Genomic DNA, 109,782 nt, shown 5'->3' with positions numbered 1-109,782 from the left:
GCCGGGTTTTTCACCCCCCCGACGGGGGGTGCCCTGCCGTGTGCCTCACCGGCTACCTGCCGGCTCCTGCTGTCACCTGTGGCGGGGGGGCCTCGCCCACCGGGCGGCGGCCCCGCAGCGGATCACTGCAGACTTCCTGCTTGCATGCACCGGGTGCGCCCGCGTTCGGGGACCGCGGAGCCGGCTGCGTCGACCGGCTACGAGCGCGGCTCGCCGGTGGGCGCCATGACCGCCCGGGCCAGGACATGACCTCGGATGACGAAGTGCAGCAGGGCGAGGGTGGACTGCTCGTTGACGCCCAGAGCGCGTACCGACTCCACGTCCAGCGCGTGCACGGCGGTGTAGTAGTGATGCAGGCCAGTACCCACGGCCGGGGCGGCACCGATGTAGCCCACCGTGCTGGCATCGTTCTTCAGCTGGAACGCCGCCCCGGGCAGCTTCGCCTCCGGCGCACCGGCACGGGCCGGCAGCTCGGTGGTGTCGCCGGGCAGGTCGACCAGACCCCAGTGCCAGAAACCGCTGGGGGTAGGGGCGTCGAGGTCGATGACCGTCACGGCGAAACTCTTCGTACCGGCCGGTGCCCCCGACCACGACAACTGCGGCGAGGCGTCCTCACCGCCGGGGACCCCGAAGATGCTGCTGTAGTGCTGGTCCGCGTAGGGTGCGCCGTCCTCGGTGTCCGCGCTGGCCAGCGTGAAGGACGCCATGTTCGGGTCGAGTCGGGCATAGGGATTGGCGGACACGCCTGTCTCCATACGTTTCAGCGGCCAGGGCGGCCGGGGCACTGGTTGCCGCGCACCGTCTGGCGTGCGCCGACGCATGAACCCAGTCAGCCCGGGCCGTAATCGTCGCGCAAGCAGGCTTACTCCGACCGTGGTCCAGGGCCGGTGCGGATGACGGTTCGGTGGTGGTCGTTGCGGTCGTCGGCGGGGTTGGTCATGCAGGGCCTTCCGTGTCGGTGGCGGTTGCCAGCACGACACGACGCACGGCGGCCGGGATGGATCCCGGCCGCCGGAGAAGGACATCAAACCGGCGTCTCTGCGGTGCAGTTGGCCGCTGGCCGACTACGTCAGTCGCCCTGGTGCGTCTCCTCGGTCTCACCGGTGACGAGGCGGGTGATGAGCGCGCGGGTACCGGTTGTGAGGCCGTCAAGGACCTCGGTGGCGTAGGCACTGTCGGGGCAGCGGGCGAGGTTGCGCAAGGCGGCCCAGTTGTCGGCGATGGCGGTCAGGTGCTGCTGATCGCGGCTGACGGCGGCCTGCCGTTGGGCGAGGTAGTGCTCGGCGCGCTGGTGGGCCTGGTGCCAGTCGATGTCACCGCGTTCGGCGAGTGCGGTGAAAGTCGGTCCCGGGTCGCGGTCAGCGAGGCGGATCGCGTCGATCTCCTCGACTCGTCGGCGAAGGCGTTCGTCTTCGAGTCGCTGGTCGAGTGCGACGGTGGCAGCGTCGAGGGTGAGCTGGTCTTCGGTGACCTGGGCAGCCAGGTCGGGGGCATGTCGGCGGAGACGGTCGTGCTGGGCCTGGATGGCGTCGGCCCTGGCCTTGCGCTCGCGGACCATGTCGCTGGCGGCGTCGAGGCCGAGCTTGCCGTCGCGGACTTGGTCGGCGAGGTCGGGCGCGCGCTTGAGCACGGTGTTGGCGAGGGACAGCCGGGTGCGGCTGATGTCGTGGAGCTTGGCGTGGGTGCGCAGGGAGTGTCCCGAAACTGAAAGCACCATCGCGTGGATCATGGAGCGCTGGCCCTCACTGAGGTTCCGGCGGCGCAGGTTGGAGCTGAGGATGTACGCGGTCTGGTCGGTGCCGGTGTAGGTGGTGAAGCGGGGTTCGACGCCGGCGAGTTCGCAGGCGGAGAGGCGGTTGCGGCCGTCGAGGAGGACGCCGTCGGGGTCGAGAACGATGGGCATCGTCAGGCCGAACTCCTTGATGGACTCGGCGAGGTCATACATCTCGTGCTCGGGGAGCATCGGGAAGCTGGCGGCGTACGGGTGGGTCTTCAGGATGTCTCCTTGCTGGGCGGGGATACCGGGGGCACCGGGTCGGTGCCCCCGGAGTCAGCTGGTGCCCTCAGCGCGTGCGGCGCTGGGGGCCGGTGGCCGGTGCGGCGGGCGGGGTGGCCGGGCTGGCGGGGGTGCTGTGCAGGCCGAGGGCGATCGCGGCGGGTGAGCGGAGGCGGGCGGCTTCGGCGGCGGGGTTGGGGGCGGGATTGCGGCTGGTGTGCTGGATCCGGCCGAGGAGGACCTTGGCGGGCAGGCGGGCGGTGGTCAGTTCGCGCTTGGCGGCGGCCTCCTTGAGGAGCTGGTGGGGCTTGTGGCCGCCGGCTTCGGCGTCGGTGAGGACGGTGGCGAGGGCGGGCCAGTTGGGGTCGGTGAGGATTCGCTCGGCGTGGTCAGGGACGGCCGCGCGGACGTCGTTGGCGAGGGTGTTGCAGGTCTCCTCCTTGGGCTGGCGGTGGGCGAGGGCGGTGAGTTGCTCGGCGGCGGCCTGGTCGTAGGCGGCTTCAAGGTGCTGGACGGTGCGTCGGGCGGCTTCGGCTTGCTGGGCGTGGCCTCGGGCGGTGTGCCAGCGCTCGGCCAGGATCGCGGCCCAGACGAGGCCGGCGACCAGGACGGCGAGGGTGCTGCCGTCCTTGCCGCTGCCCGCGTACACGAGGTCGCGGGCCGCTTGCCGCAGGCCGGCCGCAGCCGCGTGGTCGGCACTGACCTTCGAGCGCTGGGCACGGGCGAATGCCCGTGACGCGGCTCGCAGTTCGCCGCGCAGGTCCTCGGGCGCGGTCTGCGCGGTGGCCTCGATCAGTTCGCCGAGCGCGGTGACGTGGGCCTGTGCTCGCGCCTCGCCACTGCCGCCACCTTCCCAGTCGCCGTCGCTGTAGCCGAGGTCGGCGGAGAACGTGTCGAGGGCGTCGGTGGCGCGCTGCCACGGTGTGCCGGGCTGGTTGCGGCGGGCGGTGGGATGCTCCTCCGGCTTGCCGGCCGCGAGGAGGTCCTGGAGCTTCGGCAGGGACAGGTCGGGGGCGATCTTCCCGCCGGGGATGTAGTTCGGCTGCCCGTTGGCCTTCAGGTCGCCGGGGCGGGCGACGGAGTAGCCCTGAAGGTCGCCGGATGGGAAGCGGCGGATCTTGACCTCGACGCCATCGGCCTGGAGGTAGGTGAGAAGTTCCTCCGCGTTGCTCGCGTGGGGGATGGCTGCGCGGATGCGGTCCTGGAGCCACTCACGGCTGGTCTGTTCCCAGCCGAGACGCTTGGCCTTGTGCATCTCGGCCTGGGTGGGTCGGCGTTCGGCGGTCCGGTCGCCGGTGCCGAGCTGACGCAGGCCGTAGTCCTTCTCGATCTCGCGGCATTCGGTGCCGATGCGCTGACCGCTGTTGTGGAGCTTGGGGCGGCGGCCGTCCTCGCGGACGGTGGTGGCGAGGATGTGGATGTGGTCGTCCGCGTGGCGCACGGCGATCCAGCGGCACGCCAGGTCGTCGCCCTTGGGGGCGATGCCGGTGGCCCGGACGATGCGCTCGGCGATCTCGGACCACTCGGCGTCGGAGAGGTAGCGGTCCTCGGGTGCGGCGCGTACGGGGCAGTGCCACACGTGGTCGGTGAGCTTCTTGCTGGGCTCGCTGTTACGCAGGCGGACGGGCTCGTCGAGGTAGCGGGCCAGCTGGGTGAGGGTGGCGTTCTCGTCGCGGCCGGGGTCGGGCATGGCGAGCATGGCGAAGCCGGCGACGATGTGCGGGTCGCGGTGCTCGTCCTGGCGGCCAGGTCCGTAGAGGTAGGCAAGCAGGCCGCGGGTGTTGGAGCCGGGGTTCTTGATGGCTGCGATCACGGCGGTGTTCAGCCTTCCTGGTTGGCGGGCTGGCGAAGGGCCTTGGCGATCTCGGTGAGCAGGCCGTGCAGTTCGTCGAGGGTGCGGCGGATGTCGGCGGGTAGGTCGTACTCGCCGTTGAGCGCTCGGGCGATCTGGTTGACGTTGCTGGCGATACCGCTGATCTGGCGCAGGACGCGGGCGCGGAACTCGTGGATGAGTCGGCGTTCTTCCGCCAGAGGCAGGTCGATGAAGAACCGGCCGCCGATGAAGGCCAGGACGACGTCGGCGGCGAACCCGGACAGGCCGCGGTAGCCGTTCGCGGCGGCAGCCGCACGCAGCCGAGGCTCCTCCTCGGGTTCGAACCGCAAAGGGCCGACGCGCTCATCGCGCTTGGTGCCGGTGTGGCGGCGGTTCTTCAACTCGGCACCATCGGCAGGGCTTTCGTCAGCATCCGCTTCGCTGGCGTCGGAGGGCTCGTTGTCGGTCTCGGTCGGGCCGACGTCGGCGAGGATCTGCTTCTGGACGGCGAGGAGCTTGTCCGGGTCGGGGCCGCCCTCGGCCCCGACCTCCTGGCCCGGCGTGCCCTCGCGCCGGGCCGTCTCCGCCACCCCTGGGGCGGAGGTCCCGCGAGTCCGGCCACGAGTCGGACTCGCGGTACTACTGGCTCCGCCAGGGGCTCGACTACCGAACGCCCACCGCCAAAGACCCTTCACGGTATGAGACTTCCTCGCCTCCTCCGCGCTCTCGTCGGTGGTGTCGTGGGGGTGCTGGGTGTCGGTCACGGGCCGATCTCCTGTCGCGGGGTCGTCGAGGTGCTGTGGTGCGAGCGGGGTGTGAACGCGGCGCGCAGACCGGCTCGGGCAGAGAGCGGTTCGGCGGAAGCGCGATCCGATGCTTTGGCGAATGCCGCTGACCCTGTGTTGGACATCCGTCATACCGATTGGCAGTAAAGGGGCCGCCCGCCAAGCGCCGTGCGGGTCATTGGCGGGCGGCCACCCATGAAGCGGTGACGCGTCAGGCGGGCACCGGATGCTCACGCGCCTGCTCAGGCTCGCGGTCGGCGTGCTCGGGCTGAGGGTCGGCCTGCTCATCCCGCAGGAGCGTCATCAGCTCCGTCCGGCGCTTGCTGCTGATCGGAATCCCGGCGTCGCTGAGGGCCTTCTCGATCACGGCGACGCTGACGCCGTGCTCGGCGACGATCGGCCGCATCATGTCCACGAGCTGGTCCATGGTCTTCGCGGGAGGGCGTCCGGTGCGCTTGCGTGGCGCGACCGGTTCTTCGTCGGAGGCCGGGACGTCTTCCCTGCTCTCCGTGACCGGCGCAGGGCTGAACGGGCCGTCCTGCTCCACCCTGGCTGCAGGCTCGGCTGCCGGGGTGGGCTCGGGGTTTTCGTGCGGCGGGAGTTCGTCGTCGGCGGGCTCTGGCTCGGCGGCGACCTCGGTCGCGGCGGTGTTGTGGGCGAGGAGGGTGCCGCCGAAGAAGGCGAGGGCCGGCCATCCGGCGACCAGGATCCGCAGCCAGGCCGGGACGTTGTCGAGGTCGAGGAGTCCGGCGGTGGCGACGTTCGCGCCGAGCGAGGCGGTCAGGGCGATGGCGAACCAGGTCCAGGCGGTGCCGGCCGGGCGTCCGGTGGAGCGCAGGGTCCGCATGCGGTGCCAGGCGGCGACGAGCAGCAGGTCCACCGAGACGGGGTAGGCCCAGGCCTTCCAGCCGTGTTGCCCGGCAGCCTCGGCGATGTCGTGGAGGTGAGCGAAGGACAGGGCGCCCGCGATGGCGGCCTGTATGAGGACGGCGTCCAGGCGGGGGCGTATGGGTTTGGTGGCGGTCATGCGGAAGGGGTCCTCGCGGGTCGGGTGGTGGTGGTTTGCGGGATTGCCGTCTTTGCCGTCTTGCCGTCTTGCCGCTGCGGGACGGGCTCTGGGCTGGGGCGGGCGCGGCTGGCCGGTGGCGTCACTGCTGCGGCGGTGTTCAGGTTCGGGACGGTGCGCGTATCCGTCTTGGGGCCCGTATCCGTCCCAGCAGCATGGCCGGTGACCTGCGGTTTTACGGCAGGGACGGCAGGGACGGCACAAGACGGATGTGTTTCCCGTCCCGGGGCAGGCCCGCCGCTCGCAGCGTGGTTCGGGCGGCGGCGGGCCGGTCGCGGCGTGGGACGGTTGCCGTCCTGGAGGTGACGCCCTGCCGTCCTGGGACGGATGCGGCTTCCGTCTTGGGAGGCCGTTCCGTCTCGATAACAGGTGCTGTGACCTGCGGGTTTTACGGCAGGGACGGCAGGGACGGCAGTTCGGGGAGGCTGGTCAACCTCTGCTGCCCGTGCCTGCGCTCTCGTCCGTGGCCGTGGGGGTGATGGGGTGAACGGTAGGGCAGTAGCGGCGCCAAGCGTCGAGGAACTTGTGGCGCGTGTAGCCCTTGCGCTGGGTTCCGTCGCCGAGGCGCACGTTGCCGGAGGAGATGCCGAACTCGCGGAGCATCGAGCCGAGCCCGCGCGGGCTCAGACCACCCCGGGCCGACTCGGCCCACGGGGCCTCGGCGTTGTCGTTGAGCTCGCGCAGCAACTGGTCGGTGGTCAGGCTGTCCAGCTCGCGGTTGGCGTGGAAGATCCGGCGGATGTCGGCGAGGATCCGCGCGCCGCCGAGGTTCTCCTCCTCCGCCTGGACCTCGGCGTCGACCATCCGCCTGCACGCCTGGCGGGCCAAGCGGGGCCAGGGGCCTCCGGCGAGGTCGGCAATGATCACCAGGGGCTCCCAGGTGTCGGCGGCACGGTCCTCCACCGGCATGCTCGGCTCCAGGCGTAGGGCCCGGTCGCCAAGAGGTGCGGTCCAGCGGGCGATCCGGTCCCGGATCTCGTGAAACCCGGGGCTGTCGCGCTGAGAACGGTACGGCGAGACCGTCTCGCCCTCGGCGCGGCGGCGCATGCGGATCACGATCGAGCGGTCCATGATCGTGTCCGGGAGGTCGCCAATGCCGGCGATGGCCGCCATGGCGAAGGTATGGAATCGACGCGGGGTGTGGTCGTTGCCGACGACCCGCAGCACGTACCGGTCGCGCTGGTGCCCGGCGTTGAGCAGGCCGCGCATCTCCTCGTTCTTCTCCGCCATCTTCGGGCTGCCGAAGATCGTGTCCGCCTCGTCCACGAGCAGGGTGGGCGGCTCCTCGGTGATCGAGCGGAACACGGCAGCCGGAGACGAGTTCACCGTCAGGAGCGCCTGGTGGACGGTCTCGGTGAGCACGTCCAGCAGGCGCGACTTGCCGCACCGCTTTGCCGGCCCGACCACCGCCAGGCGCGGGGCGTGCTGCCACGCCCCCTGCAGATGTGTCGCCGCCACCCACAGTGTGGTGGCGTCCAGCGCTTCCTCGGAGGGCAGGATCACGAATCGCGCGATCCGCGCTTTCAGCTGCGCGAGCAGTTCTGCGCCCTCTGTCGTCTCGGTGTCCGGCATCAGGTCGATCCCGTCCGGGACGGCAGGCTCGGCCGGTGCCGCCTCGACGTCGTCTCCACAGGCTGTGGACACAGACTCCGGCTGTCGGGCCGGCAGCAGGGTGCCGGGCTCGCCCGGCTTGGCGACCGGCGGCCAACTCGCGATGGAAGCTGCCGGATCGGGCTGGTGGGACGTAGACTCCATGCTGAAGCTCCAGACTGGGGCGCGGGACCTGAGCCGTCGCGCGCCACCGATGAAGGTCGCGGATAAGGACTTCGCCTGGCCCTCGGTGTTCGCAGCACCGGGGGCCTTCGTGCGTCTTGGGGTCGGCGGACTGGGGATACCGGTCCGCTCAACTCGCAGGGACTGCCTGCACCTTGGCGGTGGCCCCTCGGCGGCCGAGGCCTCCGAGGGACCACGAACGTACGGCCATGCCGATGGAAGATCCACTCCATGCGGGCAAGTACGCCCACGGCAGACGGGCTTGTCGATCGGCCTCTCACCACGTCAAGCTGCATCAGCCGCCGAACCTTCACCGACCGCCGCCTCGATGCCGAGCAGGCGCAGAAGGTCCGCCGTGATCACGCGGTACTTCTTGCCCAGCCGCAGGACCCGGCAGGGGTACGCGCCGAGGCGGGCCAGCTCGTAGCCCTTGCTCCGCCCGAGGCCGATGGCGCGGTTGGCGGCATCGAGGTCGATGGCCGCCGGCAACGCGAGGAGCTCGGCCCGGCCCATCCCCTGCACCGTCGCCGACATCTCACCAGTTCGCATATGAACTCCAAATCCAGGCTTCCCCTGAGTAGGGGGCGGCGGAGTGCCGCAACGGAGAGGAGCTTTCCAGTAGCTACTGTGTCGATATGACACAACGCGGAAATGAAGACTGGTCCACCGACGACGAAAACGCACTCGACTGGCACGAACGGATCACCAAGGACGTGATCCAAGCAATCACCCGAAGGAGGAAGTGCCTTGGACTGTCCGCGCAGGATCTGGCCGACGAAACAAGGGACTTGGGCCACGAAGTCCCTCGGAACGTCATCGCCAACTGGGAGTCTGGCAGGCGCAAGACGATCACGATTCCCGAGCTGATCATCGTGGCCGAGGCTCTGGAGACCGCGCCGGTCGAGCTGCTCTACTCCCCTGCCCTCGGCGGGCATGTCGACTACCTGCCGGGAACCAGCACCGGCCGCTGGGCGGCCCTCACCCGCTTCACCGGAGAAGCCCCCCACACGATGGGGATGTACCGACTCTGCCTCTACCGGGAGCACGCCCGGATCTGGCAGGAGATCCAAGAGGAACATCACGACGCGGTCCAGCTGGAGTTCACATTCTTCCGGAAGGACTGGCCGTCCGACGGGAAGGCGAAGTTCGACGCTTTCGTCACCGCTATTCGCGAGCGACTTCACCCCGTCAGAGCACAACTGCGCGAGATGGGCTGGGAAGTCCCCCGTCTCACCTCGAATCTCGGCTTTCTCGACGCCGAGCTTCCCCCACTCAAAACCGACATCGACTTGGAGGACGAATGAAGGGTTCCACCTACCACCGCTGCTACTGCCGCGACGCCGAGACCGGCAAGCCGCTCGGCAAGGCGTGCCTGAAGGCCGGCAGCCGCAAGCACGGCTCCTACTCCATACGCCAGGAACTGCCCAACGCCGAGGACGGCACCCGTCGTTCGTTCAACCGCGCCGGCTACGAGACGCTCAAGGAGGCGCAGGCCGACCTCGACCACATCCGCGGCCTGCTCGCCCTCGGCAAGGAGGACCCGGACGACCTGGCCCTGGTCGCCGATCTGCTGGTGAAGGTCGCCGACGAGAAGGCGCAGCTGCCCGACATCGAGGAGACCCGCCGCCGCCTGAAGACCGGTCAGGACCTCTCCACCCGGGTCACCGTGGGCGAGTGGCTCGACACGTGGCTTGGCGGCAAGAAGATCCGCAAGTCCGGGATCACCCGCTACGAATCCGACGTACGGATTCACCTCAAGCCCCGGATCGGGCACGTCCGCGTCGACCGGCTGCGGGTGAGCACGCTCGCCGAGATGTTCACGGCCATCGCCGACGCGAACGAGGAGATCCTGGAGAACAACGCCCTGCGGCACGCGCTGAAGGCCGAGCTCGCCACGGTTCCGATCAAGGGCGTGGAGAACCGGGCCCGCCGCAAGGCTCTGCGGGCCGAGCTCGCCGAGATGCCGCCGTTCCGGCGCACGACCGGTGCGGCCACCCGCCAGCGCATCCGCGCCACGCTCCGGACCGCCTTGAACGCCGCCATCCCCGAGGGCCTGATCACCTTCAACCCGGCCGCTCATGTCGAGCTCGACCCGGCGACCAAGCCGAAGGGTCTGGTCTGGACGCCCGAGCGGGTCGCCCAGTGGCAAGAAACCGGCGTGAAGCCCTCGCCCGTGATGGTCTGGACGCCGCAGCAGACCGGCGCGTTCCTCGACTTCGTGGCCGACGACCGCCTGTACGCGATGTGGCACGTGATCGCCCTGCGCGGGCTTCGCCGGGGCGAGGCGTGCGGGCAGCCGTGGTCCGAGACCAATCTCGACAACAGCTCGTTGACCGTGACGGCCCAGCTCGTGCAGGACGGCTGGGAGGTCGAGGAGTCCGACCCCAAGACCGACGGGAGCTTCCGGACGGTGGCGCTGGACGACGACACGGTGGCCGTCCTGCGGCGTCACCGCGAGCGGCAGCGGAAGGAGCGGGCCGACTGGGGGTCGGCCTGGAAGGACACCGGGCGGGTCTTCACCAACGAGGACGGTTCCTGGCTCCACCCGGGCAAGGTCACCGACATGTTCGAACGCCTGGTATCCGCATCCGGCCTGCCGCCGATCCGGCTGCACGACCTCCGCCACGGCGCGGCCACGCTCGCTCTCGCGGGTGGGGTCGACATGAAGGTGGTGTCCGAGATGCTCGGCCACTCCTCCATCAAGATCACGTCGGACACCTACACCAGCGTCCTGCCCGAGCTTGCCAAGGACGCCGCCGAAGCCGCCGCGAAACTTGTCCCCCTCCAGCGGAAGACCGAAGCCGAGGCTCACGCCAAGGCCGCCGCGAAGGCTGCGGCCGAAGCCGAGAAGGCGAAGCGGAAGGCCGCGAAGAAGGCGAAGTCCAAGGCCAAGAAGACCAAGGGCTAACCCAAGATCAACACCCGCGCTCACGCATCGCTCACGCAAGCGATCTTGTAGCGCGTCACTGACGCCTGCCCGCACGTCAGGAAACAACAAAAGGCCCAGGTCAGCGGCTATCTGACCTGGGCCTTCTCTGAGCCGCCTGCGGGATTCGAACCCGCGACCTACGCATTACGAGTGCGTTGCTCTGGCCAACTGAGCTAAGGCGGCACCGCTGCCATCTGCGGTGGCAACGCGGGTCAGTCTACACAGGTTCGCAGGTGATCCGTAGCCAGGGCGGACGGGGGACGGACGAGGACGGGCGGGGCAGGGAGGGGGGTGGGACATGGGTGGGCAAAGGGGGATGGTTTTCGCTTCAATCGATCGCCGGTACGACGTTACGATGAGCGCCCCCTGCCACCCCTTCCCCACCCCGGAGCGCACCGTGCTCGGCGTCAACGACCTGGCGACATACATCCTCGGCGCCCTCGTCATCATCCTGCTGCCCGGCCCCAACTCGCTGTACGTGCTGTCGGTCGCCGCCCGGAAGGGCATCCGGACCGGGTACCAGGCCGCGGCGGGCGTGTTCGTCGGCGACCTCACGCTGATCAGCCTGACCTCGCTGGGCGCCGCCTCGCTGCTGAAGGCCAACCCCGCGGTGTTCGCGGTGGTCAAGTTCGGCGGGGCCGCGTACCTGCTGTGGATCGGCTTCGGGATGCTCCGCGCCGCCCGCCAGCTGTGGCGCGAGCGCCGGGCCGAGGCCGACCCGGCCGCCGAGGCGGCGCCGGAGGCGGTCGAGCGGCCGTTCCGCCGGGCGCTGGTGATCAGCCTGCTGAACCCGAAGGCGATCCTGTTCCTGCTGTCGTTCTTCACCCAGTTCGTCGACCCGTCGTACGGGCAGCCCGCGCTGTCCTTCGGCCTGCTCGGCGGGATCCTGCAGACCTTCAGCCTGCTCTACCTCTCCCTGCTGATCTTCGCCGGCACCACGCTGGCCACCGCCTTCCGCCGTCGCAAGCGCCTCTCCGCGACGCTGACCAGCGGCGTCGCCGTGCTGTTCGCGGGCTTCGCCGCGAAGCTGGCGGTCTCCTCCGCCTGACGGCAGGCGGCTACCGGTCGCAGCGCTTGCCCTGCTCCGGCGCCTCCCCGGTCAGCAGGAAGTGGTTGACCGCGCCGTCCACGCAGGTGCTGTGCCGCCCGTACGCGGTGTGGCCGTCCCCGTCGTAGGTGAGCAGCCGGCCGGACTCCAGCTGGCCGGCGAGGGAGCGGGCCCAGTCGTACGGGGTGGCCGGGTCGCGGGTGGTGCCGACGACGACGATCGGGGCGGCGCCGGCGGCCCGGATGGTGTGCGTCGCGCCGGTGGCCCGGACCGGCCAGTAGGCGCAGGTCAGCGCCATCCAGGCCATGTCGCGCCCGAAGTGCGGCGAGGCCCGCTCGAAGTCCGGCACCGCCCGCTGAACGTCTTCCGGCGAGCTGAAGGGGGCGGGCAGGTCGAGGCAGTTCACCGCCGTGTTGGCGAACATCAGGTTGGGGTACGAGCCGTCCGCCCCGCGCCCGTAGTACTCGTCGGAGAGCTTCAGCAGGCCGGTGCCGTCGCCCGCCCGGGCGACGGTGAGCGCGCTGCGCAGCCTGGGCCAGAGGAAGTCGGCGTACATCGCCTGGATGATCCCGGTGGTCGCCTGGGAGCCGGTGAGCCGACGCCCGTTGTCGGTACTCGGCAGCGGGTGAGCGTGGACGGCCGTGAGCAGGGCGGTGAGCTGCTCGCCGACCTGCTGCTCGGTACGGCCGAGCGGGCAGTCCTCGTGCTTGACGCAGTCCTTGGCGAAGGCCGCCCAGGCGGTCTCGAAACCGCCGGCCTGGGTGCGGTTGCCGGCCACCGAGTCGAGCGCCGGGTCCATCGCGCCGTCCAGCACCACCCGCCCGACCCGGCTCGGGAAGAGCCCGGCGTAGGTGGCCCCGAGGAAGGTGCCGTAGGACTTGCCGACGAAGTTCAGCCGCTCGTCGCCGAGCAGGGCGCGCAGCACGTCCATGTCGCGGGCCGCCTCGACGGTGCCGAGGTGGCCGAGCGCGGCCCCGGCCTGCCGGTGGCAGCCGTCGGCGAACTCCTTGTCGGCGGCGACCAGCGCGTCGATCGCCCGCTGGTCCCCGGGTTCGAGGTCGACGGCGGTGAAGGCGTCCATCCGCTCACCGCTCAGGCAGCTGACGGGGTTGCTGCGGCCCACCCCGCGCGGATCGACGCCGACCAGGTCGTACCGGGTCCGCACCGAGCGGTCGTACGTCCGGGCGACGGCCTCCAGGTACTCGATCGCCGAGCCACCGGGCCCGCCCGGGTTGAGCAGCAGGGAGCCCAGCCGGGCGTCGACCCCGGCCCCGGAACCGGAACCGGAACCGGGAGCGGGAGGAGAACCGGGTTGGGAAGCGGATTGCGCACCGGATTCGCCCGGTACGGCCGCCGCCCGGACCGCCGAGAGGGTGAGGTCGCCGTCCCCCGGACGGCCGTAGTCCATCGGCACCTGGAAGGTGGTGCACTCGAACCCGCCGTCGCAGGGCTGCCAGACCAGACGCTGCGCGTAGTACGGCGCGAGCGCGTCCGGCACGGCGGCGGGTAGCGGCTCCAGTGGTGTGACGCCGGCCGCGACGGACGCGTCCAAGCCGGTCGAGTCGGACGGCCCCGCACTGCACCCGCTCGCCGGAACCGCCAGCAGCCCGGCCGCCAGCAACGCGGCCGCCGCCCGGACCCGCCGTCCGAAGACCCTCATCCGCTCCCCTTCCACGCATCCACGAATCCACGAACCCTGCGAACCCCCACGAACCCCGCGAATCCACGAACTCCGCGAACCACGGAAACCACAGAAGCCACAGAAACCACACGAAAGAACGAGCACGAAGGTACGGGAGCGAAGAAACGCGGTTGCCCGGCACCCACCCCGGGCACCGGGCAGCGTAACGCCCGCTCAACCGCCGTTCAGGACGCCTTCGCCAGCGCCTCGGCCAGGAACTGCGCCGCCTGCCGGACCAGCCGCAGCCGCTCCCGGTCGGGGGTGTAGTCCTGCACGTTGTCCGAGATCCGCACGTCCGCCTTGGCCGCCGGGCCGGGGCCCGCCTTGAGCGCGGTCTGGAGCGTGCGGGCCGTGTCCAGCCCGGCGGCGTCCGCCTTGGCGGCGGCCAGCAACAGCTTGGCCGCGCTGCCCGCCGGGGCCTCGGCGCCGGCCTGCGTGAGCGCGGCGGCGTCGTACCGGCCGGAGACCGCCGCGGCCGCGCCGTACAGGTCCGGACGGGCCAGCCCGGCGGCGGCCGCGCACGGCGCGCCGCCCTCGACGCCGAGGGCGCCCCAGGAGGCGGGGCCGGGGGGCAGGGTGCGGAAGGAGGCCGCGATGGTGGTGCGCAGCGTCGCGTCGTCGGAGACGGCGGCCGGGGCGGCGGCGATCAGCTCGCAGGGGTGCGCGGTGCCGTTCGGCGCCTCGGGGGCGACCAGGATGAACGCACGAGCGCGGCCGGTCTGCAGGGCAGCGCCGACGCCTTCGAAGACGTCCGGGACCTCGGCGTCGGCCGTCTTGCCCGGCGTGGAGGCGTGCATCACGACGACGGGGAAGCGCGCGTTCGACTCCTTGGCGTACTGCGGCGGCAGCCAGACCCGGACGTTGCGCGGCTTCCCGTCGGGGCCGAGCACGGCGGACTGCAGCAGCTCGCCGCCTCCCGGGTGCCCGACGCTGTCGAAGCGGCTGACCGCGGTGGGCGTCGCGGCAGCGGAGGTAGCGGTGGCCGACTCGGTCGGCGTCGGCGGTGCCGCCGGCTGCCGGACCGCCGGACTGGCGCCGGAACCCGCCCAGTCCCCTGCTGCTGCGGCGTCCACGGCCGGCTCCGCCCGATCCGCCTCCTGACTGCCCCGGCCGAGGCCGCCGAAGGCGCCGAGCGCGGTGAGCAGCGTCAACGCGGTGACGCACACTCCGCAGACCATCGCCCCCGCCGCCCGCAGCAGCATCGGCCACCGGTCGCCGGCCAGTTCGTAGGTCTGGGCGGCGCGCAGGTCGCGCCAGCGCTGGAGTGCGCCGCGCGCCAGCCAGATGCCGCCGACGGCGGCGACCAGCAGGGGGATGACGAGGAGCGGACGAACCACGGAACGCACCACCTCGGAGGAGGGCCGGCGCCGGACCGGACCCGGTGCCGTCAGGGAGGCGACCGCTCCGGCGGCGGGCCCCGACACAGGGGAGCCCGGGGTACGGCCGGGGCGCAGTCGGCCCCCAGCGTGCACAACGGGCGCGCTGTCACACGCGGGTGTGCCCGGCGAGTATCGCCCGTTCACTCGAAGGTGGGACGGCAGGCCGCCTCCGGGAGGCCTACGGGGGGACCGTAGGCCCACGGGGAGGACGAGAGGCCTACAGGGAGGACGGGAGGCCCACGGCGAGAAGGGAACGGCCTCAGCCCGCCCGCAGCGCCACCGTCATCGCCTCGACCGCCAGCAGCGGGTCCACGTTGCGGTCCAAGGCCGTACGGCAGGCGAGCACCGCCTCGATCCGGCGCAGCGTGCTCTCCGCCGGCCCGGCCTGGGCGACCCGGTTCAGCGCCTGCCGCTGGTCCTCGTTGGCGAGCGCGCCGGTGGAGCCGAGCTGGATCGCCAGCACGTCCCGGTAGAAGCCGAGCAGGTCCAGCAGCGCGACCCCGAGGGTCTCCCGACGGGTGCGGGTGGCGCGGCTCTTCTGCCGCTTCTCCAGCTCCTTGACCGCCCCGGCCATGCCGCGCGGCGCCTTGCTGCCCTCGGCGGCACCGTAGGCGGCCTTCAGGTCGTCGGTCTCCTTGGCGTCCTGGGTCTCGGCGAGCGCCTCGGCGTCGGCCTTGGCGGTGTCGACCAGGCGCTGGGCGGCGGCCAGGCAGCCGCCGATGTCGGAGACCTCCAGCGGGATCCGCAGCACCTCGGTGCGGCGGGTGCGGGCCTGCTCGTCCACCGCGAGGCGGCGCGAGCGCTCGATGTCGCCCTGCCCGGCGAGCGCGGCCAGCCGGGCGGCCTCCGGCTCGACCCCGTCCCGGCGGACCAGCATGTCGGCGACGGCCTCGGCGGCGGGCGTGCGCAGCACGAGCAGACGGCAGCGCGAGCGGATGGTCGGCAGCACGTCCTGGACGGAGGGGGCGCAGAGCAGCCAGACGGTACGCGGGGAGGGCTCCTCCACGCCCTTGAGCAGCGCGTTCGCGGCGGCCTCGGTGAGCCGGTGGGCGGCGTCGACGAGGATCACCGACCAGCGGCCGCCGGTCGGGTAGCTGGAGGCGCGCAGCACCAGGTCGCGCATGTCGCCGACGCCGATGGACAGCCCGTCGGTCCGCACGTACTTGACGTCGGCGTGGCTGCCGGCCAGCACCGTGTGGCAGCCGTCGCAGAACCCGCAGCCGGGCGTGCCGCCGAGCGCGAGGTCGGGGCTGGTGCACTGCAGGGCGGCGGCGAAGGCGCGCGCTGCCGTGACCTGCCCGGCGCCGGGCGGGCCGGTGAACAGCCAGGCGTGCGTCATCAGGGAGGCGTTCCCGCCCCGGCCCGGGGCGGCGCCGCGACCGGCCTCGACCGTCGCCCCGGCCGCCCGGGCCGCGGCGGTCAGCTGCTCGACCACCCGCTCCTGGCCCACCAGGTCGTCCCAGACGGCCACTGCTGCTCCCAAGCTCCGTACGACAGCGCTCCCGGCGCCGATTCCCCGCCGTCGAGCATACGTCTCCGCTCCGACAGCCACTGCTCCGTCCGGGTCACGCCCGTACGGCTACGGGCGGCGCCGCCAAGGGCCACTGCCCCGACGACGCCGCCCGCCATCCGTGACGAAACGGGCTCAGCCCCGGCGACCCCAGCGCCGGCCCTTGCCCTTGCCGCCGTCCCCACCCCGGTCGTCCCCGCCCCGGTCGTCCCCGCCGCGCCGGTTCCCGCCGTCGTGCGGGCCCTGCGGCCCCTGGCCACCGCCCTGCTCCCAGCGGGCCCACTCGTCGCGCGAGCCGAGCAGGGTGTCGGTCAGGCTCGGCAGGTCGTCCATCGGGGTCTCCTCGGCCCACTCCGGCCGAGGCCGCTCCGCCGTGGGCTGCTCGACGCCCGGCTGCTCGACGGCGGGCTGTCCGGCACCGGGCCGCTCCACGGCGGGCTGTCCGGCACCGGGCCGCCCGGCACCCGCCTGCCGCCCGCCGACCACCGGCAGCTCACGCGTGCCGTCCGCCGGCTCGCCGGAACGGCGGCCCCACTCGACCGGGGGCAGCACCGCGGTCTCATCCGCGGCGGGAACCTTCGGCAGCACGGCGGTCTCGTCCACCGCCGGCACCTTCGGCAGCACCGCGGTCTCGTCCACCGCCGGCACCACCGGCAGCTTGGCAGTGGCGTCGGCCGCCTCGGCAGCCCGGACGGCCGCCGCCTGCCGGTCCCGCAGTGACAGCTCCCGCGTCGCCTCGTCGCCGAGCCCGGCAGAGGCACCCGACGCGTCCGAAGCACCCCGCGAGGCACCTGGGGCACCCGGGGCCTCCCCCGGCGTCTCCTGAACCGCCCGCAGCTCCGTGGTGGCCGCGTCCCCGGCCTCGGCCCGCCCCTCGGCCCGCCCCGCAGCCGTCTCCGCCGCGGCGGCAGCCGCCGCGAGCGCCGCGGCCTGCGCCAGCCGGGCCTCCTCGGCCCGCTGCAGTGCCTCCTCCGCCCGGCGCCGCTGCTCCTCGCGGGCCAGGTCCCGCTGCCGCTGCAGCTCCGCCTGGGTGGCCGCCTCGTCGGCGATCCGCTTGCGCTCGGCGGCCTCCGCGGCCAGTCGGGCCTGCTCCTCCGCCCGCCGACGGGCCTCCTCCTCGGCGCGGCGCTCGGCTTCCTCCTCCGCCCGGCGACGGGCCTCCTCCTCGGCCTTGCGCCGGGCCTCGGCGGCGGCCCGCTCGGCCTCCTCCTTCGCCAGTCGCTCCTTCTCGGCCTGCTCGGCCCGCAGCTGCGCCAGCACCTCCTGACGCTTGCGCTCGGCGGCCTCCTCCTCAGCCCGACGACGGGCCTCCTCGGCGGCGCGCCGCTCGGCCTCCTCCTTCGCCAGCCGCTCCTGCTCGGCGCGGGCGGCCTTCTCCTGCTCGGAGAGCGGCAGCTCGCGGTCCAGCCGGTGCCGGATGGCGGTGGTGACGAAGCCGGGGGCCTGGCTGCCGTCCACGACCAGGTAACGCGAAGGGTCGGCGGCCGCGAGGGCGAGGAAGCCGGCCCGGACCCGCTGGTGGAACTCGGTGGGCTCGGACTCCAGCCGGTCCAGTGCCTCGGTGAAGCGCTCCCGGGCCCTGGTCGGGTCGACGTCCAGCACCACGGTCAGGTCGGGCAGCAGCCCGCCGGTGGCCCAGCGGGAGATCCGGGCGACCTCGGTGGCGGCCAGGTCGCGCCCGGCGCCCTGGTAGGCGATGGAGGAGTCCATGTACCGGTCGGTGATGACCACGGCGCCGCGGGCGAGGGCCGGCCGGATGACGTTCTCGACGTGCTCGGCCCGGTCGGCCGCGTAGATCAGCGCCTCGGCGCGGTGCGACAGGCCGGTGTTGCCGACGTCCAGAACCAGGCCGCGCAGCCGTTGCCCGACCGGGCTGCCGCCCGGCTCGCGGGTGAGCACGACCTCGTGTCCCTTGCCGCGGATCCACTCGGCGAGCGCCTGGGCCTGGGTGGACTTGCCGGCGCCGTCGCCGCCCTCCAGGGCGATGAAGAAGCCGGTGCCCACGCCCCGGTGTGGCACCGGGCCGCTGCCGCCGCGCACCGCGTCCACCAGGTCCCGGGCGAACGGAGCGGTGCCGCGCCGGTCGTCGGTGCGCAGCAGCACGACGGCGGCGAGCACCAGCGTGAGCAGCCCCGAGGTGGCGACCGCGAGGGCCGCGCCGCCGTGGATGAAGGTGAAGGAGCCGGGCTCGACGGTGCCGTACTCGACGTCCCCGTAAGCTGCGGCGATCAGCGGGACGACCACCAGCGCGGCCGCGACCACGGCCCGCAGCACCGCGTAGAGGTGCTCGGTGACCTTCGGCAGCCGGGCCTCCTCGACCTCCTGGGCGAGCAGGGTGCGCCCGGCCGAGATGACGAGCCCGGCGGCCAGGCCGGCCAGCACGGTGAGCAGCAGGACCAGCACGAAGTCCAGCACCAGCCCGGCCAGGATCAGCGCGACACCCTCGGTGAGCAGCGCCAGCGCGAGCAGTCGGCGGCGGGAGAGCGAGGGCAGGACGGCCCGGGTGAGCCGGGCGCCCAGCGCGGGGGCGCCGGCCGCGGCGAGCACGGTCAGGCCGTAGCCGATCGGCCCGGCCCGGTGCTCGGCGGCGGTGAGCAGCGCCAGCGCGGCGACACCGGCCATCGAGCCGAAGCCGGCCGCGACGGCGAAGGTGAAGTACGGGGCGCTGCCGGTACGACCCTTGCTCAGCGCGGGGCCGGGCGTGGCGTCGGTCGGGGCGCGCAGGCCGGTCAGCGGCGAGTGCGGGGCGACGGCCACCGGGCCGCCGGGCAGCTGCTGGAGGTAGCCGCGGGCGGCCGAGGCGGCGAACAGGCCGGCCGAACCGAGTGCGGCGAAGGTCAGCTGGTGGGCGCGCAGCCAGTCCGAGCCGAGCGCCGCGCCGATGTTGTTGAGCAGGGTGAAGGCGACCAGGCCGACGGCCGCGAGCGGCACGGTGACCCAGCCGGTGAAGCGGTCGACGCTGCGGACGGTGTCCAGGTTGGCGGCGGTCGGCCGCTGCTCCGCGGCGGGCGCGTACGGACTGGCCGGCGGCAGCAGGCCGGGGACGACGGCGGCCTTGGCGATCCCCCAGATCCGCTCGGCCGCGCCGGTGAGGAACACGGTGGCGAGCAGCACGTAGGTGGCGGCGCCGGAGGGCCGCGGTCCGGAGCTCAGCCAGACCGTCCACCAGGGCGCGAGGCCGATCAGCACGGCGCGCAGCGCGTCGGCGCCGAACAGCGTCCAGCGCCGGTCGAGCTTCTCGGCGACCAGCCGGTGCAGCGGTTCCAGGAGCGCCACGCCGACCAGCCCGGTGGCCGCCACCCGGACGGCGAGGACGGCGGCGGTGGCGAAGGCGAGGCTGCGCGGCAGGTCGCCGAGCTGGCCGCCCTGGGCGGCCGCGATCACGGTGAGCGCGAGCAGCACCAGCAGGCCGAGCCGGTCGGCGGTGCCGCCGATCAGTTGGGTGGTCCACAGGCGCCGGTAGGGGCGGGTCCGCAGCAGCGCCCGGGCCCGGTCCACGGGGGTTCCGGCAGGCGCGACCTCGGACAGGTCGGCCACGGTGGCTCCGGCAGCCGGGGCGGCGCTGGGGGTGGGCTGCTCCTCGCTCGTCATACGGTCAGCGTAGCGGGCTGGGCTTTGCCCGATTGAGACGAACGGCGTTCCGGACCCCGGTCATCACCGGGCTGTGACGATCCCTGCACAGACCTCGGGCCCGCGCCCCGGGTGGGGGCGCGGGCCCGAGTCCGCTCTCGGCGGGCTGTCGCAGGATCAGCCCTCGTCGGTGGCGGCGTCCTTGCCGGCTACGGCCTCGCCGGCCGCGGTCTTGGCGGCCGTCTTCTTCGCGGCCGTCTTCTTCGCCGTCGCCTTGGTCGCGGTGGTGGTCTTCTTCGCGGCCGTCTTCTTGGCGGCGGTCTTGGTCGCCGCCGTCTTGGTGGTCGTGGTCTTCTTGGCCGCCGCCTTCTTGGCCGGGGCCTTCTTCGCCGCCTTCTTCACCGGCCCGCGCGCCCGCTTCTCGGCGAGCAGCTCGTAGCCGCGCTCCGGCGTGATGGTCTCGACGTCGTCGTCCTTGCGCAGCGTGGCGTTGGTCTCGCCGTCGGTCACGTACGGGCCAAAGCGGCCGTCCTTGACCACCACCGGGCGCTCGCTGACCGGGTCGGTGCCCAGCTCCTTGAGCGGCGGCGCGGCGGCCGCCCGGCCGCGCTGCTTGGGCTGGGCGTAGATCGCCAGCGCCTCGTCGAGGGTGATCGTGAAGAGCTGGTCCTCGCTGGTGAGCGAACGCGAGTCGGTGCCGCGCTTGAGGTACGGGCCGTAGCGGCCGTTCTGCGCGGTGATCTCCGCGCCCTCGGCATCGGTGCCGACCACGCGCGGCAGCGAGAGCAGCCGCAGCGCGTCCTCCAGGGTGACGCCGTCCAGCGACATCGACTTGAACAGCGAGGCGGTGCGCGGCTTGACCGCGTTCTTGCCGGTCTTGGGCGTGCCCTCGGGCAGGATCTCGGTCACGTACGGGCCGTAGCGGCCGTCCTTGGCGACCAGCATGTTGCCGCTGACCGGGTCCGGGCCGAGCTCGAAGTCGCCGCTGGGCTTGGCCAGCAGCTCCTCGGCCAGCTCGACGGTCAGCTCGTCCGGCGGCAGCTCGTCCGGGATGTCGGCGCGCTGGCCGGGCTCGCCCTCGACGACGGAGGCGCGCTCGACGTACGGGCCGTAGCGGCCGACCCGCAGGGTGATGTCGTCGCTGACCTTGAACGAGCTGATCTCCCGGGCGTCGATCGCGCCGAGGTCGGTGACCAGCTCCTTCAGGCCGCCCAGGTGGTCGCCGTCGCCGTTGCCGGCCTCGGCGGCGCCACCCGCGACGTGGCCCTCGCCCTCGCCGAAGTAGAAGCGCTTCAGCCACGGCACGGACTGCGCCTCACCGGCGGCGATCCGGTCGAGGTCGTCCTCCATCTTGGCGGTGAAGTCGTAGTCGACGAGCCGGCCGAAGTGCTTCTCCAGCAGGTTGACCACGGCGAAGGAGAGGAAGGACGGGACGAGCGCCGTTCCCTTCTTGAACACGTACCGGCGCTGGATGATCGTGTCGATGATCGACGCGTAGGTGGAGGGGCGGCCGATCTCCCGGTCCTCCAGCTCCTTGACCAGCGAGGCCTCGGTGTAGCGGGCCGGCGGCTTGGTGGCGTGGCCCTCCGGGGTGATCCGCTCGGCGGCCAGCGGGTCGCCCTGGGCGACCTGCGGCAGCCGGCGCTCACGGTCGTCGAGCTCGGCGTTCGGGTCGTCGGCGCCCTCGACGTAGGCCTTCAGGAAGCCGTGGAAGGTGATGATCTTGCCGGAGGCGGAGAACTCGACGTCCCGGCCGTCGGCGGAGGCGCCGCCGACCCGGACGGTGACGGACTGGCCGACCGCGTCCTTCATCTGGGAGGCGACGGTGCGCATCCAGATCAGCTCGTACAGCTTGAAGTCGTCGCCGGTCAGGCCGGTCTCGGCGGGGGTGCGGAAGCGGTCGCCGGAGGGGCGGACGGCCTCGTGCGCCTCCTGGGCGTTCTTGACCTTGCTGGCGTAGGTGCGCGGGGCGTCCGGCAGGTAGTCGGCACCGTAGAGCTGGGTGACCTGCGCGCGGGCGGCGGCGATCGCGGTGTCCGACAGCGTGGTGGAGTCGGTACGCATATAGGTGATGAAGCCGTTCTCGTACAGCTTCTGGGCCACCTGCATGGTCCGCTTGGCGCCGAAGCCCAGCTTGCGGCTGGCCTCCTGCTGGAGCGTGGTGGTGCGGAACGGCGCGTACGGCGAGCGGCGGTAGGGCTTGGACTCGACGCTGCGGACGCTGAACGCGGTCTGCTCCAGGGCGGCGGCCAGCTGGCGGGCGGCCTGCTCGTCCAGGTGCAGGGTGTTGGTGCTGCCGGCCTTCAGTCGGCCGTCCGAGCCGAAGTCGCGGCCGCTGGCGATCCGCTTGCCGTCCACCGAGGCCAGTCGGGCGCCGAAGGTCTCCGGGTTGGCGGAGTCGGCCGGGGTGCGGCCGGTGCCGAAGGTGCCGACCAGGTCCCAGTACGAGGCGGTGCGGAACGCCATCCGCTCGCGCTCGCGCTCGACCACCAGACGGGTCGCGACGGACTGCACCCGGCCCGCCGACAGCTTCGGCATGACCTTCTTCCACAGCACCGGCGAAACCTCGAAGCCGTACAGCCGGTCGAGGATGCGGCGGGTCTCCTGGGCGTCGACCAGGCGCTGGTTGAGCTCGCGCGGGTTGGCCACGGCCTCCTGGATCGCCGACTTGGTGATCTCGTGGAACACCATCCGGTGCACCGGAACCTTGGGCTTGAGCACCTGCTGGAGGTGCCACGCGATGGCCTCGCCCTCGCGGTCCTCATCGGTGGCGAGGAAGAGCTCGTCGGACTCCGCGAGCAGCGACTTCAACTTGCTGACCTGGGACTTCTTGTCCGCGTTGACCACGTAGATGGGCGCGAAGTCGTGGTCGACGTCCACCCCGAGGCGGCGCACCTCTCCGGTGTACTTGTCCGGCACCTCGGCCGCGGTGCTGGGCAGGTCGCGAATGTGCCCGACGCTCGCCTCGACGATGTAGCCGGGGCCCAGGTAGCCCTTGATCGTCTTCGCCTTGGCCGGCGACTCGACAATGACGAGTCGCTGTCCGTGCGCGGTCTCGCTGCTCGGGGACACCTTCGCTCTTCTCTCCCGGTCCTTATGTGGCTGGTCGGCGCGGGCAGCACGGGCTGCGCTCCGCCCGACCCCTCCACCGTCCCGGGCTGCCGCTGAACGACACCCCACCAGCGGAGTGTGACCGTACCCCGGCCACCCTTGTCAAACGGACGGATCCCGCGTTTTCACTTGCCGGGCTCACCGACGCCACTCGAACGGTAACCCGATGACGGAGGTTCGCGCCCCGTGGAGGGGGGCTTCGGCAGGTTCCGGAGGATGGAATGACGGATTTCAAGATCTGTCAACGGAAAAATCGCCGCACTTCCGGTATTGCGCTTTCCGGATCGCGCCAGGGGCCACTGGCATGGCCGGTGCGGCCGAGGTGTCCGGTACGGCAGGTACGGCCGATGCGCTCGGTACGACTGGCCCGTCCGGTGTCGCTGCCAGCTCAGCGGCCGGCCGCAGCCAGCAGTCCGGCGCCCGCCGCCACGCAGCACACGCCCAGGGCGCTCCACAGCAGGTCGGTGACCGCCGCCCGGCCGACCTCCCCCGCCGCCAGCACCGCCCGGCAGGGCCGGTCGGGGTCGTAGCAGACCCGCACCGAGGCGCCGGGCGCGAAGCGCTCCGGACGGCGCAGCGGGGTGTGCCCGCGCGGACGGGTGAGCACCAGCTCCGCGATCCGGCCACCGCCGGGCCCTTCGGCGGCCGGGGGCAGCACGGAGAAGGAGAGCAGCGGCGCGCTGTCCAGCTGCCCGTGCGCCTCGTTCTCGGCGACGACGGTGGCCACCGCCGGCACCCCCCGTCGGCGCACCCGGTGGCGAAGGCGCACTTCGACGGCGCACCAGAGCAGCAGCGCGCCACCGAAGAGGGCGAGCACCAGCCCGCCCACCGTCGCCGTCGTCGTGTCCACCCCTGGCCCCCGGCTCCCCAGCTCTGTCCACAGCCTGTGGACGGAGAGCCTCACAGCGGCGGACCAACGGGGCACGGCCGCCCGGGGGCCGCCGGACGAACCGGAGGGTACGGGCGGGTGAACCGGGGGTCGTCCGCGAAGCGTTCCACCGGACGGGGCCAGGCAGGGGCTGGACAGGGACCGGACAGGGGCCAGGCGGGGACCGCCTGGCCGAGGCCACCGAAGCGGTCACCGAAAGCGGGTCACCGAACGGGGTTGATGAACCCCTGCTCGGTCAGCAGCCGCAGCGACTCCGGCACCCGGTCCCGCAGGACCACCCGGTCCTCGCCCAGCAGCTGCGCGATGGCGTCCACGATCTCGCCCGCCGCCAGCGACCCGTCGCAGACCCCGACGAAGCCGGCACCCACGGTGTCCACCTTGGTGGCCCGCCGCATGCCCCGGTTGTGACGCAGGATCACGTGCTCCGGGTCCTCCGCCCCCGGCGCGCCGACCTGCTCCTGGACCACCTCGTCGGCCAGCACGTAGCGGGCCGCGAGCAGGCCCGCGTCGTCGTGCGAGCGCAGGAAGTCCTGCCGGTCGAACCACTCCTCGATGTGCGGGCCGAGCGGCTGCTCCACCGGGTGCGGCCACTCCTCCACCCGCACGATCGGACGCTCGGCGCCACTCGCCCGCAGGGTGATCCAGCCCATGCCGATGCCCTCGACCCGGCCCGCCTCGAAGGCGTCCAGCCACTCGCCGTACCGGGCCTGGTAGTCGCCACCGGGGCCGCGGTGGTCGCCGCCGTCGCGCAGCCACAACTCGGCGTACTGGGCCACGTCCTGGACCTCGCGCTGGACGATCCAGGCGTCCAGCCCGGTGCCCGCCACCCAGCCGGCCAGCCGCTCGTGCCAGTCCTCGCCCTTGACGTGCTGCCAGTTGGCGAGCAACTGGCAGTAGCCGCCCGGCTCCAGGTGCTCGGCGGCCGAGCGCACCAGGTTGCGGCACAGGTCGTCCCCGGCCATGCCGCCGTCGCGGTAGGTGAACCGGCCGGCCGGCGAGATGACGAAGGGCGGGTTGGAGACGATCAGGTCGAACTTCCGCTCCCCGACCGGCTCGAAGAGGCTCCCGGCGACCGCCTCGGTGTTGTCGAAACCGGACAGCGCGAGGGTCAGCTCGGTGAACCGCAGCGCGCGCGGGTTGAGGTCGGTGGCGACGACCTTCTGGGCGTGCCGGGCCGCGTGCAGCGCCTGCACGCCCGAGCCGGAACCGAGGTCCAGCGCGGCCCGGACGGGGCGGCGCACGGTGATGTTGGCCAGCGTCGTGGACGCGCCGCCGACCCCCAGCACCAGGTCCTTGCGGGCCACCCCGTGGGCCGTCTCCCCTGAGCCGATGCCACCCGCGCCGCCCACCGCGCAGCCCAGGTCCGAGACCACCCAGGCATCCGAACTGGGCATCCCGGCCACCTCGTTGGCGTACGGGCGGACGTCCACGGTGGCCCGCACCAGGTCCCCGTCGGAGCGCAGCCAGCCGTCCGCCAGGCAGTCCTCCACCGGCAGCGCGGCAGCGGCCGCCTGGTACGGCACCGGCTGCTGCAGCAGGAACAGCCGCACCAGGGTCTCCAGCGGGCTGCCGCCCCGGGTCGCACGCAGCGCCGGGACGGCCTCGCTACGGGCCAACGCCGCGTATCCGGTGGGGCCCAAAAGGTCCAGGCACCCGTCAGCGGTGAACGATGCGGCCAGCAGCGCCTCGCGCAGCTTGGCCAGACGGGTCGGGTCGAGAACGGGGCTACTGATCACCCCGCCATTGTCCCCCGCCCCACGCCACCCCCGCCCCACCAGCCCGCCCGGGGCGCACCCACCCGAGCCCGAGCCCCGGCGTGCGCCCCTCGGCGGACACAGCAGCCGCGGCCGGAGGGCCGCTCCCGTGAGCGGCCCTCGCCGTTACTCCTGCTACTCCCCGTCCTCGATCAGCTCGCGCTGGGGGCCGGGGTGGAGGGGGCGGCCGCCGGGGTGGTGGCAGCGCCTGCGGAGGGGGTGGCCGCCGGGCTCGCGCTGCCCGTTGCGCCGGGCGTGGGGGTGCCGTTGGGAGCGCCGGTCGTAGCGGACGCTCCGGCGCTCGGGGTCGCGCTCGCGCCCCCGGCGGCCGGGGATCCGCTGGCGCTGCCGCTCGCACCGGCGCCCGGGGCGGCCTGGCTGGGCTTGCAGCCGTCCTGCTTGGCCATCGCGGCGCCGAGCTCGCCGCGCTGCAGCTTGCTCTGCGCCTGGGTGGACAGCGAGGCCAGCTGCTGCACCTGGTCGGCCACGCTGCGCAGCCCGTCGGCGAACTTCGCCTGGTCGTTGTTGGGCAGCGCGTCCAGCTTCTTCTGGACGTCCTGGTAGCCGTCGGCCGCCTTCTTCAGCTCGTCGACGGTGTCCTTCTGCAGGGCCGCGCCGTTGTCCACCTTGGGCGCGCCGGCCGCGTCGATGGCGCTCGCGATGTCCTGGTTGGTCTTGGCGAGCCGTCCGATGTCCGTCGAGAGCCGCTTCTGCAGGTCGGCCGGGGCCTCGCCGGTCTTCACCTGGCCGGTGTCGGCGAGCGCGGACTGCGCCTGGGCGATCGGGTCCTTGGCCGCGCCGCAGACGTTCGACGCCCAGGATTCCAGCTGCTTGCTGTTGTCGTCGCCGCCGCAGCCGACGGCGCCGAACGCGAGCAGCACGCCGAGGGCGGGTACGGCCAGCAGTCGCTTGTTCACCGGGAGAAGCCTTTCGGTTTCGGTCGTCTTCGGTCGTCGAACCTACACGTCCGCCGTCCGAGCCCCGGTTCCCGGCTGCTCAGCCCCGGTCGGCCGGCCCGGACTCCCGCTCCCGCCCCGCACTCCCGCCCCCGGCCGCCGCTCAGGCCCGCTCGACCCGGATCGGATCACCCGGCCGGACGGTGCCCAGCACCTGGGCGTCCCCGTCGAGCGTGCCGAGGACGTTGCAGGGGCTGGCCAGTCGGGACTCGCCGTCGCGCGAGATCGGCGTCGGCCCGTAGGGCAGGGCGAGGCTGTCGCCGTCGGTCCAGAACGCGACCGTGCCCGGCTCGACCACCTGCCGGGCACCGTCCTCGCGCGGCACGCTGACGGGCGTGCCGAAGTAGACCTCCTCGCCCCAGGTGCTCGCCGTCGATTCGATCGGCAGCTCGGCCCGGAGCGCCTCGGTGGTGGGCGTGGTCCGCAGCGTGGCGGTGGCCTGACCGGCCGGCCACAGGATGCGAATCCGCATGTGCTTTCCTCTTCCGCGACAGGTCCGATCAGCGGTCGGACCCGGTCGTGCCGGAAGCAGCGAACCGCCAGGATCAACAAGTTGTCAACGGGATCCCAGGAGTCGGGACCGGGGCACCGGAGGCGGCGCGGGCCGTCAGACGGCGACTGAGGCGACCGAGACCGGCCAGCTCATCCGGATCACAGCACCGCCGGTGCCATTCATGACCTCCAGGTCCTCGACCAGGCCGGTGATCACGGCGAGGCCCAGGGTGTCCTCGTCCGGGTCGCCGCCCTCGTCGGCACCGGGGGCCGGGTGGGCCTCGGAGCCGGCTTCGTCCTCGACCTCGATGAGGAAACGCTTCTCCTGATCGGTCAGCGCGACCCGGACCGTGCCGCCGATGCCACCGCGCTGGTGCAGACCGACCGCGCGGGAGCACGCCTCACCGACCGCGAGCCGTACCTCGTCGAGCACCGACTCGTCGACCCCGGCCCGTCTGGCGACGGCCGCGGCGACCAAGCGGGCCGTCCGCACGTGCTCGGGAAGCGCGCTGAATCGAAGTTCGACGGTTGCCATATCTCCCCTTCGGGGTGCTCCGACGGGGGCCGGAGGTACGGCCCCGGTGGGCCGGACGGGCCGGCCCCTGAGCGACCGGGAAGCACCGGGGCCCGTGCGGGCCCCAGCGCCCCGGACGCGTGGGACGGGCGGGCCGACCGCGGGGGCCGGCCCGGGCGCGTCAGTCGGTCGCCTGGACCGCGTCCTCCACCGAGGTGTGGATCGGGAAGACCTTGGTCAGGCCGGTGATCCGGAAAATCTTGAGGATGCGCTCCTGGTTGCAGACGAGGCGCAGCGAGCCCTCGTGGGCGCGCACCCGCTTCAGACCGCCGACCAGCACACCCAGGCCGGTCGAGTCGAGGAAGTCAACGCCCTCCATGTCGACGACGAGGTGGTACTTGCCGTCGTTGACGAGCTCGACCAGCTGCTCCCGCAGCTTCGGGGCGGTGTACACATCGATCTCGCCGCCAACCTCGACGACCGTACGATCGCCGACTGCGCGGGTCGACAGGGACAGGTCCACGGAACCTCCAGCACCTTGCCTTGCTACGTCATGTGCGATCCTCGGCCGGACGGCCGCCACCGCATGGTCGCGAGCCCGGGCGCGCCAAGCCAAACGCGTGGCAAGCCTCAGCGCTGCGACCCACGGCCGTACGGCCGTCACGGCCACATTCAACCACCTGCGACCATGCCCGCACGATGGCTTACGACGATTCTGCGTCACGCCGGTGACACACTGGGTCCCCATGCCGCCCCGACACAGCCTGCCCGAGGCACTGCTCACGACCCTGGCCACCAGTCGGGGGCGATCCGACCGGCTCACCCATACGGAGCACCTTCCCGCCCGACCTGCACGTTATTCGCCGTGGCCCGAGTCGATCCGACCGGAGATCGTGGCCTCGGCACTCGCCGTCGGGGTGGAGCGGCCCTGGGCGCACCAGGCAGAAGCGATGAACCTGGCCAAAAGCGGCCAGACTGTGGTGATCGCCACAGGCACCGCCTCGGGCAAGTCGTTGGGCTATCTGGCACCGGTGCTCAGCGACCTGCTGGAGGGCACCGAGGCCCGCAACGGCCGCGGCGCCACCGCGCTCTACCTGGCCCCGACCAAGGCGCTCGCCGCCGACCAGCGCCGCCGCGCCGCCGAACTCGCCCCGCCGAGGGTCCGGGCCGCGCTGTACGACGGCGACACCCCGCCCGAGGAGCGCGAGTGGGTCCGCCAGTACGCCTCCTACGTGCTCACCAACCCGGACATGCTGCACCGGGGCATCCTGCCCGCGCACGCCCGCTGGTCCTCCTTCCTCAAGGTGCTGCGCTACGTGGTCGTCGACGAGTGCCACAGCTACCGGGGCGTGTTCGGCTCGCACGTCGCCCAGGTGCTGCGGCGGCTGCGCCGGATCTGCGCCCGTTACGGTTCGTCACCCACCTTCCTGCTCGCCTCCGCCACCACCGCCGACCCCGCCGCCACCGCCCGGCGCCTGACCGGCCTGCCCGCCGTGGCCGTCACCGAGGACGCCTCGCCGCGCGGGCCGATGGTCTTCGGCCTCTGGGAGCCGCCGCTGACCGAGAACGTCGGCGAGCACGGCGCCCCGGTGCGCCGCACCGCCACCGCCGAGGCCGCGCACCTGCTGACCGACCTGGTCGAGCGGCAGACCCGGACCGTCGTGTTCGTCCGCTCCCGCCGCGCCGCCGAACTCGTCGCCCTCCAGACCCAGGACCAGCTCGGCCGACCGCTCGCCGACCGGGTCGCCGCCTACCGCGGCGGCTACCTCGCCGACGAACGCCGGGCCCTGGAGCGCGCCCTGCACTCCGGCCGGCTGCTGGGACTCGCCTCCACCTCCGCTCTCGAACTCGGCGTCGACATCTCCGGCCTCGACGCCGTCCTGATGGCCGGCTACCCCGGCACCCGGGCCTCGCTCTGGCAGCAGGCGGGCCGGGCGGGCCGCGAGGCCCAGGGCGCGCTAGCCGTCCTGATCGCCCGGGACGACCCGCTGGACACCTACCTGGTGCACCACCCGGAGGCCCTGTTCGCCGCACCCGTCGAGGCCACCGTGCTCGACCCCGACAACCCGCACGTGCTCGCCCCGCACCTGTGCGCGGCCGCCGCCGAACTGCCGCTCACCGACGCCGACCTGGAGCTGTTCGGCCCCTCCACCGCGCCGCTGCTGCCGGTGCTGGAACGGCGCGGCCTGCTGCGCCGGCGCGCCGACGGCTCCTGGTACTGGACCCGCCGGGAACGCGCCGCTGCTGCCGTCGACCTGCGCGGCAGCGGCGGCAGCCCGGTGCAGATCGTCGAGGCCGACACCGGTCGGCTGCTCGGCACGGTGGACGCGGCGGCCGCCCACGCCACCGTCCACACCGGGGCCGTCCACCTCCACCAGGGCCGCACCTACCTGGTCCGGGAGCTCGACCTGGAGAACTCGGTCGCCCTGGTCGAACCGGCCGACCCGCCGTACACCACATCCGCCCGTGACATCACCTCCATCTCCGTCCTCGACACCGACACCACCGTCCCGTGGGGCGAGGGGCGGCTCAGCTTCGGCTCGGTGGAGGTGGTCAACCAGGTGGTCGGCTACCTCCGGAAGCGGATCTCCACCGGGGAGATCATGGGCGAGAGCAAGCTCGACCTCCCGCCCCGCACGCTGCGCACCCGCGCGGTCTGGTGGTCCGTCACCGAGGACCAGCTGCTCGACGCGGACCTCCCGCTCGACCAGCTGCCCGGCGCCGCCCACGCCGCCGAGCACGCCTCGATCGGCCTACTGCCGCTGTTCGCCACCTGCGACCGGTGGGACATCGGCGGCGTCTCCGTCCCGCTGCACCCCGACACCGGGCTGCCCACCGTGTTCGTCTACGACGGCCACCCGGGCGGGGCCGGCTTCGCCGAACGTGGCTTCCAGCGGGCCGTCGAGTGGCTGACCGCCACCCGGGCGGCGATCGCCTCCTGCGAGTGCGAGCGCGGCTGCCCGTCCTGTGTCCAGTCGCCCAAGTGCGGCAACGGGAACGACCCGCTGGAGAAGGCGGCCGCCGTCCTACTGCTGGATGTCCTGCTGGCCGGGGCACCTGACGCGGGGTCCGGGCCCGGCCCGGAGGGCGCGGAGTCCGGATCGAGCCCCGAGGCGGCGGGGTCCGGGCTCGGCCCGGAGGGCGCGGGGTCCGGGCCCGGCCCGGAGGGCGGGGCCTCGAGCGGTTCATGAGGCCGCCGCCGCGCCGCCCGGGGCGTCACCGAGGCCGTCCTCGGGTGCGGTGAGCGGGGCCCGTACCGGTCCGGCCCGGGCCCTCGCCCGCGCCGGGCCGACCGGCAGGTGCACCGGGAGCCCGCCGACAGGCACCTCGGCAACCACCTCGACGGCGTCCGCCGACCGGTCCACCGAGCAGGACACCAGGCCGGCCCCCTGTGCGGCGGCGATCCCGGCGGCCCGACCGCAGCCGCCGTCCGGCTCCAGCAGCAGCCGGTCCGCCGCCGCGAGGGCCGCCAGGTCGGCGGCGGACTCGGCCCGGTGCCGGGCGGCGACCACCGCACCGACCGCGATCGTCGCGGCGAACACCGCCGTGCCCAGCATCGCCAGCGCGAGCAACCACACCGTCGCCGAGCCCGCGTCCGGCCCGCGCCCGCCCACCGCGGCGGCCCGAGCGGTACGGGCCCGCCCCAGCCGCCCCACCGCCCGTCGAGGGCCGCTCAGGAAGGCCACGCGCCACCACCTCCTCCCGAACCGCTCCTCCCCAACACGTCCTCCCGCTGCGCCACCGCCCGCGCGCCGAGCCGCACCGCGAGCAGACCGCCGAGCTTCCCGGGCGCCGCGCACGGCGCGTCCACGTCGACCCGCACCGTGTCCGCCGCGACCGCGACCCGGACCTCCGCCCCCGGCGGGGCGGCCGCCCGGGCGAGGTCGGCGGCGTCCGCCTCACCGCGTGCGGCCGCTCTGGCGCCGATCCTGGCCGCGTCCACGCAGTGGATCTGCGCGGCCGCCGCGAGCACGCCCCAGATCAGCATCGCCGCGAGCAGGACGAGCGCGGGCAGGGCCACCGCCGTCTCCGCCGTGGCGAAACCGCCGTCGCCGCGCCGGGCCGGCCGCAGCGACCACGGCCGGGCGCCGCCGCTCGCCGTCCTACGTGGCATGGAGCGCGCGTTCCAGCATCTCGGTCAGCGCCCCGGTGATGGTCGCGCTGGTCACCACCTTGTACAGCCCGGCCGCGAGGGCGCAGGCGCCCAGCGTTCCGACGGCGTACTCGGCCGTGGTCATCCCGGCGTCCGACCGGCGCCGGCGGCGGGCCAGCCGGCGGGCCCGGCCGACCACCGAACGGCTCTTCCGCCGCCACGTCCCCAGCAACTGCCGGAGCGGGCGCCCGGTGTCGGGCCTGATCGCGATCACTGCGGTCATCGATGCCTCCTGTTCGATCTCTTCCGCGACTCCGGCCGATCCGGAGCCGACGTTCATTCACATGGACTGGGCGAAACGGCTGGTGAGGCCGACCACCACCGGCACGACCCCGATCAGGACGAAGGCCGGGAGGAAGCAGAGCCCCAGCGGGGCGGTGGCGAGCACCGCGGCCCGGCGGACCCGCGCGTGGGCCGCGCGGACGGCGGCCGTCCGCTGTTCCTGGGCCAGCCCGATCAGCGGACCGGCCGCAGGGGCTCCACCGAGGCTCGTCCGGACCAGGCAGCGCGCCAGCGGGGCCAGCGCGGCATGCTGTTCGCCCAGTCGGGTCCAGCACAGTTCCGGCGGGGCACCCAGGGCCAGTTCGGCCCCGATCGCCGCCAGCCGCGGCCCCAGCGGCGCGCCCACACTCCGGCCCACCGCCGACACCGCCGCCGAGGGCAGCGCCGCCGACCCGAGACAGGCCGCCAACAGCTCTGCACCCAGGGGGAGTTGCCGGGTCAGCAACTCGTTTTCCCGGGCCGCCCGACGGTCCGCCGGTGACCGCGCCCGGGCCGACCACCGATGGACGCCCACCGCCGCCAGCACCCCGGCGACCGCCCCGGCACCGCCACCGAGCAACACCGCCACCGCGAGCCCGGCGCCGACCGTCGGCGCCACACGCCGCCAGGGCCCAACACTCGGACCCTTCGGCCGTGTTCGCTTCCGCACCTCCTCCCGCTCCCGCGCCCAGGCGGACGCCCGCCGCCTGGCTCTGCCCCGCACCGGCGCCACCACGGTCGCCACTGCCGCCACCACGGCGCGCCCGGCCACCGCCCACTCGAAGCCCCGCATCACCCGGCCCCCGCTCCCCCGCCGAGCGCCCGCGCCCAGACGAGCCCTCGACGCGCACCGCCGCGCTCCCTTGCCCCCGGAGCCTGAGCACCGCCCCCGGGCCCCCGAGGAGGCTCCAGCGCTCCCCGGGCCGCCGCCCGGACGATGCGGGCCGTCCAGAGCACGCCCAGACCCTCCAGGGCCGCGCCCGCCACGAGGCAGCCCAGCCCGGCCGACGTGTGCAGCAGGACGTTCAGCGGACGGGCCCCGAGTGCGCCGCCCAGCAGCAGCCCCGCGCTCGGCAGGGCGGCCAGGACGGCGATCGTCGTCCGCGGCCCGGCCAGTTCCCCGGCGATCTCCTCCGCCAGCGCCCGCTCGCCGCGCAGCGCCTCCGCGACCCGGTCCAGCGCGGCGGCCAGCCCCGACCCACCGTCGGAGGCGACTCGCCAACAGGCTGCGACGGCCGCCGCCCCGCTGCCGCCCGGCAGTTCGGCCAGCAGCTGGAACGCGGCGGGGACGTCCCCGCCGTAGCGGCCCGCCGCCAGCCGGGCCACCGGCTCCTCGCCGAGCCGGCGCAGCCCGTCCGGGTCCGCCGCGAGCCGGGCCGTGACCAGGTGCAGCGCCTGCTCCGGCGTCGAGCCACCGCGCAACTCACCCGCCAGCGCGGCGCAGAACTCCACCACGGCCGCGGCCCGCCGCCCGGCCTCCACCGCCATGCGCCGCCGCAGCCGCCACCTTCGCAGCGGCAGGACGGCCAGCACGGCCGCAAGTACCGGCACCGGCGAGGAGACGGCCTGCCCGGCGACCAACCCCACCGGCAGCATCAGCAGTTCGGGTGCCAGCAGCTCCGGGAGCCGAGCCCTCGCACGCCCCGCCGCCTCCGGGCCCGGCCCGCCCACCGGAGGCCCGCTGCCCGCCAGCACCAGTCTGGAGCGCCGCCCGCCCGGCAACTGCTCCTGCACGGCCCGCCACGCGGCGGCCGCCAGCAGGAACAACACCGCCGTCCAACAGAGCGCCAGTTGACTTCGCATCACATCGCCGCCGTCCATGTCATCGCCCCTTCCTGCCCCAGGTCCCGAGCAGTGCCAACGCGGCCACCACGCATCCGGTCAGCAGCGCCACGAACCCGAGCTCCACCAACCGCAACTCCCGCGCCGCCCCGCCTGCCGACAGTGCTGCCACGATCACCACCGCGCTCACAACGGCCCCGCCCCGGGCGGCACTCCGAGCGTCACCCCGCGCGCCGCCAGCAAACCGACGAGCCGTTCCCAGCCCGCCCCGGGCACCAGGCCGCCCGTCGCCGGAAAGGCCACCGCCGCAGTGGTCACGGCCAGCCCGTCGCGGTCCCCGGCCAGCGTGTGGATCTCCGCCACCCGGCGGCGGCCCGAGCCCGGATCCCGGACCAGGTGCACCACCACGTCGAGCGCGGCCCGCAGTTGACTGTGCAGCGCCGGCCGGTCGAGCCCGGCCAGCGAGCCCAGCGCCTCCAGCCGGACCGGCACGTCCGCCGCCGTGTTGGCGTGGACGGTGCCGCAGCCGCCCTCGTGCCCGGTGTTGAGCGCGGCCAGCAGGTCCGACACCTCGGCGCCGCGGACCTCGCCGATCACCAGCCGGTCCGGCCGCATCCGCAGGGCCTGCCGGACGAGGTCCCGCAGGGTGAACTCACCCAGGCCCTCCTGGTTGGGCGGTCTGCTCTGCAGCCGGACCACGTGGGGATGGGCCGGTCGCAGCTCGGCGGAGTCCTCGGCGACGACGATCCGCTCGTCCGGCCCGGCCAGGCCGAGCAGCGCCGCGAGCAACGTGGTCTTGCCCGAGCCCGTCCCACCGGAGACCAGCAGCGAAAGCCGTGCCCGCACGATGCCGGCCAGCAGGTCGGCGCCCTCCGGCGGCAGCGCCCCGCCCGCCACCAGCTCGTCGAGCGTGAAGGGCCGGGGTCGGCAGACCCGCAGCGAGATGTGGGTGCAGCCGGCCGCGATCGGCGGCAGCACCGCGTGCAGCCTGGTGCCGTCCGGCAGTCGGGCGTCCACCCACGGCCGGGCGTCGTCCAGGCGCCGCCCAGCCGCAGTGGCCAGCCGATGGGCCAGCCGCCGCACCGCCTCGGCGTCGGCGAAACGGACTCCGGCGGCTCGGTGCAGACCGCCGCCACGGTCGACCCACACCTCGTCCGGGCCGTTCACCAGGACGTCGGTGACGTCCGGCGCCGCCAGCAGCCGGTCCAGCGGGCCCGCACCCACCAGTTCGGCGCGCAGCGAGCGCACGGTGTCCAGCACCTCGTCCCCGCCGAGCGGCGGCCGGGTGGCCCGCAGCACGGCCGCGACCGATCCCGCCGTCGGGGCGGCCCCCGACTCGGCCAGCCGCAGCCGCACCGCGTCCACCAGCTCCGCCGTCCGCTCCTCGCGGGCCGTCCGACCGTACGGGCAGGGCCCGTGCCCGGCCTGTGGCGGCCCGCCGGGCGGCGGCACGCTCCTGAGCGGCCGGTGCTCCCGCGCACCGTCGCCCGGGCCCGGGGCACCACCCCGAGGGCCTGTTCTGCGAAGACGGACCATCAGTACACACCTCCTCCGACCGCCGGCACCGGCGGCAGTACCTCGTTCAGGAAGGTCGCGCAGAAGCGCGCGAGCGGGCCGCTCTCCCGGATGCCGGGCGGGACGCCCTTCTCGACGTCCTCGGCGAGACCGGGCTCGGGTTCCAACTCCCCGGCCAGGTCGAGCCGCAGCCCGCGGGCGATCCGGTGCGCCGGGAGCCCGCCGGCGCGCACCGGCCGGACCACGGCCCGGACGTCCCCGAGCCGCATCCGGGTCGCCGCCGCGACCCGGTCGGCGGCCGCCACGGCGCGCAGCTCGGCCGGGACCACCAGCAGGGCCAGGTCGGACTGCTCCAGCGCCTGCCCGGCGGCCGCGTCGAGATGGCGCGGCACGTCGACCACCACCAGCCCGCCGCGCCGCCGGGAGGCGGCCAGCACGCTGCGCATGGCCTCCGGCGGCACCGTCAGAGTGTCGCCGCGGTCCCAGGACAGGCAGGACAGCGCGGAGAGCCGTTTGAGCGCCGGCAGCGCGCGGGCCAGCTCGGCCCCGCTGACCCGCCCGCGCGAACCCGCCAGGTCGGGCCACCGCAGCCCGCGGGCCGTCTCACCGCCGAGCAGGATGTCCAGGCCCCCGCCCAGCGGATCGCCGTCGATGAGTATGGTCCGCCGACCCGTGCGCGCGGCCGTGACCGCCAGGGCGCAGGCCAGCGTGGAGGCCCCGGCCCCGCCCCGGCCGCCGAGCACGGCGACGGTGACCGCCGGGGAACCGACGCCCTCGGCCGCGTCGGCGATCCGGTCGAGCAGCCAGGCCTCGGCATCGGGCAGGAACAGCACGTGCTCGGCGCCGAGTTGGACCGCTCTGACCCACACCCCGGGGTCGTCCAGGTCCAGCCCGAGCAGCAGCACCCCGCCGCGCCTGCCCAGTCCGGCGCAGCGCTCCGCCTGGTCGTCCCCGACCAGGATCAGCGGGGCGCCCTCCCACAGCTCACGCGTCGGCGGCGCGCCGCGGATCAGCCGAGGCTCGGTGCCCGCCGCCGCGCAGAGCCGCAGCAGGTGCTCGGCCAGGCCCTCGTCCTCGGTGACGACGAGCGGCCCGGCGGCCTCGGGGCCCTCGGTGGTGAGGTGGTCGGCGATCGGCGTCGACATGGTGTTCTCCCCTCTGCGCCACCGGCCACCAGGGGCGGGGCGCGCTTCGGACGGTTGCGGCGGACGGTCGCCCGGCAGACCTCCGGAGAGGAAGGGGATGAGGCCCTGCCCGGCGACCGCCGCCGACCATCACGGTGGGGGGAGATCCGGATTCCGTCATCCACGTTCCGATTACCTGTGGATAACTCGTGGGTTGTGGATGAAAACGTTCACCCGGGCGGGGGGCTAATCGGCGAAGAATTGACGAAAGGGGGTCACGGAGATGAACCGGCCACTCACCGCACCCCGGCCGAACACTCTCCCGACACCCCCTCGCAGCCTTCCGCGCACCTCACCGCGGCGGTCCGGCGGAGCCGATCGGAACCAGCCGCGTGGGCCGTGTGAGCCATGAGCAAACGGCAACGCAGAGTGACGAAAGGTGGGGGACGGGCCGAGCTGTCGACACCCCCTGTACACCGTCGGCCGGGCGGTCACGGAAGCCGCCGCGAAGGACTTTCAAGCCCTGAAAATGGCCCCGGACGTGCGACGACCCCCGCCGGGGGGGAGAGCGGGGGTCGTCTATCCACAGCCCGACTCGGGGGGGAGGAGCCGGACCGGGTTAGCACGGTCGCGAACGATCCGTGACTTCCATGGTGTACCCGAGCGGCCAGAAACACAAACCCGCACGCCCGCGAGTACGCCGAATGGCGGGGTGTTTTGCGGCTCCCTCTATCCTCGGTTCCCGTGGACACCACCGAGAACGCCGACGACCACGCCGACGAGTCCCAGGGCGGCACCACCGGGCCCGGGGAGCCGGTCGCACCCGCCAGCCCCCGGCCGGGCGGGCTGCGTGCGGCCGCCTTCTTCGACCTCGACAAAACCATCATCGCCAAGTCGAGCGCGTTGGCCTTCAGCCGCCCGTTCTACCAGGGCGGCCTGATCAACCGTCGGGCGGTACTGCGCAGCGCGTACGCGCAGTTCGTCTTCCTGGTCGGCGGCGCGGACCACGACCAGATGGAGAAGATGCGCGAGTACCTCTCCGCGCTCACCCGGGGCTGGAACGTCCAGCAGGTCCGCGAGATCGTCGCCGAGACACTGCACAACCTGATCGATCCGATCATCTACGACGAGGCCGCCTCGCTGATCGAGCAGCACCACGCGGCCGGCCGGGACGTGGTGATCGTCAGCAGCTCCGGCTCCGAGGTGGTCGAGCCGATCGGCGCGCTGCTCGGCGCGGACCATGTGATCGCCACCCGGCTCCACGTCGAGGACGGCTGCTACACCGGCGAGATCGAGTACTACGCCTACGCCGAGAACAAGGCCGCCGCCATCCGGGAGTTGGCCGAGACGGAGGGCTACGACCTGGCCCAGTCGTACGCCTACAGCGACTCGTCCACCGACCTGCCGCTGCTGGAGGCGGTCGGCCACCCCTCGGCCGTCAACCCCGACCGAGCGCTGCGCAAGGAGGCGCAGGCGCGGGAGTGGCCGGTGCTGGTCTTCGACCGGCCGGTGGAACTGCGGCGGCGGCTGCCCGAGTTCTCCGCGCCGAGCGGTTCGGTGCTGACCGCGGTGGCGGTCGGGACGGCCCTCGTGACCGCCGGGGCCATCTGGTACCTGGCCCGCCGACGCCGCCCCACCGCCTGAGGCCCCAGGCCAGCACAAAGTCCAACAAAACGGGCAATCGGCACAGACTTCTCGTTTCGGGTTCCCCTTTCGGCCGAAACGCGATACAAATGAAGCACGGCCCGCGAGACCCGGTCAGGACCGAAGAGGTCAAACCGACAACGCAGTTCAGGCCCACGGACCGCGTGTACAGATATCCAGGCACCCACATGCAGCCGACCCGCTGTCGGGCCGCCGGACCAGACGAACGGGCAGGATCCCCGTCTGATCGGCACTTCCGGTGCATGCTTGGTCACCCGGAATCTGCACCAGCGGCGGCACCCAGCAGGATCAGGTGCCGCCGCATCTTCCTGTCCACGGGCGCCCGCTCAGACCATCCCGCGCTGCATCGCCTCGCAGACCGCGGTGCTCTCGCGCACGCCGAGCCGCAGCGCCCACCCGCAGTGCGCGATCCAGGCCGCCATGCCCTCGGGCGTGCCCGCCAGGTAGCCCGCGAGGGCCCGCCGGTAGGCGTCGGTGCCCAGCTCCGCCAGGCCGACCTCGGCCGGACAGATCGACTTCGGATCGAGCCCCTCGGCGATCAGCACGATCCGCTGGGCGGCCCGCGCGATCACCCCGTTGTACGCACCGAACGGCCGCAGGGCGAGCAGTTCGCCGTGCACCACCGAGGCGACCACCAGGGCCGGCGTCCCCACGCCGTGACCCTCCGCGCGGGCGACCAGCAGCCGGGAGAGCTGGTCCAGCCGGGCCGCGACCTCCTCCGCGCCCGGCGCGGGCGGCAGCACGGGCGCCGGCCCGACCGCGACGTCGACCTCGACGCTGTCCACCGGCTCGAGCTCCAACGGGAACAACTCCTCGGCGACCTCCCCCGCCCGTCGCGGCCGACCGGCGGCCGGGTCGGCGTCGCCGACCGCGAGCAGGTGCAGTCGCGCCAGCACCTGCAACGGCGAGTGCCGCCAGACGCTCAGCAGCTGGCCGGCCTCGGCGGCGATCCGCAGGGCCGCGCCGATCGTCCGGGCCTCGGCGTCCGCGCCGAAGTCGGTGCGGCGCCGGACCTCCTCCAGCGACCAGTCGGCCCCGGCCACGGCCGCCGACGCACGGGCGCCGCGCAGCGCGGACTCGGAGGTGACCTCGGCCGCGCGGCGGCGCATCACCCGGTGGCCGTAGAGCCGGTCGACGGCCTTGCGCACCTCGGCGACCGCGTCGGGCACCCCGGGGAGCTGGGCCAGCGGGGCGAGGGGATCTGTTCCAGTGCTCACCTACCCGAGAGTAATGAACAGGCGGTCCCTCCCGGAACAGCAACCCCGCATCACCCGTTAGAGGCAATCCTCACTTCCCTCCCTCGACGGGACCCAAACCCCGGCTAGCATGGCCACTATCGGAGACGATAACGATTTCCAGTTAGGGGCGCTCGGCACGCGCGTCCCCCCGAGCACGCGGCCCGCCCCCAGGGCCCAGAGCGAGAGCCGGAGCCCCAGATGAAGATCGCCTTCGTCGGCAAGGGCGGCAGCGGGAAGACCACGCTGTCCGCACTGTTCATCCGCCACCTGGCCGCCATCGGCCGGCCGGCCATCGCCGTCGACGCCGACATCAACCAGCACCTGGGCCCCGCCCTCGGCCTGACGGACGCCCAGGCCGCCGAGCTGCCCTCGCTCGGCACGCACCTGCCGGAGATCAAGGAGTACCTGCGCGGCAGCAACCCGCTGATCCGCTCGGCCGACGAGATGATCAAAACCACGCCGCCCGGCCGTGGTTCGCGCCTGCTGCGGATTGTCGAGGAGAACCCGGTCTATGCCGCCTGCGCCCGCCCGATCGCGCTGGACGAAGGCTCGGTCCGGCTGCTGGCGACCGGCGCGTTCACCGAGGAGGACCTCGGGGTGGCCTGCTACCACTCCAAGGTCGGCGCGGTGGAGCTGCTGCTCAACCACCTGGTGGACGGCCCGGACGAGTACCTGGTCACCGACATGACCGCGGGCTCCGACTCCTTCGCCTCCGGCCTGTTCACCCGCTTCGACCTGACCTTCCTGGTGGCCGAGCCGACCCGCAAGGGCGTCTCCGTCTACCGCCAGTACCGTGACTACGCCCAGGACTTCGGCGTGCAGCTGCGAGTGATCGGCAACAAGGTGCAGGGCCCGGACGACCTGGCCTTCCTGCGCCGCGAGGTCGGCGACGACCTGCTCACCACCTTCGGACAGTCGGACTGGGTGCGCCGCCTGGAGCAGGGTGCCGAGCCGCCGCTGAAGTCGCTGGAGCCGGCCAACCGGGCAGTGCTGGAGCTGCTGCGTGCCGAGGCCGAGGCGGCGTACGGGCGGCGCGACGCGCGCCGGTACACCGAGCAGGCGGTGCTCTTCCACCGGCGCAACGCGGAGAATTGGGCCAACGCCAAGGTCGGCATCGACCTGGCGACCCAGGTGGACGAGGACTTCGTGCTGGGCGAGCCCGCGGGCGAGTTCGCGACCGCCGGTGGGCAGGCCGCCCCGGCCGGGGCCACCGCCTGACCCCGCCACGAACAGAACGGGCCGTCGCCTCCCCCTCACCCCGGGGGAGGCGGCGGCCCGTTCGCCATCCCGGCCCCGTTCGGCGCCACCAGCAGATTCCCGTCGGTTCGAACACCACCCAATGGGGTGAACCAAGGGGTTTTCCGCTTCCCACCGGGAAGGACGCTGTGCAAAGCTTTCATTACTCTCGGTTTACCGAGTCTTGATGGTCCGTCCCGACGGCCCTCGGCGAGACATTCCGCACCTCGCCCGGGCCCCTGGCGGGCCTGATGGTCAACGCCGGTCGGTGACACCCGCATTCCCCCGCCGCGCCCACGCCATCCCGCCACACCGTCGCGACCCACGACAGCCGATCCGCCCCGGAGCCCCACCCCGGACTCACCGCCGGACCTGACTGCGTTCGTTCCCCCGGACAGACGGGAAGACCATGACCCTCGACATCTCCAGTGCACCCATCGCCTCCGACACCACCGACCACGCGCCACCGGGCCCCGGCTCCCGGGCCCGCTGGGCCCAGGACCTCTCCGCCTCCCTGGTGGTCTTCCTGATCGCCGTGCCGTTCTCACTCGGCATCGCGCTCGCCACCGGCGCCCCGCTCACCGCAGGGCTCGTCGCGGCGGCCGTGGGCGGCATCGTGGTCGGACTGTTCGGCGGCACCCCGCTCCAGGTCAGCGGCCCATCCGCCGCCTTGACCGTGATCACCGCCGGGCTGGTCGCCCAGTACGGCTGGCAGGCCACCTGCGCCGTCACGGTCGCCGCCGGGCTGCTCCAACTCCTGCTCGGCGTACGCCGGGTGGCCCGGACGGCACTCGCCGTCTCACCCGCGATCGTGCACGGGATGCTGGCCGGGGTCGGGCTCACCATCGCCATCGCGCAGCTGCACGTCGTCCTCGGCGGCTCCCCGCAGAGCTCCGCGATCGCCAATCTCCTCGCCCTACCCGGGCAGTTGGCCGGTCCGCACCCGCCCGCGCTGCTGGCCGGCACGGTGACCGTGGCAACACTGCTGGGCTGGCCCCGGCTCGGCCGACTCCCGGGCCGGGCGGGCGAGTTCGGCGCCCGCCTGGCCAAGGTGCCCAGCCCGCTGGTCGCCGTGGCCGTCGCCACCACACTCGCCCTCACCCTGGACCTACGGCTCGCCCACATCCAACTGCCCCCCTGGCAACCGCACTCGCTCGTGCCCGCGCTGCCGCACGGTTCGCTCACCGGAGTGCTCGCCGCCGTCCTCACCGTCACCGCCGTCGCGAGCGTGGAGTCGCTGCTGTCCGCCGTCGCGGTCGACCGGATGTCGCGGCGCACCGGCGACCTCGACCGCGAACTGCGCGGACAGGGCCTCGCCAACACGGTCAGCGGCCTGGTCGGCGGACTGCCGATCGCCGGCGGCGCCGTGCGCAGCACCGCCAACGTCCGGGCCGGCGGGCAGACCAAGTGGGCCTCGGTGCTGCACGGCGCCTGGGTGCTGACCGCCGCGCTGGCACTGACCGGCGGACTGCGCCGGATCCCGCTGGCGGCCCTGGCCGCGCTGGTGCTGGTGGTCGGGCTGCAAATGGTGAGCTTCGCGCACATCCGCAAGGTGCACCGGCACCGGGAGTTCCCGGTCTACCTGACCACGGTGCTCGGCGTGGTGGGCTTCGGGGTGCTGTGGGGCGTGGGGCTCGGCGCGGGCACCGCCGTGCTGCTCGCGCTCTACCGGCTGACCCGCGCCCATGTGGACGTCGAGCCCGGCCCCGACGGCTCGGTCACCGTCCAGACCCACGGGCCGCTCACCTTCACCGCCGTCCCCCGGTTGAGCCGGGTGCTGGCCTCGATCCCCGCGGACGCCGAGGTCACCGTGGTGCACGACGGCTCCTTCCTGGACCACGCCGCGTACGAGACGCTGCACAACTGGCGGGCCGGACACCAGGCCGCGGGCGGCCGGGTCTCGATGGTGACGCGGCGTCCGGACGACGAGGTGCTCGACCCCGACGGCACGGTCCGCGCGGGCAGTTCGCCGGGCCCGCACCGCTGCCGGGCCTGGACGCCCTGGGTCGGCCACCACTGCATCGAGCAGCAGGAGGACCCGCACGGCCGGCTGCTGGACGGCGTCCGGGTGTTCCAGCAGCACACCGCCCCGCTGATCCGGCCCGAGCTCGCCCGGCTGGCCCGGGAGGGGCAGACGCCCTCGCAGCTCTTCCTGACCTGCGCGGACTCCCGGATGGTCACCAGCATGATCACCAACAGCGGCCCGGGCGACCTGTTCACCGTCCGCAACGTGGGCAACCTGGTGCCGGCCCCCTTCGAGCCCGGCGCGGCCGACGACTCGGTGGCCGCCGCGGTGCAGTACGCGGTGGAGGCGCTGGAGGTGCGCTCGATCACGGTCTGCGGGCACTCGGGCTGCGGCGCGATGAAGGCCCTGCTGGACGGCGTGCACGAGCGCCCCGGACCGCCCACCCCGCTGACCCGCTGGCTGCGCAACGGCCGCGGCTCGCTGGACCGGCTCCGACGGGCCCCGGCCGAGTTCGCCGACCGGCCGGTGGTGGACCTCGCGGAGCAGCTCTGCATCACCAACGTGGTCCAGCAGCTGGACCAGCTGATGGCGAACCCCGCGGTGGAGCGCCGGGTCGAGGAGGGCACCCTGCGGCTGGTCGGGATGTACTTCGACTTCGCCACCGCCCAGGCCTACGTCCTGGACCGAGCCGCCGGGACGTTCAGCCCGGTCGAGGCCCGCACGGAGGTCCGGCCCGACGGGGTTTCGGCCGAACAGGTGGGACAGGACGGCCGGGTTCCGGCCGAGGGCAGCGGGGAGGATCCCCGGCTGGCCGCCTGAAAGCCGGGTCCGTGTCCCCGCCGGGCGGGCCGGGGCACGGGCCCACCTGCCGCTGCGCGTTCCGCCGCCCTGGTGCGGCGGAACGCGTGGTCGGCCGTTCGACGATCGGTCAAAGGTCTACACCAATTCCCAAGAGCCTCTTGTCAAGTGCCCCGTTCGCCTGGTGAGCTGTGCGCTGGGACACACGGGACGTTCCCCACGCACGGGATCGCCCCAGATCATGACTCGATGAGGAGTGCGCGTTGAGCAACGAGAGCCTGGCCAACCTGCTCAAGGAGGAGCGGCGCTTCGCCCCGCCGACAGAGCTCGCCGCAGCCGCCAACGTCACCGCGGCCGCGTACGCGCAGGCTTCCGAGGACCGCCTGGGCTTCTGGGCCGAGCAGGCCCGCCGCCTGAGCTGGGCCGTCGAACCGACCGAGACCCTCGACTGGTCCAACCCGCCGTTCGCCAAGTGGTTCGCCGACGGCAAGCTCAACGTGGCCTACAACTGCGTCGACCGCCACGTCGAGAACGGCCTGGGCGACCGGGTCGCCATCCACTTCGAGGGCGAGCCCGGCGACAGCCGCTCGATCACCTACGCCCAGCTCAAGGACGACGTCTCGCAGGCCGCCAACGCGCTGCTGGAGCTCGGCGTCCGCAAGGGCGACCGGGTGGCCGTCTACCTGCCGATGATCGCCGAGGCGGTCGTCGCGATGCTCGCCTGCGCCCGGATCGGCGCCACCCACTCGGTGGTCTTCGGCGGCTTCTCCGCCGACGCCGTGGCGTCCCGGATCCAGGACGCCCAGGCCAAGCTCGTGATCACCGCCGACGGTGGCTACCGGCGCGGCAAGCCCTCCGCCCTCAAGCCGGCCATCGACGAGGCGCTCACCAAGGTCGACGGCGTCGACCACGTCCTGGTGATCCGCCGCACCGGGCAGGAGACCGCCTGGACCGAGGGCCGCGACGTCTGGTGGCACGAGATCACCGCTCGCCAGTCCACCGAGCACGCCCCCGAGCCGCACGACGCCGAGCACCCGCTGTTCATCCTCTACACCTCGGGCACCACCGGTAAGCCCAAGGGCATCCTGCACACCTCGGGCGGCTACCTCACCCAGGCCAGCTACACCCACCACGCGGTCTTCGACCTCAAGCCGGAGACCGACGTCTACTGGTGCACCGCCGACATCGGCTGGGTCACCGGCCACTCGTACATCGTCTACGGCCCGCTCTCCAACGGCGCCACCCAGGTCATCTACGAGGGCACCCCGGACACCCCGCACCAGGGCCGGTTCTGGGAGATCGTCCAGAAGTACGGCGTGACGATCCTCTACACCGCGCCGACGGCGATCCGCACCTTCATGAAGTGGGGAGACGACATCCCCGCGAAGTTCGACCTCTCCTCGCTGCGGGTGCTGGGCAGCGTCGGCGAGCCGATCAACCCCGAGGCCTGGATCTGGTACCGGGAGCACATCGGCGGCGGCGAGTGCCCGATCGTGGACACCTGGTGGCAGACCGAGACCGGCGCCATGATGATCAGCCCGCTGCCGGGCGTCACCGAGACCAAGCCGGGCTCGGCCCAGCGCGCCCTGCCGGGCATCTCGGCCACCGTGGTCGACGACGAGGCCAACGAGGTCCCGAACGGCTCCGGCGGCTACCTGGTGCTCACCGAGCCGTGGCCGTCCATGCTCCGCACCATCTGGGGCGACGACCAGCGCTACATCGACACCTACTGGTCCCGCTTCGAGGGCCGCTACTTCGCCGGTGACGGCGCCAAGAAGGACGAGGACGGCGACATCTGGCTGCTCGGCCGGGTGGACGACGTCATGCTGGTCTCGGGCCACAACATCTCCACCACCGAGGTCGAGTCGGCCCTGGTCGGGCACTCCTCGGTGGCCGAGTCCGCCGTGGTCGGCGCGGCCGACGCCACCACCGGCCAGGCCATCGTCGCCTTCGTGATCCTGCGCGGCGGCGTCACCGAGACCCCGGAGCTGGTCGAGGAGCTGCGGGCACACGTCGGCCGCACGCTCGGCCCGATCGCCAAGCCGAAGCAGATCAAGGTGGTCGGTGAACTGCCGAAGACCCGCTCCGGCAAGATCATGCGCCGCCTGCTGCGCGACATCGCCGAGGGCCGCGAGGTCGGTGACACCACCACCCTCGCCGACAGCACGGTGATGAGCCAGATCCAGGCCCAGCTGCCGCCGTCGGGCGGCAACAGCTGAACCCGCTGAGCGCCGGCTGAACACGCCGGCGCGGTGACCGGGGCCCCGGGCGGACACCACCGCCCGGGGCCTCGTCGTCGTCCGGTTCGGGCACGGTGATGCCGCGACCGGGCACGGTCGCGCCTCCTACAGGAAGGGAGGGCGAATCGCGCCGACCCTGACCGGGCGGCGCCCACGACCGACGACAGGGAGGCGTTCACCCGACTGCACGCGACTGAGGCCGTTCGGGTGTCGGGCGGTTGCGCCTCAGGAGTGCAGAACCAGCCCCTAGGGCTTAAGTCCTTGGATAGGACAATCCGGAAGTCACTCGGGCGTCCCGTTAGACTGTTAAGGACGCATCAAGATCCTTGAGCAGGAATCCGGGCGTCACAGGGCGCGCCGGGAAGTCTGGTCGGCAACTGCACCACCCGTGCATCCGTTGCCGCTCCCAGCCCCTCAGGAGGTCCCGCGTGACCGACCAGCCGCCCGTCCACGAGCCGACGACCCGCCGCCGGCAGCTTCTCGGCCGGCTGTCACTGCCCGAGCGCACCTTCATCACCGACGCCCTGCGCACCGAGACGGTCGGCGGCGTGCTGCTGCTGGCCGCCGCCGTGGTCGCGCTGATCTGGGCCAACGTCTGGCCGCACGCGTACGAAAGCGTGCTCGACTACACCGTCGGCCCGTCCGCCCCGCTCCACCTCGACCTCACCCTGGCCGACTGGGCCAAGGACGGCCTGCTGGCGATCTTCTTCTTCGTGGCCGGCATCGAGCTCAAGCGGGAGTTCGTCGCGGGCGAGCTGCGCACCCCGAGCGCCGCGCTGCTGCCGGTGATCGCCGCCGTCTGCGGCGTCGCCCTGCCCGCGATCCTGTTCTCCCTGGTCAACTCCGGCAGCGGCGGCCACCCCGGCGGCTGGGCCATCCCCACCGCCACCGACATCGCCTTCGCGCTCGGCGTGCTGGCCGTCGTGGGTAGTCACCTCCCGTCGGCGCTGCGCGCCTTCCTGCTCACCCTGGCCGTGGTCGACGACCTGATCGCGATCCTGATCATCGCGATCTTCTACAGCTCCGGGATCAAGTTCTGGGCGCTCGGCCTGGCCTTCGCCGGCCTGGTGCTGTTCTGGTTCCTGCACCGGCGCGGGGTGAAGGGCTGGTACCTGTTCGTGCCGCTGGCCGTGGCGGTCTGGACGCTGATGCACGAGAGCGGCATCCACGCCACGGTGGCGGGCGTCGCGATGGGCCTGATGCTGCGCTGCCACCGGGAGGGCGACGAGCAGCACTCCCCCGGCGAGCACATCGAGCACCTGGTCCGCCCGATCTCCGCCGGGCTGGCCGTCCCGCTGTTCGCCCTGTTCGCGGCCGGGGTGTCGATCTCCGGCCCGACGCTGCGCGAGGTGTTCACCCAGGCCACCCCGCTCGGCATCGTGATCGGCCTACTGGTCGGAAAGACGGTGGGCATATTCGGCGGCACCTGGCTGGCCGCCCGGTTCACCCGGGCCGAGCTGAACCCGCAGCTCAAGTGGGCCGACCTGTTCGCCGTCTCGGTGCTCGCCGGCATCGGCTTCACCGTCTCGCTGCTGATCAGCGAGCTGGCCTTCCGGAACGACCTCGCGCTGGCCGACCGGTCCAAGACCGCCGTCCTGGTCGGCTCGCTGCTCTGCGCGCTGGTCGCCACCGTGCTGCTCAAGCTGCGCAACCGGCACTACCGCGCGCTGTGCGACGAGGAGGACCGGGACTCGGACGGCGACGGCGTCCCGGACGTCTACCAGGTGGACGACCCGGCCTGGCGGGCGCGGGTCTCCGAGACCGCCCGCCACCTGCCCGGTGAGAGCCCCGGGACGGGCCGCTGAGTCCCCGACGGGCTTCCCGCAGGCCTGCGGGAAGCCCGTCCCGAGGGCTCGGAAACGCCTTGCGCAAGCGGGACACGTCCCCCCGGCAGGGCCCCGGAGTGGTGTCCGACTGACCGGTAGGGGCATGATTCTGAGCTGTCGACAACCCACTGACGCCCCCGGGACCCCCACCGGCACCGGAACCGCACCCGCGACGGCGTCACGCCGCAACAGCCGCAGAGGAGAACCGCTGATGCCCGCAGGAGCCGCAGACCCGTCCAGCAACGGCCGGGCGCCCTACGAGGGCGAGCGTTCGGTGGGGCAGCTGTTCGCGGCGGCCACCGCCGACCTCACCGCGCTGGTTCACGACGAGATCGCGCTCGCCAAGTCCGAGATCAAGGCGGACGTCAAGCGCGGCGTCTCCGGTGGCGTCTTCTTCGCCGTCGCCGGGGTGCTCGCCCTGGCCGCCATCCCGATGGTGAGCATCGCGATCGCCTTCTTCTTCCATTGGCTGGGCGTGCCGATGGGCTTGTCGTTCGTGCTCTCGGCAGCCGTCCACTTCATCCTCGCGGTGCTGGTCGGGTTGCTGGCCTGGCGTTTCATCAAGAAGATCCAGAAGCCCGAGCGCACCATCGAGGGCGCCCAGAAGACCGCCGAGGTACTGAAGAACGTCCGGCCGCGCCCGGCCACCCAGGAGGAGATCGACCGGGGCCTGGGCCGCATCCCGTAACGGACCCGACTCCGCAGGACCCCGCCGGACACGTACTCGAACCCGCCGACGGCGAGTGCCGGGCACGTGTCCGGCGCACGGATGTGACACGCTCTCGGTATGCCGCTTGACCAGAAGCCCGTGCCCGCGCAGCCGTCCGCCGACTCCGGCCCCGACTCCGGCCCCGAGCTGGCCCCGGAACAGGAGCCCGGGCAGGAGACCGGGCAGGAGACCGGACCGCAGACCGGACAGGAGCCCGGACAGGAGCCCGCCGAGGCCTGGAGCATCCGGCAGTCCGGCCCGTGGACGCACCGCGACCTCGCGGCCAACGGCGCCCGCTTCCACATCGCCGAGCTGGGCTCCGGCCCGCTGGTGCTGCTGGTGCACGGCTGGCCCGAGTACTGGTGGGCCTGGCGCCACCAGCTGACCGCGCTCGCCGAGGCCGGCTACCGCGCGGTGGCGCTCGACCTGCGCGGCATCGGCGGCAGCGACCGCACCCCGCGCGGCTACGACCCGGGCAACCTCGCCCTGGACATCACCGGCGTGATCCGCTCGCTCGGCGAGCGCCGGGCGCACCTGGTCGGGCACGCCTCCGGCGGCACCCTGGCCTGGGTGGCGGCGGTGATGCGCCCGTCGGTGATCCAGAGCCTCACCGTGGTCTCCGCCGCGCACCCCCGGGACCTGCGCCGGGCGCTGCTGACCGACCGCAAGCAGATGGCCGCCTTCGAGCACGTGCTGGGCTTCCAGCGGCCGTGGATACCGGAACGCCGTCTGGTGGCCGACGACGCCGCACTGGTCGGCCGCTACCTGGACGAGTGGACCGGGCCGACCAGGATTGACGGGACCGCGGTGCACGCGTACCGGCAGGCGATCCAGATCCCCAGCACCGCACACTGCTCGATCGAGCCGTACCGCTGGCTGCTGCGCTCGATGGCCCGCCCGGACGGCATCCAGTTCGCCCGGCGGATGAAGAAGCCGATCACCGCACCGACTCTGCACGTCCAGGGCGCCGCGGACCCGGTGTTGCTGTCGCACACCGCGCTCGGCGGTGGCGAGTACGTGGCGGCGCCGTACCGTTGGCGGCTGCTGCCGGGGGTCGGGCACTTCCCGCACGAGGAGGCGCCGGAGGAGTTCACGGCCGAGCTGCTGGACTGGGTGGGCCGTCACAAGGACTGACCGTCCGGGGCCGCAGGGGACCGGCCCACGGACCCTGCCCACGGGATCGGCCCAGGGATCGGCCCAGGGATCGGCCGCGATGATCGGCCAAGGGCTGATTCCGGAATCGATCGGGGCGCCGAGGAAGGGACCTTCGGCCCAACTGCCTTGCCGCAAAACTCATATGACAAGCGCATAGGCCAATTTCGACGAACCGGGGCGGTTACCCCCACCGGCCCAGGGGCATCACTTCCGGTATGACCTGGATGCCCGATCGCGGCGGCGCCCCGCGCGGCCGACGCCACAACAGCCCCCAGCGTTCCGCGCCCCGCCCGGACTGGGCGGAGGACCTCGGCTTCGAGGGCCTCGACGGCCGTCAGCGCGGGGCGCAGCGGCAGCTCGGCATCCCGCGCATCCTCGGCCGGCGCGCCCGGTGGGTGGGCGCACGACTGCGGCGCGAGACCTGAGGTCTCGCGCCGCTTCGGCAGGCTGGTCAACAGCCGGTCAGTTCACCATGGTCGGGGACAGCGCGGTGAACCAGAGCAGGACGAAGGTCGCCACCGACATGATCGGCACCAGCACCTTGGTCTCGACATCGTTGCCGCTGCGCTTGATCAGCACGATCTCGTAGCGCTCCTTGTGCGGCCACAGCAGCGGCGCGCCCTTCTTGGTCAGGCAGTCGCCCAGCAGGTGCGCCAGGGTGCCCAGCGCCGCCGCGTACGGCAGCCAGCCGGGCGAGTTGGGCATCCAGGTGTTCATCCCGAAGGTGCCGAGCGCGGACAGGCCGATGACGGTGATCCACACCTCCGGGCCGTGGCCCGGCGGGCAGAGCCGCAGGGCCTTGATCGCGAGCGCCAGCAGGAAGAACGTCAGCCCGAGGGTGAAGTAGCGGCCCAGGTAGGTGACGCCGGCCCAGGTGCCACCGCCCATCAGCGCGACGAACAACAGCGAGTGGGTGGCGTGCCGGTGCCCGCCGGAGGCCCAGGCCACGAAGCGGCAGAGCGCCTTGGAGACCGGGCCGAGGAAGTTGGCGATCGAACCGTCGTGGTGGTCGAGGTCCGGCAGCAGCGCCGCGCCCGCGCACAGCACCGTGCCCATCAGTATGTCCGCCGGCTGCAGCGTGGTGTGCAGCAGCAGCGGGGGCAGGAACGGCGCGGATGCCGCGTACAGCATCGCCCCGCTCACCGCGTGCGAGTGACCCATCATCGGACTACCACGACCTCCCGTTGAGCTCACTCCGGGGACGGCGCCCGGTTGAGCCGAACGGGTGAGCGCGGCCGAGGCTACCAGGGCGGACTGACGGTGCGACGGATTCCGCGCCGGCGCCCCACCGGCGCCGCACCGGCCGAACGACCAGCGGCGGCGAACCAGGACGCCCGGCGCCGCACCGGCCCAACGACCAGCGTCAGAGCGCGCAGCCCTGGGTGTCCACCCGGGTGTTCGCGGTGCTGCCCGCCTGCGCGTCCTCGCGCACCTCGGCCGAGGTCAGCACGTATCCGGTGTCCCCGCTGTCCAGGGACTTGGCGAACACCACGCCGTACACCTGGCCGTCCGGGGTGAGCAGCGGGCCGCCACTGTTGCCCTGGCGGACCAGCGAGCGCACCGAGTACACGTCGCGCACCACCTGGCCGCGGTGGTAGATGTCCGGGCCGTTGGCCTGGATCCGGCCGCGGATGCGGGCGGGCTGGACGTTGAAGGCGCCGTTCTCGGGGAAGCCCGCGACGATCGCGCTGTCGTTGGTCTTGGCCTCGCCCGCGAAGGTCAACGGGGGCGCGGTCAGCTTGGGCACGTCCAGGACGGCGATGTCGCGCTGCCAGTCGTAGCGGACCACCGTCGCGTCGTACAGCTGGCCGACACCGCCGATCTGCACGGTCGGCTCGTCGACGCCGCCGACCACGTGGGCGTTGGTCATCACCCGGTGCGGGGCGAAGACGAAGCCGCTGCCCTCCAGGGTCTTGCCGCAGGAGGTCGCGGTGCCGACCACCTTGACCAGGCTCTGCCGGGCCTTGGCCACCGCCGCGCTGCCGGCCAGCGCCGGGTCGGGGGTGTCGACCTGGGTGATCGGCTCGTGCTCGAAGGGGTTGAACACCTGCGGGAAGCCGTTGCGGGCGAGCACCTTGGAGAAGTCCGAGAACCAGTTCGGCGCGTCGCCGGGCAGCGCGCTCTGGACGCCGCCGAGGATCGCCGAGGAGCGGACCTGCTTGGAGACCGTCGGCAGGGACGTCCCGGCCAGCGCGGAACCGATCAGCCAGGCCACCAGCAGCATCGAGATCACGTTGACCACCGCGCCGCCGGACGCGTCCAGCACCCGGGCCGGGCGGCGGTCGATGTGCCCGCGCAGCTTCCAGCCGAAGTGCGCGGTGATCGCCTGGCCGATCGCGGCGAAGGTGATCACCACCACGACGGCCACCACCGAGGCCGTGGTGCCGGGGCTGAGGTGGTCGAGCAGCAGCGGCAGCAGCTGGACGGCCAGCAGACCGCCGCCGAGGAAGCCGACGAGCGACAGGACGCCCACCACGAAGCCCTGCCGGTAGCCCGAAATGGCGAATCCGACGGCGGCGAGGATCAGCAGCACATCCAGGACGTTCACTCCGACACCCTCCCACGCTTCGCGGACCCGCCGCGCCGACGGCCCGTCACGAGGTGCCGGCGTCGCCGCCCGGCAGGGCGCGGGAGTGCTCGAGGTCGCCCTGGACCAGCGCCAGTGCCTCGTCCGAGAGGTCGACGATCCGGGACGGGTCCCAGGGCAGCTCCAGGCCGCTGTGGTGCAGCACCCGGTCGATCACCCCGGCGGTGAAGCCCCAGACCAGCCGCCCGGCGACCGCGAAGGCCGGCCCGATGTGCCCGGACGGGTGCCGCAGCCGGACCCGGTTCGCCGGGTCGGCGAGGTCGGCGATCGACACCCGGAACACCGCGCCGGTCTCGCCCTGGTCCACCGGGCGCACCGGCGACTCCTCGCGCCACCAGCCCAGCACCGGGGTCACCACGAAGCGGCTCACCGGGATGTACAGCCGGGGCAGCTCCGCGAAGACCTGCACCCCGGCCGGGTCCAGGCCGGTCTCCTCCCAGGCCTCGCGCAGCGCCGCCGCGATCGGGCCGGGGCCGTCCGGGTCTCCGTCCTCCGGGTCCAGCGCGCCGCCCGGGAAGGACGGCTGGCCGGCGTGCGAGCGCAGCGAACGGGCCCGCTCGATCAGCAGCACGTCCGGACCGTCCGGGCCCTCGCCGAACAGCATCAGCACCGCAGCCGCCCGGCCGCCCTCGTGCGGCGGCAGGAAGCGGCTCAGCTGCTCGGGCAGCACCCGCTCGGCCGCGTCCCGGACCGGCTGCAGCCAGGCCGGCAGGCCGTCCCGCTCGATGGCGCCCGCCGTCACGCGCCCACCGCCAGGTCCGCGACCTGCCCCTGGTGGGCGGCGGCGTCGGCCCGGGCGGCCGCCTCGCCGGGGAAGTCCGACGGCGGCTTCAGCCGTTGGCCTGGCTGGCCGCCCATCTCGTACTTGAGCAACTTGCGGGCCTTCTCCGGGTCGGTCTCGCCCTCCCCGTACGCGGGGCAGAGCGGCGCGATCGGGCAGGCCCCGCAGGCGGGCTTCTGGGAATGGCAGATCCGGCGGCCATGGAAGACCACCCGGTGCGAGAGCATCGTCCACTCCGACTTCGGGAAGATCTCGGCGACGGCCAGCTCGACCTTCACCGGGTCCTCCTCGGTGGTCCAGCCGAACCGCCGGGCCAGCCGTCCGAAGTGGGTGTCCACGGTGATGCCGGGGACTCCGAAGGCGTTACCGAGGACGACGTTGGCGGTCTTGCGGCCGACGCCGGGCAGGGTCACCAGGTCGTCCAGCCGGCCCGGGACCTCGCCGCCGAACTCGTCGCGCAGCGCGATCGAGAGGCCGATCAGCGACTTCGCCTTGTTCCGGAAGAAGCCGGTCGGGCGGATGATCTCCTCCAGTTCCTCCGGGTTCGCCGCCGCCATGTCCTCGGGCGTCGGGTACCTGGCGAACAGCGCCGGGGTGGTCTGGTTCACCCGCAGGTCGGTGGTCTGCGCCGACAGCACGGTGGCCACCAGCAGTTGGAACGGGCTCTCGAAGTCCAGCTCCGGATGAGCGTACGGGTACAGCTCCGCCAGCTCGCGGTTGATCCGCCGGGCCCGCCGCACCATCGCCAGCTGCGACTCCGGCTTCCTCGGCTTCACGACGGGCTTCACGACGGGCTTCGAAGCCGGTTTCACGGCCGGCTTCACGGCTGCCCGCTTCGCGGTCGGCTTCTGAGCCGCCGCCTTGGTGGGGGCCTTGGTCGCGGTCTTCCGGGCCTTGCTCTCTGCCATGCACGAAGGCTACGCCGAGCGGCGCACCGCTTGGGGCCGATCATGCAACGGAAACCGCCCGGCCGGGGGCGCCGTTCTCCGGTGACAGCGGTTCGGCCGGGGCCGGGATCGGATGGTCAGGACCCCGTCAGCCGAGGACACGGCCGTGGTGCGGCCGGGGCCGATCGCCCCGGGCCGGCGCTTGCGGGGTTGGTCACCGGAGGGCGCGACCGATGGTGCCCTCAAGGGTGTTGAGCAGCCCGGCCAGCGCCTCGGCGAGGCGGTCCTGCTCGTCGGGGGTGAGGCCGGAGAGCAGCGCGCGGTCGTACGCGACGAGCTCCTGGATCAGGCCGTCGACCAGCTCCCGCCCGGCGTCGGTGAGCGAGAGGTGGGCGACCCGGCGGTCGCGGTCGTCGGGGCGGCGGCTGACCAGAGCGCGTTCCTCCAGCAGCCGCAGGCGCTTGGTCACGGCGGCGCCGGAGGAGAAGCTCTCGCGGGCCAGCTGGGTGGGGGTCAGCTCGCGGTCGACCCGGCGCAGGGCGCCGAGGATGTCGAACTCGGCGCGGGTGAGGCCGGCGCGGGTGAGCGGGTCAGGAGTCTGCTGGAGCAGCGCGGCGCAGCGGTTGATCCGGCCGAGGACGGCGATCGGGCCGGTGTCCAGGCCCGGGTAGGCGCGCTCCCACTGGCGCAGCACACCTGCGACGACGTCCTCCACGTGCGCTGCTCCCGTTCCGCGACCGACCCGTTCGTTCGATCCTAGACGGCGCGCACTCCGGCGCCCCGGCGCTCCAGCAGGGCCGCCAGCAGGTGGTGGGCGTGCCGCTCGGTGTCGGCGGCGCGCTGGTGCGGGAGGGCCGGTCGGCGCCACTCGCCGGTCGCGGTGTCGGCGGCCTCGCGCAGTTCCAGCAGGGCGGTGGCCAGCCCGGTCCGGGCGGTCACGGCCTCGGAGCCGGCCGCCGCGACGGCGGACCGGGCCTCGCGGGTGGCGGTCTCGGCCCCGGCCAGGGCGCGGGAGAGCCGGGCGGCGGTACGGCGGTTGGTGACCAGCAGGCAGGCGGCGAGCCCGGTGAGCGCGCCGACGCAGGTGTCCAGCCAGCGGTCGGCGACCAGGGTCCGGGCCGGTTGCAGGCCGGCGAACTCGGTCATCAGCAGTGCCATCGGGGTGACGAAGACGGTGGCCAGCCAGTAGCTGCGGGCGATCGTGGCCTCCGCGCCGAACTGGCAGATCAGCCCGAGCACGATGAGCGCCACCGGGCCGGAGTGGGCGAGCGGCAGCACGGCGGCGAACAGCGCCAGGCCGAGCAGATTGCCGAGCACCCGCTGCAGCGCGCGCTGCCACGAGAGCGTGCTGTTCGCCTGGAACACCGAGGCCGCGGTGACCACCGCCCAGTACGGGCGGCCGACGCCGAGCGCCAGCGAGAGCCAGCCGGCGGCGGCGCAGCCGACCGCGACCCGCAGGCCGATCGGCAGCAGCACCGAGCCGGGCCGCAGCGCGGCACGCGGCGAGGGTCGGGGGTCGGGCCGGCGGGCCCGCAGGTCGGCGGCCTCCGCCTCGGTGAGGTCCAGCAGCGGCAGGGCGCGGCCGCGCCGCAGGTCGCGGGCCCAGGCGGCGTACCGCTCGGCGGCCGCCGGCCCGGCGGGTGCGGCGAGGGCCGCCTCGGCGTGGACGAGCAGCCGCTCGGGCGCGTCCCCGAGGGCGCGCCGCCGGGCCGGGGAGGAGAGCGCGAGGCTGTGCCGGGCCGCGTCGACCGCGCCGACCAGGGCGGTACGGGCGGCGGCGTCCGGCGCGCCGGGCGCGGTGCGCAGCAGTCGGGCGGCGGCTTCCAGCGCGCGGGCGGTGGCGATCCGTTCCGGGCCGTACGGGCGCAGCGGCGCGGGGGCCATGCAGACCAGCCAGGCCAGTGCGGCGCCGAGCACGGTGAGTGCCAGGTGCGGTGCGAGGTCGGGGAGCCGCTGGGGGACGAAGGCGCAGCTGGCGGTGGTGAAGGTGATGATCAGACTGCCGGGCGGGCCGATCCGGGCGGCGTCGCAGAGCAGCTTGTGCAGCGCGGCGAGCGCGGCCGCCACCGCGACCAGCACGACGGCGTCGCGGGTGAGCGCGGCGGCGGTGAGGGCGGCGCCGGTGCTGAGGACCGTACCGAGCAGCACGGCGGCCAGCGTCCGGGCCCGGGCGCGGTAGGGCAGGCCGTGCCCGTACAGCGCGCCGAGGCCGCCGGCCGAGGTGTAGAGCGCGAGGTCGAGCCGGCCGAGGGCGAACAGGGTGAGGTTGAGGGTGCCGAGGGTCACCACGGCGCTGAGTGCGGGTTTGTGCCAGCCGTCTCCGGGCGGACCGACCCGGAGGGCCTGCCGGAACTGGGCGGTTGTGGCCATACAAAAAGGTTAGCAGGTAATTTACCGGTGAAACATGTGCGCGCGAGGAGGCACCCGCGCCCCCGGCCCAGAACTCGTCGAAAAATTTCCCGGCGAGAGCGATGAGTTCTGCGGCGAGCCCCGGTCTACCCCTATGACCGACTCGCTCGACAGAAGGAACACCCCATGAACACCGCGGTCTCCACCGACGGCACCACCCTCGCCTGCACCGTCACCGGCTCCGGCCCGGCCGTCGTCCTGGTGGACGGGGCGATCGGCCACCGCGGCTTCGACCCGGGCGTCGCGGTCGCCGAGCAGCTCTCGGCCCACCACACCGTGTGGGCCTACGACCGGCGCGGCCGCGGCGGCAGCGGGGACACCGCGCCGTTCGCCGTGGAGCGCGAGATCGAGGACCTGGCGGCGGTCATCGCGGCCGCCGGCGGCTCGGCCCGCGTCTTCGGCATCTCCTCGGGCGCCGCGCTCGCGCTGCGGGCCGCCGCCGCGGGCGTCGGCATGACCCGACTCGCCGTCTACGAGCCGCCCTTCAGCACCGAGGAGGGGCAGAGCGAGCGCTTCGTCGGGTACGTCACCGAGCTGGAGGCGGCGCTCGCCGAGGGGCGGCGCGGGGATGCCGTCGCGGCCTTCATGACCTTCGTCGGGATGCCCGGGGAGATGGTGGACGGGATGCGCTCCGCCCCGGTGTGGCCGGTGTTCGAGGCGGTCGCGCCGACCTTGGCGTACGACGCGGCGGCGCTCGGCGCGCGGACCGGCGCGACCGTCCCGGTCGACCTCCTGGCCGGGATCACCGTGCCGACCCTGGTCCTGGACGGCGGCGCCAGCCCGGAACTGCTGCGGGCGCCCTCCCGCGCGGTGGCGGCGGCCGTGCCGGGCGCCGAGTACCGGACGCTGGCCGACCAGACCCACGAGGTGGCGGCCGAGGCGCTGGTGCCGGAGCTGCTGAAGTTCTACGCCTGAGGCCTGGAGCCGGGCGGCCCGGGGGAGCCGGGGAACCGAAGAGCCGGGGAGTCCGTGAACCCCCGTCCACATCCGCGCCCTAGTCTTCTCGCGATCTGATCATCTGTGAGTGAGGGAGCAACGAGGAAGCATGGAACAGGACTTCACGGACTTTCAGGACATCCCCACCACCACCTTGGCCGACGTCCTGAGCCGCGCCCAGGTGATGGACATCGGCCTGCGCCCGCTGTGGGCGGGCATGCCCCGGGTGGCCGGACCGGCCTTCACGGTGCAGTGCCCGCCCGGCGACAACCTGATGCTGCACGCGGCGATCTACCGGGCCGAGCCCGGCTCGGTGATCGTGGTGGAGTCCGGTGACCTGGACTACGCGCTGGCCGGCGGCAACGTCTGCGCCGTGGCGCAGCGCCGGGGCGTCGCCGCCTTCGTGGCCGACGGCCTGATCCGCGACCTCGGCGAGGTGCGGGAGCTGGGCTTCCCGGTGGTCGCCCGGGGCGTCATCCCGATCCCCGGGTCGAAGAAGCGGCTGGGCACCCACGGCGCCCCGGTGCGCTGCGGCGGGGTGCTGGTGGCGCCGGGCGACATCGTGGTGGCCGACGAGGAGGGCGTCGTGGTGGTGCCCGCCGCCGACCGGGCGAAGGCCCTGGACGCGGCCCGGGCCAAGCTGGCCAAGGAGGCCGCCGAGACCCTGGACGACTGGGAGGCCGCCCACCGTGCGCGGATCGACCGGAGCCTCGCCGAACTGGGCTTCACCGGCTGATCCTGCGGCCGGTACGGCCCCACCAGGCACCGGCCCGGTCGACCCGGCCCCACCAGGCACCGGCCCGATCAGCCCCAGCCTCACCAGGCACCGGCCCGATCAGTACAGCCCGTTCAGCTCCCCGAAGCCGAGCGCCCCGTCGAGCTCCGCCAGCGTCCCGGCGCCGAGCAGCTCGACGGCGGCGCGGCGGGCCGCCGTGTACGCGAGCTGGGCGAGGCCGGTGCCGACGCTGATTCGCCGCACCCCCGTGGCGGCGAGTTCGGCGACGGTCGGCCCGCCCGCGACGGCCATCGCGTTCACCGGCAGCGGGGTGCGCTTGCACAGCTCGGCGAGGGCGTCGAGGTCCAGCAGCCCGGGGACGAACAGGCCGTCCGCGCCCGCCTCCGCGTAGGCCTCGGCCCGGACCAGCACGTCGTCCAGCCCGCCCAGCCCGAACAGGAACACATCGGTGCGGGCGTTGACCAGCAGCTCGGGCAGTCCGGCGGCGGCCGCCGCCGTGCGAGCGGCGCGCAGCCGTTCGGCCTGCTCGGCCACCGGGAACAGCGGTCCGCCGACGGCCGTCGAGTCCTCCAGGTTGACCCCGGCCGCGCCCACGGCGACCAGCTCGGTCACGGTGGCGGCCACATCGGCGGGCAGCGGCCCGTACCCGCCCTCGGCGTCGACGGTGACCGGCAGGTCCACCGCCGCGACGACCCGCCGGGCCGCCTCGACCGCTGTCGCCCGGTCCATCCGCTGGCCGTCGCCGTGCCCGAGCGACCAGGAGACGCCGCCGCTGGTGGTGGCGATCGCCCGGGCACCGGCCGAGGCGATCACCGCCGCGCTGCCGGCGTCCCAGGCGTTGGGCAGGACAAGCACGCCCTCCTCGACGAGCCCGCGCAGTCGCAGCGCCCGCTCGCGGACCTCGGCGGTGGTGGACGTGCGCCCGGTGGTGCTGGACATGGGTGTACCGGCTTTCGTACGGATCGGTGGGGACGCAGGAATCCTGCGCCCCGAGCCGGGCGGGCCACCAGTGTTTAAGCTGGGACCGAATCTTCCGAAGGGGGCCGCGGATGCGGACGGAACTCCACTTCTCCGCACAGGACTTGGCGCTGACGCGGTTCGCCGTCAGCCCGATGCAGGAGGTGGTGACCAGCCTGCGCGCCCTCGCACACTCCCCCGCCCCCGCGCTGCACCGCCGCTGGGCCGGGCAGGTGCGCGAGCGGCTCGCCGACGCCGGGCCGGACCGCGGCCGGCTCGCCGCGATGGTCCCGCCCGAAGGCCACCTGCCCGACTTCCTCAACCCCGCCCCGGCGGGCTTCTCCCCCACGCTCGCCGAGGAACTGGCCGCGGTCACCGCGACCGGCGCCGGACAGGTCCGGGCCGACCTCGACATCCTGGCCGCCGAGGCGGGCGGCCGGCTGCCGGCCGCCCTGGAGTCGCTGTACCGCGACCCGGCGGCCCAGCTGCCCCGGCTGGCCGCCGAGATCGAGGCGTACTGGGAGCTGGCGCTCGCCCCGTACTGGGCCCGGATCCGCGCGCTGCTCGCGGCGGACGTCTTCCACCGCTCCCGGCAGGCCGCCGAGCACGGCACCGCCCGGATGCTGGACGAGCTGCACGGGACGGTCCGCTGGGACGGCACCGCGCTGCGGCTGGAGCGCCGGCACTGCGCGGTCACCCGACTGAACGCGGGGGCCGGACTGCTGCTCCTGCCCTCGGCCTTCGCCTGGCCCCGGGTGCTCACCCGGGTGCTGCCGCCGGACCCGCCTCAACTGATCTACCCGGCGCGCGGCACGGCGACCCTGTGGGAGGACCGCCCGGGCACGGCCGCGCGCACCGACGCGCTGGCCGCCGTGCTCGGCCGCTCCCGGGCCCGGCTGCTGGCCGAGCTGGACTCCCCCGCCTCGACCACCGAGCTGGCCCGCCGCACCGGGCTGTCCCCGGCCGCCGTCTCCCAGCACCTCACCGCCCTGCGTACGGCCGGCCTGACCAGCGCGCACCGGGCCGGGCACACCGTCCTCTCCGCCCGTACCGCGGTGGGCGACTCCCTGTTCGATCCGGACGGCCAGGCGTTCGACACGTCGGCGGCCGCCGGGCGCCCCGCCCGATGACCCGCCGGTACGAATGGCCCCGCACCGCACCCCCGGACACACCCCCTCCTCATATGATCGGAGCGACATGCGCCATGCTTGGTGATGCAGAACACTGAACGGAACTTGCGCCGGACGGCCCACCCGCCGCACGGCCGAGAAGGAGGAAGCACGTGGACGACGTTCTGCGGCGCGCCGCACTCTTCGCGGCACTCGACGACGAACAGGCCGGCGAGCTGCGCGCTTCCATGACCGAGGTCACCCTCGCCCGTGGGGAGTCGCTGTTCCACGAGGGCGACCCGGGCGACCGGCTGTACGTCGTCGCCGAGGGCAAGATCAAGCTGCACCGTGCCTCGCCGGACGGCCGCGAGAACATGCTCGCCGTGCTCGGCCCCAGCGAGATGATCGGCGAGCTGTCGCTGTTCGACCCGGGCCCGCGCACCGCCACCGCCAGCGCGCTGACCGAGGTCAAGCTGCTGGGCCTGGGCCACGGCGACCTGCAGCCCTGGCTGCACGCCCGCCCCGAGGTCTCCATCGCGCTGCTGCGGGCCATCGCCCGCCGACTGCGCCGGACCAACGACGTGATGTCCGACCTGGTCTTCTCCGACGTGCCCGGCCGCGTCGCCAAGGCCCTGCTGGACCTGTCCCGCCGCTTCGGCGTGCAGTCCGAGGAGGGCATCCACGTCGCCCACGACCTCACCCAGGAGGAGCTGGCCCAGCTGGTCGGCGCCTCCCGCGAGACGGTCAACAAGGCGCTCGCCGACTTCGCCGGCCGCGGCTGGCTGAAGCTGGAGGCGCGCGCGGTGGTCCTGCTGGACGTCGAGCGGCTGTCGCGCCGCTCGCGCTGACGCCGTACGAACGCTGAAGGGCCGGTCCGAGCGGACCGGCCCTTCGCCGTTCGCGGGCCTCAGCCCTGCTCGTTCGCGGGTCAGCCCTGGTCGGGGATGAGCCCGTGCTCCTCCAGGTACTCCAGCTGGGCCCGCACCGAGAGCTCGGCGGCCGGCCAGAGCGCCCGGTCCACGTCGGCGTAGACCCGGGCGACCACGTCGACCGCCGTCCGGCAGCCCGCCTCGACCGCGGTCTCCACCTGGGCGAGCCGGGTGGCCCGGTGGGCCAGGTAGTAGTCGACGGCGCCGAGCGCGTCCGCGAGCACCGGGCCGTGGCCGGGCAGCACGGTCCGCACGCCGTAGTGGGAGGCCATCGTGTGCAGGTGGCGCAGCGAGTCCAGGTAGTCGCCGAGCCGGCCGTCGGGGTGGGCGACCATCGTGGTGCCGCGGCCGAGCACGGTGTCGCCGGTGAGGATCGCGCCGTCGTCCGGCAGGTGGAAGGTCAGCGAGTCCGAGGTGTGGCCGGGGGTGGCGACCACCCGCAGGTCGAGGCCGCCGACGTCCAGGCGTTGACCTCCCACCAGGCCCTCGGAGCCCAGCCGGTGCGCCGGGTCCAGGGCCCGCACCTCGCTGCCGGTCAGCTCGGCGAAGCGGGCCGCGCCCTCGGAGTGGTCGGCGTGGCCGTGGGTGAGCAGGGTGAGCGCGATCCGCTGGCCCCGCTCCTCGGCGAGCTCGACCACCCGGCGCAGGTGGCCCTCGTGCAGCGGGCCCGGGTCGATCACCACCGCGAGGTCCGAACCGGGCTCGGAGAGCAGCCAGGTGTTGGTGCCGTCCAGCGTCATCGGCGACGGGTTCGGCGCCAGCACGCACAGCGCCCGAGGGGTGGCCTCTCCGCCGATCGCGGCGGCGGGGTCACCCGGCAGGAGTCCGCTCATGCGCCCACCTCGCTCCGCCCGGCAGGCGCTTCGCGCAACGCGCACCTCTCGACGGTTCGCTCACTCCGCTCGCTCACCGGCCGCGCTCGCCGTCGCGATGCAGGGCCCGCAGCGGCAGGGCCCGGACGAGGGCGCGCTGGGCGACCTCGACGAACGGGACCTGGCTGTCGCAGCCGGTGGAACGGGGGATCAGTCGGCGGGCGGGCAGCTCGGGGGCCGTCCGGCGAGCCACGTCGTTGTGGTTCATCGGGTGTCGGTCCTTTCTGGTCGGCATCTCTCGGTGCGGTCGGAAGTCCTCCTGCGAGGGCTCCTCCTGTGAGGACTCCTCAGGTGAGGGCTCCTCGGCTCAGGAATCCTCGGGGAACTCCCCGTCGATGGTCAGTTCGTCATACCCGGGCCAGCGGACCGTCATCCGGTCGCCCCGGACCTCGGCCCGGCCCAGCACCGGCTCCAGCACCCGCCCGGCGGCCGCGGCCACCGCCTCGGCGGCGGTCCGGACCGGCGACAGCTCGCGCAGCACCGTCACGGTCGGCGGCAGCATGCCGAACCGGCCGTCCTGGTGGCCCTTGACCGCCTCGGCCGGCGTCAGCCAGGCGACCCGGTCGGCCTCGCCGACCTCCAGGGCCGCGCGCTGGCCGGGCGGCAGGGCGGCGACGAAGAACCAGGTGTCGTAGCGCCGCTCCTCGAACTCCGGGGTGATCCAGCGGGCCCAGCCGCCCAGCAGGTCGCTGCGCAGCACCAGGCCGTGGTCACGGAGGAACTCGGCGAAGGACAGCTCGTGCGCCTCCAGCGCGGCCCGTTCGGCGGACCAGTCGCGCGGCTCGGCGACGCTGTCGGCGTCCGGGCCGGCCAGCAGCACGCCGGCCTCCTCGAAGGTCTCGCGCACCGCCGCGCAGACCACCGCCCGCGCCGTCCGGGCGTCCACCCCGAGCCGGTGCGCCCACTCCTCGGGCGTCGGCCCCGCCCAGCCCGTCTCGACCTCGGCGTCCCGCGGGTCCACGCCACCGCCCGGGTAGGCGTACATCCCGGCCGCGAAGGCCATCGAGGTGCGGCGGCGCAGCAGGTAGGCCTCCGGCCCGGCGGCGGAGTCGCGCAGCAGCACGACCGTCGCGGCGGGCCTGGGCACCGGAGGGGTCAGTTCGCCGGAGTCGACCGCCCGGATCCGGGCGGGCCAGCCGGGCGGCATCGGGAGCGTCGTTGCTCGATGGTCCATGCCCGGATGCTAAGCGCACGAAGGCGGGGTTGGACAGGCCCGACCCCGCCTTCGCGATCACACTCAACTGGTCTTGACGCGCACCTGGAGCTCGACCTCGACCGGGGCGTCCAGCGGCAGCACCGCGACACCGACCGCGCTGCGGGCGTGCACACCGGCGTTGCCCAGCACCTGGCCGAGCAGCTCGCTGGCGCCGTTGACCACGCCGGGCTGGCCGGTGAAGTCGGGGGCGGAGGCGACGAAGCCGACGACCTTCACGACCCGCTCGATCCGGTCCAGGTCGCCGATCACCGACTTGACGGCGGCCAGGGCGTTCAGCGCGCAGATCTGCGCGAGCTCCTTCGCCTCCTCCGGGGACACCTCGGCGCCGACCTTGCCGGTGCTCGGCAGCTTGCCGCCGACGACCGGCAGCTGGCCGGAGGTGAACACGAACTCGCCCGACAGCAGGGCCGGCACGTACGCGGCGACCGGAGCGGCCACCGGCGGCAGGGTCAGACCCAGCTCGGCGAGCTTCTCCTCGACCTTGCTCATGCGTTCTTCTCCCGCTTGAAGTAGGCCACCAGCTGCTCCGGGTTGGGGCCGGGCACGACCTGGACAAGCTCCCAGCCGTCCTCGCCGAAGTTGTCCAGGATCTGCTTCGTGGCGTGCACGAGCAGGGGCGCCGTCATGTATTCCCACTTGGTCATGGCCAGACTCTAGACGAGCCGCCCCGGCGATCGCCGCCGCACCGGGCCCGTCTTGTGGGCCGGGTCGGATCAGGTCGCGGCGTTGGAATGCGCGCATCGCACGGCGGAGGTGGGGGCACCTCCCCGCCGAAGGCCGGGGAAGCGCCGCGAGCCCGGGCCGGCCCGCGCGACAGACCCGGTCGGGCGGCGTGTGAGGTGGGGCACAAAGGGGGCATGATTCGGTCCCGGCACCCCAGGGGCTCCGGGCATCGGGCACGCTCCCTGGTTACCCTCGCGAGAGGGCACCCTCGTGAGGGGCGCCTCTGTCGGTAGGGGCACCCTCGTCTCAGGGGCATCCTCGGCGGAGGGGACGCCCGTAGGACGGAGACGGACGGAGACGGAGCGTGGCACGCACCCCCGGCCAGGCGGCCCGGCGCGACCCCGACTGGGAGGGTGTCCGGCTGCACGTGGTCAGCGGCAAGGGCGGCACCGGGAAGACCACGCTGGCCGCCGCGCTGGCGCTGGCGCTGGCCGCCGACGGCGGGCGGGTGCTGCTGGTCGAGGTCGAGGGACGACAGAGCATCGCCGAGCTGTTCGGCATCGCCGCGCTGCCGTACGAGGAGCGCCGGATCGCCTCGGTCGCCCGCCCCCAGCTCGGGCTGCCCGCCGGGGAGGGCGCGCCCGGCGAGGTCTTCGCGCTGGCCATCGACACCGAGCAGGCGCTGCTCGAGTACCTGGAGATGTTCTACAAACTCGGCCGGGCCGGAAAGGCGCTGCAGAAGGTCGGCTTCGTCGACTTCGCCACCACCATCGCCCCCGGCGTGCGGGACGTGCTACTCACCGGCAAGGCCTGCGAGGCGGCCCGCCGCAAGGGCCCGGACGGCCGGCGCCGGTACGACGCGGTGGTCATGGACGCCCCGCCGACCGGGCGGATCACCCGGTTCCTGAACGTCAACTCCGAGGTCGCCGGGCTGGCCCGGATCGGCCCGATACACACCCAGGCGCAGGCCGTGATGCGGGTGCTGAAGTCGCCGGAGACCGCGGTGCACCTGGTCACCCTGCTGGAGGAGATGCCGGTGCAGGAGACCGTCGACGGCATCGCGGAGCTGCGCGAGGCGAAGCTCCCGGTGGGCGGGGTGATGGTCAACATGGTCCGGCCGCCGGTGCTGGACGCGGCGGCGGTGGCCGCGGTGGACGGGGACCACCGCGAGGAGGTGGCGCTGGCCCTCGGCGAGGCCGGGCTGGGCGGCCGCTCCCGCAAGCCGGAGACCGTCCGGGCTGCGGTGGAGCCGCTGCTCGACCCGTTGTTGGAGCAGGCCAGGGAGCACGCCGAGCGGGTCGAGCTGGAGCGCGAGCAGCGCGCCGACCTGCAGCAGCTGCGGCTCCCGACGTACGAACTCCCGCTGCTCGGCGAGGGCGTGGACCTCGGCGGGCTGTACCGACTGGCGGGCGAACTGAAGCGGCAGGGGGCGGCATGAGCGAGCGGAGCGAACGGACCATCGAGCGGTTCGGCATGTGCGGCGTGTGCGGCATGTGCGAAGCGCCTGCCGGGCGTAGCGAGGCGGGCGCATGAGCAACGGGGTACGGAGCACCGGAAGGCGGCTCGCGGTGGACGAGCTGATCGACGACCCGAAGACGAGGATCATCGTCTGCTGCGGCTCCGGCGGCGTCGGCAAGACCACCACCGCCGCGGCGATCGGCCTGCGGGCCGCCGAGCGCGGCCGCAAGGTCGTGGTGCTGACCATCGACCCGGCCCGGCGGCTGGCCCAGTCGATGGGCCTGAGCGAGCTCGACAACACCCCGCGGGTGGTCAAGGGCGTCACCGCGATGGAGGGGGCGCCGCTCTGCGGGTCGGACGAGGGGAGTGGCGGGCGGCGGGCGGGAGAACTCCAGGCCATGATGCTCGACATGAAGCGGACCTTCGACGAGGTCGTGCTGGCCCACGCCGAACCCGAACGGGCCCGGGCGATCATGGAGAACCCCTTCTACCAGTCCCTGTCGGCCGGCTTCGCGGGCACGCAGGAGTACATGGCGATGGAGAAGCTCGGGCAGCTGCGCGCCGCCGAGGAGTGGGACCTGATCGTCGTGGACACCCCGCCGTCCCGCTCGGCGCTGGACTTCCTGGACGCACCCAACCGGCTCGGGTCCTTCCTGGACGGCCGGGTGATCCGGATCCTGACCGCGCCGGCCAAGGTCGGCGGCCGCAGCGCGATGAGGTTCCTCAACGCCGGAATGGGCCTGCTCACCGGGACCCTGGGCAAGATCTTCGGCGCCCAGCTGCTCACCGACGTGCAGACCTTCGTCAGCGCGATGGACTCGATGTTCGGCGGCTTCCGCGAGCGCGCCGACCGCACCTACCAGCTGCTCAAGGCGCCGGGCACAGCGTTCCTGGTGGTGGCCGCGCCGGAGCGGGACGCGCTGCGCGAGGCGGCGTACTTCGTGGACCGGCTCGCCGCGGACCGGATGCCGCTGGCCGGGCTGGTGCTCAACCGGGTGCACAGCACGGGGGCGCCGCAGCTCACCGCGGAGCGGGCGCTGGCGGCCGCCGAGGCCCTGGAGGAGAACGGCTCGGAGCACTCCTCGCCCGACGCGGAACTGCTCGCGGCCGGGTTGCTGCGGCTGCACGCCGAGCGGATGCAGATCATGGGGCGGGAGCGCCGCACCCGCGACCGCTTCGTGTCGGTGTACCCGGACGTGCCGATCGTGGAGGTCCCGGCGCTGCCGGGTGACGTGCACGACCTGGACGGACTGCGGGCCATCGGGGACCGGCTGAGCGGCGCGGCGTAGTCACCCCGGGGGTGCCCGGCGCGGTCCGACCCGACTGCCGCCGGGCTCAGCCCGCCTGCGCGTAGTCCGTCAGTATCACGCCGGTCGCGAGGGACTCCTCGTACTCGGTGCGGGCCGTCTCCAGCAGCTTCCGCCACGAGATGACCGTCGGGCGACGGCGCAGCAGCGCCCGCCGCTCGCGCTCCGTCATCCCGCCCCACACACCGAACTCCACCCGGTTGTCCAGCGCGTCCGCGAGGCATTCCGTACGGACGGGGCAACCGCTGCACACCGCCTTCGCGCGGTTCTGTGCCGCCCCCTGGACGAACAGTTCGTCCGGATCACTCGTGCGGCAGGCGGCCTGCGCACTCCAGTCGTCAACCCAGCCCATCCCGGCGCCGTCCTCTCCCGTAATCGAGGCTCCCCCACGGCGGCAACGGCATATTCACCGTTGCCAGTTGAGGACGTTACGGAAGAACGACAGCTTGCAACAGCCCCTTCGGGCTCAATCTCGAATGACCCGATTGGACTATGGGTATCGGTCAGCTCACTCGTTGGAGTGACTGCAGGTCGCAAGCCTTGCCAAGTTCAATGCCCACACTCTCGCCACAGGCGTCGTCACGGAGCGCCACCATTCACTGGAACACGGCGGGCCCCAGCCGCCTCAAAATCCGGACGAGAACGGGTAATTCGGGCAAGTCTCCCCACTCACAAGAGTGAATGGTGCTGACGCACCGAAGCTGTCGCAAGCTTGTGACAAGCGTAGGCGAACACCTGCCCCTATGGGTGGGATTCGGGGACGTAGGGTTCTCCTCATGGCACCGAAGCGCCCACAGGCACCCCAGCCCCCAGGCAACACCGGAGCTCCGCGCCGCAAGCGCAGCGGATCACCGTTGGACCACGCCGGCAACGGCGTGAAGTTCCTGGGCGTCAGCGTGCTCTCCGGAGTCCTGTTGGCAGGCCTCGCCCTGCCCGCCGTCGGCGCCATCGGGCTGACCGCCAAGGACACGGCGGAGAGCTTCCAGAACATCCCCGACGACTTCAAGACCCCGCCGCTGACCCAGGCGACGCAGATCTTCGACGCCAAGGGCGGCCTGATCGCCAAGGTGTACGAGCGCGACCGCACCGTCCTGACCGCCGACCAGATGTCGCCGTTCATGCGGCAGGCCCAGGTCGACATCGAGGACGCCCGCTTCTACGAGCACGGCGCCGTCGACCTCAAGGGCGTCCTGCGCGCGGTCGGCAAGAACGCGGAGAGCGGCACCGCCGCCCAGGGCGCCTCGACGCTGACCCAGCAGTACGTGAAGAACGTCAACGTGGAGAAGGCCGGCGACGACCAGGCGGCCGTCCTGGAGGCCCAGCGCAAGACCCTGGGCCGCAAGATCCAGGAGCTCAAGGTCGCGATCAAGCTGGAGGAGGACCTGACCAAGGATCAGATCCTCACCAACTACCTCAACATCACCTTCTACGGCCACCAGGCCTACGGGGTCGAGGCCGCGTCCCAGCGCTACTTCAGCAAGAGCAACAAGGACCTGACCATCGCCGAGGCCGCCACCCTCGCCGGTCTGGTCCAGAACCCGTCCCAGTACGACCCGGTGCGCTACCCCGACAACGCGGTCAAGCGCCGCAACGTCGTCATCGACAAGATGGTGGAGAACAAGCACATCACCGCCGACCAGGCGAAGGAGGCGAAGGCCGCCCCGCTGGGCCTGAAGTACAAGGACCCGCAGAACGGCTGCATCACCGCCAAGGCCGGCATGGGCTTCTTCTGCGACTACGTGCGCCACGTGGTCAAGCAGGACTCGGCCTTCGGCAAGAGCGCCGAGGATCGCAAGAAGCTCTGGGACACCGGCGGTCTGAACATCTACACCACGCTGGACCCGGACAAGCAGGCCGCCGCCCAGAACGCGGTGAGCAGCAACGTGAAGGTCACCGACACCGTCTCCGCCGCCGCCACCATGGTCGAGCCCGGCACCGGCAAGATCCTCGCCATGGCCCAGACCCGCCCGTACGGTCTGGTGACGGAGAAGAACCAGACCGTCGTCAACCTGAACGTCGACTTGGCAATGGGCGGCGGGACCGGCTTCCAGCCCGGCTCCACCTTCAAGCCGGTCGTCGCGGCCGCGGCACTGGAGGCGGGGCTGTCGCCGACCCAGGAGTACTCGGCCCCGAACTCGCTCCCGTACCCGACGATGACGACCTGCGAGGGGACCTGGAAGAACGAGGCCCGGCCCAAGACGGTGGTGCCCAACGAATCCGCCAGCGAGAAGGGCCCTTACCAGCTGAAGATGGCGATGGCCCTCTCGGTCAACACCTACTTCGTGCAGATGGAGCAGGAGATCGGCCTCTGTGCGGTCAAGCAGATGGCCAACAAGCTCGGCATCACCGCCAAGGCCAGCGGCAAGCCGCTGGAGGAGGTCCCCGCGATGGCCCTGGGCGTCGAGGAGATGAGCCCGCTGACCATGGCCAACGTCTACGCGACCTTCGCCGCCGAAGGCACGCACTGCGACACGATCGCCATCAACAAGATCACCACCGTGGAGGGCAAGGACGTCCCTGTCCCGGCCGGCCACTGCGAGAAGGTGTTCTCCGAGACGACGGCACAAGCGCTGAACACCATCCTCAACGGCGTGACCGAGAACAAGGGCACCGGCGCCGCGCTCAACCTGGAGGACGACCGGCAGATCGCCGGCAAGACCGGCACCTCGGACCACAAGAAGGCCGCCTGGTTCGACGGCTACACCCCGCAGCTCGCCACCGCCGTCTGGCTCGGCGGCCCCGCCGGCGGCGTCGAGATGCGCGACATCACCATCAACGGGCACTACCACGGCGAGGTGTTCGGCGCCGACGGCCCCGGACCGATCTGGCAGATGGCCATGAACCAGGCCCTGCGCGGCACGCCCGAGCAGTCCCTGCCGATGGCCGACATCCCCGACCCGGTGGTGAAGCCCGACCCGACGTCCACGCCCGACCCGAGCAACACCGGGACCGGCACGGCCACGCCGCCCGCCACCCCGCGGGGCACCACCCCGCGCGGCACCACCCCGCGGGGCACCACCCCGCGCGGCACCACCTCGCCCGACCCGGAGGGCTGACGGCGGTCACACCGGCGGCTCCTTGCTCTTGGCGAGGAGCCGCCGGTGGACGAAGCTGCACCTCCTACAATCCCGGCCATGACAGCCAGAGACGCAGTGATCCGCCCCGCCGTCCCGGCCGACCTGGGCGCCGTGGCCGAGATCTACGCGCACTACGTCCGCGACACCGTGATCACCTTCGACGAGACGCCGCCCGCGCCCGCCGTCTGGCAGCAGCGGTTCGAGGACCTCGCCGCCCGGGGGCTCCCGTTCCTGATCGCCGAGGTGTCCGGCGAGGTCGCCGGCTACGCGTACGCGGCTCCCTGGAGGCCCAAGCCCGCCTACCGGTACACCGCCGAGAACTCGATCTACCTGGCCCCCACCCACACCGGGCGGGGCCTCGGCGGTGCCCTGCTGGAGGCCCTGCTGGCGGCCTGCGCGAAGACCCGCCTGCGGCAGGTGGTCGCCGTGATCGCCGACTCCGGCAGCGACGCCTCGGCCGCGCTGCACCGCCGTTACGGCTTCACCGACGCGGGCCGGCTGACGGCCGTCGGCTTCAAGCACGACCGCTGGATCGACACCGTTCTGATGCAGCGGACCCTCGGCTGACGACCTCAGCCCGCGTCCAGGGTGATGGCCCGCACCGGGCAGGCCTCCGCCGCCTCTCGGACCAGCGGGTCGCCGGACCGGGCCGCGCCGCCCGGGAGGAGTTCCACGACGCCCTCGTCGTCCTGGGTGAACACCTCGGGCGCGTGGCGGGTGCACATGGCCGAGCCGATGCACCGGCCGGTGTCGAGTTCGATGTCCATGGCGCCTCCTACCAGGCGACCGGCAGCGCGGACAGGCTGCCCTGCAGCACGTACGGGGGATTGGCCCGCACCTGGTCGGCGGGTACGGCGAGCCGCAGGGTGGGGACGCGGCGGAGCAGGACGGTCAGTGCCGTCTCGATGACGGCCCGGGCGAGGTTCTGGCCGACGCACTGGTGGATGCCGTACCCGAAGGCGACGTGTCGGCCGGCCTTGCGGTGGATGTCGAGGGCGTCGGGCTCCTGCCAGGTCTCGGGGTCCCGGTTCATCAGCATCAGTGAGACGAGGACGCCGTCGCCGTCCCGGATGGTGTGCCCGGCGAGCTCGATGTCCGCGGTGGCGACGCGGGGCAGTACGTCCGCGACCGAGCTGAGGCGGGTGAGTTCGTCGACCGCGTCGGGTGTCAACTCCGGTTCACGGCGCAGCTTTTCGAGTTGGTCGGGGTGTTCGAGCAGGGCGAGGGTCGCGGCGGCGATGGTGCTGGAGGTGGTGTCGTCGCCGCCGGTCAGCAGGATCGCGCAGAGTGCCACCAGCTGGTCGCCGTCCATGCCGCCCTCGTCCGGCCGGGCCGCCAGGAGGTCGTCGATCAGCCCGGTGCCGGGCTGCCGCTCCTTGCGCGCGATGAGGTCGCGCAGGCGGGTCAGGATCTCGTCGAAGAGCTTCCCGGCCTCCCCGGGGGCGTTCCCGGTGGAGGGGGCGAGCACCTGGCGGGTGCGTTCCGCGATGTAGCGGCCGTCGTCCTCGGGGACGCCCAGCAGTGCGAAGTTGGCCGCGCAGGCCAGCGGCAGCGAGTACGCGGCGACCAGGTCGGCCCGGTCGCCCCGGGCGAGCATCGCGTCGACCAGGTCCTCGGCGAACCCCTCGAGCCTCGGTCGTAGCGCGGCGATCCGCCGGACGCCGAAGGCGGGGATCACCATCCGCCGCTGGTGGGCGTGTTCGGGGTCGTCGACGCCGCTGAGCGGGGGCGCGAACCCGGCCTCGGCCTGCTCGGCGGACTGCGGGGTCAGGGCGGGGAAGGACGGGTGCCGGACATCGACGGAGACCCGGGGGTCGAGCAGCAGGGCGCGGCCCTCCGCGCTCCCGGAGACCAGCCAGACCTCCCGGCCGTCGTACAGCGTCACCCGTGACAACGGCCCGTCCGCGCGCAGCTGTTCGTAGCCGTCGGGCATCCGGTAGGGGCAGCCGCGTGCCATCGGATAGGCGGGGGCGTCGCTCGATCGGCTGCCGGCGGGTGTCACGGTCATCAATCATGCCAGATGGTCCGTCGGTGGACGACGGCATCGAGAAGCATCAAGTGGCCTATGAAGCAATATGTTTGACGTTTCATCAGTCAATGACCAAGGGGCTGCTCTTCGTCCCCGCCGCCCTCGGCCACCGTCACCCCGGCCGGGCCCGAGGGGTGGGTCTGGACCCACCTCGACTGTGGGGCCAGACCCGTGTCGGCCCGGTCGCCCGCTCCGTAGCGTCGTAGCCACAGCGACACCACGACCCGGAGGAACGGACACCATGGCCACGACCGAGCCGGCGAACCTCGGCAACTCCCGTACCCAGGACGCCTTCACCACCGCGAGGAAGTGCGTCGCGCTCTTCGGCGCCGTCGGCGTCATCGTCCTCGCCACCGTCGCCGTGATGGCCTCCCTCGGCCACGGGACGACGCCGTTCATGTGGATCCGCGGCGCCCTCTTCCCTGCGATCGCCCTGGTGCTGCTCCGCATCCTGGCCCGCGCCGCCGAGGGCTCCTACCGGGCCTTCGACCGCGTCCGGACCCTCTCCACCGTGATGCCGATCGCCATCATCGGCGTCGATCTGATCCCCGGCCTCTGCCCGCCCTGGTACGCCGTCCTCCAGGGCCTTTCCGCCCTCGCCCTGGTTCCGGTCGCGGTCCTCACCCGTGGCGCCGCCCTGAGCGCCGCCTTCCCCAAGCCCAACTGACGCCTGCGGACGGCGCGGATCGCCGATTCCCTGCCGGAAGTCGATGGGGGCGGCCTCACGCGGCCTGCCGGGCGTGGGTGGTGGCGAGGTCGCGGACGGCGGCGGCGACGGCGGGGGAGTCCTTGCGCAGGATCTTGGAGTGGTTGCTGGGGACCCTGGTGTGGACGCTGATGTGGGGGTTGCGGGCGAGGACGGGGGTGAGGTCGGCGCGCAGCTTCTCCATCGTCCTGGCGTCGGCGCCGAGGTTGCCGCCGGTGGCCATGACGTAGCGGGTGGGGACGTTCACCCGGTCGAGGACGGGGTTCAGGGCGGCGGGGGAGCACAGGTCGATGAGTTCGAGGTTGATCTCGGCGTGCTGGGCGGCGCTCATCCGGGCGGCCATGCCCAGGCGGCGGGCGATCGGGAAGACCGGGCTGAGGCGGCGGAACAGGCCGCGGACCTGCTCGCGGGTGGCGTCGTCGATCGGGTCGGTGAGGTAGGCGCCGTCGACGGAGACCGCGCCGAGGGTGCGATGGGGGTTGCGGGCGGCCCAGTGGGCGGCGATCAGGGCGCCGTAGGACCAGCCGACCAGGATGGGTCGCTCGACGCCGCGGGCGGTCAGGACGGCGTCGAGGTCGCGCAGGCAGGCCTCGAAGGAGTAGTCGCCGGCGGTGCGGGACTTGCCGCGGGCGCGCTCGTCGAAGGTGACGTGGCGGTAGCCGGGGCCGAGGTCGGCGATGACGCGGCGCCAGTGGGACTGGTCGGCGTAGGAGCCGTTGAGGTAGACGACCGGGGTGCCGGTGCCGCCGGTGTCGGTGACGGCCAGGGCGGTGTCGTCGACCTCGACCATGCCGGTCCAGGCGGGGACGGAGTGCTGCGTGCTGGTCATGGTGGAGGCTTCCTTCGCGATCAGGAGCGGATTGACGGGGACGGGGTTTTCAGAGGCTGCGGGCGGTGATGTCGCCGTGGTTGGTGGTGGCGTGGATGTCGAGCTCGGTGGTGCCGTCGTTGCGCAGGGAGTTGGTGACGCGGCCGTAGCTGGTGCCGGCGTCGAGGGAGGCGGAGGTGCCGGCGGCGGCGCCGACGGTGATGCTGCCCATCTCGGTGCGCAGGGTGAGGGTGCCGCGCACGGCTTCGGTGACGCGGATGTCGCCGCGGGCGGTGCTGATGGTGGCGGGGCCGGTGAGGCGGCCGACCTCGATGTCGCCGTCGACGGCCTTCAGGCGCAGGCTCGCGGCCTCGTCGATCTTGGTCTGGCGGTAGGCGCCCTGGAAGTCGATGTCGCCCAGGCGGCCGACGACGCGCAGTTCGCAGCTGTCGGTGCGGGCCTCGACGCGGGAGCCGGCGGGCAGCTGGACGGTGACCTCGACGGCGCCGGGGCCCAGCAGCTTGTTGGCGGGCTCGGCGGTGTGGATGCGCAGGACGCCGTCGGTGTAGGAGACGACGGCCTGCTCCGCGGTCTGGACGTCGCGGTTCTTGCCGGGGTTGGCGGGGCGGACCTCGACGGTGGTGTCGGTGCGGTCGGCGGCGATGAACTGGACGCGGCCGGCGGGGATGTCCAGGACGGCGGCGATCGGGGCGGCGGTGGCGAACTTCTGCATGGTTCCTTCTCCTTCTCCGGCGGCGGGCCCCTTGTCGGCCCGTCGTTTTCGACAACGGAAAAGCTACGTTGCGTTCGCATATCTGGCAACGCCATCGTTGCGCCAAAACGCCATCTCTGCAGGTAAATGCGGTGAAATCGTTGCAGTGGGCGTGAATCGAATGCAACGGCTGCCGAGTGTCTCGTTGCAATGGATGTGAAATGAACGCTATGCTGAAGCCATCCACGGACGCCACGAAGGAGGCCGCGATGCCGGGAGGCAGACTCACCCAGCAGGAACGCCAGCAGATCGCGCTGGGCCTGGCCGACGGCCTCGCCTACGCGGAGATCGCCCGCCGCCTGGAGCGCCCGACCTCGACCGTCACGCGCGAGGTGATGCGCAACGGCGGCCCCACCGGCTACCGCGCCGAACTCGCCCACCGCGCCACCGAACAGCGCGCCCAGCGCCGCCGGCAGCCCGCACCCCGGAAGGCGGGCGGGCCCTCGCCGGAGCACGGGCGTGACGTCGAGGCCGTGCGCGAGTACGAGGAGATGTTCGCCTCCGTCTTCATCCAGTCGGGCCTGCCCAAGATGACGGCCCGGGTGCTGGCCTGCTTCTTCACCACCGACGAGGGCAGCCTCACCGCCTCCGAACTCGTCCAGCGCCTCCAGATCAGCCCGGCGTCCGTCTCCAAGGCGATCGCGTTCCTGGAGAGCCAGAGCCTGGTCCGCCGGGAGCGCGACGACCGCCGCCGGGAGCGCTACGTGGTCGACGACGACGTCTGGTACCAGTCGATGATGTCCACGGCCCGCGCCAACGCCCACTTCGTCCAGATCGCCCGACAGGGCGCCGGGGTCCTCGGCCCCGCCACCCCGGCCGGCGTCCGGCTGGAGAACGTCGCCCGCTTCATGGACTTCGTCTCCGAGAGCATCGCCCGCGCCGCCGAGCAGGCCCGTGAAATCCTCCACAGCAAGCCCGAACCGGCCTCGGACGGCGCCGACTGAGCCACCTTCGGACCGTGTGCGTGAAGCCCCGGCCGTACTTCGAGCAGCAGGACGGTGCCAGGGGTGAGCCGGGCCGGCGCGTTGAGGGCCAGCAGCTGGTTGACGGCGCTGGGCTGCCCGTGCGCTGGACGGAGTGACGCGGGACACACCGGCGGCTGTCACGGGCCGCCCGGCTGCCCTGTCTCAAGGGGCAGCAACGGAAAGCGCGATCCCGAGGGAGCACACCATGGAAGCCCGCCTGAACGCCTTCGCCAGCCCGGTCATGGGCAAGGTCTTCAAGCACCTCATAGCGGCCAACAAGCCGATCGCCGACTCGACCGTGCCGTACGCGACCCAGGAGCTGGTGCGGCTGCGCGCCAGCCAGATCAACGGGTGCGGGGCCTGTGTGGACATGCACTTCAAGGAGGCCGTGTTCGCGGGGGAGGAGGCGACCCGGCTGAACCTGGTGGCGGTCTGGCGGGAGGCGACGGTGTTCACGGACGCCGAGCGGGCCGCCCTGGAGCTGGCGGAGCAGGGCAGCCGGCTGGCCGACGGGGGCGGGGTGACGGACGAGGCGTGGGAGAACGCGGCGAAGCACTACGACGAGGAGCAGCTCGCGGCGCTGGTCTGCCTCATCGCCCTGATCAACGCGTTCAACCGCGCCAACGTCATGATCCGCCAGCCCGGTGGCAGCTACCAGGCCGGGCAGCACGTTCAAGCCGCCGCGCGGCTGAGCGACTGAGCCGCCGAGCGCAGGGAAGCCGACGGCCGGGGAATCCCCCTCCCCGGCCGTCGGCTTCCCCGTGCGCCCCCGAAGCCCGTGCGCACACCACCGAGCCCACCCCTGTGGGCCGGTCGCCCAAAAACCGGCCGATAAGGTGTTAATCCAACATTCATCCATGCCGCATAGCCTCCGAGAGCTAGCCTCATGCTGAACGTCATCGTCCGACCGGGAGGCGAAACCCCCGTGCAAGGCACTGTCACCACACCGGGCGGCTCCGCCGTGGCCGGGGGCCAGGGCGAGGCCTTCCTCCTCGTCGTGGACGACGAGCCCAACATCCGCGAGCTGCTCGCCGCCTCGCTGCGCTTCTCCGGGTTCCGGGTCGCCTCCGCCGCGAGCGGGACCGAGGCACTGGAGCTGATCGCCGTCGAGCGCCCGGACCTGGTGGTCCTCGACGTCATGCTGCCCGACCTCGACGGCTTCACGGTCGTCGAGAAGCTGCGCGAGCGCACCACCCGCGGCCAGATCGCCGGCCCCGCGCACGGGCACCCCGGCGACCACCTGCCGGTGCTGTTCCTCACCGCCAAGGACGGTGTCGGCGACAAGGTGCAGGGTCTGGCCGCCGGCGCGGACGACTACGTCACCAAGCCCTTCAGCCTGGAAGAGCTGATCGCCCGCATCCGCGCGATCCTGCGCCGGGCCGGCGGGCCCGCCGAGGACGGCCGGCTGGTGGTCGCCGACCTCAGCCTCGACCCGGTCGCCCACGAGGTCACCCGGGCCGGCACCCCCGTCGCGCTCTCCCCGACCGAGTTCAAGCTGCTGCACTACCTGATGGCCAACGTCGGCCGGGTGGTGTCCAAGTCGCAGATCCTCGACCACGTCTGGGCCTACGACTTCGGCGGCGACCTCTCCATCGTCGAGTCCTACATCTCCTACCTGCGCCGCAAGCTCGACTCCGGCCCGGCCCACGGCCCCAAGCTGATCCACACCGTCCGCGGCATCGGCTACGCGCTGCGCCGCCCCCCGCAGGGCTGACCGGACCCGCCCGTGTTCGCCCGGTTCTCCTCCAGGTTGTCGCTGCGCGCCCGGCTGCTGGTCCTCGCGCTCGCGCTGGTCACCACCGGACTCGCGGTCAGCGACACCTTCGTGCTCGGCACCGTACGGGCACAGTTGGTGGAGCAGCTGGACGAACAGCTCCAGCGCTACGGGCTGCCGCTGTCCCGCAAACCCCCCGGCCGGCTCACCACACCGGACGCCGGCAAGCCCGCCGTCACCGGGCGCCGGATCAGTCTGCCCAGCCAGTACCTAGTGCAGTACCTGTCCTCGGACGGCAAGGTCCAGGCGCTCATGGTCCAGCCCGTCTCGGACAGCGACCCGGCACCCCAACTGGCCGGGCTGGACCCGACCCGGACCGCCCCGGACGTCCCCTTCGACCTGCCCGACCAGCGCGGCCACCACAGCTGGCGGGTGCTGGTGCTGCCGCTGCGGGCACCCCGCACCCCCACCCCCGGCATCGGCGCCTACGCCTCGCCGACGGCCACCCCGACCTACGTCATGGTGGCCGTCTCCCGCGAGGACATCGACGCCACCATCGGCAAGCTGCGCACCTCCTTCCTAGCGATCGGCGGCGCCGTGCTGTTGCTGATCGCCGGACTCGGCTTCTTCGCCGTACGGGCCGGACTGCGGCCGCTGCGCCGGATCGAGGAGGGCGCGGCCCGGATCGCGGCCGGCGAACTCTCCCACCGGATGCCCGAACTCTCCCCGGGCACCGAAGTCGGACGGCTGTCGATCGCGCTCAACGGCATGCTCACCCAGATCGAGGCGGCCTTCGCCGCCCGCGCCGAGTCCGAGGCCCGGATGCGGGCCTTCGTCGCCGACGCCTCGCACGAGCTGCGCACCCCGCTGGCCGGCATCCGCGGTTTCGCCGAGCTGTACCGGATGGGCGCGCTGCCCACCGACGCGGACGTCAAGCGGACCATGACCCGGATCGAGAGCGAGGCCGTCCGGATGGGCACCCTGGTCGAGGACCTGCTGGTGCTCGCCCGGCTGGACGAGGAACGCCCGCTCGACCTCGCCCCGATGGACCTGCGCACCCTCGCCGCCGACGCGCTGCACGACCTCACCGCCCTCGACCCGAGCCGTCCCGTCGCCCTCACCGGGCCCTCCGGCACCGGCGCCCCCGGCGCGGCGCCCGTCCTCGGCGACGAGGCGCGGCTGCGGCAGGTGGTCACCAACCTGGTCGGCAACGCGGTCAAGCACACCCCGCCCGGCACCCCGGTGCGGATCGGGGTCGGCGGTGCGGCCGACGGGGTCTGCCTGCTGGAGGTCGCCGACGCCGGCCCCGGCCTCACCGAGGAACAGGCCCAGCGCGTCTTCGACCGCTTCTACCGCGTCGACGCCTCCCGCAGCCGCGACAACGGCGGCGGCGGCGGACTCGGCCTCGCCATCGCGACCGCCCTCACCCGAGCGCACGGCGGCACCCTCGCCCTGGACACCGCACCGGGCGCGGGCGCCACGTTCCGGGTCGAACTGCCCACGAATGGTGACCGGCTTTCCTGAGTCTTTTGTCGACTCATCAATTTCTTCACCGGTCTGGAAATCGGAATGGATTGTCAAGAATCCGTGCGCCTATGATCGGCGCCTGTCGGGCGGTCAAGGACGGCCCGGTGGAAAGGACTTCACTCTTCATTCGGCCCGAAAGGGGTCATTTTGAACCTCCGCCGTACGCTGGTCTCGGCCGCCCTCGTCGCTGCCGTGATATCGCCCGCAGCCGCGTTCTCCGCGGCACCCGCTTTCGCGGAGTCGGCTCCGGCGGCACCGGCCCAGAGCGGCGGCGACACGCTCGCCGCGCTGGAGAAGGCCCAAGCCGACGCGATCAGCGCCCGCGACGCGGCCTACGTCACGGCGATCTCCGCGAAGGCCAACTTCGAGACCTTCAAGCGCGATCCGCAGCCCTACCTGGAGCGGGCCAAGGACACGGCGGAGAAGGCCGCCGCAGCGGCGGCCGCCGCCGACAAGGAGGCCGAGGCGGCCTCGCTGGCGTACGGGTCCGCCAAGCCGGAGGAGCTGGACAAGGCCCGGGAGCGGATGGTGGCGGCGTCCAAGGCCGCCAACGAGGCGCACGAGGCCGACACCAAGGCCAAGGACGCCCTGACCGCCGCCCAGAAGAAGTGGGACGACGCCCTGGCCGCCGAGAACGCCAAGGTCGTCAAGGCGGAGGAGGACCTGAAGGCGGCGATCAAGGCCGCCGAAGCCGCCAACAAGGCGTACGCCGAAGCGAAGGCGGCCGACTACGCCCGGCAGGAGGCCGAGCAGCAGAACAAGCCGGCCGAGCAGCCCGCCGGGACTCCCGCCGACAAGCCGGCCGACAAGCCCGCCGAGCAGCCCGGCACCGTCACCCAGGCGACGGACACCACCGCGTCGACCAGCTCGACCGGCGCCGACAAGTCCACCGTCGCGTCGGCGACTTCGAAGACGTCGACCACCTCGACCTCTTCGACCAAGGCCACCGCCGGTGCGGCCACCGAGCTCGCCGAGACCGGCTCCAACCCGGCCACCCCGTACCTGGCCCTCGGCTCCGCCCTCTCCCTCACGCTGGGCGCCGCCGCGCTCTACGTCTCCCGCCGTAAGACGGCCCGCTCGACCTCCTGACCCATCCGGTTCCCGCAGGGTAGGCCCCTTCCGGCCTGCCCTGCGGTTCCGCGTTTCCGGGCCCGCAACTCCTCGATCGAGTGAACCTGTCGACGTTCACCCGGTCGGCCCCTCGGTCGCGTGCGACCGTCCTGCCGTTGCTTGTGCGGACTCGCATGGGCTGATCAAACTGGACGGGCAAGAGGTGTCTCGTGAGCGCGCTCGTTTCTGAGGTGACCGTCGTGAACCTGGACCAGGTGCTGTGGCAAGCGTGGAAGTCCATGGATGTGCCCGAGGGCTTCCGCGCGGAGATCATCGAGGGGACGATCACGTTGTCACCCACTGGCGGGACCCGTCACTTCACCGTCAACAGGCGGTTGGGCCGGGCCCTGCACGATTATCTGAGCGGCACCGGTTACGGGCCGGCACAGGACGGCAACGTGATCGCCGATCTCAAGGTGTTCATCCCGGATGTCTTCCTGGCGCCGGACGATGTCGACGAGATCGAGCACCCGGAGGGCGTGGGAGTTCTGGCCTCAGGTGTTCCGATGGTGGTCGAGACGGTCTCGCCGGGTGCTGAGGCCCGCAAGCGCGATCATGTCCTCAAGCGCCGCGCCTACGCGGCCGCAGGCATCCCGGTGTACGTGATCATCGATGACTACGACGAGGGTGGCATGGTGACCATCCTCACCGGGCCGGACCGCGAGCGCCGTACTTACGAGTACTCGGCCCGGATCCCGTACGGCAAGGAAGCCGTGATCCCCGAGGGCCCGGCCAAGGGCTTCGTGATCGGCCCCGAGATCACCGGCGAGCGCCGTGGCTGACCCGGCCGCCGTGTCCTTCAAGCGCGACCTGTCCGAGTGGCGGGTCGCCCTCGTCGCCTGGCGCCTGCTGGTGTTGCAGGCGGCGGATCCGGTGGTGGGGGCCGGGATGGAGGAGCACTCGACGTACCGGGCGCATCCATGGCGGCGGATCGAGCACACGCTCGGGAGTGGCCGGCGGCTGTTCTACCAGGACGCGGAGGCGCTGCGGCGGGAGGTCGCGCGGTTGGACCGGGCGCACAAGCGGATCCGGGGGGAGACGCCGGACGGGCAGCCGTACGACGCCCGGGACGCGGCGACCCGGGTGTGGGTGCTGCTGACACTGTTCGAGTGCGTGGTCGCGATGCGGCGCCTGGGTGGGGACCCGTACGACGCCGGGCAACTGGAGCTGGCGTACGGGGAGTTCAAGGAGGCCATCGCGGCCTTCGGCCTGCCGGAGGAGCAACTGCCCAAGAGCGCCGCAGCCTTGCCCGCCTACTTCGCCCGGTACGCCCGTGAGCGGCTGGAGTTCACCGAGGCCGCCCGCTACCTGCTGGACGACATCCTGCGCGCGGCGCCCCGTCCCCGCCGGCTCCGGTTCCTCGGGGACACCGGGTGGCGGATCACCCGGGTGATCGTCGCCCGGGTGATCCGGGAGCTCACCGTGGCAGACCTGCCGCCGGCGGTGCGGGAGCGGTTCGGGGTGGCCCGTAGCCGGCGTGGCGCGCTGCTGTCCGCCCTGGTGCACCGCGGCGCCGGGGCCGTCGTCCTGTTCCTCCCGGACCGGCTGCGCTACCGCTCCCCGGAGGAGGGGCGCCCGCCGCGCCGGTTCCGGCCGCGTCGGGACGGGCGCGGGCCCCGGGTGGACCGGTTCTTCCGGGAGGTGCTCGACCAGACCGGCGACGGCTACATCACCGTGCACGACCTGCGGGCGATGGCGCACAACGTGTGCTGGCAGCTGGAGCTGGACGAGGCCGCCGAGACGCGGGTGTACGAGGCGTTCGACGGCTGGTGGGAGCAGCTGCGCGCGGTGATGGACGCCAACGGGGACGGCAAGGTCAGCCGGGAGGAGTTCACCGCGGCCACCCTGGCGGGCTGCGACCGGGACGAGGCCTATCTGGAGCAGGGCCTGCTTCCTGCTCTGCGCGCGGTGTTCACCGCGGCCGACACCGACGGCAGCGGCTTCCTGGAGTTCGACGAGTACCGCGCGGTGTTCGGCGGGCCGCGCGTCCACCCGGCCGAACTGTCGCACGGTTTCCGCCAGTTGGACACCGACGGGGACGGGCGGATCACGGTGGAGGAGTTCCTGGGCGGCTTCACCGAGTTCTTCACGGCCCGCGCCGACTCCACCTCGGGCGCCCAGCTCCTGGGCCGACCGTAGTCGCCGCCCGTCACCGGGAGTCCACCTAGCACGCCCCGCTCGCCGAAGCGAGCGGGGCGCGAGCCTGTCAAGCGCCGGTTCGGCCAAGAGCCGCGCGCAGTCCGCCCGGTCGTTCGTTGCCCCGGCCCCCGCCCGATCCGCAGACTGTGCGGACCGCAGCGCAAACCGTGACGCATGGCACACGACTGTCAACCCCACCCCACCTGCAGTTCCGCCGTAAGGATGATGGATACTGGGCCTTGTGAACGTGTTCACGTTCACAAGCGGACAAGCTTGTGTGCTTGAGCAGCGGTCTACGGCTATAGGCGAAGTTTGTCCGAAAGTGCCCTGAGGGGCCGGTTGGAGAGAGGGCGACGTGGAACTGGCAATCGCTCACGAGACCATTGCGCGATGGCAATTCGGCATCACCACCGTCTACCACTTCCTCTTCGTTCCGCTCACCATCAGCCTCGCCGCGATCGTGGCCGGGCTGGAGACCGCCTGGGTGCGCACGAACAAGGAGAAGTACTTCCACGCGACGAAGTTCTGGGGAAAGCTCTTCCTCATCAACATCGCGATGGGTGTCGTCACCGGAATCGTGCAGGAATTCCAGTTCGGCATGAACTGGTCCGACTACTCCCGCTTCGTCGGTGACGTCTTCGGCGCCCCGCTCGCGATGGAGGCGCTGATCGCCTTCTTCTTCGAGTCCACCTTCATAGGCCTGTGGATCTTCGGCTGGGACAAGCTGCCGAAGAAGATCCACTGCGCCTGCATGTGGATGGTCTCGCTGGGCACCGTGCTCTCCGCCTACTTCATCCTGGCGGCCAACAGCTGGATGCAGCACCCGGTCGGCTACGCGATCGACCCGGCCACCGGCAAGGCGCAGCTCACCGACATCACCAAGGTGCTGTTCCAGAACACCACCCTCACCGTCGTCTTCCACACCCTGACCGCCGCCTTCCTCACCGGCGCCGCCTTCATGGTCGGCATCGCCTCCTTCCACCTCTGGAAGGCCAAGCGCAGGCCCGAGACCGCCGACCCCAAGAAGATCGCCGTGATGCGCACCTCGCTGCGGCTCGCCCTGGTGGTCGCGGTGGTCTTCGGCGCCGGCACCGCGCTCAGCGGCGACACCCTCGGCAAGGTCATGTTCGAGCAGCAGCCGATGAAGATGGCCGCCGCCGAAGCGCTGTGGGACACCCAGGCGCCCGCGCCGTTCTCGATCTTCGCGGTCGGCGACGTCGGCAAGGGCCACAACTCGGTCGAGCTGGAGGTCCCCGGGGTCCTCTCCTTCCTCGCCAAGAGCGACTTCAGCTCCGCCGTCCCCGGCATCAACGACACCGCCGCCGCCGAGGCCGCCGCGCACGGCGGCAACCCCAAGGACTACATCCCGAACGTCTTCATGACCTACTGGGGCTTCCGCTTCATGATCGGCTTCGGGATGACCTCCTTCATGGCCGGCCTGGTCGGCCTCTGGACCACCCGCAGGAAGCTCTTCCTGCGCCCCGAGTTCCGCACCGGCGAGACCGAGGTGCCCCGGCTGATGCTCACCCCGAAGCGGGAGTTGAGCCCGCTGCTCACCAAGTGGAGCTGGCGGATCGGCATCCTGACCATGGGCTTCCCGCTGATCGCCAACAGCTTCGGCTGGATCTTCACCGAGATGGGCCGTCAACCCTGGGCCGTGTTCGGCCTGATGACCACGGCGAGCGCCGTCTCCCCCAACGTCGGCGTCGGCACCCAGATCGGCGCGCTGGTCACCTTCACCGTGCTGTACGCGATCCTCGCCGTGATCGAGGTCCGGCTGCTGGTCACGTACGCCAAGGCCGGCCCGGTGGTGACCGAGCGGCCCCCGGCCAAGGACCCGACGCTGCGCGGCCCGTCCGCGGACGAGGCCGCCGACAAGCCGCTCGCCTTCGCGTACTGACGCACTGACGCACCCCACCGTGGAACTGAGGATCTGACATGCAACTCCACGACGTCTGGTTCGTGCTGATCGCGGTCCTGTGGATCGGTTACTTCTTCCTGGAGGGCTTCGACTTCGGGATCGGTGTCCTCACCAAGCCGCTCGCCCGCGACACCACCGAGCGCCGGGTGCTGATCAACACCATCGGTCCGGTCTGGGACGGCAACGAGGTCTGGCTGCTGACCGCCGGCGGCGCCACCTTCGCCGCCTTCCCGGACTGGTACGCGACCCTCTTCAGCGGCTTCTACATCCCGCTGCTGGTCATCCTGGTCTGCCTGATCGTCCGCGGCGTGGCCTTCGAGTACCGGGCCAAGCGTGACGGCGCCCGCTGGCAGCGCAACTGGGAGGAGGCCATCTTCTGGACCTCCCTCATCCCGGCCTTCCTGTGGGGCGTGGCCTTCGCCAACATCGTGCGCGGCGTGGACATCGACGCGCAGAAGAACTACGTCGGCACCGTCTGGGACCTGCTCAACCCGTACGCCCTGCTCGGCGGTCTGGTGACGCTCGCCCTGTTCACCTTCCACGGCGCGGTGTTCGCGGCGCTCAAGACGGTCGGCGAGATCCGCGAGCGGGCTCGCAGGGCCGCGCTGCAGGCGGGCCTGGCGACCGCCGTGCTCGCCCTCGGCTTCCTGGTCTGGACCCAGGCGCACAGCGGCAACGCCAGGAGCCTGGTCGCGATGGTGATCGCCGTGCTGGCCCTGGTCGGCGCGCTGGCGGCCAACCAGCGCGGCCGCGAGGGCTGGGCGTTCGTCCTCTCCGGGGCGACCATCGTGGCCGCGGTCGCGATGCTCTTCCTGGCGCTCTTCCCGAACGTCATGCCGTCCACGCTGAACCCCGGCTGGAGCCTGACCGTCGGCAACGCGGCCTCCTCGCCGTACACGCTCAAGCTGATGACCGTCGTGGCGGCCGTGTTCACCCCGCTGGTGCTGCTCTACCAGGGCTGGACCTACTGGGTGTTCCGCAAGCGGATCGGCGTCCAGCACATCCCCGGGCGCCACCCGGCCGCCCCGCTCGACCAGGCCTGACGCCGTGAAGCCCGTCGATCCCCGACTCCTCGGGTACGCCCGCACCACCCGTGCCTTCCTCGCCGGATCCGTGCTCCTCGGCGGGGCGGGCGCGGCCCTGGTGGTCGCCCAGGCCGGCCTGATCGCCGAGATCGTCGTCCGCGGTTTCCAGCGCGGCGCCACCCTCGGCGAACTGACCACCCCGCTGGCGCTGCTCGCCCTGACGGCCGTCGGCCGCGGGCTGGTCGGCTGGCTCACCGAGCTCACCGCGCACCGCTCCGTCGCCCGGGTGAAGTCCACCCTGCGGCTGCGGCTGCTCGACCACGCCACCGCGCTCGGCCCGTCCTACCTGGCGGGCCGGCGCACCGGCGAACTCACCACCCTCGCCACCCGCGGCATCGACGCGCTGGACGACTACTTCGCCCGCTACCTCCCGCAACTGGCGCTGGCCGTGGTCGTCCCGGTGATCGTGCTGCTGCGGATCGTCGGCGCCGACCTCACCTCGGCCGCGATCATCGCCGGGACGCTGCCGCTGATCCCGCTGTTCATGGTGCTGATCGGGATGGCCACCCAGTCGAAGATGGACCGCCAGTGGGACACCCTGGCCCGGCTCTCCCACCACTTCCTCGACGTGGTCGCCGGCCTGCCCACCCTCAAGGTGTTCAACCGGGCCCGCGCCCAGGCCGCCACCATCACCCGGATCACCGCCGACTACCGCCGGGCCACCCTGCGCACCCTGCGGATCGCCTTCATCTCCTCCTTCGCGCTGGAGCTGCTCTCCACCCTGTCCGTCGCGCTGGTCGCGGTCACCATCGGCTTCCGGCTGGTGGACGGCTCGCTCGACCTGGAGACCGGGCTGCTGATCCTCGTCCTCGCCCCCGAGGTGTACTTCCCGATCCGGCAGGTCGGCGCGCTCTACCACTCCAGCGTCGAAGGGCTGACCGCCGCCGACGAGATCTTCCGGGTGCTGGAGACCCCGCTGCCCGCCGCCGGGACGCTCTCGACGCCGGCCCTCACCGGCGCCACGATCACCGCCGAGGGCCTGACCGTACGCCACCCCGGGCGCGCCGTGCCCGCGCTGGACGGCGCCGCGCTCACCCTGCGTCCGGGCTCCAGCACCGCCCTCACCGGTCCGAGCGGGGCCGGCAAGTCCACCCTGCTGTCGGTGCTGCTCGGCCTCACCGCCCCCGAGGCCGGCACCGTCCGGATCACCGCCGCCGACGGGCGTTCGTACGACCTCGCCGAGCTGGAACCGGCCGGCTGGCGGCGGCAGATCGCCTGGGTGCCGCAGCACCCCCACCTGTTCGCCGGGACGGTCGCCGAGAACCTGCGGCTCTACCGGCCGGACGCGGGCGACGAGCAGCTGTGGACGGCGCTGCGGGCCGCCCACGCGCTCGACTTCGTCACCGACCTGGACGCCGAGCTGGGGGAGGACGGCGCCGGGCTCTCCGCCGGACAGCGCCAGCGCCTCGCGCTCGCCCGGGTGCTGCTCGCCGACGACCGGCCGCTGGTGCTGCTGGACGAGCCCACCGCCAACCTGGACGGCGCCTCCGAGGCCGCCGTCGTGGCCGCCGTCCGCACGCTCGCCGAGGACCCGGCGCGCACCGTGCTGATCGTCGCCCACCGGCCCGCGCTGCTGGCGGCCGCGGACGAGCGGGTACGGCTGGCGGGGCCCGCCGCCGCCCCGCTCGGCCACCTGGTCCCGCCCCGAGCCGAAGGGGCGCGCCGGTGCCGAAAGGGAGAAGCGACCAGCGAGGTACGAGCGCCGGAGCGCCGACCGTCGGCACCGGGTCGGAGCGCCCCGGAGGCGAGCGGGCGAGTCACAGTGGGCGGGCGAGTGACCGCCACCCCCGCCGTGCCCGAGGAGCCCGTGAGCGAGCCCGCCGCCCCCCGGCTGGCACTGTCCGTGCTGCTCGGCTCGCTCGCCCTCGGCTGCGCCGTCGCCCTGATGGCCACCTCCGGCTACCTGATCTCCCGGGCCTCCCAGATGCCCCCGGTGCTCTACCTGATGATGGCCGTGACCTCGGTCCGCGCCTTCGGCATCGGCCGAAGCTTCTTCCGCTACACCGAGCGGCTGGTCTCGCACGACGCCGTGCTCCGCACCCTCGGCACCCTGCGGGCCGCCGTCTACCGGCGGCTGACCGGGCTCGCCCCGGCCGGACTGCCCGCCTTCCGGCGCGGGGACCTGCTCTCCCGGCTGGTCGCCGACGTCGACGCGATCCAGGACCACTACCTGCGCTGGCGGCTGCCCGCCGCCGTCGCCGCCGTGGTCGCGCTGGGCTCGACGGTGGTGCTGGGCGCCTTCCTGCCCGCCGCCGGGCTGGTGCTCGGCCTCGGGCTGCTGCTCGCCGGCGTGCTGGTGCCCGCGCTGGCCGGCCGCTGGTCGGCCGGCGCCGAGCGGCGCCAGGCCCCGGCCCGCGGACACCTGTCCACCGCCGTGGTGGACGCCTTCACCGGCACCGCCGAGCTGACGGTGGCCGGCGCGCTGCCCGGCCGGCTGGCCGTCGTCCGCACCGCCGACGCCGCGCTGACCAGGCTGGCCGCCCGCTCGGCCGCCACCGCCGCGCTCGGCACCGGGCTGATCGCGCTGCTCACCGGGCTGACGGTGGTGGGCGCGGCGGCCGTCGGCATCCAGGGGGTGCGCGACGGGGCGCTCGCCCCGGTCTGCCTGGCGCTCGTGGTGCTGACCCCACTGGCCGCCTTCGAGGCCGTCACCGGGATGCCGCTCGCCGTCCAGGCCCGCCGGCGCAGCCGCGCCGCCCGGGCCCGGCTGGACGAGCTGCTCCTCGCGCCGGAGCCCGTCGCCGACCCCGCCGAGCCCCTGGAACTGCCCGAGCAGCCGCTGCCCGTCGCGGTGCGCGGGCTGACCGTACGGCACCCCGGGCAGGCCGTGGACGCGCTCACCGGGCTGGACCTCGACCTCTCCCCCGGCCGCCGGATCGCCGTGGTCGGCCCGTCCGGCTCCGGCAAGACCACCCTCGCCCTGGCGCTGCTGCGCTTCCTGGAGCCGGGCGCCGGGTCCGTCACCTTCGCCGCCGGTCGTCCACAGGCTGTGGACGGCCGCGCGCTCGCGGGCGAGGACGTCCGCCGGGTGATCGGCCTCTGCGCCCAGGACGCCCACGTCTTCGACAGCTCCCTGCGGGAGAACCTGCGGCTGGCCCGCCCGGGCGCGGACGAGGCCGAGCTGCGCGCCGCGCTCGCCGCCGCCCGGCTGCTGGACTGGACGGACGGCCTGCCGGAGGGCCTGGACACCATGGTCGGCGAGCACGGCGCCCGCCTCTCCGGCGGCCAGCGGCAGCGGCTCGCGCTCGCCCGGGCGCTGCTCGCGGACTTCCCGGTGCTGGTCCTGGACGAGCCCGCCGAGCACCTCGACCTGCCCACCGCCGACGCCCTCACCGCCGACCTGCTGGCCGCCACCGAGGGCCGCACCACCGTGCTGATCACCCACCGGCTCGCCGGGCTGGACGACGCCGCCGTGGACGAGGTGCTGGTGCTGGACGGCGGCCGGGTCGCCGAGCGCGGCCGCTGGTCCGAGCTGGTCGCCGACCCGGACGGGCGGCTGCACGCGATGTGGCGCCGGGAGCGGGAGGCGGACGGGCTGGTGGAGCCGGTGGGCCGCTGACGGCCGCGTCGGCGGAAGCCGCGTCTCCCTTCGGCTGAAAACCGTACAAACTAGGCTTTCTCCATGGACCCCACGCCGGACCTCCCCGAGGCCGCCCCCGAGCCGACACCCCATCGGGTGCCCGAGATCGCCTCGCTCGGGCTGGACACCCTGGTCACCGAGGTCGCGGAGCGCCTGCAGTCGGCCGCCGCGGTCACCGACCGGATGCAGCGCCTGCTGGAGGCGGTGGTCTCCATCGGCGCCGGGCTCGACCTGCACGCCACCCTGCACCGGATCGCCACCGGCGCCGCCGAACTGGTCGACGCCCGGTACGCGGCGCTCGGCGTGATCGCCCCCGGCGGGCACGGCCTGGCCGACTTCATCCACGTCGGCATCGACGACGAGACCGCCGCCGAGATCGGCGAACTGCCCGCCGGGCGCGGCATCCTCGGCGCGCTCATCGACCGCCCCGAGCCGCTGCGGCTGGCCGACCTCGGCGCCGACCCGCGTTCCTCCGGCTTCCCGCCGCACCACCCGCGGATGGTCACCTTCCTGGGCGTGCCGATCCGGGTCCGCGAGGAGGTCTTCGGCAACCTCTACCTCACCGAGAAGAAGGGCGGCGGCGCCTTCACCCCCGAGGACGAACAGGTGGTGCACGCGCTCGCCGCGGCCGCCGGCGTGGCGATCGAGAACTCCCGGCTGTACGAGGAGGGGCGCCGCCGCGAACGCTGGATCGCCGGCGCCGCCGCCGTCACCACCGCGCTGCTCTCCACCGAGCAGGCCGAGGGCGCGCTGACCGTGGCCGCCGAGCAGGTGCGGGAGTTGGCGGACGCCGCGCTCGGCATGATCCTGCTGCCCACCGGCCCCGCCGGCGAGGGCGACGGGCAGATGCGGGTCGCCCACGCCTCCGGCGAGGCCGCCGAGTTCGTCCGCGGCGAGCTGCTCCCCAAGGACAGCTTCGCGGCCCGGCTGCTGGCCGGGGAGAGCGTCCACCTGGACGACATGTCCAGCGACCCGACCGTGGTGATCCGGCTCGCCCGCAGCTTCGGCCCGTCCATGGCCGTCCCGATGGTCGCCGCCGGGCGGGTGCTCGGTGGGCTCTGCGTCTGGCGCCCGCGCGGCGCGCTGCCGTTCACCGACTCCGAGAAGCAGCTCGCCGAGACCTTCGCCTCGCAGGCCGCCCTCGCCCTGCGCCTCGCCGAGGGTCAGCGCGACCAGCAGCGCCTCGCCGTCTTCCAGGACCGCGACCGGATCGCCCGCGACCTCCACGACCTGGTGATCCAGCGGCTGTTCGCCACCGGGATGATGCTGGAGAGCGCGGCCCGGCGCGCCGTCGTCCCCGAGGTGAAGGTCGGCATCGGCAACGCGGTGGACGAACTGGACGCCACCATCCAGGAGGTCCGCACCACCATCTACGCCCTCCAGCACGACAACCACGGCGACGCCCCCGACACCCTGCGCACCCGCGTCCTGCGGGAGGCCAGCCAGGCCGCGGCGGCGCTCGGCTTCAAGCCCTCGGTGAGCTTCGTCGGGCCGGTGGAGAGCCTGGTCGGCGAGAAAACCGGGCGCCAACTCCTGGCCGCGCTACGGGAGATGCTCTCCAACACGGCCCGGCACGCGCGGGCCTGCCGGGTCGGCGTGGAGGTCGACGCCACCGTCCACCTGGACGACGGCGGCCGGCCGGTCGGCGGCGACCCCGAGTCGCTGGACCGCGGCGGGCGGCCCGGCGTGCTGCTCACCGTGACCGACGACGGGGTGGGCATCCCGGCGGGCGGACGGCGCAGCGGACTGCTCAACCTGACCCGCCGGGCGGAGGCGCTCGGTGGGGCCGCCTGGCACGAGTGGGGGCCCTACCGGAAGGGGACGACGGTGCGCTGGACGGCCCGGCTGTAGGTGCGTGACAAGCGTTAGGTGAAAGCTGAACGAGGGAGAACTTCCCGACCAACGCCGCAAGTTGTGAACGTTCTGGGCTATCGGCGCTTCTGTGTGCACACATAGCTTGTCATCCGTCTCGGAGGGGAAACCGGACGGAGGGGGCAGTGAACGCTTCCGGCCGCGGCAACACCGCAGCAGGGGCAAGTCGAGGGGGGTTCCGGACCGAGCGCGCTCCGGACGGGCGCTACCGCTGGCAGCTGAAGGCGCCCAACGGCCGCGTGGTCGCGATCACCCCCGCGCTGTTCGAGACGCCCGGCGAGGCCGAGCGGGGCTTCGACGGCCTGCGCGCGGGAGCCGCCGAACTGACCGCGCGGATCACCCATGTCCGCGACGGGATCGGGTGGATCTGGGTCATCCCCGGATCGCGCGGTCTGCCCGAGGTGCGGTCCAGTCGTGCCTACGAGCGGTACGCGACCTGCCAGAACGCCTTCCGGCGCTTCGTGGTGCTGCTCGCCAAACAGCCGGCGCGCGAACTGCCCGGGAGAGCCGTGTCGTCGAGACGTCCCGATGGCCGCTGAGCGGCGCGGACCGCGGCTGCTGATCGTGCCCGCGGCCGACCGCTGTGTGGGCTGGGCGCTGCGGGCCGCCAACGGGCGGCCGCTCGGGGTCGGCGTGCGCACCTACCGGAGCGAGGAGGAACTCGCCGAGGCGGTGCGTGAGTTGCTCATCGAGCGGGCCGCCCTTCGGTGTTCCGTCGCGCAGTCCGAGGGGCGGCAGTGGGTGTGGTCCGCCTACCTGCCGGTGCGCAGCACCCGGCCCGGGGCGGCCGCTTCCGTCCCGGTGGCCCGCAGCGCGCGCGGGTACCTGCGACGCGACCAGTGCCAGGCGGGCGTCGAGGGCTTCCTGGCCGGACTGCAGTGGGTGGGGCAGGAGTCGCGGCGGGGCGGGCGGGACGGCCTCCGGCCGCTGTGATCCGTCGGGATCCGCCGTGATCCGACGGCCGTCCGTGCGGTTCCGGTGAAGCGCAGGTTTCCGGCAACACCCCGAGCAGTCTCCTGGAGAAGAACGTCGTCGAGGGCGGGAGGGGTTGTGGCAGCCCTGTCGCGTCCACGCTGACCAGTGTCTAAACCTCGCTGAACCGATGAGTCGACATTACCGGGCCGGACTCGACCTCCCTTCCGGCGGAACCTCCCGGCCCGACAGGATCAGCTCTGCCGGACGGGCCGCAGCGGACGCGGCCACCGGCCCCGAACTCCCCCCGGAGCACGGGTTCACGCGATGTACGTCTCTCCCATCGGAGGAACAGGAACATGCGTAAGACCGCTGCCAAGCTGCTCACCGCCGCCGCCCTGGCGACCTCCCTGGTCACCATCGCCAGCGGCTCGGCCCTGGCCGACCCGACCGTCACCCCGGCCGCCCAGGACATCGTGGGCGTCGGCTCGGACACCATCCAGGCGCTGCTGAACCAGTTCTCGACCGACTACAACGTCTCCCTGGGTTCCGGCTCCACCGCGCCGCACCTGTACAGCTGGGACGCGACCGGCTCCTCGCCGATCACCACCAAGGTCGGTGCCACCTCGATCGCCCGCCCGAACGGCTCCGGCGCCGGCATCAAGGCTCTGGTCGCCAACACCAGCGCGACCGTGGACTTCGCCCGTTCCTCGCGCGGCCCGCAGCCGACCGACGCCCACGGCCTGGACTTCGTCACGCTGGCCAAGGACGCGGTGACCTGGTCCGCCAAGTCGGGCGGCGACGCGCCGGCGCAGCTGACCCCGGCGCAGCTGAACGCGATCTACAGCTGCACCACCACCAACTGGAAGCAGATCGACCCGAGCCTGCCGAACGCCACCATCAAGCCGTTCCTGCCGCAGGCCGACTCCGGCACGCGCGCGTTCTTCCTGACCGCGATCAGCAACCCGACCCTGGGCCAGTGCGTCACCACCGGTCCGGAGGAGAACGAGGGCACCGACCAGGCGCTGAACGACCCCGACGCGGTCTTCCCGTACTCCGTCGCCCACGACATCGGTCAGACCGTCGGCGGCCACGGCACGACGACCGACGCGCCCGGCAACCTGACCCTGCGCAACGTGGTGGTCAACGGTGCCACCCTGACCCCGGTCACCAACAGCCAGATCGACACCGACTTCGCCAACTCGCAGTTCGGCCGCGTGGTCTACAACGTCTTCCGTGACGCCGAGTGGAACGCGACCGACACCCACGGCCAGGCGCTCCAGAACATCTTCGGCTCCAACGGCTGGATCTGCAACGACCCGACCGCGGCCGCCGACATCGCGAGCTACGGCTTCCTGGCCACCCCGGCCTGCGGTGTCGCCACCCTCACCTGATCCACCCCGCACCACCCGGCGGCCACGGGCGTCCAGCCCGTGGCCGCCGGCGGTCCTCGGGCCGGTGTTCCACCCCCGCGCGACACCTTCCTCTCCCAAGGAGACCAGCATGTCCCGTACCACCGCCCGGTACCTCGCCGGCGGCGTCGCGGTCGTTCTCGCCGTGACCGGCCTCAGCGGCGCGGCCGCGGCCGACACCACCCCCGCTGCCACCCCCACGGGCAGCGCCGTGGTGGTCGAGAACAACGCGTTCCTGCAGAACGCGGCCACCAACGGTGTGGTGATCGTTCCGCTGCCGAACGCCGGCGTTTCCTACGACGTCACCAAGGGCCTGTCGACGAGCCTTCCGGTGACCGGCGGCAGCGTGAACCTGCGCGGCTACTACGGCAACGCGACGCTCGACGGCAGCCTGCTCTTCGTCGACGTCCAGACCGGCAAGAGCGTGCTCTTCGAGCAGCTCGCGTTCAGCGCCGACCGCTGGCGCCTCACCGGCGTGCCGGACGGCGCCACCGCGCCGGTCCCGCTGCTGCGGCCGGCCGGGATCCAGGAGAGCAGCCAGAGCGGGACGACCCAGAGCCTGACCGCGAGCAACCTCACGCTGGACACCACGGGTGCGCAGTACCTCGACACCCAGCTGAACACCACCTTCTTCACCGGTGGCCAGTCGGTCGGTTCCTTCTCGTTCACCTTCAACGGCTGATCGCAGGCGCCGACTTGCGCGACGGGCCTGCGTCGGGTGACGCGGGCCCGTTTCGTTCGGAGGTGTCAACTCCGCGACAGAGGTGCCGCGTTGTGGTCCCGTACACACGCGCGACCGGATCCGGCCACTTGTGGCCGGCCGAATGGATGCGTACCGGAATCGTTGGCCGCTCGCAGCCTGATCCCCCTGCGCCGCGCTTCCCGGCGGCGCGCAACCGTACGGAGGTGCCCGCCATGAGAGTCCGCCTACCCGACCGGAGACATCCGGGGTGGTGGCGTCGCCGGATACCGGCGATCGCGTTGGTGTGGTCGGTGGTGGTGGCGATCGGCGTGGTGCCGATCGGCCTGGGAGCCGTGCCGCAGGCGGCGGCCGAGGACTCGGCCGTCACGGTGACGGGGCCCAGGATCTGGCTTCCGAAGGAGGGCAAGGACGGCCCTGAGGGAAGTGTCACGGTCGCCCAGACGAAGAACCTGGTGAACCAGGTGGTTCACGTCAGCTGGAAGGGGTTCACCCCGTCCAGCGACGTCAGCGGAAGCCCCTGGGCGGGCGGAGCGACCGTCGGGGAGCGCCTGCCCTACTACGAGGTGCGGGTGTACCAGTGCAAGGGCACGGACCCGAGGATCACCGACTGTTACGACAGCACGCTGTACGGCGCCGATGCGGCGGCGGGGTTCCAGCAGAAGAGGCCTGCGGCCGGGACGACCTTCCCCGACTTCCCGTCCAACAAGGTCGTCGCGACGACGGCTGCGGACGGCACGGGATACGCGGACATCGAACTCTTCACCGCGATCCAGAGTCCCACCCTGGGCTGTGACGACAAGAACCCGTGTTCACTGGTGGTGGAGCCCAACTACGGCGGCGACGTCATAGCGTGGAAGGACCCGACCCGGAAGGGCGTGGTCAACTGCCAGAACCACGCGTTGGACACCGCCTTCGACATGCCGTCCGACCTGGTGCTCCAGCGGCAGCTCAATCGGTGGACGCAGTTCGCGACAGCCGAGCAGTGCGCCTGGGAGCGTCGCACGGTGGTCCCGCTCGAATTCGCTCCCACCGCGGCCTCCTGCCCGGGGGAGAAGCCGGCCTTCGCCGTGGACGGCCTGGAACCGGCCAAGCGGGCCGTGGAGCAGTGGCAGGCCGGATTGTGCCAGGGCAACGACCCGATGCTGCTGACGTACGGTTTCGCGAACGGTGACTCGCAGGCCCGGTCGGACTTCCTCGCCGGCGGCAAGGACATGGCACTGGTGGCCAGGCCTGATGCGCAGGCTCCACCGCCGAGGCCGTACGTGTACGCGCCGGTGGCGACCTCGGGGATCTCGGTGGTCTTCATCGTGGACGATCCGAAGACCCGCCTGCAGTTCAGGAGCATGCGGCTCAACGCGCGGTTGTTGGCGAAGCTGCTCACCCAGTCCTACAACTCGCCGGGTGATGTCCCCTCGGTGAAGGGGAATCCGCAGTGCGTCTTCGACGACCCGGAGTTCCAGAAGCTGAACCCGCTTCCCCCGGACAGCAAGGCCGCCTGGCCGACGGGGTGCAGCTACAGCAATGTCAGCCCGACGGTCTTCGGCGGGACGGCGGACATGACGTACCAGTTGACGTCCTGGATCGCTTCCGACCCGGACGCGGTGCGGTTCCTCGACGGTGAACCGGACCCGTGGGGAATGCGCGTGGACAGCTACTACCTGCGCCCGGCGTTCTCCGGCTACCCGGTCGACTCCTTCGTCCGGCAGGACTCCTCCGGGTTCGCCGGAGCGACGGAGGACCCGAAGGACCGGTGGAAGCAGTACGAGTGGAACCCGGTGGCGACCGGGCTGAACGACGTGGCGCGGAAGGTTCTGTGGAACAAGCCGAACTGCGTCAACACGGACAAGCACTCGGACGGGACCCACGACCTGTGCCCGTCGATGCCGGTCGGTCGGCGGACCCTTTTCGCGATCATGGATTCCGGCCAGGCGAAGGCCTACTCGCTCCCCGAGGCCCAGCTGGTCAACCCGGCCGGCGGCTTCGCCTCCCCTGACGGCCCGGGCCTGCAGGCCGCCGTCGCCGACATGACCGTCGACCAGTCCACCGGCGTGCAGTCCCTGCCGTACGGCACGTCCGACACGGCGTTCTCGCGGGACCAGAAGGCCTACCCGCTGACCACCGTGGACTACGCGATGCTCCCGACCAAGGACGTCGCGGCCGACAAGGTGGCCGCGATGAGCAGGTTCATGCGCGCGGTCACCACCATCGGCCAGGTCTACGGCCACGAGCCCGGTCACCTCGCGCCCGGCTTCCTCGCGCTGACCGCCGCCCAGCGGACCCAGGCGGCCGACGCCATCAGCCACCTGGAGGCGCAGGACGCCAAGCTGCCCGGCAACCAGGCCGCGCCGCCGAACCCGCCCTCGACCGGCGGCGACGGCTCGACCCCGGCCGCCGGCGGCAGCGGGGGCGGCAGCGCCCCGAACGTCGCCTCGGTCACCCAGGTCGGCGAGGGCGCGGGCCCGGCCGGCGGCTCCGGGGGCTCCTCGACCGGCGGCTCGGGCTCCGACTCCACCGGCGGTCCGGCCGGCAGCGGCGGCGGCACGGGCGCCGGCAGCGGTGCCGGTACCGCGGCCGGTGGTGCCGGCGCCGCCCCGGGTGCCAAGCCCGGCGCGAGCCCGAGCGCGCCCGGCAAGTCGCTGTCCGCCGCGCCGGTCGCCGCCGGTACCCCGGCGTCGGACCGCTCCGGTCTGGCCCGGCTGCTGCTGCCGATCGCGCTGATCGGCGGCGGGGTGCTGCTGGTCGGCGGTCCGGCGGCCCTGGTCCTGGGCGGTACGCCCGCCGGGGCGCGGGCGCTGACCGGGCTGCGGCAGGGCTGGGCGCGGGTGCGCCGCCGCCCGTGACGCACTGACCGCACCACTCGCACCGACCGCACCACCCGAGCGACTCGGCGGGGCCGCCGTTCCGGCCCCGCCGAGTCGTTTTCGCATGCGCCAAGTGGCTTGGTGTCAAAGCGCGTTGATCTTTCGAGTGAAACCGGCCAGCTGTCCGATCACGCTCGATCGTGCTCAAATCCCTTACCAATCAACCGAGTTGAGCATTAGTGTCGCTGCGAACATGCCACCAGCCGGCCATTCGAAGCCATCTGGAGTTCCCAACTCCGCTACAGAGTCGCCGCGTTGGGCCCTCGTACACGCGGCCGACCCGATTCGGCCACCTCCGGCTGGCCGAATGGGTACGCACCGGATCCGTCCCCCGCAGCCGAGCACGGAGAGCAGACCATGACATCCGCCGCCGAGCCCGCGGCACCGTACGCCGGGGCGCCAGGCCAACCCGACCACGGGCCCGACCAGGACGTCCCGCGTGTGATCACCGACCCCGCGACCCCCGGCGACCGGGTGTTCCGCGGGGTGCTGCGGATCGCCGGGCTCTCGGTCTTCGCGATCATGGGGCTGATCGCGTTCTTCCTGATCCTGCGCGGCACGGACGCGCTGCGCGCCGTCGGTCTGTCCTTCCTCGCCGAGCAGAAGTGGCAGACCGCCGCGCACAACTTCGGCATCGCCGCCGTCCTCCCGGACGGGCTGCTGATCGCCGTGATCGCGCTGGTGATCGCCGTCCCGGTCGCCCTCTTCACCGCGATCTTCATCTCGGAGTACGCGCCGGTCCGGTTGCGCGCGGCGCTGATCTCGCTGATCGACCTGATGGCGGCGATCCCCAGCATCATCTACGGCCTGTGGGGGCTCTTCTTCCTCCAGCCGCGCATCATCGGCTTCGTCCGCTGGCTCACCAACCACCTCGGCGACGCGATCCCCTTCCTCAAGGTGCGCACCGGCGACATCGGCACCTCCTACACCTCCTCCACCTTCATCGCGGGCGTGGTCGTCGCGCTGATGATCATCCCGATCGTCACCTCGCTCAGCCGGGAGGTGTTCTCCCAGGCGCCGCAGGGCGAGCGGGAGGGCGCCTACGCGCTGGGTTCGACCCGCTGGGGGATGGTGCGCACGGTGGTGCTGCCGTTCGGCAAGGGTGGCGTGATCGGCGCGATCATGCTGGGCTTCGGCCGGGCGATGGGCGAGACGATCGCGGTCGCGCTGATCATCTCGCCGAGCTTCAAGACCATCACCCACGTCCTGGAGAACGGCGCCAACTCGATCTCGGCGCTCATCGCGCTGCGCTTCGGCGAGTCGGACGCGCTCTCGCTCTCCGCGCTGATGGCGGCCGGCCTGGTGCTGTTCGCACTGACCCTGCTGGTCAACGTGGCGGCCGGCTTCGTGATCAACCGGTCCCGCTCCGGGGCCTCCATCGCGGACTGAGATGGCGGACCGACATGGCCGGCCTCGTCCCGACCCCGCTGAAGGGAACCACCCGATGACCACGCTCGACCTGCCGCCGGTCGCCGCGGCCGAGCCCCCCGGCTCCCCCGGCTCCCCCGACGCGCCCGCCGAGGCCGCGCCGTCGCGCCCCGAGACCAGGGTGCGGCTCGGCGGCGTCACCCGCGAGGACGTGTTCACCGTGGCCGGCGCGCTGGTCGGCTCGCTCGCGCTGGACTGGATGCTGTACGAGCGGGTGCTGCCGTTCAGCGGCGTGTTCGGCTTCCTGCTCTGCTGGTACGTCCTCTTCCTGACGGGCTACTTCGCGCTCGGCCGGCTCCAGCGGGGCAGGCTCATGGTGCGCGACCGGCTGGTGTCGGTGGTCGCCTGGAGCTCCGGGCTGCTGGTGGTCGCGCTGATCGGCGACCAGATCGGCTACGTGGCGAGCCGCGGCTACGAGGCGGCGCAGCACCTCAACTTCTTCACCGAGTCGATGGAGCAGACCGCCGCGCTCTCCCCGATCACCTCCGGCGGCGCGCTCAACGCGATCGTCGGCTCGCTCGAACAGCTGGGCCTGGCCACGCTGTTCGCGGTGCCGCTGGGCATCGCGGCGGCGATCTTCATGTCCGAGGTCGGCGGCCGACTGGCCAAGCCGGTGCGGACGCTGGTCGAGGCGATGACCGCACTGCCGTCCATCGTGGCCGGCCTGTTCATCCTCGGCGTCCTCATCATCACCTTCGGCGCCGAGAAGAGCGGTTTCGCGGCCTCGCTCGCGCTGACCGTGATGATGATGCCGATCGTCACCCGGGCCGCCGAGGTGGTCATCCGACTGGTGCCGGGCACCCTGCGGGAGGCCTCGTACGCGCTGGGCGGCAGCCAGTGGCGCACGGTGTGGAACGTGGTGCTGCCGACCGCCCGCCCCGGCCTGGTGACGGCGGTGGTGCTCGGCATGGCGCGCGGCATCGGCGAGACCTCCCCGGTGCTGCTGACCTCGGGCTTCACCTCGCAGTTCAACGCCGACCCGTTCCACGAGCACCAGGTGTCGCTGCCGCTGTACATCTGGAACTACGTCAAGCAGCCCTACCCCGAGATGGTCGCTCGCGCCTTCGCGGCCGGTCTGACCCTGATGGCCCTGGTGCTGATCCTGTTCGTCACCGCGCGCGTGCTCGGCGGGCGCAAGCCGGGTGAGTTGACGAGGCGCCAGAGGCGTCGGATCGACCGGGAGGCGCGCCGGGCCGAGGCCGGCGCGCGGGCCGCCCGTCCCGCCGTCCCGCTCTCCGGGAACAGCTGATGACTCACCCAACCACCCTCCGTACCAGAGGAGTTCTCATGTCGTGGGAGGCTGCCGGCCGGCCCGTGGCCCGCGGGCTCGCCCTGCTGATGTCCCTGTTCCTGCTCGCGGCCTCCCCCCTGCTGGGGCCTGGCTCGAAGGCGTACGCGGCATCCGTCGCGCTGAGCGCCGACGGCTCCAGCTGGGCCGGTCCGGCCATCGACCAGTGGCGCCAGGACGTCGGACCGCAGGGCATCCAGATCAGCTTCAACCCGATCGGCTCGGCGGCCGGCCGCAACTCGTGGCTCCTCGGGCAGGACGACTTCACCGCCTCCGACGTGCCGTTCCGCACCAGCCAGGACTCCGGTGTGAACTCGGCGGGCCAGCGCACCGGCACGGGTGGCGTGGAGACGATGACGTACGGCTTCTCGTACATCCCGATCACCGCCGGCGGCACCACCTTCATGTACAACCTGGTGGTCGGCGGCAAGCAGGTCCGCGACCTGCGGCTGTCCCCGCAGACCATCGTGGACATCTTCACCAACAAGATCACCAACTGGAACGACCCGAAGATCACCGCCGACTACGGCAAGGCGCTGCCCAACCTGCCGATCACCCCGGTGGTCCGCTCCGACGGCTCCGGCGCCACCGCCCAGTTCACCCGTTGGATGGAGCACACCCACAAGGACCAGTGGGACGCGTACTGCTCGTCCGTCAACGGCGTCTCCTGCGGTGACTACACCGAGTTCTTCCCGCCGTCCGGCCGGATGGTCGCCCAGAACGGCTCGGACGTCGTGGCCGGCTACATCAAGGCGCCCTCCGGCCTCGGCACCATCGGCTACGACGAGTACGCCTTCGCCAAGCGCAGCAACTGGCCGGTCGTGAAGGTGCTCAACCAGGCCGGCTACTACTCGCTGCCGACCGCCTCCAACGTCGCCGTGGCGCTCACCGCCGCCAAGATCCGCGGTGTGGACGACAACACCCCGTCCACCGACCCGAACTACCTGCAGCAGAACCTCGACGGCGTCTACACCATGGACGACCCGCGCGCGTACCCGATCTCCAGCTACAGCTACGTGATCGTGCCGCGCGCGGGTGCCGCGCTGCCCCCGCCGGGCCGCTTCACCAACGACAAGGGCGGCGCGCTCAGCCGCTTCCTCGCGTACGTGCTCTGCGAGGGCCAGGGCGAGGCCGACGGCCTCGGCTACTCGCCGATCCCGCGCGGCCTGGTCCGCGGCGGGCTGCTGCAGACCAAGTCGATCCCCGGCAACGCCGGCCCGGTCGACCCGGACACCCTGTCCAACTGCGCCAATCCGACCTTCAACTCGGCCGGTGAACTGACCGTCCTGAAGAACGCGCCGATGCCCAGCCCCTGCGACAAGCAGGGCACGCCGCTGGACTGCACCGTGCAGAACGGCCAGCCGGTCAAGAGCGGCTCGGGCGGCTCGGGCGGCTCCGGCAGCGGTGGTGGCGGCGCTTCCGGTGGGACCGGGGGTTCGGGCGGCACCGGCGGGTCCGGCGGCAACGGTCACGGCGGTGGCGGCGGCTCGTCCGCGGGCGCCGGAGGCGGCGGTGGCGGGGACGCGGGCGGTGCCGGTGGCAGCGCGGCCGGCGGCGACCCGAACGCTGGTGGCGGCGCGGCCACCGGGGACCCGAACGCGGCCGGCGGCGGGGGTGACGGCTCCGCCGAGGCCGTGGTCGACCCGCAGACCGGGCAGGTGGTTGCCCGCGGCCGCGGCGGCGGCTCCACCGAGGTCGCGGCCAACGTGGTCGAGGTGAGCGGCAAGCCCGAGGACTGGACGCTCTCCACCCTCACCGCGGTGGAACTGCTCGCCGTGGTGCTCGTCCCGCCGCTGCTGGGCCATCGGCTGCTGGGCCGCCGGCTGCTGCGCCGGCGCAAGGGATCGGGCGGTGCCTCGTGACCGCACCGGTCCTGGAGAAGCCGGTGACCGAACCGTCGGCGCCCCTGGTCGAGGAGCCCCCGGCCCGTCCCGCCGTCACGCCCGCGCGGCGGCGGTTCCTCCAGGGCGCCTGGGCGGTCAGCCTGCTGGCCGCGCTGGTGGTGGGCTTCGTCGGCTACCTGTTCACGCTCTCGCACGTCCAGGAGCGGCACTACCAGTCGTCCGCGTACAAGACCTTCAAGGACCAGCTCGCCCGGGCCGTCGCCCCGACCGGCTCGGCCGACGACGGCGACCCGGTGGCGCTGCTGGACATCCCGGCGATCGGCCTGCACCAGGCCGTGGTGGTCGAGGGCACCACCAGCCGGGACCTGATGCGCGGCCCCGGCCACCGCCGGGACACCGCGCTGCCCGGCCAGGGCGGGGTCGCGGTGGTGTTCGGCCGCGGCGCCACCTTCGGCGCGCCCTTCGCCGAGCTGTCGAAGCTCCGGGTCGGCGACACGATCGAGGCCACCACCGGGCAGGGCAAGTACACCTACACCGTCAACGTGTACGGCGACGGCGACCACCCGATCACCGACCCGGCCCGCAACCGGCTGGTCCTGGTCACCGGCGACTCCGACTGGATCCCCGGCTCCACCGTGATGATCGGCGCCCGCCTTGAGGGCGACCCCGACCAGAACCCCGGCGGCCGCCCCGCCACCGTCGCGTACGACAAGGCGCTGGCCGCGGACAAGGGCGCGCTGGCCACGCTGCAGCTGTGGTCGCTCGGGCTGCTGGGCGCGGTGGTCGGCGCGCTGCTGCTGGCCCGGTACCGGCGGCCGTCGGCCGTCTACCTGAGCCTCGCGCCGGTGGTCGGCGCGCTGATCTGGGCGGTCTACGAGAACGCCGCCGCCCTGCTGCCCAACCTCTACTGACGCGCGCCCGGAGGACCGTACCGATGACCGACACCACCCAGCAGCCGCACGACGCGGCGGCCGACCCGGCCGCCGACACCCTCACCCTCCCGCCGGTCACCCCCGCGCCGGGCCCCGGAGACGGCCGGCCCGGGGACGGCCCGCTGGCCGGGCTGGAGACCCGGGACGTCTCCGCCTGGTTCGGCAGCCGCAAGGTGCTGGAGCGGATCTCGCTGGCGATGCCGGCCGGCGAGGTCACCGCGCTGATCGGCCCCTCCGGCTGCGGCAAGTCCACCTACCTGCGGATCCTCAACCGGATGCACGAGATGGTGCGCGGCGCCGCCCTGGCCGGCGAGGTGCTGCTGGACGGGGACGACGTCTACCGGCCCGGGCGGCGCCCCGCCGAGGTGCGGCGCCGGATCGGCATGGTGTTCCAGCGGCCCAACCCGTTCCCGGCGATGTCCATCCAGGACAACGTCTCCAGCGGGCTCAAGCTGGCCGGAATCAAGGTGTCCAAGGAGGAGCGCCGGCACCTGGTGGAGACCAGCCTGCGCCGGGCCGGGCTCTGGGACGAGGTGTCCGCCCGGCTGCACACCCCGGGCGGCGCGCTCTCCGGCGGCCAGCAGCAACGCCTGTGCATCGCACGGTCGTTGGCCGTCTCGCCGGACATCCTGTTGATGGACGAGCCGTGCTCCGCGCTCGACCCGACCTCCACCCGCCGGGTCGAGGAGACCATCGCCGAACTGCGCGGGCGACTCACCATCGTGATCGTCACCCACAACATGCAGCAGGCCCAGCGCGTCTCGCAGAGCTGCGCGTTCTTCCTGGCCACCCACGACACCCCGGGCCGGATCGTCGAGGCCGGGCCGACCGGGCAGATCTTCGGGCACCCGCGCGACCAGCGGACCTCGGACTACGTCAACGGCCGCTTCGGTTAAGGCGGTTACCGGGCTGGTCGACGGGTGCTGGTGCCGGGTGCTACCGGGGCAGGAACTCCTCCAGCACCGCCGCGACGCCGTCCTGGTCGTTGCTCACGGTGTGCAGCGACACCGCCGCCAGCACCGCCGGGTGCGCGTTGGCGACGGCGTACGCGGTGCCGGCCCAGGCCAGCATCTCCAGGTCGTTCGGCATGTCGCCGAAGGCCACCACCTCACTGCGGTCGATCCCGTGCTCGGCGCACCAACGGGCCAGCGTGCTGGCCTTGGTGACGCCGGACGCACTGATCTCCAGCAGCGGGATCGGCGAGGAGCGGGTGATCTCGGCCAGGTGCCCGGCGGCCGTCCGGGCCTCGGCGAGGAAGGTGTCCGGGTCGAGGTCCGGGTGCTTGGCCAGCAGCTTGAACAGGCCCCGCACCGGGCCGCCGTCCCCGAGCAGCTCCTCGGCCGGGCCGACCTCGCAGACCATGTCGTCGCCCCACATGAGCACCTCGTACTCGGGCTCGCGGGCCCACCCGTCCGCGTGCTCGAAGGCGAAGGCGGTGCCGGGCAGCTTGGCGCGCAGCGCCTCGACCACCGCCAGCGTGGTCCCGGCCGCCATCGGGAAGTACTCCACCAGCTCGCCGCGCCGCACGTCCACGATCGCGCCGCCGTTCGAGCAGATCGCCACCCCGTGGCCGCCGATGTGCGGGCTCACCTGCTGCATCCACCGCGGCGGCCGCCCGGTCACGAACACCACCTGGATCCCGGCCGCCTCGGCCGCCGCCAGGGCCGCCGCGGTGCGATCGCTGACGGTGCCGCCGGCGCAGAGCAGGGTGCCGTCCAGGTCGGTGGCGATGAGGCGGGGAGCGGTGCGGGGTTCGGTCACCGGTCCATCTTCGCCCATCGGTGCCGCCGGGTCACCGCCCAGGGCGGGGGCCGCAGCCCTGACCGTACGGACGGGTTCCGGCCCTTCACACGCCGTTTCCGGCCGATCCGCCCCCGTCCGGGGTGTCGGTGCGGGCCGAACGGGCAGGACTGATCCCGGTCACCCCGTCGGCAGGAAGAGCCATGCCCACAAGCCAGCTCCGAGACGAGACGTCCCCGACCCGCCGCTCCACCGCCGCCTCCCCGGACGAGCCGGACGTGCCCGACGAGCCGGACGTGCCCGACGAGCCGGACGTGCCCGTCGCCTCCCGCGAGCCGGTCCTGCTCGGTGAGGTCCTCTTCCACACCCTCGCCGAACTCGCCCGCCGCACCCCGGATCCGGCCCCCGCCCTCCCCGCCCAGCGCACCCGCCCGCACCCGTAGCCGTCGTCACGACCGCTCGGTGCGCCGTACCCAGTAGCGCCAGCCGGCCTCGATCTGGCTCGGCGGCCACACCGTGGCGTCCTTCTCCAGGCTCTCCCGGTGGCCGGTCCAGTGCCGGATCCCGCCCGCCGCCTGGGCGCTCAACTGCAGGCCGCAGGCCCGTTCCAGCAGCACGGCGTACATCACCGCGTGGGCGATGTCCCGGCCCGCCGCGAGCAGTCCGTGCTGCGGCATCAGGCAGGCCCTGGCCCCGCCGAGGTCGGCGGCCAGCGCCCGCCCGAGCTCCCCGGTGCGGACCAGGCCGGCGGTCGCGCGGAAGCTCGGCAGGCCGTGCTCGGCGAAGACCACCGCGTCGTGGCTCAGCGCCCGCAGCGGCACCCCGAGGGCGCTGAAGGCGTTCGCGGTGGCCGAGTGGGTGTGCAGCGAGACCCCGACGTCCGGGCGGGCCCGCATCAGCTCGGTGTGGATGTGGTACTCCAGGTGCACCCGTCCGCTGCCCGCGAGCGCCTCGCCGTCCCAGGAGACCAGCAGCACCCGGTCCGGGCCGACCTCCTCCAGGCCCCACCCCGAGGCCTTCATCCAGACCCCGCGCCCGTCGGGGTCGCGGACCGCCAGATGGCCCCAGACCATGTCCCCCTGCCCCGCCTCGGCGAGCACCCGGCTACCGAGCGCTGCCAGGGCCGCCGCCTCCCCGCCGGTGGCGGGGATCAGCGCGGTGGCGGTGTCGACGTTCATGGACGCTCCCGGTTCGCTCGCTCCGGCGTTCACTTCTCGTGTCACGAACCTAAGCGAGCAGGGCTGTTGACGAACAGATCAGACGACGCGAGTGCCACTTTCGCCCGCCTCCAACAGGACTTGAGCCGTGTTCAAGGGACTCTGCGCGCGCGTGCGCTGGAGTGGCGGGGCCAGCTGAGCCCTGCCTTGGAGGCCATTCACGATGAAGGTTCTGTTCACGATCTCGCCCTGGGCCGGGCACTTCTACCCCATGGTGCCGCTGGGGTGGGCCCTGCAGGCGGCGGGGCACGAGGTGCGGGTGATGTGCACCCCGTCCTCGGCCGACTGGGTCCGCGGCGCAGGCCTGGTGCCCGCCCCGATCCTCGACGACCACGACAACCCGCTCTTCTGGGCTCGGCTGTTCCACCAGCAGCGGGTGATCCGGGGCGTCGCGCGGGACAACGGCCTGCCGCTGCTGCACCCGGTGACCGGCGAACGGATGGCCTCCCCGGACGAGTTCGACTGGCCCTCGTACAAGCGGAAGTACGAGAACGAGTGGGGCCAGGCCTGGCTGCGCAAGATGGAGCGGGTGATCATCTACACCACCACCTTCGCGCCCGACCTGGTGGTCCACGACATGATGAGCGCCGAGGGGCCGTTCACCGCGGTGATCCACCGGCTGCCGTCGGTGCTCCACCTGTGGGGCCCGGTGGGCACCGCGGAGACCGACCCGCGGGTGGACATCGTGCCGGAGTACAACAACGGCATCCTGCGGACGCTCGGCATCAAGGGCAAGGGCCGTGAGCTGATCACCCACGTCATCGACCCCTGCCCGGCGAGCATCGCCCCGCCCACCACCGCCGAGCGGCTGCCGATGCGCTACGTGCCGTACAACGGGCCGGGTGAGGCGCCGGTGTGGGTGTACGAGAAGCCGGAGAAGCGGCGGATCTGCGTGGTCTGGGGGCACACGCTCAGTCGCTTCGGGCCGGAGGCCTTCCTGGTGTCCATGGTCCTGGAGGCGCTCGCCGACCTCGATGCCGAGGTGGTCGTCGCGATCAACCCCAAGGACCGGGAGTACGTCGGGGAACTGCCCGCCAACGCCCGGATCCTGGAGCAGTTCCCGATCAACATGCTGCTGCCCACCTGCGACGCGGTGGTGCACCACGGCGGCGCCGGCTCGGTGATGAGCGCCGTCGTGGCGGGGGTGCCGCAGCTGGCGATCCCGTTCGAGGAGGAGCAGCACGCCAACGGGCAGCGGGTGGCGGCGGCGGGCGCGGGCATCCATATGCTCGGGAAGGAGGCCACCGTGGAGCGGATCCGGGAGCACGTGGACGCGCTGCTCGGCGACGAATCCTACCGGCGCGGCGCCGAGAAGCTGGCGGCGGAGGTCGCCGAGCGGCCGACCCCGGCCGAGCTGGTCCCGGTGCTGGAGGAGATCGCCGCCGCGAAGACCCCCGCGGTCACCATCGACTGGGACTCGATCGACGCCACCGGCTACGAGCACGGTCTGATCAAGCAGTAGTCGGCCGGTCTGGGCTCCGAGGGCGGTCCCGCCAGTGCGGCGGGGCCGCCCTCGCACGTCCCCGGCGGGCGGCGCGCCCGCTCCAGCCGGATTCCACCAGGACTCCCCGGAACCCCCGACAACCCCTGCCTAGCCTGCAGTTGCAGGTACAGACACCGCGCAGGGCCGAGCCGTGATCGCACCGGCTCCCGACCACGCAGGGGAACAGATTGAAAGCGCTTGTTCTGTCGGGCGGGATGGGGACACGGCTGCGTCCGTTGACTCACTCCATGCCGAAGCAGCTCGTCCCGATTGCCGGAAAACCGGTCTTGGTCCACTGTCTCGACCGGATCCGGGACGCGGGAGTCACCGACATCGGCATCGTGGTCGGTGAGCGGGCCAAGGAGATCGAGGCCGCCCTGGGCGACGGCTCGCAGCTCGGGGTCCGGATCACCTACATCCAGCAGGAGGCCCCGTTCGGGCTGGCCCACTGCGTGCTGATCGCCCGTGAGTTCCTGGCCGAGGACGACTTCGTGATGTACCTCGGTGACAACGTGCTGGACGCCGATCTCACCGCGCTGATGGAGCCGTTCCTGGCCCGTCGGCCCGCGGCCCAGTTGGTGGTGACCAAGGTGCCCAACCCGAGCGAGTCGGGGGTCGCCGAGGTCGACGCCGAGGGCGTGGTGCTGCGGGTGGAGGAGAAGCCCGCGCAGCCGCGCAGCGACCTGGCGATGGTCGGGGTCTACTTCTTCACGCCGGAGGTCCACCAGGCTGTCCGGGAGATCCCGCTCAGTTGGCGGAACGAGTGGGAGATCACCGACGCGATCCAGTGGCTGATCGACAACGGCCGGCAGGTGCGGGCCAGTGTGCACGACGGCTTCTGGAAGGACACCGGCCGGGTCGAGGGCATCCTCGACTCCAACCGGGTGCTCCTCGACGAACTCGCTGAGGAGCAGGGAGAGTTGGACCCTGGTGTGCTGGACGGCGAGAGTACCGTCAGCGGCCCGGTCCGGATCGGGCCGGGAGTGCGGCTGATCCGCTCGCACGTGGTCGGCCCGGCGGTGATCGGGGCCGGAACGGTGATCGAGGACAGCCGGATCGGGCCGTACACCGCCCTCGGCGAGCGCTGTGTGCTCCGGCGGGCCGGCATCGCGGACTCCATCACGCTCGACGGGGTCGAGGTGTACGGGGTCACCGGGATCCGCGAGTCCCTGATCGGAAACGCCGCGCAGATCGCTCAGCGGCCCAGCGAGCCGGGCGTCAACCGCCTGGTCGTCGGCGACCACACCCGGATGGAGGTCGGGGCGTGAGGATCCTGGTCACCGGCGCGGCCGGCTTCATCGGCTCCCACTACGTGCGCTCCCTGCTCGCCGACGAGTACCCGGGCCACGAGGGTGCCCGGGTCACCGCGCTGGACAAGCTCACCTACGCGGGCAACCTCGCCAACCTGCCGGTCGGGAATCCGCGGCTGACCGTGGTCACCGCCGACGTCTGCGACCGGGACGTGCTCGCCGACGTGCTGCCCGGGCACGACGCGGTGGTCCACTTCGCCGCCGAGTCGCACGTGGACCGCTCGGTGGCCGGCGCCGAGCCCTTCTTCCGGACCAACGTGATGGGCACCCAGAACCTGCTGGACCGCTGCGTCGAGGCGCGCATCCCGCGGGTCGTGCACGTCTCCACCGACGAGGTATACGGCTCTATCGCCGAGGGTTCCTGGGACGAGGACCAGCCGCTGCTGCCCAACTCGCCCTACGCGGCCTCCAAGGCCGCCTCGGACCTGGCCGCCCGCAGCTACTGGCGCACCCACGGGCTCGACCTGAGCATCACCCGCTGCGCCAATAACTACGGGCCGTACCAGTATGTCGAGAAGGTCGTCCCGCGGTTCGTGACCAGCCTGATCGACGGCGGGACGGTGCCGCTCTACGGCGACGGCGGCAACGTCCGCGAGTGGCTGCACGTCTCGGACCACTGCCGGGCCCTTCAGCTGGTGCTGGCCGGCGGACGGGCCGGCCGGATCTACAACATCGGCGGCGGCACCGCGCTGACCAACCGCGAGCTCACCGAGCGGCTCCTGGAGCTCTGCGGCGCGGGCCCGGACCGGATCCGGCAGGTGCCCGACCGCAAGGCCCACGACCTGCGCTACTCGGTGGACGACAGCCGGATCCGCGAGGAGCTCGGCTACCGGCCGCAGGTCGACTTCGAGCAGGGCCTCAAGGAGGTCGTCGCGTGGTACCGCGACCACCGCGACTGGTGGGAGCCCACGACGACCGCGAACCGAACGGAGACCACCCGATGACCGTGACCCGGTCCGTCGAGATCCAGGATCAACTACCGCTGCTGCGCGAGGTGGTGGGCCACCACCGGCCGGTGCCGTTCATCCTCACCCGAGAGATGTTCGGCGGCCTGCCGATCGAGCTGGCTGGCGCCGAGATCAGCGCCCTGGTCGACCGGCCCGTCGCCGAGACCCATGTGCACAGCGTCCCGGAGATCTACCTGCTGTTCGCACCCAACCCGGGTGACGCGGAGATCTCCGTCGAGGTCGAGGACGAGGAGTTCCTGCTGACCGCGCCCGCCGCGCTGTACGTGCCGGCCGGCAAGCGGCACCGCTTCGTCACCCGCAGGGCCGTGCCCGGCAGCTTCTGCTTCGGCCTCTTCGTCCACAGCCCCGAGCGGGGCGAGAAGGAGGAACGATGACCGCCCAGCCGTCCACACCCGCGATCCGGTCGTACAACAGCGACGTCCCCGCGTCGGCCGACCTGTTGCGCCTGCACCTCAACGAGACCCCGTACGGCGGGCCGACCGGGGCGGTCGCGGCTGCCCGGGCCGAGCTGGACGAGCGCTGCTCGGTGTACCCGGAGAGCGAGTGCACCGAGCTGCGGGCCAGGATCGCCCGGCACGTCGGGCTGGCGCCGGCCAACGTCGCGGTCGGCAACGGTACCGACGAGCTGGTGCTGCTCGCCGCACTGACCTTCCTCGGGCCGGACCGCAGCGCCGTGGTCACCGCCACCAGCTTCCCCGGCTACCGGACCTCCGCGGCGGTCGTCGGGGCCCCGGTCACCGAGGTGCCGCTGGAGGCCTACCACGTCCCGGCCGCGGCCGTCGCCGCGGCGATCGACGAGCGGACCGGAGCGGCCTTCATCTGCAACCCGCTCAACCCCACCGGGACGGTGCTCGACCCGGGTGGGGTCGAGCGGATCATCGCCGGGGCCGAGGCGGCCGGTGCCGTCGCCGTCTTCGACGAGGCCTACCTGGACTTCGCCGACCCGGAGCTGGGCCACGCGCTGGACGCGGTGCGCGCGGGCCGGCCGGTCGTGGTGCTGCGGACCTTCTCCAAGGCCTGGGGCCTGGCGTCGCTGCGGGTCGGTTACGCGGTCGGCCGGGAGGACCTGATCGCCCGGCTCTGGCAGACCCGGCAGGCCCTGCCCTTCAACGTCAACCGGCTCGCCCAGCGGGCGGCGATCGCGGCGCTGGACGACCAGGACTTCCTCGCCTCGGTGCGCCGCCGCACTCAGGAGGCCCGGTGTCGGCTCTACGGCGGGCTGGCGGCGCTCGGGATCCGTCACGTCCCCTCGGTCACCAACTTCGTCCTGGTCGAGGTCGGCGACGACTCCGGCACGGTGGCCGCGAGGCTGGCGGACGAGCACGGGATCCTTGTCCGCGACCTGGCCGTCTTCGGGCTGCCCGGGCGACTGCGGGTGACCGTCGGCACACCCGAGCAGGTGGACCGATTCTGCGCCGCGCTGGCGGCCGTCCTGGACGTGCCGAGCGGGCGGGCGCACGCGGCGGGCCTGGACCCGCACTGGGAGAAGACGGCGCCGACCTTCGCCCCGATGGAGTTCCCGAGCCTCTTCAACGGCTACATCGGCGCCCAGACCGCCTTCGCCCTGGCCGAGCTGGGGGTGTGGGTGGCGCTCGTCGAAGGGCCTCGCCCGGTCGCCGAGCTGGCTGCGGTCGCCGACTCCACCGTCCCGCGCATCCGCGCTCTGCTCAACACCATGGCGCTGCTCGGCTACGTCGAACTGCGCGGCGAGGTGGTCTTCCTGACCACCGCGGGGCACGAACTGATCCGCCACCGCGGGTTCCTGATGTGGGGCGTCGGTGGCTACGGGTCGATGATGTCCTCGCTGGCTGACCTGGCCACCGGCCGGGCGGTGTACGGGCGGGACGTCCGCCGTGACGAGGGGCGGATCGCCAAGGGCGCCGGCGAGGTCGGTTCCGAGCTGATGCTGCCGGTCGAGCAGCGGATCCTGGAGGGGCTCGACTACGGTGACGTCGCCGACCTGGGCTGCGGGGACGGCACCCGGCTCATCCGGCTGGCCGGCAACCGGCCCGAGCCGCGGCGAGGGGTCGGCATCGACATCAGCGAGGCGGCCTGCGCGATCGCCGGTAAGCGCGTCGCTGAGGCCGGTCTGGCCCGCACTCTGGAGATCGTCTGCGGGGACGTGCTGTTCGGCGAGGAGCGGCCGGTCTTCCCCGGGATCGACCTGGTCGGCAGCTTCCTCCTGCTGCACGACCTGTTCGCCGCCTCCGACGAGCCGGCCGGGATGGTGCGCGCGCTGCGCAGGGCCTTCCCCGACGCCCGCTACTTCCTGCTCGCCGACACCAACGCGCAGTCCTGGGAGCGGCACGAGGGCCCGCTGCCGGCCTTCTCGCTGGAGTTCGAGCTGATGCACGCGTTCATGGACACGCCGCTGCTGAGCCGCGACGCGTACGAGGCGGCCTTCGCGGCGGGAGGCCTGCGGGTCCGGCGGCGCGAGCAGTTCGGTGCCCCGTCGACCTGGATCTGGCTGCTGGAGGTCGACCCGGTCGCGTGAGCGGTCGTACAGACGGAGGCGGGGCGGGCCCCATGGGGGCCGGGCCCCCCCCCCCGGGCGGAAAGAAAAAAAAAAAACCCCCCCCCCAAAAACGAAAAGGGGTT

94 protein-coding genes and 1 tRNA gene are annotated in these 109,782 nt (G+C 72.9%); 48 read left to right on the top strand and 47 right to left on the bottom strand.

Annotation, left to right across the window (positions count from 1 at the left end; all coding sequences use genetic code 11):
- Positions 1-197 precede the first annotated feature (197 nt).
- From ACFVWU_RS05235 to ACFVWU_RS05205, 7 genes are all read right to left on the bottom strand, one after another.
- A complete protein-coding gene (locus ACFVWU_RS05235; RefSeq protein WP_387615857.1) occupies positions 198-743 on the bottom strand; it encodes a YbhB/YbcL family Raf kinase inhibitor-like protein in 546 nt (181 codons plus the stop codon).
- Between the two features lie 326 nt (positions 744-1,069).
- Entirely contained in the window at positions 1,070-1,963 is an 894-nt protein-coding gene (locus tag ACFVWU_RS05230; protein WP_387615854.1) for a ParB/RepB/Spo0J family partition protein, read from the bottom strand.
- Positions 1,964-2,063: 100 nt separating this feature from the next.
- Positions 2,064-3,809 carry a relaxase/mobilization nuclease domain-containing protein gene (locus ACFVWU_RS05225; protein WP_387615851.1) on the bottom strand — a complete coding sequence of 582 codons (1,746 nt, stop codon included), beginning with the start codon at positions 3,807-3,809 and terminating at the stop codon, positions 2,064-2,066.
- An 8-nt stretch (positions 3,810-3,817) separates the two neighbouring features.
- Positions 3,818-4,399: a MobC family plasmid mobilization relaxosome protein gene (locus ACFVWU_RS05220; protein ID WP_387615848.1), complete on the bottom strand. Its 582-nt coding sequence runs from the start codon at positions 4,397-4,399 to the stop codon at positions 3,818-3,820.
- A 406-nt stretch (positions 4,400-4,805) separates the two neighbouring features.
- The gene (locus tag ACFVWU_RS05215) at positions 4,806-5,621 is read right to left on the bottom strand and encodes a DUF2637 domain-containing protein (protein WP_387615845.1); all 816 of its coding nucleotides are present in this window, start codon (positions 5,619-5,621) and stop codon (positions 4,806-4,808) included.
- 468 nt (positions 5,622-6,089) lie between these two features.
- Positions 6,090-7,415, bottom strand: a complete 1,326-nt coding sequence (locus ACFVWU_RS05210; protein ID WP_387615843.1) for a DUF3631 domain-containing protein — start codon at positions 7,413-7,415, stop codon at positions 6,090-6,092.
- Positions 7,416-7,718: 303 nt separating this feature from the next.
- Positions 7,719-7,982: a hypothetical protein gene (locus ACFVWU_RS05205; RefSeq protein ID WP_387615840.1), complete on the bottom strand. Its 264-nt coding sequence runs from the start codon at positions 7,980-7,982 to the stop codon at positions 7,719-7,721.
- An 86-nt stretch (positions 7,983-8,068) separates the two neighbouring features.
- On the opposite strand from ACFVWU_RS05205, the gene ACFVWU_RS05200 reads away from it, so the two are divergent.
- Both ACFVWU_RS05200 and ACFVWU_RS05195 read left to right on the top strand, forming a co-directional pair.
- On the top strand, positions 8,069-8,737 hold the full coding sequence (locus tag ACFVWU_RS05200; protein ID WP_387615838.1) for a helix-turn-helix domain-containing protein: 669 nt from the start codon (positions 8,069-8,071) through the stop codon (positions 8,735-8,737).
- Positions 8,734-10,341, top strand: coding sequence for a tyrosine-type recombinase/integrase (locus ACFVWU_RS05195; RefSeq protein ID WP_387615835.1), 1,608 nt, complete (start codon positions 8,734-8,736; stop codon positions 10,339-10,341). The genes ACFVWU_RS05200 and ACFVWU_RS05195 overlap by 4 nt, the downstream gene beginning before the upstream one ends.
- A 130-nt stretch (positions 10,342-10,471) precedes the next feature.
- Here ACFVWU_RS05195 and ACFVWU_RS05190 read toward each other — a convergent pair.
- Positions 10,472-10,545 (bottom strand) — tRNA-Thr (locus tag ACFVWU_RS05190).
- Between the two features lie 214 nt (positions 10,546-10,759).
- Here ACFVWU_RS05190 and leuE point away from each other — a divergent pair.
- Positions 10,760-11,410, top strand: a complete 651-nt coding sequence (gene leuE, locus ACFVWU_RS05185; protein WP_380608651.1) for a leucine efflux protein LeuE — start codon at positions 10,760-10,762, stop codon at positions 11,408-11,410.
- Positions 11,411-11,420: 10 nt separating this feature from the next.
- On the opposite strand, the gene ACFVWU_RS05180 is transcribed toward leuE, so the two are convergent.
- The 11 genes from ACFVWU_RS05180 to bldG form a co-directional block, all read right to left on the bottom strand.
- Positions 11,421-13,070: an alpha/beta hydrolase gene (locus ACFVWU_RS05180; protein ID WP_387615832.1), complete on the bottom strand. Its 1,650-nt coding sequence runs from the start codon at positions 13,068-13,070 to the stop codon at positions 11,421-11,423.
- A gap of 206 nt (positions 13,071-13,276) precedes the next feature.
- Entirely contained in the window at positions 13,277-14,428 is a 1,152-nt protein-coding gene (locus ACFVWU_RS05175) for a hypothetical protein (RefSeq protein WP_387615829.1), read from the bottom strand.
- A gap of 301 nt (positions 14,429-14,729) precedes the next feature.
- Complete coding sequence (locus ACFVWU_RS05170; RefSeq protein WP_387615826.1) at positions 14,730-15,941, bottom strand: DNA polymerase III subunit delta'; 1,212 nt, start codon at positions 15,939-15,941, stop codon at positions 14,730-14,732.
- Between the two features lie 174 nt (positions 15,942-16,115).
- Entirely contained in the window at positions 16,116-19,571 is a 3,456-nt protein-coding gene (gene tmk / locus ACFVWU_RS05165) for a dTMP kinase (RefSeq protein WP_387615823.1), read from the bottom strand.
- A gap of 156 nt (positions 19,572-19,727) precedes the next feature.
- Positions 19,728-22,622: a type I DNA topoisomerase gene (gene topA, locus ACFVWU_RS05160; protein WP_387615820.1), complete on the bottom strand. Its 2,895-nt coding sequence runs from the start codon at positions 22,620-22,622 to the stop codon at positions 19,728-19,730.
- A gap of 427 nt (positions 22,623-23,049) precedes the next feature.
- On the bottom strand, positions 23,050-23,511 hold the full coding sequence (locus ACFVWU_RS05155; RefSeq protein ID WP_387615817.1) for a DUF3592 domain-containing protein: 462 nt from the start codon (positions 23,509-23,511) through the stop codon (positions 23,050-23,052).
- 242 nt (positions 23,512-23,753) lie between these two features.
- Entirely contained in the window at positions 23,754-25,286 is a 1,533-nt protein-coding gene (locus ACFVWU_RS05150; RefSeq protein ID WP_387615814.1) for a methyltransferase, read from the bottom strand.
- A gap of 170 nt (positions 25,287-25,456) precedes the next feature.
- A complete protein-coding gene (locus ACFVWU_RS05145; RefSeq protein WP_387615811.1) occupies positions 25,457-26,221 on the bottom strand; it encodes a small secreted protein in 765 nt (254 codons plus the stop codon).
- 142 nt (positions 26,222-26,363) lie between these two features.
- Positions 26,364-26,732: a cyclophilin-like fold protein gene (locus tag ACFVWU_RS05140; protein WP_387615808.1), complete on the bottom strand. Its 369-nt coding sequence runs from the start codon at positions 26,730-26,732 to the stop codon at positions 26,364-26,366.
- Between the two features lie 135 nt (positions 26,733-26,867).
- Entirely contained in the window at positions 26,868-27,287 is a 420-nt protein-coding gene (locus ACFVWU_RS05135) for an ATP-binding protein (protein WP_387615805.1), read from the bottom strand.
- Positions 27,288-27,447: 160 nt separating this feature from the next.
- Positions 27,448-27,789, bottom strand: coding sequence for an anti-sigma factor antagonist BldG (gene bldG / locus ACFVWU_RS05130; protein WP_380608663.1), 342 nt, complete (start codon positions 27,787-27,789; stop codon positions 27,448-27,450).
- A gap of 223 nt (positions 27,790-28,012) precedes the next feature.
- On the opposite strand from bldG, the gene ACFVWU_RS05125 reads away from it, so the two are divergent.
- The gene (locus ACFVWU_RS05125; protein ID WP_387615801.1) at positions 28,013-30,457 is read left to right on the top strand and encodes a DEAD/DEAH box helicase; all 2,445 of its coding nucleotides are present in this window, start codon (positions 28,013-28,015) and stop codon (positions 30,455-30,457) included.
- On the opposite strand, the gene ACFVWU_RS05120 is transcribed toward ACFVWU_RS05125, so the two are convergent.
- The 8 genes from ACFVWU_RS05120 to ssd all read right to left on the bottom strand — a co-directional run bounded on the left by ACFVWU_RS05120 (position 30,452) and on the right by ssd (position 36,122).
- The gene (locus ACFVWU_RS05120) at positions 30,452-30,952 is read right to left on the bottom strand and encodes an Rv3654c family TadE-like protein (protein ID WP_387615798.1); all 501 of its coding nucleotides are present in this window, start codon (positions 30,950-30,952) and stop codon (positions 30,452-30,454) included. The genes ACFVWU_RS05125 and ACFVWU_RS05120 overlap by 6 nt on opposite strands.
- A complete protein-coding gene (locus tag ACFVWU_RS05115; RefSeq protein WP_387615796.1) occupies positions 30,940-31,380 on the bottom strand; it encodes a TadE family type IV pilus minor pilin in 441 nt (146 codons plus the stop codon). Before ACFVWU_RS05115 ends, ACFVWU_RS05120 begins: the two co-directional genes overlap by 13 nt.
- A complete protein-coding gene (locus ACFVWU_RS05110) occupies positions 31,370-31,642 on the bottom strand; it encodes a DUF4244 domain-containing protein (protein ID WP_387615793.1) in 273 nt (90 codons plus the stop codon). The genes ACFVWU_RS05115 and ACFVWU_RS05110 overlap by 11 nt, the downstream gene beginning before the upstream one ends.
- A gap of 57 nt (positions 31,643-31,699) precedes the next feature.
- Positions 31,700-32,299: a type II secretion system F family protein gene (locus ACFVWU_RS05105; protein WP_387615790.1), complete on the bottom strand. Its 600-nt coding sequence runs from the start codon at positions 32,297-32,299 to the stop codon at positions 31,700-31,702.
- Positions 32,300-32,472: 173 nt separating this feature from the next.
- Positions 32,473-33,501: a type II secretion system F family protein gene (locus ACFVWU_RS05100; protein ID WP_387615787.1), complete on the bottom strand. Its 1,029-nt coding sequence runs from the start codon at positions 33,499-33,501 to the stop codon at positions 32,473-32,475.
- A gap of 1 nt (position 33,502) precedes the next feature.
- Entirely contained in the window at positions 33,503-33,634 is a 132-nt protein-coding gene (locus ACFVWU_RS05095; protein ID WP_387615784.1) for a hypothetical protein, read from the bottom strand.
- A gap of 14 nt (positions 33,635-33,648) precedes the next feature.
- On the bottom strand, positions 33,649-34,914 hold the full coding sequence (locus ACFVWU_RS05090; protein WP_387615781.1) for a TadA family conjugal transfer-associated ATPase: 1,266 nt from the start codon (positions 34,912-34,914) through the stop codon (positions 33,649-33,651).
- A gap of 83 nt (positions 34,915-34,997) precedes the next feature.
- Complete coding sequence (ssd, locus tag ACFVWU_RS05085) at positions 34,998-36,122, bottom strand: septum site-determining protein Ssd (protein ID WP_387615778.1); 1,125 nt, start codon at positions 36,120-36,122, stop codon at positions 34,998-35,000.
- Positions 36,123-36,947: 825 nt separating this feature from the next.
- Here ssd and ACFVWU_RS05080 point away from each other — a divergent pair.
- Positions 36,948-37,745 (top strand): HAD family hydrolase, encoded by a 798-nt coding sequence (locus tag ACFVWU_RS05080; RefSeq protein ID WP_387615958.1) that lies wholly within the window; start codon positions 36,948-36,950, stop codon positions 37,743-37,745.
- A 347-nt stretch (positions 37,746-38,092) separates the two neighbouring features.
- On the opposite strand, the gene ACFVWU_RS05075 is transcribed toward ACFVWU_RS05080, so the two are convergent.
- On the bottom strand, positions 38,093-38,983 hold the full coding sequence (locus tag ACFVWU_RS05075) for an oxidoreductase (protein ID WP_387615775.1): 891 nt from the start codon (positions 38,981-38,983) through the stop codon (positions 38,093-38,095).
- Between the two features lie 219 nt (positions 38,984-39,202).
- On the opposite strand from ACFVWU_RS05075, the gene ACFVWU_RS05070 reads away from it, so the two are divergent.
- The 7 genes from ACFVWU_RS05070 (at position 39,203) to ACFVWU_RS05040 (ending at position 49,359) form a co-directional block, all read left to right on the top strand.
- Positions 39,203-40,222 (top strand): ATP-binding protein, encoded by a 1,020-nt coding sequence (locus ACFVWU_RS05070; RefSeq protein ID WP_387615772.1) that lies wholly within the window; start codon positions 39,203-39,205, stop codon positions 40,220-40,222.
- Between the two features lie 427 nt (positions 40,223-40,649).
- Positions 40,650-43,025 (top strand): SulP family inorganic anion transporter, encoded by a 2,376-nt coding sequence (locus ACFVWU_RS05065; RefSeq protein WP_387615769.1) that lies wholly within the window; start codon positions 40,650-40,652, stop codon positions 43,023-43,025.
- Positions 43,026-43,267: 242 nt separating this feature from the next.
- Entirely contained in the window at positions 43,268-45,223 is a 1,956-nt protein-coding gene (acs, locus tag ACFVWU_RS05060; RefSeq protein ID WP_387615766.1) for an acetate--CoA ligase, read from the top strand.
- Positions 45,224-45,672: 449 nt separating this feature from the next.
- Positions 45,673-47,049, top strand: coding sequence for a Na+/H+ antiporter NhaA (gene nhaA / locus ACFVWU_RS05055; RefSeq protein WP_387615763.1), 1,377 nt, complete (start codon positions 45,673-45,675; stop codon positions 47,047-47,049).
- Positions 47,050-47,281: 232 nt separating this feature from the next.
- Positions 47,282-47,758 carry a phage holin family protein gene (locus tag ACFVWU_RS05050; protein ID WP_387615760.1) on the top strand — a complete coding sequence of 159 codons (477 nt, stop codon included), beginning with the start codon at positions 47,282-47,284 and terminating at the stop codon, positions 47,756-47,758.
- Between the two features lie 99 nt (positions 47,759-47,857).
- Entirely contained in the window at positions 47,858-48,913 is a 1,056-nt protein-coding gene (locus ACFVWU_RS05045; RefSeq protein ID WP_387615757.1) for an alpha/beta fold hydrolase, read from the top strand.
- A 236-nt stretch (positions 48,914-49,149) separates the two neighbouring features.
- Complete coding sequence (locus ACFVWU_RS05040; protein ID WP_387615754.1) at positions 49,150-49,359, top strand: hypothetical protein; 210 nt, start codon at positions 49,150-49,152, stop codon at positions 49,357-49,359.
- 37 nt (positions 49,360-49,396) lie between these two features.
- On the opposite strand, the gene ACFVWU_RS05035 is transcribed toward ACFVWU_RS05040, so the two are convergent.
- From ACFVWU_RS05035 to ACFVWU_RS05010, 6 genes are all read right to left on the bottom strand, one after another.
- The gene (locus tag ACFVWU_RS05035) at positions 49,397-50,098 is read right to left on the bottom strand and encodes a metal-dependent hydrolase (protein ID WP_387615751.1); all 702 of its coding nucleotides are present in this window, start codon (positions 50,096-50,098) and stop codon (positions 49,397-49,399) included.
- A gap of 199 nt (positions 50,099-50,297) precedes the next feature.
- On the bottom strand, positions 50,298-51,482 hold the full coding sequence (locus tag ACFVWU_RS05030) for a MarP family serine protease (protein WP_387615748.1): 1,185 nt from the start codon (positions 51,480-51,482) through the stop codon (positions 50,298-50,300).
- Between the two features lie 46 nt (positions 51,483-51,528).
- Entirely contained in the window at positions 51,529-52,263 is a 735-nt protein-coding gene (locus tag ACFVWU_RS05025; protein WP_387615745.1) for an NUDIX hydrolase, read from the bottom strand.
- Positions 52,260-53,210 carry an endonuclease III gene (gene nth, locus ACFVWU_RS05020; protein WP_387615742.1) on the bottom strand — a complete coding sequence of 317 codons (951 nt, stop codon included), beginning with the start codon at positions 53,208-53,210 and terminating at the stop codon, positions 52,260-52,262. The genes ACFVWU_RS05025 and nth overlap by 4 nt, the downstream gene beginning before the upstream one ends.
- 193 nt (positions 53,211-53,403) lie before the next feature.
- Positions 53,404-53,904 (bottom strand): MarR family winged helix-turn-helix transcriptional regulator, encoded by a 501-nt coding sequence (locus ACFVWU_RS05015; protein WP_387615739.1) that lies wholly within the window; start codon positions 53,902-53,904, stop codon positions 53,404-53,406.
- A gap of 41 nt (positions 53,905-53,945) precedes the next feature.
- Positions 53,946-55,559, bottom strand: coding sequence for an FUSC family protein (locus ACFVWU_RS05010; protein WP_387615736.1), 1,614 nt, complete (start codon positions 55,557-55,559; stop codon positions 53,946-53,948).
- Between the two features lie 165 nt (positions 55,560-55,724).
- Here ACFVWU_RS05010 and ACFVWU_RS05005 point away from each other — a divergent pair, with 165 nt between their 5' ends.
- The gene (locus ACFVWU_RS05005; protein ID WP_387615733.1) at positions 55,725-56,513 is read left to right on the top strand and encodes an alpha/beta fold hydrolase; all 789 of its coding nucleotides are present in this window, start codon (positions 55,725-55,727) and stop codon (positions 56,511-56,513) included.
- Positions 56,514-56,643: 130 nt separating this feature from the next.
- On the top strand, positions 56,644-57,270 hold the full coding sequence (locus tag ACFVWU_RS05000; protein WP_387615730.1) for an RraA family protein: 627 nt from the start codon (positions 56,644-56,646) through the stop codon (positions 57,268-57,270).
- A 99-nt stretch (positions 57,271-57,369) separates the two neighbouring features.
- On the opposite strand, the gene ACFVWU_RS04995 is transcribed toward ACFVWU_RS05000, so the two are convergent.
- Positions 57,370-58,209 (bottom strand): isocitrate lyase/phosphoenolpyruvate mutase family protein, encoded by an 840-nt coding sequence (locus ACFVWU_RS04995; protein WP_387615728.1) that lies wholly within the window; start codon positions 58,207-58,209, stop codon positions 57,370-57,372.
- A 110-nt stretch (positions 58,210-58,319) separates the two neighbouring features.
- Here ACFVWU_RS04995 and ACFVWU_RS04990 point away from each other — a divergent pair, with 110 nt between their 5' ends.
- Together ACFVWU_RS04990 and ACFVWU_RS04985 are read left to right on the top strand one after the other, a co-directional pair.
- The gene (locus ACFVWU_RS04990) at positions 58,320-59,357 is read left to right on the top strand and encodes a winged helix-turn-helix domain-containing protein (protein ID WP_387615725.1); all 1,038 of its coding nucleotides are present in this window, start codon (positions 58,320-58,322) and stop codon (positions 59,355-59,357) included.
- 152 nt (positions 59,358-59,509) lie between these two features.
- Entirely contained in the window at positions 59,510-60,184 is a 675-nt protein-coding gene (locus tag ACFVWU_RS04985; protein ID WP_380608697.1) for a Crp/Fnr family transcriptional regulator, read from the top strand.
- An 80-nt stretch (positions 60,185-60,264) separates the two neighbouring features.
- Here the strand turns inward: ACFVWU_RS04985 and ACFVWU_RS04980 are convergent, their stop codons facing one another.
- From ACFVWU_RS04980 to ACFVWU_RS04960, 5 genes are all read right to left on the bottom strand, one after another.
- Positions 60,265-61,098 (bottom strand): MBL fold metallo-hydrolase, encoded by an 834-nt coding sequence (locus ACFVWU_RS04980; protein ID WP_387615721.1) that lies wholly within the window; start codon positions 61,096-61,098, stop codon positions 60,265-60,267.
- Between the two features lie 73 nt (positions 61,099-61,171).
- Positions 61,172-61,345 carry a hypothetical protein gene (locus ACFVWU_RS04975; protein ID WP_387615718.1) on the bottom strand — a complete coding sequence of 58 codons (174 nt, stop codon included), beginning with the start codon at positions 61,343-61,345 and terminating at the stop codon, positions 61,172-61,174.
- Positions 61,346-61,444: 99 nt separating this feature from the next.
- Positions 61,445-62,311, bottom strand: a complete 867-nt coding sequence (locus ACFVWU_RS04970; RefSeq protein WP_387615715.1) for an NUDIX hydrolase — start codon at positions 62,309-62,311, stop codon at positions 61,445-61,447.
- Between the two features lie 63 nt (positions 62,312-62,374).
- The gene (locus tag ACFVWU_RS04965) at positions 62,375-62,842 is read right to left on the bottom strand and encodes a RidA family protein (RefSeq protein WP_387615712.1); all 468 of its coding nucleotides are present in this window, start codon (positions 62,840-62,842) and stop codon (positions 62,375-62,377) included.
- A complete protein-coding gene (locus ACFVWU_RS04960; protein ID WP_094743074.1) occupies positions 62,839-62,997 on the bottom strand; it encodes a DUF4177 domain-containing protein in 159 nt (52 codons plus the stop codon). The genes ACFVWU_RS04965 and ACFVWU_RS04960 overlap by 4 nt, the downstream gene beginning before the upstream one ends.
- A 383-nt stretch (positions 62,998-63,380) precedes the next feature.
- On the opposite strand from ACFVWU_RS04960, the gene ACFVWU_RS04955 reads away from it, so the two are divergent.
- Together ACFVWU_RS04955 and ACFVWU_RS04950 are read left to right on the top strand one after the other, a co-directional pair.
- A complete protein-coding gene (locus ACFVWU_RS04955; RefSeq protein ID WP_387615708.1) occupies positions 63,381-64,454 on the top strand; it encodes an ArsA-related P-loop ATPase in 1,074 nt (357 codons plus the stop codon).
- Positions 64,455-64,545: 91 nt separating this feature from the next.
- Positions 64,546-65,763: an ArsA family ATPase gene (locus ACFVWU_RS04950; protein WP_387615705.1), complete on the top strand. Its 1,218-nt coding sequence runs from the start codon at positions 64,546-64,548 to the stop codon at positions 65,761-65,763.
- A gap of 46 nt (positions 65,764-65,809) precedes the next feature.
- Here the strand turns inward: ACFVWU_RS04950 and ACFVWU_RS04945 are convergent, their stop codons facing one another.
- On the bottom strand, positions 65,810-66,133 hold the full coding sequence (locus ACFVWU_RS04945; RefSeq protein ID WP_195911063.1) for a WhiB family transcriptional regulator: 324 nt from the start codon (positions 66,131-66,133) through the stop codon (positions 65,810-65,812).
- A gap of 424 nt (positions 66,134-66,557) precedes the next feature.
- On the opposite strand from ACFVWU_RS04945, the gene ACFVWU_RS04940 reads away from it, so the two are divergent.
- Positions 66,558-68,837 carry a transglycosylase domain-containing protein gene (locus tag ACFVWU_RS04940; protein ID WP_387615701.1) on the top strand — a complete coding sequence of 760 codons (2,280 nt, stop codon included), beginning with the start codon at positions 66,558-66,560 and terminating at the stop codon, positions 68,835-68,837.
- 78 nt (positions 68,838-68,915) lie between these two features.
- Positions 68,916-69,425, top strand: coding sequence for a GNAT family N-acetyltransferase (locus ACFVWU_RS04935; RefSeq protein WP_387615698.1), 510 nt, complete (start codon positions 68,916-68,918; stop codon positions 69,423-69,425).
- A 5-nt stretch (positions 69,426-69,430) separates the two neighbouring features.
- On the opposite strand, the gene ACFVWU_RS04930 is transcribed toward ACFVWU_RS04935, so the two are convergent.
- Together ACFVWU_RS04930 and ACFVWU_RS04925 are read right to left on the bottom strand one after the other, a co-directional pair.
- A complete protein-coding gene (locus ACFVWU_RS04930; protein WP_387615695.1) occupies positions 69,431-69,625 on the bottom strand; it encodes a ferredoxin in 195 nt (64 codons plus the stop codon).
- A gap of 8 nt (positions 69,626-69,633) precedes the next feature.
- Positions 69,634-70,866: a cytochrome P450 gene (locus tag ACFVWU_RS04925; RefSeq protein ID WP_387615692.1), complete on the bottom strand. Its 1,233-nt coding sequence runs from the start codon at positions 70,864-70,866 to the stop codon at positions 69,634-69,636.
- Between the two features lie 262 nt (positions 70,867-71,128).
- On the opposite strand from ACFVWU_RS04925, the gene ACFVWU_RS04920 reads away from it, so the two are divergent.
- Complete coding sequence (locus tag ACFVWU_RS04920; protein ID WP_387615689.1) at positions 71,129-71,554, top strand: hypothetical protein; 426 nt, start codon at positions 71,129-71,131, stop codon at positions 71,552-71,554.
- A gap of 55 nt (positions 71,555-71,609) precedes the next feature.
- Here the strand turns inward: ACFVWU_RS04920 and ACFVWU_RS04915 are convergent, their stop codons facing one another.
- Together ACFVWU_RS04915 and ACFVWU_RS04910 are read right to left on the bottom strand one after the other, a co-directional pair.
- Entirely contained in the window at positions 71,610-72,422 is an 813-nt protein-coding gene (locus ACFVWU_RS04915; RefSeq protein WP_387615686.1) for an alpha/beta fold hydrolase, read from the bottom strand.
- 49 nt (positions 72,423-72,471) lie between these two features.
- Positions 72,472-73,134, bottom strand: coding sequence for a DUF4097 family beta strand repeat-containing protein (locus ACFVWU_RS04910; protein ID WP_387615683.1), 663 nt, complete (start codon positions 73,132-73,134; stop codon positions 72,472-72,474).
- A gap of 248 nt (positions 73,135-73,382) precedes the next feature.
- Here ACFVWU_RS04910 and ACFVWU_RS04905 point away from each other — a divergent pair, with 248 nt between their 5' ends.
- The 21 genes from ACFVWU_RS04905 to ACFVWU_RS04805 all read left to right on the top strand — a co-directional run bounded on the left by ACFVWU_RS04905 (position 73,383) and on the right by ACFVWU_RS04805 (position 101,362).
- A complete protein-coding gene (locus ACFVWU_RS04905; protein WP_387615680.1) occupies positions 73,383-74,117 on the top strand; it encodes a helix-turn-helix domain-containing protein in 735 nt (244 codons plus the stop codon).
- Positions 74,118-74,343: 226 nt separating this feature from the next.
- The gene (locus tag ACFVWU_RS04900; RefSeq protein ID WP_387615678.1) at positions 74,344-74,838 is read left to right on the top strand and encodes a carboxymuconolactone decarboxylase family protein; all 495 of its coding nucleotides are present in this window, start codon (positions 74,344-74,346) and stop codon (positions 74,836-74,838) included.
- Positions 74,839-75,024: 186 nt separating this feature from the next.
- On the top strand, positions 75,025-75,852 hold the full coding sequence (locus ACFVWU_RS04895) for a response regulator transcription factor (protein WP_387615675.1): 828 nt from the start codon (positions 75,025-75,027) through the stop codon (positions 75,850-75,852).
- A 12-nt stretch (positions 75,853-75,864) separates the two neighbouring features.
- Positions 75,865-77,376: a sensor histidine kinase gene (locus ACFVWU_RS04890; protein WP_387615672.1), complete on the top strand. Its 1,512-nt coding sequence runs from the start codon at positions 75,865-75,867 to the stop codon at positions 77,374-77,376.
- Positions 77,377-77,526: 150 nt separating this feature from the next.
- The gene (locus ACFVWU_RS04885) at positions 77,527-78,468 is read left to right on the top strand and encodes an LAETG motif-containing sortase-dependent surface protein (protein ID WP_387615669.1); all 942 of its coding nucleotides are present in this window, start codon (positions 77,527-77,529) and stop codon (positions 78,466-78,468) included.
- A gap of 221 nt (positions 78,469-78,689) precedes the next feature.
- On the top strand, positions 78,690-79,271 hold the full coding sequence (locus tag ACFVWU_RS04880; RefSeq protein ID WP_387615666.1) for a Uma2 family endonuclease: 582 nt from the start codon (positions 78,690-78,692) through the stop codon (positions 79,269-79,271).
- The gene (locus ACFVWU_RS04875) at positions 79,264-80,628 is read left to right on the top strand and encodes an oxygenase MpaB family protein (protein ID WP_387615663.1); all 1,365 of its coding nucleotides are present in this window, start codon (positions 79,264-79,266) and stop codon (positions 80,626-80,628) included. Before ACFVWU_RS04880 ends, ACFVWU_RS04875 begins: the two co-directional genes overlap by 8 nt.
- A gap of 355 nt (positions 80,629-80,983) precedes the next feature.
- The gene (locus ACFVWU_RS04870) at positions 80,984-82,528 is read left to right on the top strand and encodes a cytochrome ubiquinol oxidase subunit I (RefSeq protein ID WP_387615660.1); all 1,545 of its coding nucleotides are present in this window, start codon (positions 80,984-80,986) and stop codon (positions 82,526-82,528) included.
- 38 nt (positions 82,529-82,566) lie between these two features.
- Positions 82,567-83,592 carry a cytochrome d ubiquinol oxidase subunit II gene (cydB, locus tag ACFVWU_RS04865; RefSeq protein WP_387615657.1) on the top strand — a complete coding sequence of 342 codons (1,026 nt, stop codon included), beginning with the start codon at positions 82,567-82,569 and terminating at the stop codon, positions 83,590-83,592.
- Between the two features lie 4 nt (positions 83,593-83,596).
- The gene (cydD, locus tag ACFVWU_RS04860) at positions 83,597-87,193 is read left to right on the top strand and encodes a thiol reductant ABC exporter subunit CydD (RefSeq protein WP_387615654.1); all 3,597 of its coding nucleotides are present in this window, start codon (positions 83,597-83,599) and stop codon (positions 87,191-87,193) included.
- Positions 87,194-87,256: 63 nt separating this feature from the next.
- The gene (locus ACFVWU_RS04855; protein WP_387615651.1) at positions 87,257-89,065 is read left to right on the top strand and encodes a GAF domain-containing protein; all 1,809 of its coding nucleotides are present in this window, start codon (positions 87,257-87,259) and stop codon (positions 89,063-89,065) included.
- A 260-nt stretch (positions 89,066-89,325) separates the two neighbouring features.
- The gene (locus ACFVWU_RS04850) at positions 89,326-89,625 is read left to right on the top strand and encodes a hypothetical protein (protein ID WP_387615648.1); all 300 of its coding nucleotides are present in this window, start codon (positions 89,326-89,328) and stop codon (positions 89,623-89,625) included.
- On the top strand, positions 89,615-90,019 hold the full coding sequence (locus tag ACFVWU_RS04845) for a hypothetical protein (RefSeq protein ID WP_387615645.1): 405 nt from the start codon (positions 89,615-89,617) through the stop codon (positions 90,017-90,019). The genes ACFVWU_RS04850 and ACFVWU_RS04845 overlap by 11 nt, the downstream gene beginning before the upstream one ends.
- A gap of 338 nt (positions 90,020-90,357) precedes the next feature.
- Positions 90,358-91,392, top strand: coding sequence for a PstS family phosphate ABC transporter substrate-binding protein (locus ACFVWU_RS04840; RefSeq protein WP_387615642.1), 1,035 nt, complete (start codon positions 90,358-90,360; stop codon positions 91,390-91,392).
- 109 nt (positions 91,393-91,501) lie between these two features.
- Positions 91,502-92,092, top strand: a complete 591-nt coding sequence (locus tag ACFVWU_RS04835; RefSeq protein WP_387615639.1) for a hypothetical protein — start codon at positions 91,502-91,504, stop codon at positions 92,090-92,092.
- 233 nt (positions 92,093-92,325) lie between these two features.
- Positions 92,326-94,953, top strand: a complete 2,628-nt coding sequence (locus ACFVWU_RS04830) for a hypothetical protein (RefSeq protein WP_387615636.1) — start codon at positions 92,326-92,328, stop codon at positions 94,951-94,953.
- A gap of 378 nt (positions 94,954-95,331) precedes the next feature.
- On the top strand, positions 95,332-96,363 hold the full coding sequence (gene pstC, locus ACFVWU_RS04825) for a phosphate ABC transporter permease subunit PstC (protein ID WP_387615633.1): 1,032 nt from the start codon (positions 95,332-95,334) through the stop codon (positions 96,361-96,363).
- Between the two features lie 55 nt (positions 96,364-96,418).
- Positions 96,419-97,651: a phosphate ABC transporter permease PstA gene (gene pstA, locus ACFVWU_RS04820; protein ID WP_387615630.1), complete on the top strand. Its 1,233-nt coding sequence runs from the start codon at positions 96,419-96,421 to the stop codon at positions 97,649-97,651.
- Positions 97,652-97,689: 38 nt separating this feature from the next.
- Entirely contained in the window at positions 97,690-99,552 is a 1,863-nt protein-coding gene (locus ACFVWU_RS04815; RefSeq protein WP_387615627.1) for a substrate-binding domain-containing protein, read from the top strand.
- Positions 99,549-100,445, top strand: coding sequence for a class E sortase (locus ACFVWU_RS04810; protein ID WP_387615624.1), 897 nt, complete (start codon positions 99,549-99,551; stop codon positions 100,443-100,445). Before ACFVWU_RS04815 ends, ACFVWU_RS04810 begins: the two co-directional genes overlap by 4 nt.
- A gap of 23 nt (positions 100,446-100,468) precedes the next feature.
- The gene (locus tag ACFVWU_RS04805) at positions 100,469-101,362 is read left to right on the top strand and encodes a phosphate ABC transporter ATP-binding protein (RefSeq protein WP_387615621.1); all 894 of its coding nucleotides are present in this window, start codon (positions 100,469-100,471) and stop codon (positions 101,360-101,362) included.
- A 40-nt stretch (positions 101,363-101,402) separates the two neighbouring features.
- Here ACFVWU_RS04805 and ACFVWU_RS04800 read toward each other — a convergent pair whose 3' ends face one another.
- The gene (locus ACFVWU_RS04800) at positions 101,403-102,245 is read right to left on the bottom strand and encodes an HAD family hydrolase (protein WP_387615618.1); all 843 of its coding nucleotides are present in this window, start codon (positions 102,243-102,245) and stop codon (positions 101,403-101,405) included.
- Positions 102,246-102,409: 164 nt separating this feature from the next.
- Here ACFVWU_RS04800 and ACFVWU_RS04795 point away from each other — a divergent pair, with 164 nt between their 5' ends.
- Positions 102,410-102,649, top strand: a complete 240-nt coding sequence (locus ACFVWU_RS04795; RefSeq protein ID WP_387615615.1) for a hypothetical protein — start codon at positions 102,410-102,412, stop codon at positions 102,647-102,649.
- A gap of 6 nt (positions 102,650-102,655) precedes the next feature.
- On the opposite strand, the gene ACFVWU_RS04790 is transcribed toward ACFVWU_RS04795, so the two are convergent.
- Positions 102,656-103,384, bottom strand: coding sequence for a class II aldolase/adducin family protein (locus ACFVWU_RS04790; RefSeq protein ID WP_387615612.1), 729 nt, complete (start codon positions 103,382-103,384; stop codon positions 102,656-102,658).
- 202 nt (positions 103,385-103,586) lie between these two features.
- Here ACFVWU_RS04790 and ACFVWU_RS04785 point away from each other — a divergent pair, with 202 nt between their 5' ends.
- From ACFVWU_RS04785 to ACFVWU_RS04765, 5 genes are all read left to right on the top strand, one after another.
- Entirely contained in the window at positions 103,587-104,885 is a 1,299-nt protein-coding gene (locus tag ACFVWU_RS04785) for a nucleotide disphospho-sugar-binding domain-containing protein (protein ID WP_387615609.1), read from the top strand.
- 209 nt (positions 104,886-105,094) lie between these two features.
- Complete coding sequence (locus ACFVWU_RS04780) at positions 105,095-106,174, top strand: glucose-1-phosphate thymidylyltransferase (RefSeq protein WP_387615606.1); 1,080 nt, start codon at positions 105,095-105,097, stop codon at positions 106,172-106,174.
- Positions 106,171-107,160: a dTDP-glucose 4,6-dehydratase gene (gene rfbB / locus ACFVWU_RS04775; RefSeq protein ID WP_387615603.1), complete on the top strand. Its 990-nt coding sequence runs from the start codon at positions 106,171-106,173 to the stop codon at positions 107,158-107,160. Before ACFVWU_RS04780 ends, rfbB begins: the two co-directional genes overlap by 4 nt.
- The gene (locus tag ACFVWU_RS04770) at positions 107,157-107,558 is read left to right on the top strand and encodes a cupin domain-containing protein (RefSeq protein WP_387615600.1); all 402 of its coding nucleotides are present in this window, start codon (positions 107,157-107,159) and stop codon (positions 107,556-107,558) included. The genes rfbB and ACFVWU_RS04770 overlap by 4 nt, the downstream gene beginning before the upstream one ends.
- A complete protein-coding gene (locus tag ACFVWU_RS04765; RefSeq protein WP_387615597.1) occupies positions 107,555-109,678 on the top strand; it encodes an aminotransferase class I/II-fold pyridoxal phosphate-dependent enzyme in 2,124 nt (707 codons plus the stop codon). Before ACFVWU_RS04770 ends, ACFVWU_RS04765 begins: the two co-directional genes overlap by 4 nt.
- The last annotated feature ends 104 nt before the right edge of the window (positions 109,679-109,782 follow it).

Source organism: Kitasatospora sp. NPDC058190, from assembly GCF_042883685.1.
Classification (GTDB): domain Bacteria; phylum Actinomycetota; class Actinomycetes; order Streptomycetales; family Streptomycetaceae; genus Kitasatospora.
Note: the sequence above shows the minus strand (reverse complement) of the source record. Positions and strands in the feature narration are given on the sequence as shown.

Coding starts and splice junctions, on each gene's coding strand:
- ACFVWU_RS05230 (WP_387615854.1), bottom strand. CDS start 1,963: ATGCTCCCCGAGCACGAGATGTATGACCTCGCCGAGTCCATCAAGGAG.
- ACFVWU_RS05215 (WP_387615845.1), bottom strand. CDS start 5,621: ATGACCGCCACCAAACCCATACGCCCCCGCCTGGACGCCGTCCTCATA.
- ACFVWU_RS05210 (WP_387615843.1), bottom strand. CDS start 7,415: ATGGAGTCTACGTCCCACCAGCCCGATCCGGCAGCTTCCATCGCGAGT.
- ACFVWU_RS05205 (WP_387615840.1), bottom strand. CDS start 7,982: ATGCGAACTGGTGAGATGTCGGCGACGGTGCAGGGGATGGGCCGGGCC.
- ACFVWU_RS05200 (WP_387615838.1), top strand. CDS start 8,069: ATGACACAACGCGGAAATGAAGACTGGTCCACCGACGACGAAAACGCA.
- ACFVWU_RS05195 (WP_387615835.1), top strand. CDS start 8,734: ATGAAGGGTTCCACCTACCACCGCTGCTACTGCCGCGACGCCGAGACC.
- ACFVWU_RS05180 (WP_387615832.1), bottom strand. CDS start 13,070: ATGAGGGTCTTCGGACGGCGGGTCCGGGCGGCGGCCGCGTTGCTGGCG.
- tmk (WP_387615823.1), bottom strand. CDS start 19,571: ATGACGAGCGAGGAGCAGCCCACCCCCAGCGCCGCCCCGGCTGCCGGA.
- ACFVWU_RS05140 (WP_387615808.1), bottom strand. CDS start 26,732: ATGCGGATTCGCATCCTGTGGCCGGCCGGTCAGGCCACCGCCACGCTG.
- ACFVWU_RS05135 (WP_387615805.1), bottom strand. CDS start 27,287: ATGGCAACCGTCGAACTTCGATTCAGCGCGCTTCCCGAGCACGTGCGG.
- ACFVWU_RS05125 (WP_387615801.1), top strand. CDS start 28,013: ATGCCGCCCCGACACAGCCTGCCCGAGGCACTGCTCACGACCCTGGCC.
- ACFVWU_RS05115 (WP_387615796.1), bottom strand. CDS start 31,380: ATGCCACGTAGGACGGCGAGCGGCGGCGCCCGGCCGTGGTCGCTGCGG.
- ACFVWU_RS05110 (WP_387615793.1), bottom strand. CDS start 31,642: ATGACCGCAGTGATCGCGATCAGGCCCGACACCGGGCGCCCGCTCCGG.
- ACFVWU_RS05100 (WP_387615787.1), bottom strand. CDS start 33,501: ATGGACGGCGGCGATGTGATGCGAAGTCAACTGGCGCTCTGTTGGACG.
- ssd (WP_387615778.1), bottom strand. CDS start 36,122: ATGTCGACGCCGATCGCCGACCACCTCACCACCGAGGGCCCCGAGGCC.
- ACFVWU_RS05070 (WP_387615772.1), top strand. CDS start 39,203: ATGAAGATCGCCTTCGTCGGCAAGGGCGGCAGCGGGAAGACCACGCTG.
- ACFVWU_RS05065 (WP_387615769.1), top strand. CDS start 40,650: ATGACCCTCGACATCTCCAGTGCACCCATCGCCTCCGACACCACCGAC.
- ACFVWU_RS05050 (WP_387615760.1), top strand. CDS start 47,282: ATGCCCGCAGGAGCCGCAGACCCGTCCAGCAACGGCCGGGCGCCCTAC.
- ACFVWU_RS05045 (WP_387615757.1), top strand. CDS start 47,858: ATGCCGCTTGACCAGAAGCCCGTGCCCGCGCAGCCGTCCGCCGACTCC.
- ACFVWU_RS05040 (WP_387615754.1), top strand. CDS start 49,150: ATGACCTGGATGCCCGATCGCGGCGGCGCCCCGCGCGGCCGACGCCAC.
- ACFVWU_RS05035 (WP_387615751.1), bottom strand. CDS start 50,098: ATGATGGGTCACTCGCACGCGGTGAGCGGGGCGATGCTGTACGCGGCA.
- nth (WP_387615742.1), bottom strand. CDS start 53,210: ATGGCAGAGAGCAAGGCCCGGAAGACCGCGACCAAGGCCCCCACCAAG.
- ACFVWU_RS05010 (WP_387615736.1), bottom strand. CDS start 55,559: ATGGCCACAACCGCCCAGTTCCGGCAGGCCCTCCGGGTCGGTCCGCCC.
- ACFVWU_RS05005 (WP_387615733.1), top strand. CDS start 55,725: ATGAACACCGCGGTCTCCACCGACGGCACCACCCTCGCCTGCACCGTC.
- ACFVWU_RS05000 (WP_387615730.1), top strand. CDS start 56,644: ATGGAACAGGACTTCACGGACTTTCAGGACATCCCCACCACCACCTTG.
- ACFVWU_RS04995 (WP_387615728.1), bottom strand. CDS start 58,209: ATGTCCAGCACCACCGGGCGCACGTCCACCACCGCCGAGGTCCGCGAG.
- ACFVWU_RS04990 (WP_387615725.1), top strand. CDS start 58,320: ATGCGGACGGAACTCCACTTCTCCGCACAGGACTTGGCGCTGACGCGG.
- ACFVWU_RS04980 (WP_387615721.1), bottom strand. CDS start 61,098: ATGAGCGGACTCCTGCCGGGTGACCCCGCCGCCGCGATCGGCGGAGAG.
- ACFVWU_RS04975 (WP_387615718.1), bottom strand. CDS start 61,345: ATGAACCACAACGACGTGGCTCGCCGGACGGCCCCCGAGCTGCCCGCC.
- ACFVWU_RS04970 (WP_387615715.1), bottom strand. CDS start 62,311: ATGGACCATCGAGCAACGACGCTCCCGATGCCGCCCGGCTGGCCCGCC.
- ACFVWU_RS04965 (WP_387615712.1), bottom strand. CDS start 62,842: ATGAGCAAGGTCGAGGAGAAGCTCGCCGAGCTGGGTCTGACCCTGCCG.
- ACFVWU_RS04960 (WP_094743074.1), bottom strand. CDS start 62,997: ATGACCAAGTGGGAATACATGACGGCGCCCCTGCTCGTGCACGCCACG.
- ACFVWU_RS04950 (WP_387615705.1), top strand. CDS start 64,546: ATGAGCAACGGGGTACGGAGCACCGGAAGGCGGCTCGCGGTGGACGAG.
- ACFVWU_RS04945 (WP_195911063.1), bottom strand. CDS start 66,133: ATGGGCTGGGTTGACGACTGGAGTGCGCAGGCCGCCTGCCGCACGAGT.
- ACFVWU_RS04940 (WP_387615701.1), top strand. CDS start 66,558: ATGGCACCGAAGCGCCCACAGGCACCCCAGCCCCCAGGCAACACCGGA.
- ACFVWU_RS04935 (WP_387615698.1), top strand. CDS start 68,916: ATGACAGCCAGAGACGCAGTGATCCGCCCCGCCGTCCCGGCCGACCTG.
- ACFVWU_RS04930 (WP_387615695.1), bottom strand. CDS start 69,625: ATGGACATCGAACTCGACACCGGCCGGTGCATCGGCTCGGCCATGTGC.
- ACFVWU_RS04925 (WP_387615692.1), bottom strand. CDS start 70,866: ATGACCGTGACACCCGCCGGCAGCCGATCGAGCGACGCCCCCGCCTAT.
- ACFVWU_RS04920 (WP_387615689.1), top strand. CDS start 71,129: ATGGCCACGACCGAGCCGGCGAACCTCGGCAACTCCCGTACCCAGGAC.
- ACFVWU_RS04915 (WP_387615686.1), bottom strand. CDS start 72,422: ATGACCAGCACGCAGCACTCCGTCCCCGCCTGGACCGGCATGGTCGAG.
- ACFVWU_RS04910 (WP_387615683.1), bottom strand. CDS start 73,134: ATGCAGAAGTTCGCCACCGCCGCCCCGATCGCCGCCGTCCTGGACATC.
- ACFVWU_RS04905 (WP_387615680.1), top strand. CDS start 73,383: ATGCCGGGAGGCAGACTCACCCAGCAGGAACGCCAGCAGATCGCGCTG.
- ACFVWU_RS04900 (WP_387615678.1), top strand. CDS start 74,344: ATGGAAGCCCGCCTGAACGCCTTCGCCAGCCCGGTCATGGGCAAGGTC.
- ACFVWU_RS04895 (WP_387615675.1), top strand. CDS start 75,025: ATGCTGAACGTCATCGTCCGACCGGGAGGCGAAACCCCCGTGCAAGGC.
- cydB (WP_387615657.1), top strand. CDS start 82,567: ATGCAACTCCACGACGTCTGGTTCGTGCTGATCGCGGTCCTGTGGATC.
- ACFVWU_RS04855 (WP_387615651.1), top strand. CDS start 87,257: ATGGACCCCACGCCGGACCTCCCCGAGGCCGCCCCCGAGCCGACACCC.
- ACFVWU_RS04845 (WP_387615645.1), top strand. CDS start 89,615: ATGGCCGCTGAGCGGCGCGGACCGCGGCTGCTGATCGTGCCCGCGGCC.
- ACFVWU_RS04840 (WP_387615642.1), top strand. CDS start 90,358: ATGCGTAAGACCGCTGCCAAGCTGCTCACCGCCGCCGCCCTGGCGACC.
- ACFVWU_RS04835 (WP_387615639.1), top strand. CDS start 91,502: ATGTCCCGTACCACCGCCCGGTACCTCGCCGGCGGCGTCGCGGTCGTT.
- ACFVWU_RS04830 (WP_387615636.1), top strand. CDS start 92,326: ATGAGAGTCCGCCTACCCGACCGGAGACATCCGGGGTGGTGGCGTCGC.
- pstC (WP_387615633.1), top strand. CDS start 95,332: ATGACATCCGCCGCCGAGCCCGCGGCACCGTACGCCGGGGCGCCAGGC.
- pstA (WP_387615630.1), top strand. CDS start 96,419: ATGACCACGCTCGACCTGCCGCCGGTCGCCGCGGCCGAGCCCCCCGGC.
- ACFVWU_RS04815 (WP_387615627.1), top strand. CDS start 97,690: ATGTCGTGGGAGGCTGCCGGCCGGCCCGTGGCCCGCGGGCTCGCCCTG.
- ACFVWU_RS04805 (WP_387615621.1), top strand. CDS start 100,469: ATGACCGACACCACCCAGCAGCCGCACGACGCGGCGGCCGACCCGGCC.
- ACFVWU_RS04800 (WP_387615618.1), bottom strand. CDS start 102,245: ATGGGCGAAGATGGACCGGTGACCGAACCCCGCACCGCTCCCCGCCTC.
- ACFVWU_RS04795 (WP_387615615.1), top strand. CDS start 102,410: ATGCCCACAAGCCAGCTCCGAGACGAGACGTCCCCGACCCGCCGCTCC.
- ACFVWU_RS04790 (WP_387615612.1), bottom strand. CDS start 103,384: ATGAACGTCGACACCGCCACCGCGCTGATCCCCGCCACCGGCGGGGAG.
- ACFVWU_RS04785 (WP_387615609.1), top strand. CDS start 103,587: ATGAAGGTTCTGTTCACGATCTCGCCCTGGGCCGGGCACTTCTACCCC.
- ACFVWU_RS04770 (WP_387615600.1), top strand. CDS start 107,157: ATGACCGTGACCCGGTCCGTCGAGATCCAGGATCAACTACCGCTGCTG.
- ACFVWU_RS04765 (WP_387615597.1), top strand. CDS start 107,555: ATGACCGCCCAGCCGTCCACACCCGCGATCCGGTCGTACAACAGCGAC.